The following is a 115,343-nucleotide window of genomic DNA, read 5'->3' on the forward strand; positions in this document are numbered from 1 at the left end:
GTGGACCACGTACTCGATGCCCATGCCCTGGGGAAGGCCGCCGCCTCCCGAGGCCGGTCGCGGTACGACGACAGGGGCGGGCGCGTAGCCCACGAGAAGGATGAGGGGTTCGCCATCGCGCGGGGGATGATGGGGTTCACCGTTCGCGCCGCGACTGCCGGCGTCGGTGTAGAGGAGTCCTTCGGTGATCAGGTCCGCCAGGGCCCGCTCCACCGCGGTGACTTGGTCGGGCGCGGGTGAGGTGTCATAGATGGCCCGGGGGAGTGCGTCCCGGTCCAGGAGGGCGTGGCCGTCGTCGGTGAGCCGGCCAAAGCGCCGTACGGCGCGCAGCACCAGTTGTTTGTCGTCGAGCCCGGAGGGTGAGTCGCTGTCGCGGGCGCTGCCCGGAGCACCGTCGCGGGTCATCACCTGCGGGTCGTACCGGTGGGTGAAGAGCTGGCCGTCGATGTCGACGGGCTCCTCCAGTTCGACGGTGGACAGCCGGAGGGCGGCGCCGCCGCGCGGCCACTGAAGGTACAGGCGGAGTCCGGGGAAGAAGTCGATGGGCCACTGGACGCCTCGGAGCATCCCGCTCGCGTCGGAGACGTCCAGCGTGACCTGTTGCACTTCCTCGGACGGGTCGATCTCGACGCCGTCGTGGCGGATCTCCAGTCGCACGGTGACAGGGGCCGAACCGGGATACGCCAGTGCGTCCCGGGCCATCCGGCTCAGCGGCAGCCTGTCCTCCATCAGGTGGGCCAGGCGCAACGGCTGCTGCCAGCAGATTTCGCTGTCGTTGACCCGGAGGTAGTTCGTGAGGCCGATGTCCTCCTGGTCGGTGACGGGGGCGTCGACCAGCGGAGCGTCGACGAGGGGCACGTCGGCGGGCGGTATGTCGGCGGTCGGGACCTCGGAGGGTTCCTCGTTCTCATGGGTGGTCCGCGCGGGAGCTTCGACGGTGCGCGGCGCGGGTGGGTCGATCGTGTCGCGCCAGCCACGTCCCGCAGGAACCAGGGGGTCGCTGCCGTCCACGTCCTCCGCACCGGGGTGGCGGGAGCGCCAGATGCCGCCGTTCTCGAAGCTGTCGTCCAGGGTGATCCGCACGTCGCTACCGGTGAGCAGACCGTCGTCGGTGTCGCTGCGGAGGAAGTCCGTCACCGCGATGTTGGCCCGGCAGACCGAAACGGCGTACTCCGTGCCCGTGATCAAGGTTTCGACGCCCGTCATGCCCCGCAGCCAGGGGGAGATCGCCGTGTACGCGGTACGCGGGCCGCCCAGGCCGTGCCGCCGACGGGTGCTGGGGGCGGCCGCCTGCTCGAGGGAACCGGCGAGGGCGCCCAGGTCCGCGCTGCCCAGTGGTCCGTCCTGGCGCAGTCCGGCCCCGACGCGGGCGCGGCTCAGCGCGTAGGGGCCCCAGCTGCGCAGGCCGTCGGCCGTCCGCAGCGCGTGGTCGATCACGTCCAGCAAGCCGGTGAGGGCGGACCGCAGTCGTTCCTCGTCGCCGCCGTCGGCGAGGTGGGCGACGGACGCGGGGACGAGAGGGCTGAGGAGCCAGTCCCTCTGGTGGGCCAGGAGGTAGTCCACGAAGGTCGTCGTGTCGTCACGCATGGCCTCCCGCTGGGGGGCGTAGCTCGCGTCAACCATGACGTGGCCGTTCTCGTCGAGCCACTTCCCCCTGCTTCGCAGTCTCTTGAGCTTCGTGTCGTCGAGCTCGAGCGCGGGGCCGAAGGCGGTGAAATCGGGCACGAGTAGCTCTCTGCGGACGGGGGAGCCCGTCTGCTGCTCCCCGGGGCCCTGAGCGGTAGCCGGCGCGCCGGACACCCAGGCCGGCACCTCGCCGTCCTCCCGGATCGCGGGATGGCGGCCCTCCTTGTAGACGATCTCGGCGTACAGTGGGTCAGAGCCCGTGTGGATCCGCACGAGCGCGCCGACGGGCCGGGCCGTCCCCTCGTCCCCCAGGGTGAGGACGGGGAAGTCGTCGAGGCCGAATGGGCCGTTTCCATAGCCCTCTCCACCCGTTGCGTAGCCGAAGTACGCGGCATTGAAGGCGACCGCCGTATGGACCGGGCAGCCGCGAGCGGCGACTACCGCCTCCAAGTAGCGGCGAAGCCGGGCCACTTCCATCGCCGGTGTAGTCCGGTGTCCGGTGACCATTGCCGAAGTGAGCACCGGGCGGTCCACGTAGGGCCGCCAGATGCTCGTACCGTCCGTTGCCGTCACGCCCCTGCCTCCTCCCTCGCGCTGGAGCCCGGCGCTTGGCGTGCCGGGCGGATCGCGCGCCAGAGGCCGTCCGGCCCCTCGGCGGCGACTCCACTCCCGGCCAGTCGCGTCAGGCCCTCGCCGACCGAGGCGTAGGGGAGGTCGGCACGGCCTCCGAAGTGACGGCTTTCCCGTAGGACTCTGGGCAGGGGAATCATCTTGTGCTGCCTCGGGTTGTAGGAGGACTCGTCGCCGCGCAGCGCGTGCCAGAGTCGGCGGGGATGCGCCCCCGACGGCTGAAGCTGCAGCAAGCGATGGATCTGGATGTCGATGCGCCGCTCGCGCAGTGCCGTGTCGGTACGGCTGCCGCCGCGGGGGCTGTAGAAGGCGTCCGCGACGGCGGGACGCCGTTCGTCGACCGGATGGTCGCCGGCGTTCCAACAGGCGGAGCAGCGACAGGCGGCGGTCGCGCAGCAGCCTTCGGGGATGTCGCCGACTCCGAAGTAGTCCCCGAAGGCCCGCTGGGCGCACACCGTGGTCGCGTCGAAGAAGCGCCCCAGTTCGGCCAGCTCCGCCGCGGCCCGGCTGCCGCGCCGTCGCAGCAGCGGGAGATAGCCGTCGGGGAGGGTGTCCGTGAGCACGGTGAGACCGGTGACCAGACGCCGACTCGGCGCCGCGGAGACGTCAAGCAGCCCACGGTCGTGGAGGTCGGCGAGGAGTTCCCAGGTCGCGGCGGGGCCCTCGGCGACGGACCGGTAGTCGGGGCAGCGGGCGGCGAGTTCCCGGTCGAGCGCTTGGACGTCCACCTTGCCCGGGGTGTCCCAAGACAGGGCGATGTCCACGACGGCCCGCTCGATCCGTACGGGATCGCTCGGGCCTTTGTTGGGCTGGTCCGCCGCACGCGGCGCCGGCCCGAGGTCGCCCGGTTTGATGGCGCAGTACGGCGGATGGTCGCCGAGGTCCTCGACCGCCGCGAGGTCGGCGAGGGCGCTGAAGGCGCGCATGACGCCGCCGCGGTAGCGGTCCTGAACGTACCGGTCCTCCAGGTCCGCTTCGGTCAGCTCACCGGTGGCGGCATCGTCGGCCATGAGGGTCTCGGCCAGCCGCACCGGGTCGAGCGTCCCGCCGCGCTGGGCGAGGACGATGTGGCCCGTGCGCCGGAGCAGGGAGGGCGGTAGCTCCTGGCCGGTCATGAAGCGGACCATGCGCATGCCCCGGCTCGTGGCGAGGGCGAGGCCGCTGTTGACGGGGGCGGGGGAGCCCGGGTCCCTGCGCCCGGCGTCACGGCCCGCCCGGCCGATCTGCTGGTACAGCGCGGCCAGGTCGGTGGGCGGGGACACACATCACGGTGCGGACGTCGGGCCTGTCGATGCCGAGACCGAAGGCGGATGTGGCGACGATGACCAGGGGGCGGAACCCATCGTCGTCCTCGCCTGGGGCTTCACGGAACTCGTTCATCACGGCCGCCTTCTCGGCCTCCGTGAGCCGACCGTGGAACCGCAGGACGTGGGCGCCGGCGTTGCCGACGTACTCGCGGAGGTGCGTGTAGAGGGTGTTTACCTCCTTGACGGTGAGGCAGTAGAGGATCGCGTGGCCTTCCAAGGCATCGACGACCCGCTCGGTCAGGCCCGCTACGCCGCCCTGACCTGGTCGGGTTAGGGAACGGCGGAAGACCGCGAGCTCGGGCCGGACGGGGTTCTCGCGGACGGTCAGGAGACCGCCCACGACGCAGGGCTGATCCGCTTCGGCGGCCGCGCGGGCCGAACCGCGCGCGGGCACCTCCGCGGGCAGGGCGAACAACCCTTCGCGCAGTGCCTCGTGAACGGCCCTGTTAGCGGTCGCCGTCACCGCAGTGACGGCCACCCCGTGGTCGCGGCGCAACTCGTCCAGGAACCGGCTGACCCGGCGCATGCTGGGCCGGAAATCCTCCCACTGGGCCAGCGTGTGCGCCTCGTCGACGGCGATCCTTGTCACCCGGCCGGCCGCCGAGGCCGCGCGCACGATCTCGCGGAAGCGCCGCTGGCACAGGCGTTCCGGGCTCACGTATACCAGGCGGATCCCGTGGTCGGCGCGGCCCAGGAGCTGGTCGGCGACCTCGGTCTTGCCGGCTCGGCTGCTGGACTCCCGCAGCGGGGAGATGAGCGCGCGGACCGCTCCGCCGATGGTCCGGTTGAGTTCGAGGGCCTGGTCGTGCATGAGCGCCACCAGCGGGCTGACGACCACGGTCACCCCGGGCAGGACAAGCGCGGGCAGCTGGAACGTGAAGCTCTTGCCGAAGCCGGTGGGCAGCAGACCGAGGACGTTGCGCCCCTCGGCCACGGCGCTGATGACGGCCCGCTGCGCGGGCTTTAGAAGGACGGGCTCGTCGGAGAGCCGCAGCAAACCACCGATCCGCGCACAGCGCTCCAGCACCTCTTCGGCGAGCAGGCCCTTCTCACGCAGCGCGTCGGCGTCGTCGGCGCTCAGCTCGAGCGCGCGGATGCGTCGGGTGTGCGGGAGGAGCGTGTGCCGCTCGAGTGCCGGGCCGGTGCACAGCTCAGCGGCCCGCGCCGGGTCCAGGACCCCGTGCGCTGCCATGAACTCCCAGATACGACGCCAGCCTTCGGCCATGGTGGTGACATTGCCACCGCACGCCTCGCCGTTCTCGGGGTCGGGGCGCTGCAAGCCCTCGTCCAGGCTCCCGAGGAAGGCCCGCCGGTAGGAACGGCGCAGACTGCTCTGCCCACCGAGCTTGCGATCGCTGATGATCACGACTCCACGGTGCCGGTCGGAGCGGATGAGCCGGCCGACCGCCTGCCGAAGCTGAAGAGCGGCGAGCGGCAGGTAGTAGTGCTCGGTGGCGGCACCCTCGGGATCGGGATGCCCCGCCTGCGCCGCCCGCTCGGCGACGGCCGCGCGCCGGGCTTCGACGATCGGTGCGGCGAACGGCGCGAAGGGCAGCTTGTTGACCCAGACGAGGCTGAGGCGCCGATGGTCGGAGACGTCGATGCCTTGCCAGAGCCCCTTGGTGCCGACGAGAAATCCGCCACCGTCCCGCCGGTCGGTGAACGCCTGGTAGGCGCGGCCGTTGCCGAGGGTGAGCGCCTCGACGACCGGCGTGTCCAGGCCGCGCGAGCGCAGTTCCTCCACGAGGTGGGAGCCGATGCCGGCGGCAGTCGAACGCGCGGTGGTGAGGATCATGCCGCCACCGTCGAAGCCGTGTCGGTCAGGGCGTGCCCGGGTGACCTCGGCGGCGAATCTGGCCACCTGATGCGCCACGGAACGCAGCGCGCCCTCCTCCTGCTCGGCCCAGGACGGGAAGTCGGAGAAGCACACCACCTCAGCCTGGGTGCTCAGGTCGAACGGCGAGGGCAGAGCGATCACCGGCAGGTCCCACGGGAGCCCCAGCCGGCCGAGGACGAAGTCCCATCCCCCTGCCACGCGAAGGGTCGCGGAGACGTAATGGACGCGTTCGAACGACTCCAGGTAGCGCCGCCACTCCGGGTCCGCCGGCAGATCGACAGGGCTGGTGGCAATACGGAAGCGATACGAGCGCAGCTCCGCCTTCGGCTCCCCCAGCTCCTCCAGATGGACGACGCGGGAGGGGAGCTCCTCATCCAGCGTGCGGGCGGGGTTGAGGAAGTCACCGAGGTCCGACGTGATCCGGCCGAGGGCCGTGGTGAGAGTGTCGGTGTGCAGGGCGAGCGCGTCGAGGCGTTCGCGGACCAGCGGGTCCAGGTGGGCGGTGTTCTGGGCGACGTACCGCTCCAGGGCGATGCGACAGCTCACGAGTTCCTTGGCGATGCGCTCCAGAAAGAGCGAAATCCGTCGGGTGTCCCGGGTGCCCGAGGTGCCGGTGTGGGGGCCGGCGAGCGTGGTCGTCCGGCTTCCGATCCGTACGCCCACACCCTTGGCGCGGGCGTCGAACGCCAGGGCCGCGAGCTTGGGAAGCCGTTCGTCGTCGAGCAGCCGCTCCAATTCCGCCGTCACGGCCAGGCCCCGGTCCCGCTCCGGGCCGGGACGCGCCTCAGCCACCCAGGCGAGGTGCTCGGCCAGTGCCTCCTCGAAGTCCTGGTAGTCGACGGCGACGGTCAGCGCGGTGGTGGCGGCGTTCTCCAACTCGTGCGCCTCGTCCAGGAGGAGGAGGACGTTCGGGCCGGCGGCCCGCAGATCGTCCAGGTGGGAGAGGACCAGGGCGTGGTTGGCCAGGACGAGGCGGTGGCCGCCGATCGCCTCCCGGACCGTGTCCGTGTGCGCGGTCAGGGGATTGCCAGCCGCGGGGCCGTAGTCGCCGTCGCGCTGGGACAGCGACTCCAGCCAGAAGGGGAGCGCGGGCCCCATGTAGTCCGCGCAGAAGGCGGGCAGATCCACCGGGTCGACGGACCTCGCCGTCCAGGACCGCGGGGCCTCCTTGGACGCGATCAGCCGCAGGGCGAGAAGGACCGCGAGCTCGCGCAAGCGCGGCGCAGGGGCCTGGCCCCGGCGCGGGCTCTGGGACCCACGCGCACGCGTGGCGTCGGACAGCGCCTTGGTGAGGGCGGCGAGGGAGAGCCGGTTGGACCGTCCCTTGACCAGGTCGGTGACACCCAGGACCCCGGGCAGCGCCCGCTCCAGATCTTGAACGTCCATCGCCATCTGGCTCTGCAACTGCTTGGTGTAGGTGGCGATGACCGCCGTGCGGTCGTCGCCACCGGCGAGCCAGTCCAGTGCCGCGGCCAGCACCGCGTAGCTCTTGCCGGTTCCGGTAGGAGCCTCCAGTAGGCCGCTGACACCGTCGTCGGTCCACTGATGCAGCGTGGCCGTCATGCGCTGCTGCGCGGGGCGGGGTTCGACATGGGAGCCGTGCACGACGCGAGCCAGAGCGGTCGGGTCGACCCTGCCGTCAGGCCCCCGGAGCGCGGCCGGGACGAGGACGGCGCTCCGGCCGGGCATCCGGCCGTCCCTGTTCCGCCGCGGCGGATGCTGCGCGACCTCCGCACCCAGGAGGCGGGCCACGTCCGCCTGCTCCCAGCCCCGTGGTTCCCGCTCTGCGGCCCGTTCCCCCTCGGTCAGCTCCCGCAGGAGACGCCATGTGTCGGAGTCGGGACAGGTATCGGCGACGAGAGCGCGCAGCTCCGGTGCCTTCTCCGCGAACTCGGCCGCCGCCCGCTCCACGAGGCGGACGAGAAGGGCGGCGTCACCGGCCGCCGTGTGCGCCCGCGGCGGCCTAGTCTCCTGAGGACCAGGCGCCGGGGCCAGGTCCTGGAGCCGGTGGGAGGGAGCCGTCGGCCACATCGCATGGGCGAGGTACAAGGTGTCGACGAACCGCACGGCGGCGAGCGGATTCTCCGCCCCGGCATCCGCGGCCGCCTCACTGACGACAGGGAAGTCCAGCACCGTGCCGTTGTGCGCCACGACGACATCCGCGCCCGCGAGGACGTCACGCAACTCCGTCCACGCCTGACGCGCGGGAACACCCCGTTCGAGCACCGCGTCCCGTACGGCACCGTCGAGCAGTTCCTCGCCGTCGCCCGCAAACCTGAGGTACCGCTGCCAGCGCGGACCCGCCGCGACCCATTCCCGATCCGCGCCGAACCTGACTGCCGCCACGTCGTAGACGTTACGCCGGACGTAGGGCGCGACGGCGGTGGTGCGCACGACGCTCTCGATGTCGAGCGTGACGGCCCTGAGAACGCCTCTTCCTGAGGAGCCCCCGCCCTCGGAGTCCGTCAGGTCGCAGACCTTCGTCCCCTCGGTCGGCAGCCTTCTGGCGTCCGCCGGGGCCCTGTCAGCGGGCGATTCCTTTGGGCTGGCGACGGTCAGGAAACGGTCCCCGTCCACCCGCAAGAGACCTCCGGCGACGGCTTCGGCGATCAGCTTCGCGAGCCGCGGCTCAGTCAGTCTCGGGAACCGCAGGGTTGCCCTCGCCAGGAGATCCCGGCGCGAGACGCCGGGCGGCAACTCCGGTACCAGCTCAACGATGTGTCGCGCCGCCGCGGAAACCGCTTGCGCCCCTCCCACGAGTGCTCCCCTCCGCGAGATTCCCGGCCGGCGCTCCACCAGTGCGCGCGTCAGGAACCCGCCCCCTCCCCAAGGCGTAGGGGGCACATGCCCCCGCCACCATTTATGACACCTTCGCCTGACAGAGTGAAACCCTTGTAGTGATCGAATCTTTGATCAATCACCCTCCGAGGCCACGAGCTGGCCCAGGCCCTCATGCCTCGGAGCCCATCCAGAGCCACACCTCGGGACCTGCCGCGCGCATCCGTCCCCTCCCGCGCTGGCCGTGGGCCCGGCGGCCGAAGCGGCCGCATCGGCCGATGGGGGAGTGGTGGCCCCCGAAGCCGTCGATACGGGGAGGGCACCCGTTGCCGTCCCGGATTCCCGGATCGACGGCGCTCTGTCGGCCCACGCGGTGGACACCGTGCCGTGGCACGACGGGGTGGCCGTCATGAGCGCGGCTTTCGACCGGTTGGACCGGGAGCAGCGAAGTGCGTTCATTCTGGGCTACTTCTGGCTGAGCAGTGGGGTCGAGGCGGTGATGGCCGATATGCGAGGTGAACTGACTCCATCGGAACGTGTCTCGCTCGCGGCCATCCTGCAGCAGGTCGCCTCCGGGCTCGTTCGTTGAGGCATGTCCGGCAATTCCTGTGGGATCAGACCCTGGTGAGGGTGTGACGGAGCCCTTGTTCTTCCCTACGGAAGAACAAGGGCTCCGTCATGTCCGGGCACCTGACCGTGGGGCCGTCACCCGCCGGGGCGTGCTTCTTTCTCCAGGTGCTGCATCACCACTTGGTGGGCGCGCCACCCGTCGGGGAACTTGGGCGGTACGTCGAGATAGACCGGGCTGCTGCGGGGGTGGCGGTCCAGGAGGTGCGCACCGGTCCCGGAGTGGACTCCATCCGGTGGGAGAGTGGGGGCACCCGCGCCGGGCGGGGGAGGCTGCTGAGCGGGCGCCACCGGGCGCGGTGGACAACACCCGCTCGGCTGCGGGGCGCGTTTCTCCTTGACCAACACCCTTTACGGGGCAGCAGTGTGCCGTCGTGAGCGAGGTGCGGGCCTGCTCGCGCGTGGCGAGGTCGCGCCTGTCTGCGGCGAGGGCCTGCTCGACGCCGGCGTCCTGGAGCTGCGCCAGGACCGGCGACGTCCTGGCCCTCCTCGTCCGCCCCAGCTGCCCGCCCCAGGGAGGTCTCCCGCCGGCTGCCGATTGCCCCGGAGACGGTCCGCGACTGACGGCGCCGGTGCCCAGCCCCGTTCCGCTATCTGGCACCAGACTCGTCAGTGCTCATCGAAGACGCCCTTGCATGGTCCTCCGTGTGCCCCGGGTGAGGCGCCGCATCAAGCCGGCGGGCCGCAGTCCCTCTTCCACGTGCAGGAGGAAGGAGACCGGCGACGCCTGAAGGATCGCGCGACGCTGTTCGCCAACCGTGTGGCGGTGAGCGACGAAGCCGAGAGCGGCTCCTGCGGCGACGACATAAGGCTGGTCCGCAGCCAACCCACCGATCGCCCCCAGCGACGCGCCGGCAAGTGCCGGGGTCTGCAGGTTCATCACGCCCAGACGCGAACCGATCTTCAACCCCTTCATCGCCGCCTTGAGCTTGTCCAGCTCACTGGCGAACCGCGCTTGATGCAGATGCTGCAGGTACGCGACGAGAATTTCGCTGCTCTCAATGCCGGCCAGCTCCTCCTGCGCCTCCTTTGAGGCGGCGAAGACCGCGTCGAGGAACGCGGAGAACTCGCTCTCGTACTTCTTCCTCAACTCGATGATCTTCGCCACCGGGATGTCGGCGATGTTCTCCGGAACCACCATCTGGACAGCCAGCTCACCCAGAACCGCCGCCGGGGGCCCCACCTCGCGCGAGACCGCCGCTCTGCGGCGCAGCAGGACCTGCTCGATACGGGATGCGTCCCACTCGCGGCCGGCCTGGTGTGCAGCAACCTGATCGGTGGTGGGAACGAGGCGTTCGCGGCGGGCAAGCTCAGTCGTCAGCGCGCACTTGTAGACCCAGGCCATCATTGGGTCCATCGTGATCCACTCACCCTGCTCTGGCGACGACAGTTGGCCATCGCGCCGGAGAGACAGGGACAGACCCTCCTCGATCAGGACCTCGCGTAGGCGCAGGGACACCTCGCGGCTATACAAGTGGGCCACGTAGCCGCCGTAATCGACCCAGCGTCCTGTGTTCGGCACGTAGCGGTTCGTGCGTCGCATGGACGGCGCGACAGGGATCGCCCTTCCGGGCTGGGGGTCTACGACATAACGGGTGCGCAGAGCCGGGGCGTGTTCGCGGATCACATTGAGGAAGGCGGCTTCCACAGCCGCGCATGCCGCGTCCGGCGCCACCGGCACGAAGAAACCGAGGCCGTCCTGCAGCGCTCTGGCGGTCCCGGTGTCCGACACCTGATAGTCCTCCGCTACCACCCGCCCCATGCGATGCCAATACAGCGCGGCTGTCTTCATCCACGCGTCGTCTTGGACATGCACGTACGGGTAGTACAACCCGATTTCCCGCATCTCGGCCCCCTCCGCCCTATCCAGCCCCAGAACCTGCTGGGCCACCCTCTCTCAGCAGGCCCTGGGGACGGAATCCTTCCGGAACGTCCGCGAAGCATCAACGCAGGTCACGCCCAATACGGTCACACCGCCGGTTCGGTGACGCCGTCCACGTCTCGACCGACACCACCACCCTGGTCTTCACCGGCACCATCACCTGCCAAGGGTCCTCGAAGCCGGCGGCGGCTTCGTCGAATTGACCCTCCCCGACGCCGACCCCGAGCAGCGCCGCGCCTTGGAGCGCTGCAAGAGCTACGGATGGGATCTGTACCGCGACGGCGCCCTCCTCTACTCCTCACCACCACTGACCCTCAGCATGACCAGGAGGACCGGCGACGGGGCCCTGGTGGTGAAGGGATCCCCCTCCTGACCTGGCCGGGAGAAAGGCTCCGCCTCCCCGGCGGCTATCTCTGGTCAAAATGCCTTGTCGAGGGATTCACCCGGTGGCAGGGTGGCTCGGTGAATATGGCACAGAACCAAAATGCCCCTGTCGTGCGTCCCATCACCGACGCCGACATCCCTACCGCGGTCGATACCCTCGCCCGCGCCTTCGCCGACTACCCCTACACGCGGCACGTGATCGCAGCGGACGATCACAAGGAGCGGATCCGGCGGTCCCAGGAACTGTGCCTGACCCGCATCGGCATGGTGTACGGCCGAGTCTGGGTCGCCGACGAAGGCCGCGCCGTGGCTGTGTGGTCCATTCCCGGCCAGGATCCCTCGCCCGCCTTCGCTGAACTCGGGCCGATGCTCGGCGAACTCAGCGGCGACCGGGCTGCCGCTTCCGCAGCCGCGGACGCGGCCATTGCCCCCCATCGGCCCCAGGAGCTGGGATGGTTCCTGGAAACCGTGGGAACCGCCCCCGAGGTCCAGGGGCAGGGCCTCGGCAGTGCGGTGCTGATTCCCGGCATCCAGGAGGCCGAGCGTGCTGGGTGTCCGGCGTTCCTGGAGACCTCCAGCGAGGCGAACGTGCGTTTCTACGAGCGCCTCGGCTTCAAGGTCACAGCCGATGTCCAGCTCCCCGACAACGGCCCCCGCACGTGGTGCATGCGCAGGGACCCGCGCTGAGAGCCTGAAATCTCACCTTCGGCCGATGCTCAGACCACCTCGTCGTCCTCGTCCATTCCGACGCATCCGGATCGCGCAGTGGGCGCAGAACGCCCGCGGTGGATCCCAGAAATCTGGAACGTCGTTCCGCCTGCCGATACCGGATCCGACCGGCGGGCGCCCGACGTCTACAGCCGGCTCTTGCCCGAGGGCGACCACCTGCCCGCAGCCACCACGTCCCCCACCTCGTGCGCCCCGCCCGACGGCACCTCGACACACGCCGGCAGCTCCGTCCCCGACCCTGACGGCGATATCTGAAGAATCGAAGATCCTCAGCAGCCCGTACATCGAAGAGGGCTGCCGGACGGTGAACTGCTCCGACGTCCCTGCCGGGACGACCGCCTACGGGGCGAACCCCGAAGCATGAGCACCCCCGGACAGCACAAGGACATGTCCGAGGGCTGCCCGGACGCCCGGAGCGACGTTGTCCGGTCGCGCCCTGACATTGGGGAGACGAGCGACTGCGGACCGCTCCTCACCAGGGCGGACACCGTTCGGACACGACCGGCGGAGATGTCCGGACAAGGCATCCGGTTCGCCTACCAGGCCCGCGTCCCGCGTCACCTCCTGGGCGTCGCGATCGCCGACGCCTTCACCCGCCTCGCCGCCGAGCTCCACCCCGAACCGGAGCCCGAGCCGAATCCGGCCCAGTCGTCCGCGTGCTGCGTGTGTGGCGAGCCCGCCGTCTACGAGAACTAGTCCCTTTTGCCTCGGCGTACGAGAGCGACGATCGCGCCGGGTGCCAGGACGATCGCCGCGACGAGCATCACGAGGAAGGTGGGGGACTCGCCCTGGTAGGAGTCGCTGACCTCCACCTGCGAGGCGAAGAGGCCGGCAACCAGAACGAGGACAACCGAGACACCCAGAACGATCATGCCCCACGCCCTGCCGGCCGGGATGCTGCGCATCGGGATGAGCGAGATCGACAACCAGACCACCGCGACGACCAACAGCACGGTCAGTGAACCAAACATCGGCACTCCCAAATCATCCTTAAGCCACCTCGCATGGCTTCGAAGAACTTAGGACGGATGCAGCACACGCAATGTGTCATGCGTGCGGGGAACCTTGTTGCCTGTGCATTGTTGAATGCAGCTTCTGCGCCTCGACCTCGTTGCGTGGCATGACTGGCCTCTGTCACTCTGGTGCCTGGCTGACTGCGCTGGGGGCGACTTGTGAGAGTAGGAGCCGAGGCGTTACACCGCAGGGCCGACAGTGGGTCCCGACCCGTGCCTGTCCGGTGAGCCCCATCCTGGACACCACCTCTGTTCCACCGCGAGACCGGGAAGAGGTGGTCCGGTACGCCGTGTGGGAGTCCGTCGTACGGATCGAGATCGAACACCATCTGCCGCCCGATGACCTCGCGGTGCACATCGGGCTGGATACCGTAGGGCCCATCGGAGTCTGCTCGGCGCGAGCGACTGCGCTCACTATTCAGCGGACTCCGCGGCTGGCGCGAGAGGACGTTGAGCCGGCCGTCTTCCTTGGCCTTCAGGTGACCGGGACCAGTGTGGTGGTGCAGAACGATCGCGAAGCCCTGCTGAAACCGGGAGACTTCGCCCTCTACGACACGGCCGCCCCCTACACCCTCCTCTTCGACGAGGGGGTCGACCAGCACTTCCTCCGCTTTCCCCGCGCGGCACTCGCGCTGCCTGAGAGGTTGCTCCGGGATATCACCGCGGTAGCCCTCGCCTCCGACGACCCTCTTGCTCGTCTGGCCTCTGCCTACTTTCGCCAACTGGCCGTCAGCGAGGAGCTGCACCGGGGCCGGCCCGCCGAAGCGGTCGTGGAGCCCAGTGTCGAACTCGTCCGGGCCGTCGTGGCAGCCCAGCTCGGAAAGGCGGACCTGGCCCGGGGACCACTGGCGGAAACACTCGGCCTGCGCATCACACAGTACATACGGGCACACCTCGCAGATCCCGACCTGTCGGCGGCGCGGATCGCCGCCGCGCACGGCATTTCGATCCGTCATCTCTACACTGTGCTGGCGCGGTCGGGTATCAGCCTCGGAGACTGGATCCGCACGCACCGGTTGGCGGAATGCAAGCGGGAGCTGGCCGCCCCACAGGGTCGGCACAAGACCATTGCGGCGATAGGTCGAAGCTGGGGCTTTGCCGACGCGACCCACTTCAGCAAGGTGTTCAAACAGGCCTATGGCATCTCGCCCCGGGCCTGGCGCGACCACAACCGCCCCCACCCCTCCGCCTGAAGGAAAGTGTCGTTCCGCCCGTCGCCGCACGAATACGTCGTCATCGACCAGGGCCGGGCGCTCCTGACGCTCCTGGTCGCGGCCGACGACTGAGCCCGAGATCGTTCACGAAACCGCGGACAGAACCGTTTTCAGAGATCCCATCAACCCAACGACCTTGTCCCGGCCCGCGTACCGCCCGGGCCGCCGGCCAGCGCCCGCCGTCCGTCACCAAGAAGCCGAGCCGCTCCCTCTCCGGGGTGAATCCAGCACCAGCTCGGCCCTTCAGCTCAGTCCTACAGGTGACGCCGTGTCAGTCCGGCTTCCTACCGTCCGTCTCGTGCCTACTCCGCTGCGCCTATGCCAGTGCGCGTCCCCGAAGGCGGTGCCCCCTGAATGAGCCTGACCACCGGGCTTTTGGATGGCCTCCCAGCAGGCACGCGTCTTGCCCGTGGAAGACGCCCCCACCAGGACACACATCTGGCTCTGTCCGCTTGCCGCCGCGCTGACTACTTTACGTAACTGTTCGTCGTGCAGTCGCTCTACATACGTAGGCAGCTCGCTCAGCTCGTCGGCCTCAGCCCCGAATGGTCCATGGCCTTGTCGGAGTTGTAGCCCTGCTCCCCGTGTCTGCGGGGGGTGTTCCCGGTACTGGCTGGCAGGCGACGCACGGACCATGCTGCTCCCCGTACGCGCGAGGCCCGAGGAGGCCCTCGCCTGGTCCCGGGAGCCGCCCTGCTCCCTGCGTGCGCGGGGATGGGCCGTCGGCCGGGATCCGCAACGGCTGTTCCTCTGTTGGGGTGGGGATGTTCCTGGCTGTAGGTCGGGGTAGTGGGCCGGCTTGTGGTGCGTGTCCGGGTGCGGGCCCTGGCCCACCGGATCGCTCTGTGACGGGTTCGTGGTCGCGGTGTTCGGCGTCGGTGCCTGCAGCATCCTGGCGGACGCGTCTCTGCGCGCGCCGTGGCGTCGGCCCTGGTCGGCGTGCTCGCTGGGCGCGGGTTGATGCCGGTGTGGGTGGCGGCGCTGCGGGTTCAGTACGATCCGGCTGACGACCGGGCGATGTGTCCTGGAGCGGTGGGTCTTCCGGTCGGTTCACGGTTTGCCCTCTGCGGGTGTGGACCGCATCTCGGTGGGGGATCCGGGTCCCCAGGGGGAACGCATGAACGAAGAGGGCTGCAGTACCCGGGAGTTACTCGAGGACGAGGCCGTACGGGAGCGGCGTGGCGCGCTGCGCGGGCGGATCAGCGCCGCCGGGATCACCGTCGAGGACATTCTGTGCTGCGAGGACAGGACGGGGTTCGTCGGGCCCGGGCACGCGGACGGGTACACCGTGGTCCTGGCCCGGTCCGGCGGCTACCTCCGTCGGATCGCCGGCGAGGAGTTTTTCGTCGACGCGAGCGGCGGTTATCTCACTCGGCCGGGCGACGAACACCGAGTGGCCCACCCGATCGGCCCCGGTGACCGGTCCACCGAGATCCGGCTGGGCGCCGAGCTGTTCACCGACCGGTTCGACGGCCCGTCGCTCTCCCGCCGCTTCACGGTCACTGGTAGGACCGATGTGCACCACCGGGCGCTGCTGGCTGCGGCACGGCGTGGGGCCGACGACTTCGAACTGGGCGAGCGGCTGCACCGGTTGCTCGACGATGTGGCCGCCTCCGCCGGGCCTTGGCGCAGGGACACGAGCAGCCGCCCTGCTGCCGCCCGCGCTCACGCCCGGCTGGTCCGCGACGTCTGCGCCGTCCTGGCCGGCGGAACCCCGGGGCTCCGTCTCTCCCTGGAGGAGCTGGCCGGCGCGGCAGGGGTCTCGCCGCACCATCTCAGCCGTGTTTTCCGCGCCGTCACCGGCACGACGCTCACGCGCCACCGCAACGAGCTGCGGATCCGGGGCGTCCTGCACGCGCTTGAGGAGGGCGAGGACAGCCTGCGCACCCTCGCGTACGTCTACGGGTTCGCCGACCAGGCGCATCTGACCCGTGCGTGCCGCAGCCATACGGGGAGCGTCCCCAGCGCCTTGAGGGGTGTTCTCGCGGATCGCGCATGAATGTCCAACGCCCCGGGGCAGGGCGCGCCGCAGACTGGCGGCGGCCGCAGACCCGGCCGGTGCCGTGCTCCCTGTGGGTGCTGCACGGCGCACCGTCTTCCTTGTGGGGGAACGTGACGATGATCTTCCTGACCAGAGCCGGTACGACTGTGGCCGCCGCCCTGACGGCCGTCATGTGCGTGGGCTCCGCACCGGGCGCCGCCCCGGCCCCGTACTCCTCGGTCCGCACCGCCCCCTTTGCCGTCTCTGTCGCGGCACCGGGGCTCACCGATCCGCGTCCCTGCCCCGGACAGACCGACGTGACCTGCGCCGATCTCGCCGTGCCTCTCGACCGTACGGGCGCCGTGCCGGGCACTTTGAAGCTCCAAACCGCGCTCTTCGGCACCGCCGACGCGCCCAAGGGGACGCTGCTCTTCCTCACCGGTGGCCCCGGCCAGCCGGGCGTCCCCTTCGTCCAGCGGATCCGCGAGCGGCTCCCCGAAGCCCTGGCCCAGTACCGGCTGGTGATGATCGACCAGCGCGGTACCGGCGGCGCGGCCGTCGACTGCCCGCAGCTCCAGAGAGAGGTGGGCAGCAGCGACACCGTCGCCCCCACGCCCGGCGCCGTCACCGCCTGCGCCGAAAGCCTCGGCGTGAAACGGAACTTCTACACGACCGCTGACACGGTGGCCGATCTGGAAGACCTGCGGCGCGCCCTCGGCGTGGGCTCCTGGACGCTCGACGGGGTCTCGTACGGCACGTTCACCGCCGGCCAGTACGCCCTGAGCCATCCGCATCGGGTCCGCAGACTCGTCCTCGACTCCGTCGTACCGCTCGACGGTGCGGGCGTGCTGTACGAGGACGCCCTCGGCCACTCTGCGCGGGTGCTCCGCACCGCCTGCCGTGAGCAGGGGTGCGGTTTCGACCCGGCCCGGGACCTGGCGAGGGTCGTCCGGCGCGACGGCAACGGCGTCGGCGTGTTCAATCTGCTCGTCATCGCGAGCATCATCGACCCGAAGCTCGACAACCCCCGGTTCGGCATCCTCGGCGCCATCCACGCCTCCGCCTCCGGCGACCGGGCCCGCCTCGACGGTCTCGTCGCCGGGTTCTCCGCGCCGTCCGACGAACCGCCTTCGGAGTTCAGCTCCGGACTGCACGCCGCGACGCTCTGTGCCGACTCCCGATGGCCATGGGGCGATGCCTCCGCCCCTGTCGAGGGTCGGGAAGGCGCCTTGAAGCAGGCCGTCCAGCGGATCCGGCCGGCGGCGGTGTGGCCTTTTGAGCGGGAGACGGCGGGTGCGCAGGGCATTCCGCGGACCTGTCTGTTCTGGCCGGCCTCGCGCCCCCATCAGGCGGCGCTCCGCCGCACTCTGACGATGCCGGTGCTGATCCTCGCCGGTGACCGGGACCTGTCGACGCCGGTGCGGTGGGCCCGCGACCTGGCGTCTGTGACCCCGCGGCCCGAACTCGTCGTTCTCCCGGGCGCCGGCCACTCCACCCAGAGCCGTAGCGAGGGCGGTGCCCGGGCTGCCGAGGAGTTCCTGCTGCGTGAGGTGTATTGATCGCGGGTGCTGTTGACGGGGCCTGGTCTTGATCATGGTGAAGACCTCCGGTGTCGTGGAGGTCTCTGGGCTCCCCACCGCACACGGAGGTCTTCGTGTCCGACCGTCATGCCGGGCTGACCGTTCTCGGCAGGCGGATCCTGGTCGGAGGTGTCCTCACGGGCCGACTCCTCGGGCACGCCGCGGCGGAGCCCGCCCCTCAGTCGTGTCGACAACGCTGCAGGTCGATACACCTAGGACCTGTCCGGCCGGTCATGGTTGCCTGTCGTCGAGGTGTGATGCCGCGGTGAGCAGCTTCGAGTTCGAAAGCCTACGGACTCCGGCCCGTCAAGCGGTGGGTGGGGCGACCATGCCGCGCTCACGCGGCTTCTCGACGAGGGGGCCGGCGTGATCGAGGTCTGCTGCGAGATGACTCTGCTGATGCACGCCGTCGAAGTGGAAGGGGACTCGGCTCTTCAGTCCGGGCGGCCGATCGACAGTGCTCTCACCGGGATCGTCCTGGCCTGCGGTGCTGACCCCGCCGCAACCGTCGGCGGTGGACGTACGGTTTAGGAGATGGCCCAGTTTCTGCGACCACGGCATGGCGATCCGTCTGTTGGACCGGTTCACCACCCGGTATGGCCGAGTCGCGAAGCCTGCTACGGATGGATCTGCCGATGAGGACAGGCACGTGACCGGCCGGACAAGGTCCCAGTCTGTTCGACTCGCTCACCTGGTCCCCGCTCGTGCGGGGGTGTTCCCGCGAGCACCGCGCCCACACCGTGGAACGGCTCCTGGTCCCGCGTGGGGACGGTCCCGCGCGGGAGATTCGGGAGGGGAGGCCCCGGAACTGCTCCCCGCTCGCGCGGATGTGTTCCCGCCTCCTCACCATGGTTGAAGTGGGGAAGGGGGCTGTGGCTTTGTCGGGCGTCGGTGAGCCGCTCATCGAACCGGGGGGGGGGGGGGGGGGGGGGGGGGGGGGGGGGCTCGTTCTGCGGCATCGCAGGCCTGCCTCAGGATCGGGAGCATGTGGGCGGGGAAGCGGATCACGCTCTCGTCCTCGGGGGCCACCTTGTCGTGGCCGGGCGTGTTCCTCTCGATGCACTTGGCGCGGTCGTCTCGTCGGCGGTGTACTCGGCGTGGGTCGTCTCGTCGGCGGTGCAGCTCTGGAGCAGGATGTCGTGGGTCGTTTTGTCGACCCAGGCCGTCGGGCTCCCGGTCTGTCCGGACTCCGGGTCCACGTCGATGAACTGCAGGTTCTACCCGGCAGCCCCGGCGGCCCCGATACCCCCGGTGGCCCCGACACCCATGGTGGCCCCGACACCCATGGTGGCCCCGACACCCATGGTGGCCCCGACACCCATGGCACTCGCTTCATGCCCGGCGACCTCGGCTGGGCAACCAGCCGCGCCATCGGCTGACAAAAGCCAGGGGCGGGGTCCGCCGGAAACGGCGAACCCCGCCCCACAGTCATGGTCGGCCAGCGTCACCTCAGACGGTCTTGCTCTCCGTCGATCTTCCCGGATTCATCTTTCAACTCCCATCCCGTCTTCGGTCAGTCGTCCGACGTGGCGAGCCCGCTCAGCGCGGCCCCCAGGCGGACTACTCCCTGTGCTTTGACCAGCGAGGTCCCGTGGGCGTCCACACGGCGCATCAGCGGTGTCATCAGAGGCAGCCCCAAGGGCGGCTGGTCCGCGCCCACGGCGACGTGCAAGCGGGCTACGAAGCGGGCGAAGCCGGCAGGGCTCGCCGGGTCGTCAGGATCGCCCGCGAAATGCTCGGCCCTGGCCATCGCGGCCTGCGACTCCCCGACGCGTCCCGTGGCGCGCAGGACGAGCGCCAGCAGCACCCCCGACATGTGAAGGCGCCGGGCGCTGCCGGTCGCCTCCGCCCAGGCGAGCGCCTCGCGCAGGTCCCTCTCCGCTGCCGCGTACTGGCCCACCAGAGACGAAAGCCAGGCCCGCGTGTGCAGCGCGCGGGCTCGGTACTCGGGTTCGCCGGCCTCCGCTGCCCGCCGAGCGGCCGATCCGGCGAGCCGGCACGCGTCCTCGTAGTGACCACGGCTCGGAAACAGGCTGCAGACCGCGATCAGCGTCAGCAGATCCACGGCCGTCCGCAGGGCGTCGGGGACCGACGCCAGCGATTGCTCCACGGCAGAGGTCAGCACGGCGTGCTCCGCGCGGAACCAGGCACGGGCCTGCTCGGTGTCTTCGAAGGCGATGCCCGCACGGCCCGGCGTCTGGAGCCAGGGGGGTGAGGGGACGTCGTCGGGCAGAGCCGTCCGTGCCACATGCACCGCGCTGCCGTAGAGGAGGGCCAGGACCCGGCGCAGCGCCGCCGCCCGGTCCTCGGGCTCGGTGGATTCGCCACGGCGTCGGCCGTAGAGCCGGAGCAGGTCGTGCAGGCGATAGCGACCCGGGGCGGGGGACTCCAGCATTCCGGTGTCGACCAGGCTCTCCGCGAGGTCCTCTGCCGCGCTCTCCTCGATACCGAGCAGAGCGGCGGCGACGGGCAGCGGCACATCGGGGGCGTCGAGGAGGGACAGGAGACGAAACGCCCTGGCCTGATCGGGCGTCAGGGCCCGGTAGCCGAGCTGGAAGGCCGGCTCCACCGCCTGGTCGCCGTGGCTCAACTCGCCGAGCAGGGTGCGGGTGTCGGTCAGCCGCGCCCCGAAGGCGCGCAGGCTGTGGCGCGGCAGGGCGGCGAGGCGGGCCCCGACGATGCGTACGGCGAGTGGCAGACGGCCGCAGGAGTCGGCCAGGGCCCGGGCGGCTTCGGGCTCGGCGGCCACGCGTGCGGAGCCCGCGAGGGTGCCGAGCAACGTCACCGCCTCGGCCTCGGCGAAGACGTCCACGGCGAAGGAACGGGCGCCGGGGACCGCGATATGAGGAGCCCGGGTGGTGAGGAGTACCGCGGAGCCGGCCGTTCCGGGCAGGAGGGGGCGAACCTGGGCGGCGTCCCGGGCGTCGTCCAGGACCAGCAGCACACGGCGGTCGGCGAGCAGGGTGCGCAGCAGCGCGGCCCGCTCTTCCAGGTCCAGCGGCAGCCGGTCGGGCGGGGTGCCGAGTACGGAGAGAAGATCGGCGAGCACACCGGCCGGGTCCGCGGGAGTGGCGCCGGCACGCAGGCCGACGTACAACTGCCCGTCGGGGAAGGCCGCGCGCAGGCCATGTGCCACGTGGACGGCGAGCGCGGTCTTGCCGACACCGCCGATGCCGGTGACGGTCGCGACGGCCATCGCCGGGCTGTGCCCGGGGCGGGCCTGGAGCAGGTGATCCCTTATCTCGCCGATGAGTCGGCTGCGCCCGGTGAAGTACCCGATGTCGCCAGGGAGCGGTGCCGCAGTCCTCCTCGCGCCGCCCTGCACGGTGCCTACGGCTACAGGCGCTCCGGGGCGCCGGTCCGCAGGGCCTACGGCTACAGGCGCTCCGGGTCGCCGGTCCGCCCCCGTGGACGGCTGCCGCCGGTGGCCCGGGGCACCAGCCGATCGGTGCGCGGCGAGGTACGGGACTGCCTGGCCGCCCGCAGCAGGTGCTCCCGATCGGCGATCGTCCGTGGCGGCCGCGCGGGAGGAGGGCGACGGACGGACGCCGGTGCCACCGGGCCATACGAAGGGATGCACTCTTCGTCCTGTACGCAGTCCACGATGCAGATCCCTCAGCTCCGCCGCCGGCTCGGTCCCCAGTTCCCGCGCCAGCACCTCGCACGCCTCGTCGTACACCCGAGCGGCCTCCACCTGGCGTCCGGTGCGCTGCAGAGCCAGCATCAGCAGCCCGTGCGAGCGCTCCCGCAGCGGGAACTCCCGGACCATCGAGCGCAGTTCGGCGACGACCTCCCCGTATCGCCCCAGCTCGACGGCTGCGGCGTACAGGTTTTCGCGTGCCGCCGCGAGAGACTCGGTCAGCTGTTCGCGGCGGCGTTCCGCCCAGGGCCCCGGCACCCCGGCCAGGGCGACGCCCTGCCAGCGCCCGACCGCACACGTCAGCCGCTCGTACACGGCCTCGGCCGTCCCGCCCCGGTCCGCGCTCTCGTGCGCGAACACCTCGGCGTCCACGACAACCGCCGGCGTCAGGAACCGATAGCCACTCTCCACGGTGACGATCAGCCGGCTTCCCGACCGCACGGGCCGGTCCGGCTCCAGGGCCGCGCGCAACTGTGAGACGTACGTGCGGACGGCCGAGGACGCACTACGCGGTACGGCAGCCGATCCCCACACCCCCTCCACCAACTGCCCGACCCCGACGACGTGGCCACGCCGCAGCACCAGCATCGCGAACACCGCCTGCTGCTGCGGCGGTCCGAGCTCGATCCGCTCCCCGCCCAGCCGGGCACCGACCGGTCCGAGGAGTCGCACCGCCAGGTGCCCCGATCGTGCCTGTGCCTGCGTCAACCCTTGCATGACCACCCTCCCCCTGGCCCCGCGCCGGAACACACCCTCGCTCGTTCCGCTCGCCCGGCACCGGGACGTACATCGAACGTTGAGCCCTTCCCGGCAACCCGCGCCGAACCTTGGACAGCCCGCAACGACACACGACGAAACGGAGCGGATCCATGAAGCACACCATCGGCAGGTGCGGCCGGGCCGTCCTCGGCCGCCTCCTGCCCGTACTCGCCCTGGGCGGCCTGCTCTGCGCTGCCCTCACCGAGCCCGCGCACGCGGAACCGCCCGGCGGCGGCCGGGGCGAGCGCCCCCTCGCCGAGATCAACCTGCCGGCCGGCCGGCGTGCAGTCATCCCGTGCCTGGAGCATCCTTCGAACTGCAGGAGTACGACAGACGGCAGGTGATGCCGATCCACAGCAGCCAGCACACGCGGGTCGACAGAAAGCCGGACGACCCTGCGCTGTACGGGCCAAGGGGCCCGGCCCCCATCGGTGGTTCCTTCCACACACGTGATGCGCCAAGGGGCCCTGACTGTCGGCAAGTTGCTCCCGTCGAAGGCGGCGGTCCTCGACGGGAGGGCGCTGCGCAGGCGCTGTGCAGGCGCTGCGCACGAGACGACGGCTACGCCTCGACCTCCTCCGAGTCGCCCGACACATCCGGCTGACTCGGTGTGTCCGCAGTATCGACGCCGATCTCGCTCTCGTCGATCGGCGCGATCCGGTTTCCCGGGCGGGCTCCGTCCATGCTGTCCTCCTGTGGTGATCGCGCGTGAGTGCGCTCGGTGATCGCCGCTGGAACCCGGCTGGTTCCGGCAGCATCATGAGGGGCGGCGCAGCTGCCCCTCCGACATCCTGAACAGCAGGACGTCGGCGTGGATGCCACGTCGCTCCAGGTACTGCTTCTCTCGGCCCCGCTGTTCGAAGCCCACTCGTCGAAGGAGCTTCGCGGACGCTGTGTTGCGGGCGTCGCAGGTGGCCGTGATCCGTTTCGCGCCCGTGGCGAAGAGGCGGTCCGCCACCGCGGCCATCGCCTCGGTCGCGTAGCCCCGATGTCGCATATCCGGCGCCAGCGTGATGCCCACCCTCGCCTGGCGGCGGCCGGTCCCGGTCTCGACATGGAGATCACCGATCAAGCCGGGCCGCTTCTTCCGCTCGATGGCGTACTGGAAGAAGCCGGGCCCGTCGGGATTCTCCCTGAGGTATCCGGCAACGACCGCCTCTGCCTCCGCTCGGTCGATCGGCGAGCGCCAGGTCTGGTAGCGGGCGACACAGGGATCGGAGCGGTAGCGGGCAAGGGCCGGCGCATCGTCACGACTGAACCGCCGTAGCCGAAGCCGACGCGTCACGATGTCGGGCATCCGTCCCACCCCCGCACCTGCCGGTTCCCGAAGCCCGAACCACGGCCTGTCAGTAACAGCCCATTGGACTGGCACCACAGGCCTTGGGGATCACCGGGCCGGCCCCTTCCACCGCAGTGCCTCCGCAGGCCGGCGTGACCGCGACGCCCAGCACCAAGGCCGCCGCCACACCGACCCTCACCCGAACCGTCCGCCTGAGCACGATGGTCCTCCAAGACCGCGAACCGAAAACCGACTCGTAGTAGGCCAGCCGCCGGTACACGGCTGATCAACAACCGATCAACGACCCCTTCGCAGCCCCCTCGGGTTCGAGTGACCGCGACTCAGGCCGGGAAGGGGATCAGCTCCCCGCCCTCCGGTCGTGCTCGGTCCCCGGACACAGCGCCGGTCCCTTACCCGGACACTTGCAGAAAGCCCCGGACTCCAGGCCGGGGATGAATGCATCTCAAGACTGCCCGTAACGAGCTCGTGCAGAGCCGGCCGCTGGTACGGCGGACCTCTGATCGTTGAGCACGGTCTGCATCGTGGGAAACCGGGCACGTGCACGGACCATCATCCGGAGTCGGCAGATCACGGGGCTGTCGCCCGAAGTGATCGCTGATGATCACTGCACGAGACGCGTTCCCCACCACCCACCTGACCATGATCAGCCATCCAAGGCTCGACGTCTCCCCGCCCACCGTGCACGAGCTCGTCAGCCGGCCGCGTCGCTTCGGGCCGCCACCGGGGTCCGGCCGAGCGTTGCCGCTCGCAGGTGTTCGGATCTACCGGGCGGTGGAGGTGGCCGTGGAGCAGGCCGGCTGCGGGTTGAAGTGTCGGTCGGGGGCATGTCCCGGCCGGTCGTGGCGCGGGCGCATCCAGGACTGAGGCCGGCGCCGTAACGCCGATGACACGTGGGGATGTCCCGGTAGCGGCGAACGTGCCGGGGTTGCTGGGATTGCTGGGGTTGTCGGGGTTGCCGGGGTGGCAGGAGGCGACAGTGCTGTTGGCGGGGCAGCGCGCCACCGGGCATTTCGAATCAGGCTTCGGTCTTCTCCGGGCTCTGGTTGAGGCAGGCGCTGGTCTGCCCCCGGCCGGCCCCTCGCCCCGCCGTGGCCGATGCCGTGCGCCGGTCCCGGACCGGGCGGCCCTGATTACCGGGTGACGTAGCCACCCGCCACGGCCGACCTGGACTTGCTGCCCGCCGGCTCAGGGTTCAGGACGCCATGGCATAGACCGCCAGCACCAGGGCGAGGAGGACCGGGGCCAGGATGACCGCGCAGGTGAGACGGAGCCGGAATCTGCTCCAGTACTCCGCCCGCCGACCGTCGGGAGTGTCGCTGCGCCAGACCGACGGGATGTCGAGGCGGCCTTCGGCGATGGCCGTCGCGGCCCGCCGTACGTCCTCGGGGTGGTAGTGGTAGGAGGTCGGCGCCGCTCCATAAGTGCCCCGGCTCTCCCCGCCGAACTGGCGGACGCGGACATCCGCACGGCCGGCGACGCCGGGCAGCCAGTCCTTACGCACCGGCCACAGCTCGGCGACCTCACGACTGTCCAGCCAGGGCTCCTCCTCGTACGCCGGCTCGGGTGCTCCCGGATCTGGTGTTTGCGGCATGCTTCCCCCTCGATGCGGCAACCCTCCCCAGTACACACCCGCCGCCCCGCTTGCCGACAGAGCCGCCTGCGGCGCTGTCGGGCGCGATCGACGGAGCCTTCCGGGCCGTCCAGGCGGCGCTCGACGCCGGCGCCTCACAGGAAAGGAGGTTGCCCCCGGCGCTGGTCGGAGAAGAGGTCGTGGGTGCGTTCCGGCGGGCGGGCGTAATGGTGGGGTGATGCCCAGAGCCGGGCAGGTCGTACGACAGGCCACGCGCCGGCACACGAGTAACCGGAGGAAAGCGGCATCCATGGAGAGGGCCTGCTGCAAGAGGTCGGACCCGGTGACCGCGGAGGTGTTCCCTTCGACTACGCCCCGGAGGCCGAGAAGGAGGGCCGCTCCTTGCGTGTCGCTGGGGACGTTCACCATCCGCTTCACCGGGCTGGCCGGTATGCCGCCGGGGGCATTCCGGCGCCAGGCGGCGGATGTGGCGGGCGACCGTGCCGATGCTGCGGGTGCGGCCCGTGATGCGGGGCGGTGATCAAGGGTGGAGGGGATGCAGGCTTGTGTGGCGAAGCAAGTCTCCAAGAGCGGTCAGGAATCGAGAAGCCCCGCCTGCTGTGCGGCCCCTAGCGTGATGGTCATGGCAACCACCGCTTCCACCGCAGCCCACACGTCCCTCGCGTCCGTCACCCTTGAGGTGGCTGACCCCGGGGCCGCTCGCCGCTTCTACAGCGCCTTCGGCGTGGACACCTACATACGCCTGCGGGCGTCCGAGGCGCACTCCACCGGATTCCGCGGCTTCACCCTGGCGCTCACGGTGTCCGGTCCGGCCACCGTCGACAGCTTCGTCGGCGCCGCCGCTGCGGCCGGCGCCACGGTGCTGAAGCCCGCCGCGAAGTCGCTGTGGGGCTACGGCGGCGTCGTGCAGGCGCCGGACGGGACGATCTGGAAGATCGCGACCTCGGCGAAGAAGGACAGCGGCCCCGCCACCCGCGAGATCGACGAGGTCGTCCTGCTGATCGGCGTCCAGGACGTGAAGGCCACCAAGGAGTTCTACGTCGGCCTGGGCCTGAGCGTGGCCAAGAGCTTCGGCGGCAAGTACGCCGAGTTCACCCCCGGCCACGCCAGCCCCATCAAGCTGGCGCTGTACAAGCGTCGTGCCCTGGCCAAGGACCTCGGCGTCCCCGCCGACGGCACCGGCTCGCACCGCATCGTCCTCGGCGGCACCGCAGGCGCCTTCACCGACCAGGACGGGTTCGCCTGGGAGCCTGCGGCCTCCCTCGCCCCCACACCGTCCTGACCCCCGAATCCGCGATGAGCCGGCAGAGCAACTGGAGGAAGATCATGAAGTTTCGGGCCCACGTCGAGCCGCCCGAGCCCATGCGGGGTCTGGAGGTTCCGGCCGAGGTGGTGGCAGCGCTCGGCGGGGGCGCGCGGCCGCCGGTGACGATCACGCTGAACGGGCATTCCTGGAAGAGCCGGGTCGCTCTCCTGCGGGGCCGTCACCTCCTGGGCCTGAGCAACGCCAACCGGCAGGCCGCGGGTGTCGCAATCGGCGAGGAGGTCGAGGTCGAGCTGGAGCTCGACACCGAGCCGCGTGTCGTCGTCGAGCCCCCGGACTTCGCGCGGGCCCTGGACGACACCCCTGTCGCCCGCGCCGCATACGACAGCCTTCCCTACAGCCGTAAGCGTGAGCATGTGCGCGCCATCGAGAGCGCGAAGAGGCCCGAGACGCGCCGGCGGCGTATCGAGAAGGCCATCACCACCCTGCAGGGCTGACCTCCCGAAAGCAAAGACTCCCGCGGCACCGCAAGCGCCGCGCGTCAGCCCGACCCTGCCCACTTCCCCTTGAAAGGAAAACATGCCGAAGCGACTGATGACCGGTCTGTACTGGTTCATGGCCTTCGAGTTCGCCCTGGGCGCCGTCACCAAGTTCTGGCCGGGCGACACGATATTCAGCTCGGCGTACTCCACGAAGTTCGCAGACTGGGGCTACCCGCCCTGGATGCGCTTCGTGGTCGGCGCCCTGGAAGGTATCGCCGCCGTCCTGCTCGTGATCCCCGACAAGCGAACACGCTTCCTGGGCGCCACGACACTGATGTTCGTCCTCACCGGTGCCGTCACCACCCACATCGTCAACCACGACCCGGCCATGGAGAGCTGGGCCGCACCGACCCACCTCCTCATCATGGGCATCCTCGCGCTGGCCAACTGGCCAGCCGACTGGCGCGACCTCCTGCGGGCTCCCACCGCGCCAACACCCCGAACACCACGCCCACCCCACGAAACGGCAAGGGCGCGGCACCTCACAGGCAATCCCTGACCCGCACCACCACGCGGCCACCCCGACACCCTGCCGCTTGACCCGGCACCGCCAGCCGCCGGCGAACTGCCTTCCGCGCGGCCCGAAGGGACCCCAACCAGCGGGAAATCCAGGTCCATCCCAAGAGGAGGACTGTGGAGCGAACCCTCTCGTGGCTTCACCGCCCACCGTCGTCCGGCCCGCGACTACGAAGCCAGTCCGGCCAACTCGAAAACCGTGATCTGTCGGGCAAAGACCGGGATCCTGGGTGCGGCAGCTCGAGCACACAGGTCGCGCTACACGGCCGGGTCCCCGGCTGCTCGCGCGAGTCTCAGCGGCGGGACACACGACCGGCTCGCAGGTGACCGACCCAGTCCGTACCGTCACCGAGAAGGACCGCCTCCAGCGCAAGCAGCTCCGCGTCACCGAGCTGCGGGACCGCCCAGCCGTTGGCCTGCGCATGAGCGATGAACTGCGCAACGAGCGCCAGATGGCAGCGCTCGACGCAGTGCGCCAGGTCCGAGTACCACAGCCAGTGCCCGTCCGTCAGCAGGTGCAGCCCGCCCATCACAGGGTTGTCGAGGGGCGAGAACGTCACGTACGAGCGTGCTCGTCGCAGCCAGCAGCGCACCGTTCTGCAGATACTTGACCAGCTCACGACCGTGAGCGGGCTCCTCGGCCCTGACCGCGGACCGCAGCGACAGCCCATCTGGGCTGCCCTGCTCAAGCTCTCCGAAGTCGCCCACGAAGGCGACGCGCGCATCGCTCACCAGCAGAGGCCAGAACACCTCCCGACCCACGATCCACGAAGATCTCAAACACGGTCATAGAGATCGCTTCTTATGGCTGCGGCGCGGAGCGGGCAGCCTCAGGGAAGCCCAGTTCGTCCAGCAGCCCGTCGAACAGCTCCTCCACGAACGTCTCCCGTGCACGCAGCAGTTCCTCGATCCGAGACGGCAGCGTCGCGCTCTGGACACCAGCTGCCGAAGCCCACAGGAGAGCGCCTTCGGCGCCGGCCGGCACCTCCGCATCGAGCTCCGCACGCTTATGCCCGATGGCTTCTTCGAACTCCAGGGTGTCCACCCACAGGCTCACGTCATCCACGCCCTCGGGTTCCTCGACGAGGAGAGCCGCGGCGTTGTCCAGGTTGAGCCATGCCTGCCAGCGGTGCCCGTCTGTGTCCAGGCCGGTCACGAGGGCGATACTGCTGTCGGAGACATCGGCGACGCAGGCCGGCACACCAGTCCATTCGACCAAGGCGAACAGGTACCCGTCCTCCCAGACGCCTTGCTCCAACTGCAGGGTCTGCCAGCCGCCCGGTCGCGGCCGCCACTCATGCACGTCGTCCCTCAGCCCTGGACCCGTACTGCCAAACAGGGGCGCTTCCAGCAGCGGGCGCTTGCTGCGCGCAAAGACCAGATGACCGGAAAACCCCACGGAACCTCCTCGTCGAATACCAGCGCACCCTACGAGCTGTCACTGACACCACCAGCGCCGGCCCGACTGATGCTCCCGACCCACTGGCTCACCGAATCAGGCGACGGTACCCATGAGGGTCGGGGCTATGCCGACGAAGGCCGGGAAGTGCTCGGCCGCCTTGCGTTCATGACGGGAATGCAGACGTCGGCAGCCAGCCAGGGCACTGTCCTTTCGACCACCCGCCGGCGGCGGCCCAGCCGCAGTGAAGACTCGACCCCCGCTTGCGGGTAATGCGGTGACGGATGCCCCGCCGACGGAGCTACCGGCGCAGGTGGTCGTAGTGCCCCGGCCACAGCCGCAGCCGGCGGGTCCGCACGGCTGACGACACCACCAACAACACGCCCATGTCCGCCAACGGCCACTTCAACGCACCCGCGGGCACGCTAGGCTGCCGATCTTGGGCGAATGGGGGGCATGGCATGTGGCAGCGGGGCATACGGATGGTCGTGTTCGGCGCGGCCCTGGTGATCCTCGCCGGCTGTGGTTCCAAGACCGTCGAGACCGTGGAGGAGGCGACAGGCGCGGGCACAGCCTGGACACTCGCCGCTCCGATCCGCAACGGCGGTGTCCGCACAACCGACGGAGGCCGGTCTCTAATAGTCGACGCCGAAGTCCCCGACGGCGCACGCGACTGCGTGCGCAACCTGCGCGGTGAACTCGACACTGTCGAACGCGGCACGGTACACGTGAGGGTCACGTACGAGACCCGTTCCCTGGACCGGGCCTCCGGCTGCACCGGGACGCAGCGGGTCGAAGCGACGGTGAAGCTGGGCGAGCCGCTTAGGGCCTGTGTGATGTCGTGATCAGTTGCCGGGTTCTGTGCTCTTCGTGGGGTGGAACCCGGTAGGACTGTGGGCGTGACGCGTAGGCAACTCACCCATGCTCAGTGGAAGTTCATCGAGCCGTATCTGCCGATCGGCAGGTACGGCCCGTATCCGGAGCGTTTGCGGGAACAGTTCGAGGGGGTGGTCTGGCGGTTCCGCTCCAGCGGTCAGTGGCGGGAGATGCCTGCCGAGTTCGGTCCATGGGCCACCGTCTACGGACGTTTCCGCGTCTGGCGGGACGCCGGTGTGTTCACCGCCCTGCTGGAGGGTCTGATCGCTCAGGCAGCCCGCGCGGAGCAGACAGACTTGTCCCTGGTCAGCGTGGACTCCACTACGGTCCGCGCCCACCACGACGCCGCGGGGCTCCGCGTCAGCAAGCACCTCATGTCGGCCCTGGAGGAAGCCGCGCAGGAGCAGGAGACAGCCCGGCAAAAAGGGGTGGCACGGAGGAACAGAACGGACAGGACGAGCGCCGGCGTGTCCGGCGCCGGCGCAAGCTCCGCCTGAAGCAAGCCCTGCTCGGCCGGTCCCGGGGCGGCCTCACCAGCAAGATTCATCTCGCCGCGGACCGCAGATGCCGTCCGCTTGCGCTGCTCCTGACTGCCGGGCAGGCCGCGGACAGTCCGCAGTTCATCCCGTGCTCTCCAGGGTGAAGGTCCGTCTGCCTGCCGGCCGTCCCCGCACCAGGTCCGGCGCTGTCGCCGCCGATAAAGCCTACTCGTCTCGCGGTAACCACTTTTACCTGCGCAGACGCGGGGCATCAAGGCCGGCCGGCATCCCGGGAAAGCGGGCGCCAACCGCAAGAAGAGGGGCACACGAGGCGGCCGGCCCTTCAGCCACGTGGGCTTGTTCCGCTTTGACGGACACGTTTGGTGTGTTGGTCAGGCTGCGAGGGCGGTCTCGTATTCGGCGGGGCTGCGGTAGCCGAGGCTGCTGTGGAGCCGGTGCAAGTTGTACCAGCTCTCGGTCCACTCGAATATCGCGGTGTGGGCTGCGGCCCGGCTGGGCCATGGCCGGCTGTCGCCGAGCTCGTTCTTGAGGGTGGAGAAGAACGATTCGGCGAGGGCGTTGTCCCAGCATTGGCCAGTGCGTCCGACTGACAGCCTGATGCCGAAATCTGTTGCCAGGGTGGCGAGTTCACTGCTGGTGTATTGGCAGCCGCGGTCGGAATGGAAGATCACCGGGCTGGCCGGGCGGCGGGTTCGGCAGGCGGCCGTGAGGGCGTCGGCGACGAGTTCGGTCCGCAGGTGGTCGGCGGTGGCCCAGCCGACGACGCGGCGGGAGGCGATGTCGATGACGGTGGCGAGGTAGAGCCAGCCCTCGTCGGTGGCGAGGTAGGTGATGTCCCCGCACCAGCGGGTGTCGATCGCGGCGGGGTCGGGCTGGAAGTCGCGAAGCACCAGGTCAGGCCGGGTCACCGCGTGCGGGTCGGGAACGGTGGTGCGGTGGCGGCGCCTGCGGTGCCGGCCGGTCAGGCCGGCCTGTCGCATCAGACGGGCGACCCGGCGCCGCCCGCAGCCGGCTCCTTCACGCTGGAGGACAGCGTGGACGCGCGGGGCGCCATAGGTGCCGCGGGACTGCTGGTGGACGGCTGTGATCTGTTCGGTCAGCTCGGCGTCTCTCACCGAACGGGGGCCGGGGGTGCCGTTGCGGCGGGCGTAGTAGGCGGTCCGGGAGACCTTGAGGAGTTCACACGTCCGTTTGACGGTGTGACCTGCGGTTTTCTCCGCCTCGGTGAACGGGTCCACGTTCACCGGGTCTCCGTCGCGAAGAAAGCCGTCGCACGCTTGAGGATGTCGACGTCCTCGCGCAAGCGGCGGTTCTCCCGCCGCAGAGCCGCCAGTTCCTCGCGTTCGCTGCTGGTCAGGCCGTCACGTTCACCGGCGTCGACCTGGGCCTGGCGGACCCAGTCGCGGACCGCGGTCTCGGTCAGGTCGAAGTCCTTGGCGACCTGACCGACCGAGCGGTCACCCCGCCGGCCCAGCTCGACGATCTCGTCCTTGAACTCCGGCGTGGGCGAGGCATCGCCACCCGCTATGACAAGTCGCCCGAAAGCTACCTCGCCGGCTTCCACCTCCGCGGCGCAATGATCTGGATCGGCGATCTGATCAAGACCGCCGAATGATCACGACGTCACGCAGGCCCTAGGACCTGTCTGATAATTGATCTTGTGGTGGGTCGTGGTGAGCTGACGGATGCGGCATGGGAGCGGATAGCGCCTCTGCTGCCGGGTGTTGATGGGCGAGGTCGGCCGTGGCGAGATCATCGGCAGGTGATCAACGGGGTGTTGTGGCGGTTGCGGACCGGTGCGCCGTGGCGTGACCTGCCGGAACGCTATGGGCCGTGGCAGACGGCCTATGAGCGGTTCGCTCGCTGGGAGGCGGACGGAACCTGGGCCCGTCTGCTCGAACAGGCCCAGGTCCGGGACGACTCCGTCGGAGCCGTGGAGTGGACCGTGTCGGTCGACTCCACGATCAACCGAGCTCACCAGCACGCCGCCGGCGCCCGCAAAAAGGGGCGGCGGCGGGGGACGAACTGGAAGATCCGGCACGTCCGTCGGCTGGCCAGGCGCTCGGTCGGTCCCGCGGCGGGCTGACCACCAAGGTCCATCTCGCCTGCGACGGCAGGGGCCTGCCCCTGGCCGTTGTCGTCACGCCGGGCAACGTCAACGACTCCACCGTCTTCGACACGGTCATGGACGAGTTGAGGGTGCCCCGGACCGGTGCCGGGCGGCCCCGCCGCAGGCCCGACGTGGTCATCGCGGACAAGGCGTACTCCTCCCGGGCGATCCGTCAGACCCTGCGGCGCAGGGGCATCCGAGCGGTGATCCCTGAGCGGTCGGATCAGAAGGCCAACCGTGTGCGGCGCGGGCAGACCGGCGGCAGGCCGCCGGTCTTCGACCGCGAGCTCTACAAGGCACGCAACGTGGTCGAACGCTGCTTCAACCGCCTCAAACAGTTCCGTGCGATCGCCACCCGCTTCGACAAACTGGCCGCCCGCTACAAGGCCGGAGTCCACCTCGCCTCGCTCATCCTCTGGCTCCGCGAACCCACCCAAGATCGTTTGTCAGACAGAGCCTAGCGAGCGAGGGAACGCAGGTGCTCGAGCACACGCTGTGCGGCCCTTTTTGGGAAGGCGAGCGACGTGTCGATGATCAGTAGGTTGCCGGAGAACGGTTCGGCGCTTAGCAGCTCACCCGCCTCCGCAAGGAGGGCATCCCCCGCTTCGCCGGAGACACGAGGAAGGACCGCGGCATACTGGTTGTCGGTCAGCCGGTCGATGATGCTGGAGACCAACCCGGCGACGATCCAGGGACTGTCCCACGGCGGATCGATGCGGAGGCCGTCGATCACCAGGACATTGCCCGGCAGATCGACGAAGTTCTCGTACTCCGGACTCAACTCGCCGTCCTCGTCGAAGAGCTGCTCAGCCGCCACCGCGGCGAAGGACTGCTCGTCGGCCAGGCGTTTGCCGAGGTTATGGGCCTTCCAGAGCTGGCCGCGCGTCGCACGCGCTTGGGCCACTGTCTCCCCGCTGGCGAGCAGGCACACCTGCCAGGTCTGAACGCCCTCCGCAGCTGGATCGATGAGCTGGTGCGCATGCCGGAATTCCAGGGTCAGGATGCTGGGGTCCGCCTGGGCACGGGGCCGGGTGGCCTGCTCGGTCATGGGCTTCCTCTCGCCGCGCGGCTGCCCACGGCGGGCGCCGGAACCCAGGCTAGCCAGCAACCCCGCCCCGTGTACCACCATCGGCAGCCAGGCCCCTCCGGCTGCCAATGTTCCCTGTGCCAGCGGGAGGCCTGGGGGGGGGCGACCCCGACTCAGCTCAAGGACCCACGGCTCGTGTGAGTGGGTGTCTTGGCGGCACCCGGTCGGTGATGTTGGCGAAGGTGTGTGGGGTGCCGGGCGGGACCATCACGAGCGTGGCCGTGGTGGCGTCGTAGTCCTTGTCCCCGACGGTGAACCGCACCGTGCCGGACACGATGTAGAAGCCCTCGTCGTGCTGGGCGTGTCGGTGCTGCGGCAGCCCGGGGATGTGCGGCGCGAGGAGGGACTCGGCGGTTTCCAGGCGGTGCCGGGTATGGCTGCCGTCTTCAAGGACGCGCACGCGCGTGGTGCCCAGGACGATCGTTTCGCCGTCGCCGGGACCGACCACCGATACGGCGGGGTCGGCCTGCGGTTCGCTGGTCTTCGTTCTTCGGTCATGCTGCGAGTGCACCGCCAGGGCCCTGCGACTGGCCAAGGCCCATTCCGCAATGTCGATACCGCTTGGGTATCGACGCAGTGTGGAGCTACGTGCCCTGCGCTAATGCGTGGCGGTCGCTGAGGAACTTCACTTCGGCCGGGCCGCCACGCGACTGCACATGAACCTGCCGCAGCTGAGCCGGGCGATCAAGCAGCTGGAGACCGAGGTCGGGGCTCAGCTGTTCGCCCGCTCGCCTGTCGGCGTCACGCTCACCCCGGTGGGCGCAGTGCTGCTCGATGAGGCGCGGGCCCTGCTCGACCAGGCCGACCGCCTCCGCGTACGCGTGAGCGCGGCGGCCGGTGTCGCGACCATCACCGCCGGCATCCTGGGCGACAGCACCGACCCGGGAGCGACCAGGCTGGCCGCCGCTTACCGTCGAAGCCACCCGGCGTCGACATCCGCATCCGTGACACCGGTCTGACCGACCCGACCTGCGGGCTGCGCGCCGGATTGGTCGACGTTGCTCTGACTCGGGCGCCGTTCGACGAGACCGTGCTGACGGTGCGTGAGCTGCGTACCGATCCGGTGGGCGTGGTCCTGCGCGCCGACGATCCTCTGGCCTGCCGCGGCCAGCCGCAGCTGGCCGGCCTGGGCGACCGCCGCTGGTTCCAGTACCCGAAGGGAGCCGGCCCGATCTGGCAGTCGTACTGGAACGGCGGCGAGCCACGCGAGGGCCCCAGTGGTGCGCGTCGTCCAGGAACTCCAGGCCGTGCTGTGGAACGGCACGGTCGGCCTGGCCCCGCTCGGGCACGACCTGCCCACAGGGCTGGCCGTGGTGCCGCTGATCGACACGCCGCCAAGCCGAGTGGCAGCGGTGTGGAACGAGGGTGACACCAACCCGTTGATTCGATCGTTCATCGAGATGGAGACAGCCGCGTACCGCCACCGCCACTGAATATCTGGCAAAAGGTGCTGCCGCGCAGCTCGTGGACAATTCGAACACGACAGCCGTCGGGGACTGCCTCCCGAAGTAGGGTTCTGGCTCACTTTCCGTGGAGGGCTGACGACGACGGCGCCGGCCGCTTGTCGCGGCTGGCGTCCGAGTAGGAACGGACCAGGAAAACCGGTGCTGCTGTCAGCAGTTTTGGCAGGCCGTGGTCTGGGCCGTCAGGGTATGCGCGTGAGCTGCCTCCCGCGGCCCGGCCAACTCCTCAACCAGACGGCCCAGATACTTCCAGGAGGTCCCCGTGAACACCTGATGCGCGAGAACGTCCCGGTTGACCATGATCGCCGCAGCCGGATCATCCCACGCGCCAGAGATCACCCCTCAACCACAATCACGCCAGCCCGTAAGGGATGTGCTTCGTGATGGCGTGTGCCTCTGGCTCAGGGCGCTCCGTGAAGTACGTTGTGCTGGCTTCCGCGCCTTTCACGGAAGCCTCGTGCCGTGGCCGCGATGCGACCGCCGCTGCCCGTCCTACTCCTCGCCTGCGGTGTCGTCCCGGATCGCCACATCCTCCACGGCTTCCGGCTTCGACGCCTCGGACATCAACTCCGCAGCCAGCTTCGCTGTGCCCTTCGATACCTCCAGCGATTCCCTCGCGGTCGGGAGCGTGAGGGAATCCGCGTTTTCCGGGTGGTGGCAGGCGACGCGCTGGCCCGGGCGGAGTTCGAGGAGCGGGGGCTCCTGGGTGCGGCAGAGGTCGGTGGCCTTCCAGCAGCGGGTGTGGAAGCGGCAGCCCGGGGGCGGGGCGATCGGGGAGGGGACGTCGCCGGTGAGGAGGATGCGGTCGCTCTTGGCGCCGCGGCGGCGAGGGTCCGGGATGGGGACGGCAGACATCAGGGCCCGGGTGTACGGGTGCATCGGGTTCTCGTACAGTGACTTGCGGTCCGCGAGCTCGACGATCTTGCCGAGGTACATGACGGCGATGCGGTCCGAGACGTGCCGGATGACCGAGAGGTCGTGCGCGATGATCACGTACGTGAGGCCGAGCTCCCGCTGGAGGTCGTCCAGGAGGTTGACCACCTGCGCCTGGATGGAGACGTCCAGGGCGGAGACGGGCTCGTCGGCGACGACCAGCTTCGGCCTGAGGGCCAGCGCGCGGGCGATGCCGATGCGCTGGCGCTGACCGCCGGAGAATTCGTGCGGGTACCGGTTGTAGTGCTCGGGGTTGAGGCCCACCAGGCCGAGAAGGTGCTGGACCTCCTTCTTGACGCCGCCCTCGGGCTCGACGCCCTGGAGCTTGAAGGGCGCCGAGACGATCGTGCCGACCGTGTGGCGCGGGTTCAGCGAGCCGTATGGGTCTTGGAAGATCATCTGAATGTCCCGGCGGAACGGGCGCATGCCCGCCACTCCGAGGTGGGAGATGTCCTTGCCCTGGAACTCGACCGTGCCGGCGGTCGGTTCCAGGAGGCGGGTGAGGAGCCGGCCCATCGTGGACTTGCCGCAGCCGGACTCGCCGACGACGCCGAGGGTCTCCCCGGGCAGGACCTCGAAGTCGAGCCCGTCGACCGCCCTGACCGCGGCGGTCTGGCGCTGGAGAAGCCCCTTCTTGATGGGGAAGTGCTTCTTCAGGCCGGTGACCTTGAGCAGAGATTCCATGTTGTCGCTCACAGTTTCGGCGCAATCTCTTCGGTCCAGATGCGGGTCCGCTCCTCCTGCGGCATGTGGCAGGCCGAGTAGTGGCGCTCCCCGGCCAGTGCCAGCTCCGGCCGCTGGGTGCGTGTGACGCCGCCCTTGGGGACGTCCGCGTGCGGGCAGCGGGGGTTGAAGGCGCAGCCGCTCGGGATATTGATGAGGCTGGGCGGGTTGCCCTTGACCGGGATGAGCCGCTCGGTCTGGTCGCGGTCGATCCTCGGCATCGAGCCGAGCAGGCCCCAGGTGTAGGGGTGCTGCGGCTCGTAGAAGACGGACTCGGCCGGGCCGCGTTCGACGCAGCGCCCGCCATACATGACGAGGATGTCGTCGGCGAGCTCGGCGACGACGCCGAGGTCGTGGGTGATGATGACGACCGAGGAGCCGAACTCCTTCTGGAGGTCCCGCATCAGGTCCAGGATCTGGGCCTGCACGGTCACGTCGAGCGCGGTGGTCGGCTCGTCGGCGATGAGCAGTTCGGGGTTGTTGACGAGCGCCATGGCGATCATCGCTCGCTGGCGCATGCCGCCGGAGAACTCGTGCGGGTAATTGTCGAACCGCTTGGCGGGCTCGGGGATGCCGACCCGGTCGAGGAGTTCCACGGCCCGCCGCCGCGCCGTCTTCTTGGCCACCTTGTTGTGGACGCGGTACGCCTCCACGATCTGGTGGCCGATCGTGTAGTACGGGTGCATCGCGGACAGCGGGTCCTGGAAGATCATCGCCATCTCGCGGCCGCGCATCCGGCGGACCTCGTCCGGGTCGGCCGAGAGGAGCTCGCGTCCGTTGAGCCAGATTTCGCCGGAGATGCGGGCCTTCTGCCGGCCGTACTGGCCGACGGTGTGCAGGCCCATGATGCCGAGCGAGGTGACCGATTTGCCGGATCCGGACTCGCCCACGATGCCGAGGGTCTTGCCCTTCTCCAGCTGGAAGCTGAGACCGTCGACCGACTTGACCAGACCGTCGTCGGTCGGGAAGTGGATCTTCAGGTCGCGCACGTCGAGGAAGGCGCCGGAGGGAGCGGACCCGGTGGCGACGGGTTCTCCCACCGCCGCGCCGGTCTTCGTCAGCTTGTCCGTCATGCGAGCCTCACTCGGGGGTCGATCACTGCGTACAGAAGGTCCACCACGAGGTTCGCGATGACCACGCAGGCGGCGGTGATGAGGGTGACGGCCAGGATCAGCGGCAGGTCACGCTCGCTCACGCCCTTGATGGCGAGACCGCCGAGGCCGTGGAGGCTGAACGCGGTCTCGGTCAGGATCGCGCCGCCGATGAGGGCGCCGAGGTCCATGCCGAAGATGGTCAGGATGGGGGTCATGGTGGAGCGCATGGCGTGCTTGCCGAGCACGACGGCCTCCGGCAGGCCCTTGGCCCGGGCGGTGCGGATGTAATCCTCGCCCAGGACCTCCAGCATGGTGGCGCGGGTGAGCCGTGCGTACATCGCCGCGTACAGGAAGGCGAGGGTGACCCAGGGCAGGAGCAGGCCGCCGAACCAGCCGCCGAAGGACTCGGTGATCGGCACGTACGAGGCGTCGACCCAATGGAGCTGGGTACGGAAGACGAGCATCGCCAGCATGGCGGTGAAGAAGATGGGGAGCGAGACGCCGGCCAGCGCGGTGATCATCGCCGCGCGGTCGATGGCCGTGCCCCGCTTGAGCGCGGAGACCGCACCCGTGGAGACGCCGAGCACCAGCCACAGCACGGCGGCACCGACGACCATGGAGAGGGTGACCGGGAAGGCGTCGACGAGCATCGTCCAGACATCCTGCTCGGTGCGGAACGAGTAGCCGAAGCAGGGCGCGGCACAGTGGATGGTGTCACCGCCGCCGGTGTAGTCCCGGCCGACGAAGAGGCCGGAGATGAAGTGCCAGAACTGCACCAGGATCGGCTCGTCCAGGCCCAGCTTCTGCCGGATGGCCTCGATGGAAGCCGGATCCGCCTGCTTGCCGACGAACATCGCGGCAGGGTCGCTGCCGGTCATCTTGGGGATGAGGAAGAAGATGCTGAGCGTCACCAGGGTGACGACGAGCAGCATCACGACGACTGAGAAGAGCCTTCGGACTATGTATGCAAGCATGCGTTCGGCCGGTCGGCGGCCGGGTCCCCGATCAGGGATCCCGGCCGCCGACCTCGGCCATCACCTGCCCTTCGGACCTGGCGGCGGGTGGGTGCGCCGGTGGAGCGGGTCGGATTATTTGACGACGCCGAGCGACGCGTAGTCGTAGCGGCCGTTGTAGGCGTCCGCGGTGTAGACGTTGGTCAGCCGGGAGCTGCGCCAGATGATGTTCTTCTCGTGAGTGAAGGGCATATAGACCGCGGCCTCCGAGACCTTCGTGTTGATCTGCTTGTAGAGCTCGCCGGCCTTGTCGGGGTCGGTCTCCTTCAGCGCCTGGTCGAACAGGCCGTTGACGGCCGGGTCGTTCAGCTCGGAGAAGTTGTTGTTACCGCTCTGCAGGATGAAGCGGCCGTCGACGAGCGGCTGGAGGAAACCCTGCCCGGTCGGGAAGTCGGCGCCCCAGCCCATGACGATGATGCCGTAGCCCTTCTCCTTGACGACCTTAGGCGAACCGATGATGCCCGAGGTCTGGGCACCGTCGAACTGGTCGATCTGGGCGTCGATGCCGGCGGCCTTCAGCGACTGCTGGAGGGACTCGGCGGTCGCGATCTCGATCTTCTTGTTGTTGCGGACCGCGATCGTGGTCTTGAAGCCGTTCGGCTTGCCGCATTTCGCCAGGGCCTCCTTGGCCTTGGCGATGTTGGCGGAGCCGGCGAGCTTGCCGTACGGGTCGGCCTTCGGGTCGGCACCCTTGATCGCCGGCGGCAGCATGTTGGAGGCAATGTCGCCACCGGCCTGCGGGCCGCCACGGGCGGTCTGGAGGGACTTGGAGTCGGCCGCGTAGATGATGGCCTTACGGCACTCGATGTTGGGGATGACCGTCTGCGGGAAGACCGCGTAGCGGATGAAGCCGGTCTGCGGGTTGTCGACGTTGTCCTTGTGCTGCTGGAGCACCTTCTGGCGGGCGGCGGCGCCGATGCCCGTCGCGTTGATGTCGAGGTCGTACTCGCCCTCGACCAGACGGTTGTCCATGTCGTCGGCGTTCGTGGTGAACGTGACGCTGATGGTGTCCGGGAGTGCCTTCCGGATGTTGTCCGTCTTCTGGTCCCACTTGTCGTTGCGGACCAGCTTCATGGACTTGTTCGGCGTGTACGACTCCCACTTGTACGGACCGGAGGAGAACACGTTCAGGCCGTACTTGGCCTTGGTGTCCTTGTCCTGGCGGACAGGAGAGGCCGCGGGCATGGCCAGCATCTGGAGGAAGTCACCGTTGGCGACCGGCAGCTTGAAGACGATGGTCTTGTCGTCCGGGGTTTCGATTGCCTTCAGGCCGAGCTTGTCCGGGGAGGTGTCCTTGTACGGGCCCTTGTACTCGCCCTTGGGGTCGAGGACCTGCGGCAGGTAGATCGGGCCGCCCGAGATGACGTCCTGGGCCCAGATGCGCTCGATGCCGTACTTGATGTCCTTGGAGGTGATCGGCTTGCCGTCCTCCCAGGCGATTCCGTCCTTCAGCGTGAAGGTGTAGGTGAGGCCGTCGGCCGAGACCTTGCCTGCGTCGGTGGCGAGGTCCGGGACCAGCTCGGTGGAGGCGGCTCCCGGCTCGGCCTTGAAGGTGACCAGCTGGCGCGTGTAGTAGCGCTGGAAGTCCCACACGAAGCCGTAGTAACCGCGCTGCGGGTCCCACGAGTCGGCCTCCTGCGAGCCGATGAACTTCAGCTCGCCGCCCTTCTTGTCGGAAGCGGCGGCGACCTTGTTCACGGCGGCGTTGAAGCCGGCCGCACCCGCCTTGCCCTGGCCGCTGCTGTCGTCGCCGCCACAGGCGGTGGCGGCAACCATGGTGGCCGCGGCGAGCAGGGCGCCCGCGGCGATTCTGCGCTGAGAGCTCTTCAGCATGGTCCAGTAACCTCCGGAGTAGTGGCAGCCGCCAGGGCGGACCACCGATTGGGATGGGCCTCCTGTCGCCAGCGGCAGGGGCGGGTCTTGCGTGTCGTCGGCGAACGGTCAGCGCGAGCCCTTCGGGTCGAGCGCGTCCCGCACGCCGTCGCCGAAGAGGTTGAACGCCAGAACGGTGATGAAGATCGCGAGGCCGGGGATCACCATGAACAGGGGGTCCGACTCGTAGGTGGTGATGGCCGTCGACAGCATCTGTCCCCAGGAAGCGGTGGGAGGCTTTACACCCGCGCCGAGGAAGCTGAGCGCCGCTTCGGTGAGGATATTGGTGGGAATCATGAGGGTCGCGTAGACCGTGATCGGGGCGATCAGATTGGGCAGCAGCTCGCGGCGCAGGATGTAGAGGCGGCCGGCGCCGAGACTCTGGGCGGCCTCGACGTACTCGCGGTTGCGCAGCGAGAGGGTCTGGCCGCGGACGATGCGGCCCACGTACGGCCAGCCGAAGAAGCCGATCACCAGCACCAGAGCGGCGATGCGAACGCCCGATCCGTCGAGACCGAGGAACTGGTTCGGCAGCACCGAAACCAGAGCGATCGTGAAGAGTAGCTGCGGGAACGCGAGCATGACGTCCATGACCCGGCTGAGGGCCGCGTCGATCCAGCCGCCAAAGTAGCCCGCGATGATGCCGAGGACGGTGCCGACGACGACCGCGAAGACCGCCGCCAGGAAAGCGACGAGCAGGGAGATCCGGGCGCCGTAGACGATGCGGCTGAAGACGTCGCGGCCGTTGACGGGTTCGACGCCGAAAAGGAAGCTGGAGCTGGTACCGCCCCAGGAGCCGATCGGGATGCCGAAGAGCGGGTCGATCTGGTCCTCGTGGAACTCGTCCGGCGGGTGGCCCAGGAGGCCGACGATGACCGGGGCGAGGATCGCGACCAGGACGAGCAAGACAACGACGAAGGCGCCCGCGAGGGCGAGCTTGTCGCGCTTGAGACGGGTCCAGGCGATCTTCCAGGGCGAGCGTCCCTCGATCGCCCTAGCGGCGGCGCCGCGGGTGTCCGGAACGGCAGATGCGTCGGGCGCGCCGTCGACGGTGGCGGTCGCCTCGCTTGCACTCGTCTCGTGCAGTGGTGCCGTCATCGTGGTGAGGACCCCTCTCGGCCGCCGGTAGCCGGCTCTTGCCCGTCGCGGGTAGCGGCTCGGTGGAACATGGGTATGTACAGAAGGCTGCGAACTGGATTTGAGGTATGGGCACTCGGGTGAAGGCGCTACCACCCTGACTGGGCCACCCCTGAGCCTGCTCGGTAGACCAGAGTGGCTAGTCGTCTGCCGGTAATCCGGAAAATAGCACGGCTGCTGCGGCAGCAATTCCGACGACGCCTGTGCTCGCCACCACAGCCCTGATCCTGCCCTTGAGTACGTACGCCACAATGTCACACCCCTTTCAGTGATGTAGAAACGAAACGAAACGAACCTACCCATCCGGCTGTGGCGGATCCTGAGTAGTAGATGCTCAACTGCTTCCTTATTGATCATTTCGGAATTTGAGTCCGCAGTCATCTCATGCAGATGACGAACTGGTGACGTGGAATTCGGCGCGTGTCTCGTGGTAGGTCCGGGGCTCTTGCATCTGGTGCAGCCAGGCGGGTCCGCTAAGGCCCGCATGTTCCTTGAGTTCTGCCCCTGCTGAACGCGATACCCCGCATCCGCGGGGCTCGCGGACGGCCGAGGCAACGACCGGGCCGGCTGTCCGCCGACCGCGGCTGCGACTACGACAAGCCGACGCCTCCTGCGGGCCCGCGGCATCACGCCGAAGACCACCCGCAGAGGCACAGCTCACGGTTCCGGCCCGGGTAAGACCCGCTGGGCCGTCGAGCGGACCTTTGCCTGGCTTCACCGGTTCAAACGACTACGGACCCCTGCGAGATACGCACCGGTTTCCACCCCAGCCTGCTCCAACTCGCCTGCAGCAGCATCTGCTTGAGACGATCCGAACCTCATTTTGAAAGGATCAGTTACGAGCTGGTGCGTGATAGCGGTTGAGGGGCAATCGCGCGAGGGTGGGATGGTCCAGCCTGTGGTGATCATGGTCAACCGACACATCCTCGCGCATCAGGTGTTCACAGGGATCTCCCGGCAGCATCTGGCTTGCTTGGTCGAGGAGTTGGCCGTCCCGTGGCAGGCTGTTGTGGAGGGTCGTCGTCACGAGGCACGTGGCGGGGCCAGGAAACGTGAGGCGGGGGCCGGCGCCCGGCATCGCCTGGTGTTCGTCGACCGGCTGGTCGTCACGCTGATCCACCTGCGGCACGATCTCCCGCACTCTGTCCTCGCCTTGTTGTTCGGCGTCGACCGCTCCACTGTCACCCGTGCGATCGGAGAGATACGCAGGCTCCTGGCCGAACGCGGATGCGCAGTCCCGACCGTCCTGGCCTGCGGACCCTGGCGGACGTCTTCGCTTATGCCCAGGCCGAGGGCATCGAGCTGCGGCTGGACGCCACCGAAGTCCAGGTCCGCCGACCCTTGGCCGGCCGCGGCGGACGCCGCGCGTTCGTCTCCGGTAAGAAGAAACAGAACACCATGAAGGCCACCGTCGTCGCCGACCACCAAGGCCGCACGCTCTGGACCGATGCCCTGCGACCAGGCCGGATGCACGATGTGACCGCCGCACGCAACGAAGGCATCGGTGTCTGTTTCCAGCACTTCCCGGACGTGGAAGTGCTTCTGGACGACGGCTACCTCGGGCTCCGGCGCGACCATCCTGGCCAGGCGATCACACCGCCCAGAAAACCGAACAAGATCGCTTTGCCGCACGTACATGCAGCCAGAGAAGAGGCCCGGCACCGACACTCATCGAAGCGCATCACCGTCGAGCACGCGCTCGCCGACCACAAACGCTGGAAGCAGCTGACCCGCTGGACACACCGGCGAGATGCCCTGCCCGACACCTACCGGGCCATCGCCGGCCTCGTCTCCGACCGCAACACCACCGCCTGACAAAACCACCAGCTCAGGACCGCCCATCTCCACCGCTATCACGCACCAGCTCGTTAGAGGGGGGCTCGGTGGTGTCAAGGGCTCGGTCGGCGCGAACCGCCGCACCGCCTGGAGCTGCGCCCTGTATCTCCGGCGGGCACCGGCCGGCCGCCGAACCACTGCGGCACGAGCATGCCCATGCCCCCGGCGACGACCCGGCCGCCGCGCACCGCTACCCGCCGGTCCGCGTGCGGGCCCAGGCACGTGATGTCGGGCACCGGCTGGCCGTAGGCGCGGCGGGCCAGAGCGTCGTACTCCTCCCACCGGGCGTCGTCGGCCTCGGTGAACTCCACGTCCACGGTTCGGCTCCCCTTTCTCTAGTAGTCGGTGGCGTCGCGGACGACGTCCGGGTCGGCGGGGACCAAGAAGGTGCGGGTGCCGGTGACGACCAGGTCTCCGCCCTGGTCGGGGCGGCTGCCCGAGCGGCGGGCGGACAGGACGGTGCTGCGCGCGGACAGGGTGTCGCCGACGTGGACGGGCGTCTTCCAGCTGACCTCGTCCAGGGCGAGGTTGCCGGTGGTCATGCCGCTGGTGGAGCGGACCGTCATGCCTAGCACGATGTTGAGGGTGAGCATCCCGCACACCAAGACCTGCGGGTGCCCGGTACGGCGGCAGTACTCGGAGTCGGAGTGGATCGGCGCCTCGTTTTGCCCATCAGCGCGAGGACCTGGACGTGCTCGGCCTCCGTCACCGTCCGCGCCGGCCGGTGCTCGATGACCAGGCCGGGGACGAGGTCGGGCAGGCCCAGGCCGACGACCTCCCGGATCCGCTGCCCCCTGGCGGGAGGAGCTCGATGACCAGTGGGACGACTTCACCTTGCTGCTGCAGCAGGCACGGCGAGACCGCCAAGAGCAGGTGCACGCGGCGGAGCAGGTCGACACCCAGGCGGAAGCCGAGCGGATGGCCGCCGCGCTCGCGACGCTGCCCGCCTTCCGTGCGGCCAGGAATCAGGCGGCCCGGAAGGCCGTGGCCACTGACACGTTCCCCGACAGCGACGTTCCCCCCGTCAGCTACCTGCTGAGCCGGGCCGTCACGCTCGCCGCCGGCCGGGTTGAGGCCGACGCCGCGGCCGCCTGGCGTGACGTGGAGGAACGCATCGGAGAGGTCGCGGGCAAGCTCGCTGCCAGCGGCGTGCTCGAAGACGCCACGACCGCGCCCACCCGACGGATCAAGGCGACAGGCTTTCTCACCAACCTGACCGGTGGCTTCCCGCCTCCGACACGGACGCTCACCCTGCTGCTCGGCCACCCGGCCCTGACAGTTCCCGGCCCTCGCACCGCCTCCCGCCCGGTCGCCGACACCCTCCCGCTGCTCTAGACGATGCCCCGCTCCATCCCGCCTGGCCGCGGCATCCGGTACGTCTGACCGTCGCCTTGCTGGGGCGCCCCAAGGACTCTGCTCCGAGGCCCGGCGCCCCTCGCGCGCACGCACCAGAGACCACCGGCCCTGCCCCGCAGCAAGGCGGCACGCACCCGGACCGCCCGCTGAAAGCGGACCGGGTCCGCGGCACCGGTCCTGTGGGGGAGCGGTCCACGCCGGCGCCGACAGCGGGACGGGACCGTACGCGCGGGCTACGCCGGACCGAGTCACCCCCTTCTCTTCTTCTGTCCTTCTCTTCCCGGCGGCGGCTCAGGTCTTCGTGAGTCGCCGCCGGGAGGTCACTCCAAAGGATCATTCATCATGAAATCCACCTACAGTGTTGGCCTTTGTGGTTACGGTGTGTGCGCATGAGGATTCTGCACACATCCGACTGGCACCTGGGCCGCCAACTTCACCGTGTGCCGCTCATCGACGAGCAGCACGCGTTCCTCCGGTTCCTTGTGGACACCGTCCGGGAACACCACGTCGACGTCGTGGCAGTCGCGGGCGACGTGTTCGACCGGGCCATCCCGCCGCTCGATGCGATCGGCCTGTTCGACCAAGTCCTGGAAGAACTCGCCGACATGCGCGTGCCGCTGGTGATGATCAGCGGCAACCACGACTCCCCGCGCCGGCTCGGGGTCAACGCGCGCCTGATCGAACGCGCCGGAATCCACCTTCGCACCGCAGTGGACGACTGCGCCCGCCCGGCCGTCCTGCACGACGAGCACGGACCGGTGGCGTTCTACGGACTGCCCTACCTCGAACCCGGCCTGGTCCAGGCCCATTTCGACGCGGACAAGCCCAGCCACCAGGCCGTCCTCGGCGCGGCGATGGACCAGGTGCGCGCCGACCTCGCCACCCGCCCCGGCACCCGGTCGGTTGTCCTCGCCCACGCCTTCGTCACCGGCGCTGCACCCAGTGACAGCGAACGCGACATCACGGCCGGCGGTGTGCCCTCGGTCAGCGCCTCGGTGTTCGACGGCGCCGACTACGTCGCCCTGGGCCACCTGCACCGCTGCCAGAAGATCACCGAACGCGTCCGTTACAGCGGATCGCCCCTGGCTTACTCCTTCTCCGAGGCCGACCACCCCAAGGCGATGTGGCTCATCGACCTGGACGCACAGGCCCGCCTGAGCGCACAGCGGATCTTTTGCCCCGTGCCCCGCGCCCTTGGCCGGCTCACCGGAACCCTGGACGCCCTGCTCACCGACCCCGAGCACACCCCGCACGAAGGTTCCTGGCTCCACATCACCCTCACCGACCCCGACCGCCCGCACATGGCCATGGAACGCCTCAAGGAACGCTTCCCCCACACCCTCAGGCTCAGCTTCACCGCCGAGCACCACACCAGCGACGAGTCCTACAGCGCCCGCGTCAACGGCCGCAGCGACCACGACATCACCCTCGGCTTCGTCCACCACGTGACCAACATCCCCGCCACCCTCCAAGAGCAGGACCTGCTGCGCGAAGGACTGGAAAACGTCCGCATCCAAGCCGCGGCACGAGAGGCCCACTGATGCACCTGCACCACCTCACCGTCCAGGCCTTCGGCCCCTTCGCCCGCACCGAGACCGTCGACTTCGACGCCCTGGCCGGCAACGGCCTGTTCCTCCTACGCGGCGACACCGGAGCCGGAAAGACCAGCGTCCTCGACGCCGTCTGCTTCGCCCTCTACGGCACCGTCCCCGGGATCCGCCCCACCCACCGCCTGCGCAGCGACCACGCCCCCACCACCACCCGCACCGCCGTCACCCTCGACTTCAGCTCCGCCGGCCGCCGCCTGAAGATCACCCGGACCCCCAAGCAGGAGCGCCCCAGCACCCGCGCCAAGACCGGCTTCGCCACCGACGAAGCCACCGTCCAGCTTCACCAGCACACCAAAACCGCCGATGGCCAGGACCAGTGGGACCCTGTCTGCGCGAACCATCAGGACGCGGCCAGAGAGATCGAGGCAGCTCTGGGCCTGAACAAGGAACAGTTCTGCCAGGTCGTCCTCCTGCCCCAGGGCGACTTCGCGAAGTTCCTCCGCTCCGATGCCAAGGACCGAGCCGGCCTGCTGCGCCGCCTCTTCGGCACCGGCCGCTTCCAGGAACTGCAGACCTGGCTGACCACCCGCAGCAAAGAAGCACGGAAGGAACTCGAGGAGGCCCTCACCGAAATCCGGCAGCTGGGCGAACGGATCGACCAGGAGACGCGCACCCTTCGCCCGCAGGACGGCGAGACTCCCACTCGCCCCGCCCCCGACGACCCCGCCGCAGTCCTCACCTGGACCCAGCAGCTCCTCGCCCTCTCCCACAAAGCGCACGCCGCAGCGCAGGCCGACGCCGTGCGCAGCGACGACGAACACGGCGAGGCCAAGAGCAACCACGAAAAGGCGGCCGACCTCGCAGAACGGCAGGCCAGGCACCTCGACGCCCGCACCCGCCGCACCGCACTCGACGAAGAAGCCGTCGGCCATTCCCAGCTGCGCGAAGAACTCGACCGCGGACGAAGCGCCCAGGCGATGCGCCCCCTGCTCGACGGACTGGACCGCGCCGCTGCCGCACTGGAGGAAGCCCGCACCGGCGAACACCAGGCCCGGGCCCTGCTCGCCCCCGAGTACCAGCAGGAAGACCCGCGCCGACTGAGCGCGCATCTCGAGCGCCAGCACGCCGAACGAGGCCGAATCGAAGGCCTGCTTCCCGACGAACAGCTCCACACCCAGCTCGGCATCCAGCTCGAAGACCTCGCCACCAAGGAACAGCAGGCACGCGCAGACCTCGACGACGCCGAGAAGTGGCTCGCCGCATGGCCCGCAGAAGAGAGCCGGCACACCAGCGCCGTCGACGCCATGAACAGGGCGACGGACAGCATCGCCCACCTCGAGCAGACCGCCCGCGACGCCACCGCCCGACATGAGGCCGCCCTCCTGCGCGACAGCCTGGCCACACACCTGACAGCCGCCGCGGATGAAAAGACGGCCCGCGCCACAGAAGCACTCCAGGCAAAGCAGGAATGGCTCGACCTGCGAGAACGCCGCCTCGACGGCATGGCCGGAGAACTCGCCGCCCAACTCAGCCCCGGAACGCCCTGCACCGTCTGCGGCTCGACCGAACACCCAGCCCCCGCCCGCCCCCGGGCCGACCAGCCCACACGAGAGGACGAGAACAAAGCCCGAACCCTGCACGAGCAGGCCGAACAAGCCCTCACCAAAGCCGACCACGAGCACGCAGAGCTGGCCGAACAACACGCCATGGCCATCGGCTCCGCCGGCACCACCCCCGCCGCCGAACTCGCCACCACCCTGCAAAACGCCCACACCGCTCACAAGGAAGCCTGCGACACCGCCGCCAGTCTCCCCGCCGCACGAGAGGACCTCGCCCGCCTCCGCAGCGAACACGACACCCGCACCCGACTGCACCAGGAAGCAAGAGACCTGCTGACCGAGTGCCAGACCCGCAGCCGAACCCTGGCCCAGCAGCAGGCAGAGCTCACCCGCACCCTCGACGACGCCCGCGCCGGCCACACCAGCCTCCCCGCCCGCCTGGCCGACCTCACCCGCACAGCCGGGCACCTCGACCACGCGATGGCCACCGCACAGACCACAACAGACGCCGAAGCCCGCCACCACGACGCACTCACCGCAGCAGACCAGGCGGCCCGCAGCGCCGGCTTCACCAGCCGCGACGAAGCGGCCGACGCACTGCGAACCCCCGTCCTGCTCCAGCAGTGGGCCGACGAGTTCGAACAGTGGGGCAAGGAGGACGCCATCGTCACCAGCATCCTCACCGACCCCGGCCTGGTCGAAGCAAGCCTCCAGCCCGCGGCCGACCCCACTGCCGCAGCCCATGCCCTCCAGCAGGCTGAAGCCCGCCTCAAGGACACCGCAGGCGCCACTCGCCAGGCCGCAGAGCGCGTCACGGCACTGACGGAACTGGCCGCCGACATCGAGACCCGCCTCGCCGGCCTCGAACCCCTCCAGCACAGCCACCGCCTCGCCGACTGCCTGGCCTCCATCACCTCGGCCAACTCCGCCGCCAACACCCTCAGCATGGAACTCGAGGCCTACGTCCTGGCCGCACGCCTCGAGGAAATCGCTGCCGCCGCCAACACCCGCCTGCAGAACATGACCTCGGAGCGCTACCTCCTCGTCCACAGCGACGAAAAGGAAGCCGGCCGCCGCGGCCGTCTGAAGGGCGGGCTCGGCCTGCGGGTCCTCGACACCTGGACCGGCACCGAACGCGAGACCTCCACCCTGTCCGGAGGCGAGACCTTCACCGCCTCCCTCGCGCTCGCCCTCGGCCTGGCCGACGTCGTCACCCAGGAAGCCAGCGGACGCCCCCTGGGAACCCTCTTCATCGACGAAGGCTTCGGCACCCTCGACGAACAGAACCTTCAGGACGTCATGGATGTGCTCGACCAGCTCCGGGCAGGCAACCGCACCGTCGGGATCGTCAGCCACGTCCCCGAACTCAGCCGCCGCATCCCCAGCCAGCTCAACGTGAGGAAGCACCGCGACGGCTCTACCCTGCGCCCTCTGACCGGCGCCGACCTGTAGCACCCGAGGGTGTACCGCACGCCTGCGGGCGCAGCCGCGCGGTACACCCTCAGCGCCACGGTTTGCTCCCGCTCCCCGTGCGGTTGCCACCGGGGCTTTCTCCAGGAAGGAGGGGAGGGGGAAGGGGAGGGGGGAAGGGGAGGAAAACGCTGCCCGCAAGCGCAAGACGGCCTCACATCCGGCTGTTGTGCCCCCGCCGGGGTATGAAGATTCCTCTCTGCTCTTGCTCCCTGGCTGCCGGCCGTAGGCAAGAGAGCCCGTTGTTCCGGGCTGTTCCCCTTACCCCTCAAGAGCCATCCGATAGGGTTAAAGGTGCAGGTTAAAGAAGGGGTTAAATGCTGCTAGTGTCTGTGGCATGGGCCTTAGTGAGGAAGAACTGCTCGCCGCCGCTGACGAGTTGCTTGCGGAGGTGCCGCAGCTTCCGTCCCCGGCAGAGCGTGCCCGTCTGCGTGAGGCCGCCGGGATCACGCAGGCCCGACTCGCAGCCGCGCTGAAGACCACGACGCAGACAATCAAGAACTGGGAGAACGGCAGGAGCGAACCGCGCTCACCGCGCCTGGAGGCATACCAGCGGATTCTGAGCGGCTGGGCGGCAAAGCACCCCACACACGGCACACCGACCGCAGCCCCCGCCCCCGCACCACAGCCGCAGGCACCGGCCGCGTTCACCAGACCCGCCACCCCTGCCGCGCGAGCGGAACCTGTCACACCGCTACCGGCTCCCGCCGCGGCGAGCGCACCCGAGCATCCGATCGAGTCCGGGCGTCCGGCCACACGCTTCGCGCCATCGCGGCTGCCGACGGTGGACAAGGCGGCCCCGGCCGTGTTCGACCCCCGCTTCCCAAGCGGACCGCTCGCAGTCCTGGACGGCGACGGCACCGCGTACGGCATCGGCGGGATCGTGCTGGACTGTCCGGCGACCACGATCGTGGAACTGGTCGAGTGGACCCTCACGCAGTCCGGTCTCGGGGCACCGAAGCTCCACCGCTACGGGATGGACTCCGACCCCCTCATCGTCCTGACCGCGACCGCGGCCGCCAAGTTCGGCCTGCCCGAGCGCCTGGAGGACCGCCGAGGTCTGCGCCTGCCCGAGGACCATCCGGTCGTCAAGCAGGTGACGAAAGCCAAGTGGCAGCTCACCCAGCGCGGGTTCGGCCCCTGGGCCCGGATCTACCGCAAAGCCCAGGGACGCGACCGCCAGTGCGTCCAGCTCGCGCTCCTGCCCTGGGACGCCCTGGACTCCCGCTCCTGGCCCGGCGTCAACGAAGCAGAGATGCACCCGGCCGACATCGCCCGCGTCCTCGGCATCTATGCACAGCGCGTCATCACCCCCCGCGGCTCTACAGCCGTCTCCGGCCTGGAACTGATGACCGCACTACGCCCCCCGACCCGCCCGGTGCGCGACGAGGAGACCGGCAACTGGACCCGTGGCCACCACGCCGGAAGCCTCGGAACCGACCCGCTGCCACCGGCACCGCCGGAAGCCCGCCCCGAACACCCCGTCGTCGTCAGCTCTGGCTGGACGGGCGGCTTCGTCAACGAAGAGGCCTACCAGTGGATCCGCGACATCGACCTCCTCACCGGCGACGAGGCAGCACTCCCGTACGCGGTTGGCCTCGACCTCAACACCGCCTTCCTCGCCTCCACCGCCCGCCTGATGGTCGGTCTCTGCGAACCCGACCACTTCGTGCGCCCGAAGTTCTACCCCAAGGTCACCGGCTCCTGGCTCGTCGACCTCTCCCACATTGACCTCGACCCCCGCCTGCCCAGCCCGTTCACACTGACCGGCCAGCGCCCCACAGGCCCGGCCTGGTACCAGACCCACACCGTCGCCTACGCCCAGGAACTCGGCTACAACGTCGACGTCCTGGAGGCGTACCTGCGCCGCGAGACCGGCGCCTACCTCGACCCGTGGCACGACCGGCTCAAGACCGCCTACGCCGAGACCCTGGCCGACCTCGGCGTCACCCCCGACCTCACCGATCCGGAGTTCCTCGCAGCGATGGAGGTCCACAAGCAGGTCGACCCGGCGATGGCCGCCGTCCTCACCGCGATCAAAGCAACGGTGAAGGGCGGCATCGGCAAGCTCTTCGAGGGACCCCAGGGCACGGGCTACAAGGACGGCGAGGAGTGGCCGGCCATGAAACGCCCCACCTGGGCCCCCTGGATCCGCAACGCGATCATCTCCAAGACCCGAGTCAACATGCACCGCAAGCTCGCCAACATGGCCAAGCTCACCGGCATGTACCCGCTCGCGGTCCTCTCCGACTGCGTCGTCTACCCCGCCACGAGCACCAGCCCGCTCGACTTCCTCCCCTACGCCGAGTCGGGCAAGCCGATCCCCGGCGCCTTCCGCCTCGGCCCCACACCGGGCCGGGCGAAGCTGGAAGGCGCACAGCCGATGACATGGGCGGTCGACCTGATGGAACAGGGCTACAACCCCGCCCGCCACATCAAGGGCGACGGCCACGACGCCGTCATGGACGAAGGCGAATAACCCTACGGCCGCCATGGCACCGGGTCACCCCGAACGTCGGTCAAGGCCACAACCTCCCACGCACCCGCCCACTATCAACCTCTCCCCCAGCACCCACCACAGCGCGCGTCCCACCGGCACCAGAGGCCCCACGGCCCAGGCAAGGCGCGCGACCTGGACCCCGCTCACCAGCCCTGGGCCCGGACACGCCCGCCCCAGCCCTCCGACGGGAGCTCAATCAGATGACCGGAGAGATCGACGACGCCTTGAAGCGCGCCGACCAGGAACAGTTCACAAAAGAGCCCCCCAAGACCCTCCAGGGCCGGATCAACTACTTGATCCGACAGCTCGGCACCGCCAAGGCCGTCGCCGTGGAGATCGGCGTCACCCCCGACTCCGTCAACCGCTACCGCCGCGGCGCCCGAAAAAACCCGCCCAAGAACATCGCCGCCCAGATCGAGGCGGCCGTGAAGACCCGCTGGCAGCCAGGCGTCCGCCGACGCCGGCGCAAGCAGGCCGCCACCACCGGCATCAAGGTCTCCACCCGCGCCCGCTTCGGCTACACCGCCCCCATCGGCACCACCGACGACGGCCGCCTCCGCCGCCTTACCATCAACCTCCCCGCCACCTACGCCCAGCGCCTCTTCCAGGCCCAGGAACAAGGCCTCAGCGACCAACACAAGCGCGCGATCATGGCCGAGGGATTCAAGGAGGCCTACTTCCAGGACAACGGCGCCCGCGCCGCAGGACTCTCCGAGGTCAGACTCACCGACATCGACTACCTCGACATCGAGTACTGAGCCAGCCTGCAGAGGCGCGTGTTCCAGGACCTGGAGAAGGCCGCCCAGACGGTACCCAGGCACCACCGCGTGTCCCATCAGTCATCTCCGGTGCCGCTGCTGATTCGGGCCGCGCTCTGATGCGGCGGCGTGTGGCGAAGCCTCGGTCAGACGCCGATCTGATGCGCTGATCGTATGGGTAGGGTCGAGGTAAACCGTCCAAGGAGGAAGAGTCGCATGGCGACCGAGATTGTGATCGCGCAGACGACCATCGACGACGAGGAGAAGGCGAAGGGCCTCGCCCTGGGGGCCGTCGAGGCCCGGGTGGCTGCCTGCGCGCACATCGACCCCGCCTTCACCGCGGTCTACCGATGGAAGGGCACCATCGAGACCGCTCAGGAGTGGCGTATCTCGTACAAGACGACGACAGACCGGCTCCCCGAGCTGGAAGCCTGGGTAGCCGAGAAGCACTCGTACGAGGTTCCCGAGTGGATCACCCTCCCTGTGAGTGGCGGGTCGGTGGCGTACCTGTCCTGGGTGGTCGAGGAGACAACCGAGGTCTGACGGGCGGAGCGTTGAGATGAGAGGTGTGAGCATGTCCGCGTGCAGGATGCCCAAGGGCTCAGGCTGCGAGCTGCCGCACGTGGTGGGCTAGATCCTCCTCGTTGCCCGGGAGCGATGCGGCGATGGCGCGAGCACGCTCCTTGCCCATCGTGGTGGTCTTGGCTTGAGCGGCAGCTGTGAACTGTCGGGACACATCGATACCTTGATCAACGTCGCCTCCACGCAGCAGCGCCAGGGCGAGGTCGCCGAGCACGACCACTCCGCCGTCCGGTAGGTCGTCCCCCAGTCGTGCGAGTGCGTCGTCGGCTGTGGTGATCAGCTCCGACCGGCGCAGTTGGCCGTACACCGAGAGAGCCAGCGAATCCATCCGGTAGGGGGTCACGAAGCGGACCCATGCTTGCTCGCTGGTGTGGTCCGCGAAGTCATAGGCGAACTGGGCCCGTTCCAACGCTTGAAGGGCCCTGGTGTCGTCACCGACCTGCGCGGCCTCCTCGGCGTACCTCCCGTGCATCCATGCGGCGGCAGCGGCGTTACCGCGGCCCCGTACGTCTTGGGCCGCTTGGAGTAAGTACCTCAGCTTGTCCAGGGGTGCGTGGGCCCCGTAGCTGGCGTACGTAAGGGCCAGTGCACGCAGTGGCGGGTGGCCGGCGGATGCCGCGCACTCCGACGTCACCTTGTAGTAGGCGTTTGCCTTCGCGTTCTCGCCCAGATCCCACGCCACCCAGCCGGCGAGAGCTGCAGTCTCTCCGGCGGCGATGGTGAGGGCACGTTCGTGCCGACCGGCACGCGGGAGGGCCGCAGTGATCGCGTCGAGATGCGACTCGACCTTGTCCTGTAGGTGGCGGGGGCTCAGGTTGAGCTCCTGGACATGCAGGTCGGAGGCTCGGTCGATCAACGCGCTCGCAGTGGAGTCGTCGATCCTGCTTCCCCGCCGGAGAGCGGCGGCCAGTCGCCCCCAGGGCTCGGCAGTGGCCGTGCTCACCCCAACGACGGCGGCCTCCAGCACTGTGCGACGTTTCATGGCCTCCAAATCCTGTTCTGTGCGACGGCGCGCCTGACTTCGCCTAGCCCGAGCGGCCTTGGCTTCCCGTTGCAGCGTCTCGAAGGGGACGCTGCAAGCCACCGCAATGTGCTCGAGCGTGTGGTTCGTAGGGATGTTCTCGGACTTCTCGTAGCGACTGATCTCGCGGCGCGTCACGGTGATCCGGCCGGAGACAGCGTTGATCGCGTCGGCCTGCTGTTCCTGTGACCGACCAGCCTCCTTACGGAGCCGCCGGAGTAATAAGGCGAACGAATCGACTGGCATTAGTGTGACCTCTGTCCGGGGACGTAAGCCAATCATGACCTCATCTCCCGCTGAAATTTCCCCTCTTGACAAAGTTTTCCCCCTCCAATTTCCCCTGGTCCGGGACTTGTTCAAGCGGTGCGATGGATCCATGACCACGATCCGCACGGCGGTGAAAGGCATTACATCCACGACCGCGCTTCCCTTCCGACGGCTTGAGGCCCGCGGGATCGGCTGGCGACAGATCGCCGCTCAGATCCTGCTCGTCCTCATCGTCGGCGCCCTCGTCCCTCTCCTCCTGCTCAGCAACGCCTCCTGAGAGGTCCATCCATTGAGCCCGCTCGACACCCGTGTTCCCGGCCAGGCGCTGGCGGCGATCGTTCCCTCGCCCACCAGTCCGCTGCCGATGAACCTCTTCAAAGCGAAGGCCGGCGACGATCACGACCGTCGCTTCGACCTCGCTCGCGTCTATGTGTGCCAGACCCTTCCGTCCGGCGACCCCGAGCAGACGGGGGTCGCGCCATGACCGTGCCACTCAAGTACCGAAAGTCGGCGTTCTGGGACGCCGTGTACTCGGCCTCTGACGCGTCTTTCCTCCCGATCGACCCCGGGGAGACGTTCCGCTTTCAGGACCGCACCGACGCGGCCCCTGGTCAGATCGCCGTCGACGTCGGCACGGGCCTTGGTGAGTGGGCCTGCCAGATGTCCCGCCTGGGGCTGGCCGTAACCGCCTACGACTACAGCTCCGTGGCGATCGAACGCGCCCGACAGCTTCACGCGCAGCACGGCGCGGTCACCTACGAGGTCCACGACTTCGACGCCGACCCTATCCCACGCCCCCTGCAGCCCGGCACGGTCGGCATCATCACGTGCAGGCACGTCCTCAACTTCCTGGAACCCCGGTTCGTCGCCGATGCCCGCCGGTGGCTGCACAAGGACGGCATCTTGCACGTCACCACCGCGGTCACCCAGCGGATCCGGGACGGCCGGGGCATCGGGATGCCCGAGGAAGAGGTCCGCGAGCTCGCCCGGGGATGGCGCGAGTGGGAGCGGTATGACCTCGATCCCCACGGCGAGATCACCGTCATGCTCCTTCGCGGTCCCTACATCTGATCCCTCACCTACCCCATTCGATCAACCGCCGAGGAGGCCACGGTGTGCATGCATCAAACGGCCTGTCCCACCGCCGACTCCGCCGACCGTGAAGCTGCTCTTCTGATCGCCCACCACCCGGAGCAGGGATGGTGTGTTAACTGCACCTTCTTGAGGTCGTTGGGCACTGCGATGTCCGACTGCCCGAGGAGCTCCGTGTGACGTCGCATCTGCGCAATCAGCTGATGGAGGGGCGGGTCAACCTGCCCCGTGTCGGCTCCGTCGTTCAGCTGGAGACCCAGCACCCGCCGTACGCCGTGCTTGGCCCGGACGGGGAGCCGGTCAAGCCCGTGGTGCCGTACCTGCGGGACCTCGCTCTGAACCACAACAGTCCATCAACCGGCCGCAGTTACGCCTATGACCTGCTGCGTTGGTTCCGGTTTCTGTGGCTGCTGGAAGTGCCCTGGGACAAGGCAACGGAAGGAGAGGTGGCAGTGATGGTCGGATGGCTTCGTACCGCGGTGAATCCGCAGCGCCGTCGCTCCAGCGCGGCGTCGCCGCAGCCGGGTTCGGTCAACCCGCGTACCGGCAAGCGGTACCTCAGGGCCGGGTACGCGCCCACCACGACCAACCACGCACTGACCGTGGTCAGCAGCTTCTACGACTTCCACCGCTACTCGGGCCGCGGGCCGCTGATGAACCCGGTGCCGGTCTCGGAGGCACGGCGCCGTGCTCTGGCCCACCGCAGTCCGATGGAGGCTGCACCGGTCTTCCGTCGCGCACGCCTTCGCCAGCGCGTCCCGGTCACCGAGCCCCGGGCGATGCCCGACGCGATGTGGGACGAGTTCTTCGCGGCCATGAACCACGATCGTGACCGCGCCGCGGTGCTTCTGTACGTCGCCAGCGGCGCCTGTGCCTCGGAACTTCTGGGCGTGACGCCCGGCGATATCGACTGGCCCGGCCAGATCGTCTACGTCGTCTCCAAGGGCACGAAGCTGCGCGAGCCCGTCCCGGTCAGCCCCCAGTCCTTGGTGGTGCTGGCCGCCTACCTCGACGCCGTCGGCATGCCGGCCGCTCATGCGCCGGTCTTCCGCACCCGTCGCGGCCCGGAGAAGCCGCTGACCTACTGGGCGATGCGTCGCGTCGTCCAGCGCGCCAACGACAGGCTCAAGACGAACTGGAGCCTGCACGATCTGCGACACACGGCGGCGGAACGGATGGCCAACGACCCCCACCTGACGTTGGCCGAGGTCCGGGCCATCCTGCGTCACGCCGATCTGGCCACCACCGGCCGGTATCTGCATGCCCAGGTCGAGGACCTCTTCGACGCCCTCCAGGCGCACTACCACCGGCCCCGGGTCCGGCCGAGCATCGCGCCCGGCTACGACCCGGAGGACTTCAAGGTGGTGTTCGGTGGCTGACACGCAGCAGACCTTCACCGCCCGGAACCGCCGCATCGACTACCGCGACGAGCCGTTCGTCCCGGCACCCATCACACGCTTCGCCGGCGCCGAGCTCAAGGCGGTGCCGGCGCCTCTGCCGAGCACGCCGCCCGGTCCCTTCGGTGACCTCTCCAGAGCACCAGCGAGCGAGATCGTGCGGATCGTCGAGCGGGAGACGAGGGGACGGCCGAATCCCGGGCGCCGGCAGCGAGCCGTCCAACGGATTTTCGCGGTCCTGGAGGAGATGGAAGGCTCGACCTGGCAGGAGCGATGGGAGGCCAGCGGGTTCGACAGCGAGGGCGCTGACCCCGTCCGGGGCCTGGCCGCGCCGGGGGATCACGTCGACAGCGGCGACCTGACCGCGGGGATCAAACTCGCCTTCTGCCTGCGAGTCATCCGGCCGTCGATCTCAGGTTTCCGCGCGAACACGTTCACGGACTTCCCCGAGCGGTTCCGTGAGCTTCAACCGGACCCCTACCTGGAGAAGTTCTTCGCCGCGGTCGACGGCTACGACTTCAACCACATGCACGGCCTGCGCGCGAAGGGCCGCCGGATCCTGCCCACAGCCGCAGTGATCGACGCCCAGACGGTGAAGGCATCACCGAACGCACCGGAGGCCACGCAGGGATACGACGGAGGCAAGAGGGTCAAGGGCCGTAAGCGGCACATCGCCACTGACACCCTCGGGCTCCTCCTGGTCCTGATCGTCACCGCCGCCGGCGTGCAGGACACCAACGGCGGCAAACTCGCCGCCGACGAACTCGCCACAAAGTTGCCCACCGTGACGAAAGCCTGGGTGGACGCCGGATACAAGGCAAAAATGATCGCGCACGCCTCGGACCTTGGCATCGATGTGGAAGTCGTCTCACGTGATGCGGAGCAGAAGGGCTTCGTGGTCCAGAAAGTCCGATGGCGTGTGGAGCAGACTTTCGGGATCATGAGCCGGTACCGCCGCCTGCACCGCGACTACGAAGCCTTGCCGACCCGGTCCCGGTCAATGATCCACTGGTCCATGGTGAACTCCATGGCCAACCGGTTGACCGCCAGCCCGAACAAAACCGGGCAATATCTCCGCCCGAAACCCCCCGCGGCAGCCTAAAGCAGTACCGAACACCCTCTAAGACCGTGTCCTATGTGGTGAGGCGGTCGTTGAGACCGTCATGGGGCGGGGTACGTGGAGTTGGATTGTTCCGGACGGGCTGTGGGAGATCGCGGAGCCGCTGATCCCGCCGTCGAAGGTTCGGCCGCAGGGTGGTGGTACGCAGGACACGCCTGATGAGACGCTGTTCGCCGCGATCATCTACGTCCTGGTCAGCGGCTGCGCCTGGCGGGCACTGCCACCATGCTTCGGGATATCGAAGTCGACCGCCCACCGCAGATTCCTGATCTGGTCGCGCGCCGGAGTCTGGGGCCGACTGCACGAGGAGATCCTGCACCGTCTCGACGACGCCGGCCTGCTCGACCTGTCCCGAGCAGTCCTCGACTCCGCCCACGTACGGGCTAAAAAAGGGGCGAACTCACAGGTCCGAGCCCCGTGGACCGGGGCAAGCCGGGCTCCAAGATGCACGTCCTGTCGGACGCGAACGGACTGCCCCTCATCGTCGGCGTCTCGGCCGCCAACACCCACGACAGCCAGGCTCTGAAGCCCATGGTGCTCGGTCACCAAACGAGACACGACCCCTACCGCGGCCGGAACTTCAAGCCCCAGCGCCTGCACGCCGACAAGGCCTACGACGTACCTGAACTGCGGAAATGGCTCCGCGGCAAACGCATCGGCGTCCGCATCGCCCGCAAGGGAATCGAGTCGTCGGAACGACTCGGGCGGCGCCGGTGGGTGATCGAGCGGACCATGTCCTGGCTGACCGGCTACCGCCGGCTCAACCACCGCTACGAACGCCACCCCCGCAACTACCTGGCCTTTCTCGGCCTCGCCGCAGCCATCTGCTGCTACAAGCGACTCGTCCGCCTCACCACATAGGACACGGGCTAAGAGGCGCTTGCCGTGGAGGCGCGCGGGCAGCCACCCGATACCAGGGCGACTACCGGCCGGCTACGGTCGGATCCCTGGGGTGAGTGGTCGGTGTGCCGAGCGTGTCGGCGAGTTCGCGGCGAGTGGTGACGCCGAGTTTGGCGTAAGCGTGCTGGAGGTGGTTGTCGACGGTGCGCACCGACAGGTGCAGGATCGCGGCGATGTCCTTGCTGGCGGTGCCGCCGGCGGCGAGCAGGGCGATCTCCTTCTCCCGATTGGTGAGCGCGGCGGCGGTGTGGGCGGTGGTGAGCAGGGGGGTGCGGGCGCCCTGGCAGCGCGCTGCCAAGGCTTGGGCGCGCTGGGTGGCAGCGGCGGCTTTGCGGGCCTGGGCGGCTCGTTGCCAGGCTGCGGCTGCTTGGGTGGCGGCTTCGGCGGCCAGTAGGTCCGCGCCGATCGTTTCCAGTTCGGCAGCAGCGGTCTCTAGGCGTTCGGGGTTGTTTGCGGCCAGCGCGGCCGCGAGGTGGGCCCGGGACGGGGCCAGTGTGCCGTCGCACTGCGCGGCGAGTTCGGAGAGGCGGTCCTGGACGTCGGCGGCGGCGCCGAGGCGGGCCGCATCGGTCAGGAGTAGTGCCTCGCTGGTGACGCAGTCGGTTGCTTGGGCGGCCTTGGCCGCCTGGATAAGGACGGACCGAGCTTGCGCATGGTGGCCGCGCGTTGCGTACACCCAGGCCTGTCCCAGGTCCTCCTCCCCGGGCGGCTGAAAGCCCATGGCCAACCGTGGCGAGTGGTCACGCTCCTTGAGTGCGGCCTCAGCCGCGTGTTGATCTCCGAGCACCGCCGCACAGGCCGCGAGCCCGCTGAACGATGGTCGTAGCGCCATCTTGTGGTCAATGGCACGGGCGCGGGCCGCCGCGTTGGCGTACCAGTAGCGAGCACTGGCGGGATGTCCTGCCAGCCACTGGGCGCGGGCCGTCAAGAGAGCCAGCCAGATCGCCGCGAGCGGACTGATCCGGGACGTGGCGGTGTCGGCGTATTCGCCGATGCGGGTGGCCTCGGCGAGGCTTCCATTGTCACTGAGTGCGAGTATGAGGGGAATCCGTTGGACGGCGGCGTGGGATACCAGGGCGCCTTCGTCCACGTGCATGTTGGCGGCATAGGCGCGCTCTGCCCAGGCTATGGCTTCGTGCGTGTGGCCCAGCATCGCCAGCGCGGTTGTCTTGCTGAAGGCGCCTCGTAGCCAGGCGCCGTCATCCGGGGCCATGCTGATGTCGGCCTCCAGATCCTCCAGCAGGGTAAGGCCTTCCCTTGGCTGGCTGGCCATGATACGGATAAAACCTTCGGCCGACCGCAGAATGTGGCGCCCGGTGGCATTGCCAGCGTTGGCTTCGGCATCTTGGATGACAGCCAACGCTTGCCCAGGGGGAAAGTTTCCCCACACCATGTTCCTGGTTCGGCCAAGTATTGTGGCGATTCTTTCTCGCTCATCGGTAGCGCTTCGGCCAACCTCGCAGAGAAGAGTCTCAGCCCGGTCCCAGTAACCCAGCTGGAACAGCACCTCGGCAAGGATAAGGCGGGTCGCGGTTGTGTAGTGCTCTTCAGGTATAGCCCGCAGAAGAGCCAGGGCCTGGGGATAGTCGCGTGCGTGGCGGGCGAGGGTGGCCGCTCGAAGGAGTAGTGCCGGGTCGCCGGTGCCGGTGGCGGCCAGCTGCCAGGTGGCGATGCGCAGAGCGTCGTCACGGCGGCGCGCTCCGTAAGCCTGGGTACGGCCAACCTGGTCCAGCAGAAGCTTCTGGCGGCGAAGAACAGGAATGCTGTTGCGCAGTTCCTCGCCGTACAAAGGGTGAGCGAGTCGCAGCGTGGTGCGGCGGCGGTCGATGACGATCCGGATGAGCTCGGTCTGTTCCAGCGCTTCCAGCGCCTCCGGCTGGGCGGCATGCTCGGCGTCGGCCAGCGGCAGTGCTTCGGTGAAGGCCAGCAGCTCCAGGACAGGGCGGGCGGCCGAGTCAGCGGCGGCTAGCCGGGTCCTGATCAGCTCGGCCAGTTTCGGGGTACCGGTCGGCCGATCTTCGGCCATTTCCCAGATCTCCCCGTCACTGACCAGTGCCCCGGACTGTAGGGCGCCCTGGGCCAGTTCATGGAGGTAGAGCACGTTGCCGCCGGAGGCGGTGTGCAGGTCATGCAGAGCGCGACGGCCGAGCGGGCCCTGCAGGGCCGCGCGCAGAACGGTCTCGGTCTGCTGCCGGTCGAACGGAGTCAGGTCCACGCGATACACCGCGTCCCCGCCGATCAAGGCGTCGATGGTCTCACCGAGCGGTTCGCCGGTCCGGACGGTGGCGATCAGCCGCACCACCCCGGCGTCGATCAGCTGGCGCAGCAGCACGGCGGAAGTGGCGTCCAGCAGGTGCAGGTCGTCGACCCACAGGGCCCGGCGGCGATTACGGCCTGGGCCGGCCAGCGCGGTAGCCACCGTCGCGAAAGCCTTGACGGGGTCGGACAGATCCACCCCGGGCGGGATCAGGTGGGCGATTGCGCCCAGCGGCACCGCGGCGGCCGCTGCCGTCGCGGTGGCCCGTCGCCCCTTCCACCCGTCGCGGACAGCCCGAGCCAGGCACTCTTCAGCCAGCCTGGACTTGCCTACCCCGGCCGGACCGCAGATCACCACGCCGCGGCAGTGTCGATCCGCCCACGCCGCCGTGATCTCCTGCAGCTGGCCCTCCCGGCCGGCCAGCGGCCACGTTGACCACTGCTGTCGTTGCGTGCCCATGACAGCCTCCTGGAGTGGTCCAGGCAGTCGAGGACGATCTCGGCGGCTGAACTTCTCTTAAGCAAGATTACTCAGCCAGGTGGCATCCTGGCGAAGTGGACGTGAAGAAACTCGGCCGGATCCCCGACGGCGGCGGTCACAAGGCCCTGGGCCGTCAGGCCGGACGGGCCACCCGCAACAACATGGGATTCGACTACGTCCACTCCGCCGTCGACGACCACTCCCGCCTCGCAGGCTTCCTGGCCCGCGCGACCGCTTTCTTCCACCACCAAGGCATCCCCCGCATCGAACGGGTCCTGACCGACAACGCCTGGGCCTACCGCAAGGGCCTGGCCCGGAAAAACGTCCTGACCGACCTCGGCGCGACCGGCAAACTCACCCGTGCCCACCGGCCCCAGACCAACGGCAAGGTCGAACGCTTCAACCGCACCCTCCTCGACGAATGGGCCTACCTACGGCACTACACCAGCAACACCGAACGCACCGAGCCCTGGCAGACCTCCTCCACACCTACAACCACCACCGCTGCCACACCGCACTCGACGGACACCCGCCCATCAGCCGCGTCAACAACGCTGCGGGTCAATACGCCTGGGACTGTAAGAAAAACGGCTCTGTCTCACATCCGGTGGTAGCGGAGAGTGGTGTTATCCGAGGAGGATGGGCCTTGACCCTCTGATCTTGGACACACGAGAGACTGGATCCTGTGGATCTGAGGACGGACATCTCGTGGTCATGAAGAACTATCCGCCGGAGTTCAAGGCGGACGCTGTCGCGCTGTACCAGTCGCGGCCCGGAGCGACGATCAGGCAGATCGCCGCTGATCTGGGGATCAACCCCGAGACGCTGCGCAACTGGATCCGGGCGGGCGGCGCGAGCCGTCCCCGCGGTCACCGGGCGGAGGAACCGGCCCGGCCACCGGTGCCCCTGGAGGCGGAGAACGCCGCTTTGCGCAAGAAGGTCCGTGAGCTGGAGGAGGAACGCGAGATCCTGCGGAAGGCGGCGAAGTATTTCGCCGGGGAGACGCGCTGGTGAACCGCTTCCAGTTCGTCGCCGACCATCAGCGCCGCTTCGGCGTGAAGCGGCTGTGCACCATCCTCTGTATCGCCCGCTCCAGCTTCTACCACTGGCGCGCGACAGCCCCCGACCGGGCCGCCCGCCAGGCGGCCGACGCCCGCCTCGCAGCCCGGATACGGGCCGTGCACCTCGAATCGGATGGCACCTACGGCGTTCCCAGGATCACCGCCGAGCTCCGCGCGGACGGCGAACATGTCAACCACAAGCGGATCGCCCGCGTGATGCGAAGCATCAATCTGCAAGGAGTGCGGCTGCGTCGCAGACACCGCACCACGATCCCGGACGAGGCGGCCGCGAAGACCCCCGACATGATCAAACGGGACTTCACGGCCGACACGGTGAACAGTAAGTACGTCGGTGACATCACGTATCTCCCTTTGGAAGGCGGGAAGTTCTTGTATCTGGCCACCGTCATCGACCTCGCCTCACGGCGTCTGGCCGGCTGGGCACTCGCGGAGCACATGCGAACCGAGCTCGTCACCGACGCCCTGGCCGCCGCCCAGCGAACCCGCGGCAGCCTCGCCGGTGCGATCATGCACACCGACCACGGCGCGCAATACGTGAGTCGGGCATTCGCCGAAGCCTGCAGGTCAGCAGGGGTGATCCAGAGCATGGGCACGATCGGGTCCAGCGCGGACAACGCACTCGCCGAGTCCTTCAACGCAGCCTTCAAACGGGAAACACTCCAAGGCAGAAAGTCCTGGCCCAGCGAGCGCGAAGCCCGCCTCGACGCATTCCGGTGGCTCCACCGCTACAACACCCGGCGCCGTCACTCCCGCCTTGGACACCGCAGCCCCATCGCCTACGAAACAGCAGCCACAACACCATCAACTACGCTGGCCCAAGCCGCATAACCCGTGTCCAGTATTCGGGGTCAAGGCCCGATTCGGTGGCGGAGTAGGGTGAAGCCTGCCCGTCCGTGCATCTGGCGGGCCATCCGCTTGGTCTTGGTGTTGACGCCTTCGGTGGGGCCGTTGCTGTACGGAAGTGTGACCGCGGCGATCACGGCCTCGCGGTCGCGTTCCAGGCCGCGGGTGAAAGCGTGCATGTGCGGCAGGTCGGCAGAACGGACCTGGGCGATCCAGAGTTCGAGCGCGTCGGCGTTCTCGGGCCGAGGCTTCAGCAATGGGGTGAAGGTCCGGACGGCAGTGGCCAGGTGGGTCATCTCAGAGCACGCAGCGGTCAGCTGGTCCAGGAGATCCCGATGTCCGGTCTTGAGGTTGTCGGGCCTGGTCAGGAGCATCCGGGAGAGCCTGCGCGGGGAGATGTGGCTGCGGTCGGCGTCCGCGCGGCCTTGGTTGATGTACTTGTGCAGGAGGTTGAGGCAGCCGGTGAAGCCGAGGGCTTTGATCTCTTCGAAGAGGTGCTGGACGGGGACGCCGGGGTCTTCGGCCCGGCGTCTGCGTAAGTGCTCGCGGTATGGATCGACGAGGCTGGAGCGGTATTTCGGGACTCGGAGCATCCGCTCGGGTCGGTCGGCCCGGGCATAGCGTTTGACGGTGTTCAGGGCCAGTTGCAGGCGGCGGCCGCATTCAAGGAGGCCCACACCCTGGTTGAGCAGGTCGTGGACTTGGTTCCAGCGCTCGAGTGTGGTCTGCGCGCGGGGGCCGTCATACAAGGTGCGTCGAGCACGGTGGCCCAGCAGGTGCTGTGTGCCTTCACCTCGCTCAGGGCGGCTTCGCACAGGTTGTGCCAGACATGCCAGCGGTCACTGACCTGCACGGCGTTGGGCAGGGCCCGGCGGATGGCTTCCGCGTAGGTCGTCGATCCGTCACGGCACACGACCTCGACGCCCGGATGCGCACGCAGCCATGCTTCCAGCGTGCCGGCCGTGCGGTCGGGCAGGACATCGATCCGGTCATGGGTCTCGGCGTCGATCACCACGGTGGCATAGCGGTGCCGCCGGCGAAGAGCGAAATCATCGACGCCGACCGCTCGGGGAATCCGGCTGGTCGGCAGAGGAATCCCCAGCAGGGCACGGAGGGCTGTGTGACGGGAGAGGTCCATGGCAAGCGCTGCCAGCAGACGCACGCCCGCCCGGCCCGCTAACTCCTTCACCACGGCCTTGACCTGCCTGGTCAGACGGGTAGTGCGCCGCTGATATCGCTCCAGCACTCCCGGGACTTGCTCCCGGAAGGTGTGGCGGCAGCCGTATGTGGGACAGACCAGCCGTCGCACTCCTACACGGAGCGCCACCCTCCGGCCGTCGAGCGGTACATCGGCCACCTTGCGCCAGTGGTAGCCGTGCACCTGTCCCGATGACGCCCCGCACGCCGGGCAGGGCGCCGGCTCCTTCGGAGTCCGCGCCCTCACCACAACCCGCCCGCCCTCAGCGGCCACGTCTTCAATGACCAGCGGAGATATGCCTGAAAACACCATCTGCACAAGCTCGTTGACATCCATCACACAGACACCCACGACCTTGGCCACTCTCCGTTACCACCGGATGTGAGACAGAGCCGTTAACTGGACAGACCCTGCGGCATCCACATCGGCACGGCCATTGCCGAGCCCGACGTGGTCTACCCGGTGATCCGCACGACAGACGACACCGCCGTCATGCTTCTCGGCCTGCTCGTGAACGGGGCGGCCAAGACGGTGGCCTGAAACTCGGTTGTCAGTGGCCCCTGCGATGATCGCCCGTCATGGGGAGATGTATGTGGGGAGACATGACCAGCGGCGTGACGCTCGCAGTCACTTCGGCAGGCATGCACTACGGTGCCGATAGGCGGGCGACAACCTCGCCCTCTAGCGTGAGCCACCTTCAGCCTTCGTGTGGGTGAGTGGATCGTGAGCGCGTCGAGGGCGAGCTCCATGCGAGCCGACGCGCTGTTCCGAGCGCGCGTGGCCGGTCTGGGTGGCGAGGTCCTCGAAACCGAGTGGCTCGGCACACGGAAGCCTCACCGGGTGAGGTGCGGGGCGGGACACGAGAGTTCGACCTATCCGACCAATGTTCTTGCCGGAAAGGGCATCTGCCGCACGTGCGCCCACCGGGCGCGTTCCCTGGAAGCTGAGACAGCATTCCGGGCTCGGGTTGCGGAACTGGGCGGGATCGTGCTTGAGGAAAGCTGGCTTGGCAACCACGAGCCTCACCGTGCCCGTTGTGCCAACGGGCACGAATGCGCACCGCAGCCGGCCCACGTACAGCAGGGCGAAGGGATCTGCTCCACGTGCGCCAGAAACAAACAAGGAGGTAGCAGAAGGCGCCTTCAGGGACGCGCTCGCGATGATGGGCGCGACACTCCTGGAACCGGTGTACCTCGGCGCAAACGAACCGCACCGGGTTTGCTGCCCCGACGGGCATGAATGCCACCCCAGGCCCGCGCTGGTGCGACGCGGCGCAGCCATCTGCCAAACCTGCACCGGGAGGGACCCAAAGATCGGCGAAGCGAAGTTCAGGGCCCGGGTCGCGGAGCTGGGAGGCGTCGTCCTCGAGTCGCATTGGCTGGGAGCGACCACGCCGCATCGAGTCCGATGCGCCCAGGGCCACGTCAGTGCGCCATGGCCGTCCGCCGTCCAACGGGGGCAGGGGATCTGCCGGGTCTGCGCCGGGAGGGACCCGAAGACGGCCGAGGCTGCCTTCCGCGCAAGGGTTGCCGAGCTGAGAGGAACGGTCCTTGAGCCCAAGTGGCTCGGCAAGGATGCGCCGCATCAGGTGCGGTGTGCCAAGGGGCACGCTGGAACGCCCACCCCGAGTAACGTGCGCGCGGGATGCGGCATTGTCGCATCTGTGCAGGCAAGACCTGGGACGTCTTCTACGTCGTCACCGATGACGTCAACGAGGTCGTGAAGTTCGGCATCACTTCCGGCAACCCGCGTCTACGCCTGTCACACCACGAACGGGACGGGCTTGACCAGATCGTTCGCCTGATCGAGGGCTATCCCGAGGCACGCAAGCTGGAAAATACCTGCATCACCGCCATGCGGGACGTCGGCGAGAAACCCCTTCGGGGGCGCGAGTACTTCCACATCCGCGCACTGGGAACCATTCTCGATCTCGTCGACGGCTGGACTTTCCCAGCCTGCCCGTCACGTGCTGGACAGGCGGAGGTCTCCGGACCAGGTCTCACATCGGACACGACCGGAGTCAAAGGTGATCCCCCACGCGATGCGCCCACTGTCCGGGACACTTATCTCGCTGACTCCCAGTACCGTCTCGCCGAGGTGAGCCGGGAACGGGGCCTCGCCGCTGATCGGCGCCACCTCGACGCGACCTGACTCCGCCATGTCGTACCCCGCGAAGGGGGCTGACGTCTCCAAGACCAGGCACCAGTCCGAACCGGTCGTGATGCGCGTGGCGACCGCTTCGCTGTCGATCAGCCACACGTCCAGCGGGCCGGACGGAGCCTCTGAGCCGTACAGATGGCACGAGGCGACTACTTGCTCAAGACTGCGCCCGGCCGGGCAGTCAGGGCGCACCCCGCCTTCATGTGACACGCACTCGCTCATCCTGTTCGACTCCACCAAACGACCGTACTGTCAGGCAAACTCCCAGCTCACGCCCTTATACGGGACAGGCTTTAGTCGAGCTGCACAGGCGGGGGCTTCAGGTGCTGCAGGCAGCAGAAGCTCGGCCACAGCGACACCGCGGCCGACGGGATACCTGGCAAGAAATCGTGGGACGCCCTCAAGGACTCCAAGCGGCTCTGGTCGTTGAACCTCCCATGCGCCTGTTCCTTTTGGTCCTCTCCGTGGCCCTCGTCCTCGGAGGCCCCGGGCTTCCGCCGCGACATGCACGCCTGGCGCGGGTCCTCTTTCCCCGAGGCCTTCGCCGAACGGGGGGCATCGGCGATCTGGGCTACGTCGGCTCTGGAATGCTGACCCCACGGCGCAAGCCGCCGGGTGAGGAACGATCTACAGGAGACAAAGTGGCCAACCGCTCTGGCAACGCCTCCGGGCCGCGGTCGAACGGGTCATCGCTCACCTGAAGGACTCGAACGATCTTCGCCACGCGCCCCCCTCACCCGCTTCGCCAAGGCCGTCACCGCCCTCGCCTTCTACAGGAAAGGCTGGTGAAGCCCCGTGAATAGGCCTCCTGTCCTCAAGGTATCACACCCAAAACAGCGTGCTAGTACCCTTCTCGCCAATTCTCGGAGAAACTGAGCAGCAAGACACAGCAGAGTAGGCGTAGAGAGTTACTTGCAGTATCTACTCGCGATTGATCGAGTAGAGAGTACTCGTTGACCACTGAAATTCCGAGCTATATGTTCAGCGAGTCTCCTCGGTCTGGGCTTCAGTCAAGTTGGATCAGGGGTCTGACCTACGCAAAGACCCTCAGCTCGCCACCGGATCGGTGGGCAGTCTGAAGAAGCTCAGTGTGGGGCATCCGGAAGATCCGCACGACAGGTTGACCGGGCACACCAAGAGAATATTATCTTCGCGAAATACAAGGGAAGTGCTGTTCATGATTAAACAAGTCGCTGCCACCCTTCTTGCAGTGTCTGCCATTCTTGGGGCAACCGCGACGAACAGTAGTGCAATCTCGTCGGACGGATGGGAAAATGGAAATTGCACTGCAGACGAGTTCTGTCTATACAGGAACACTTACTACTCTGGCGGTGTAATGGATTTCCTAGAGGGGTCCGGCCCTTACAATAACTACAATAATTACTATTTCGTCAATACGGCCACCTCGGTCAACAATAACGCCAGCAGTAGTGCGAACAATACGGTCTACGAAGTGCGAATGTATGCTAACACCGGCCTCGGCGGCCCTTCGGTTCAGCACCGCGCTGTAGGTTCGGGGTGTGTGAGTGGAATTTGCCCCGCCTACCACTCTTTGGGATGGGCCGATAACGTGATCAGCTCCCACGCGTAGGGCTTCCTCCAGAATGGTGAGGTTTTCCCGACGAGGTAATTTCCAATGCTTGGCCTCGATTCCTCACCGAAGGCGTGACGGGGCATTGTCACGTTGAGCCTTTTCCATCTTCACTCTGAGCTGGCCAGATGCAGGGTGAGGACAGCCTGGACAACGTTCGTGATGCGGGTGGTCGAGCAGCGGAGCTTGCGGAGGAGACGCCAGGACTTGAGGGTGGCGACGGCTTGCCCGGCCAGGGCCCGGATCTTCGCGTGGGACCGGTTGACGGCCTGCTGGCCTGCGGACAGCGTCTCCCGCCGGCCGCGGCAGGGAACACGGACCGTACCCCCGGCTCCTCGGTATCCCTTGTCGGCCCGGCAGACAATGCCGACCCCTGCGAGAGCGTCGATGACACCGTGCTCGCGGGCCGCGCTGACGTCATGGACAGCCCCGGGCAGAGCGGGAGACGCCCACAGCAGCCGGCCGAAAGGATCGGCGACGACCCGCGTTCGTCCTGCTGGACGGGACGCTGCTGCCGACCGGCCGCATCGTGCAGCTTCGGCGACGCCGCCCGGACCGCTTCGGCGAGGGCCGGGGCGAGGGCGGCCAGGACATCGACGGCCTCGGCGATGCAGCGGTAGGCGGTGGTGGTGCCGATCCCGAACCCGGCCGCGATCTGGGCGTACGGATGACCGTTGCGGAGATGGGCGAGAGCGAGCAGGGCCTGCCGCCCCGCGCTCAGGCGCCGCCATCGGGCGCCGATACGACGGCGGTGTGTGAATGCCGGTGGTCAGGATGGCACGGCCCGGCGGGATGGATCGCGGCGATCTGGACAGTGGCCTCGAAGCGGACGGCCAGCTTGTCGAAACGAGTCGCCACCGACCGATGCTGCTTGAGCCGGCTAATTCCGCACTCGACCGCGTGACGCGCCTTGTAATCCTGCCAGTCGAAGGCCGGCGGGCGGCCACCATCGCGGCCGCGGCGCTTGCGGTTGCGGATCTGGTCGGCCGGCTCGGGGATCGTGCACCGGCTCCCGCGTCTGCGCAGGTAGGCACGGTTGGCGCGCGAGGAGTATGCCTTGTCTCCCCGCACTCGCAGGGGTTTGCGTCTGGGGCGCCCACGGCCGGGCTTGGGCACTCGGATGGCTTCGAGGACCGGCTCGAACTGCGGGCTGTCGCCCCGTTGGCCAGCCGTGACCAGCAGCGCCAACGGCTTCTGTCCCTGTTCGCATGCCAGGTGGATCTTCGTGGTGAACCCGCCCCGGGACCTGCCCAGCCCGTGGTCGTCCGGCTCTTGGCTGAACCCGCCGGGCGGTTCCTTCTGCCCGGCGCCGTTGCGGCGGGCACCGGCCGCGTGCTGGTGGGCCCGGCAACAACGTCAGCAGCCGGGACCACACACCCTGCCGCTGCCACCTGCGGAACAGTCCGTAAACGGTCTGCCAGGGTCCGTACTCACACGGCAGATCCCGCCATGGGACACCGGTCCGCGTGGCTACATCGACCACTGCTCCGTCACCCGCATTGACCAGGATGGCAACGTCACGACCGAGCTCTCCGGCCATGCATGGCCCTGATGGAACCCGACCCTCTCTGCACGAACGCGACCAGTCGGCCAGGCCCGCTCCGGAGATGGAAAGGGCGGCCCCATCGCGGGGGCCGCCCCTGGGCGTGGGCGTCTAGCCGGAGCTCCGCCGGGTTCGTTGTCCCGCGCGTCCTTCAGGATTCCGCCGGTCTTGGCGTCGAGGTCGACATCCCACTCGACGTTCTGCGCCGGGCCCTCCATCCGCACGGGTTCGGCGCCAGCGACTTCGAGGTCCTCGACGTCCTCGCCGAGGGCGCGGCCGAGGACGGCCCGGCCTCCTGGCGTGTGCAGGAGCTCGCCGGGCGGGTCCATCTCAGCAAGAGCGCGCTGTCCCGGACGGTGGCGCGCCTGGAGAAGGACGGCCTGGTTCTGCGGGGGATGTGTGCCGAGGACCGGCGCGGAGTCCAGGTGAAACTCACGGAGAAGGGGCTGGCGCCTCATGCCGAGGTGCTGCCCCTACAGCGCGAGGTCCTGACCCGGATGCTGGACCGCAGTTCCTGACGCTCGTGTCGGGACGGCCCGGCAAGGTGCTCCGGGCAGCGAAGGCTGCCCTGCCCTCCGCCCTTTCTGTCCTTCTGCGCGTACCGGGACTTCTGTCATGGATGGCTTCAGCCCACTTCCATGAAAGGCGCTCCCTCGTATGTCTCAGGAACACAGCCCCAAAACCTCCGGTGCCGAACGGCAGGTGGCGGCCCGAGCACCCCTGCCTCCGTCCGACGCTCTGAACATCCAGCGCACCGCTGGAAACGCGGCCATGGTCCAGCTGCTCAGCCAGATCGGTCACCCCTGGGCCCAGCCCGCCCACCAGCAGCACGGCCCCGGCTGCAGCCATCAAGCCGGGCCGGGGGTCGAGGCACCGGAGCCGGTGCAGCGATCCGCTGTCCACGGCGAGCCGGTGCAACGCTCCGCAGTCCATGACGTGCTGGCCACCGCCGGCCGGCCCCTGGACGACTCGACTCGTACCGATATGGAGGCGAAGTTCGGTGCGGATTTCTCCGGAGTGCGTATCCACGACAACTCGGCGGCCCGGGCGTCGGCCGCTGGCTTTGTCGAGCAGTAGCGACGTCGCTTGTCGATGAGTTCGGGAGGCGCCTCGATACACGGATGGGTGGTGTTGACGAGTTTGGGAGGCGCCGGGGTTCTTGCCAGGGCAGCATCGGGATGCTCCTGGTGAAAGGTGCTGGTCATGCCGCGGATGTCGAGGGTCGAGCTGTACGCGGCGATCCGGCGTGACCACCGCGGCGGCATGTCGATGCGGGAGCTTGAGCGCAAGCACGGCGTGACGTGGCGGACGGTGCGGAAGGCACTGGACTCGGCCTGGCCGGAGCCGCGCAAGAAGCTGCCGCCCCGGGCGAGCGGGCTGGATCCGTACAAGCCGGTGATCGACGAGATCCTCCGGACGGACCTGGATGCGCCACGCAAGCAGCGTCATACCGTCACGCGGATCTTCCACCGGCTGGTCGAGGAACATGGGGCGGACGTCTCCTACGGGATGGTCCGCTACTACGTCGCCGGCCGGAAGCCGGAGATTCTGGTCGCGTCCGGCAAGGCACCGCTGGAGGCGTTCGTCCCGCAGACCCACCAGCCCGGTCACGAGGCGGAAGTCGACTTCGGTGACGTGACGGTGCGGCTGGCAGGCGAGCTGGTGACCTGCTATTTGTTCTCCTTCCGGCTGTCGTATTCGGGCAAGGCCGTCCACCGGGTGTTCGCCTCCTGCGGTCAGGAAGCATTCTTCGAAGGTCACGTCCACGCGCTTCGGACACTGGGCGGCGTCCCGCGGAGCAAGGTGCGCTACGACAACCTCAAGGCCGCCGTCGCAAGGGTGCTTGGGCTGAGCCGGGCAAGGGTCGAGGCTGACCGGTGGATTGCGTTCAGGTCGCATTTCGGTATCGAGAGCTTCTACTGCCAGCCCGGTATCGACGGCGCCCACGAGAAGGGCGGTGTCGAAGGCCAGATCGGCTACTTCCGCCGCAACCACTTCGTTCCCGTCCCCGAAGTGTCCTCGCTCGCCGAGCTGAACGAAATGGTCGAGCAGTGGGACCGGCAGGACGACGCACGCCGCATCGGTGCCCGGTCCAAGACTGTCGCCGAGTGCTTCGCGCTCGAACAGCCGCTGTTGATGCCCCTGCCCGAGGAGCCATTCGAGACGGGCCGGCTGTTCACGCCGAGGGTGGACCGCTATGGCCAGATTCCCGTCCGCACCAACCGCTACTCGGTGCCGATCCGGCTGATCGGCAAGCGGGTGCGCGTCGTCCTGCATGCTTCTCACCTGGTGGTTTATGACCAGAACGTGGAAGTGGCCAGGCACGAGAGACTCATCGCCAAGGGCGCCGTCCGCCTGGAGCTGGATCACTACCTGGAGGTCCTGGTCCGCAAGCCCGGCGCGTTTCCCGGTTCCACCGCCCTCGAACAGGCCCGCTCGGCAGGCAAATTCACCCCGGTCCACGACGCTTGGTGGGCTCAGGCTCAGAAGATCCACGGCGAGCGGGACGGCACCCGCGCGTTGATCGAGGTCCTGCTCCTTGGTCGGCACCTGCCGCACGAGTACGTCGTCGCAGGACTGGCTGCGGCCCTGCCGGCGGGGGCGATGACCGCTGATGCCGTCGCGCTGGAGGCCCGCAAGGCCGCCCAAGCCGAGACCGAAACCGACCCGGCAAGCCGGCCATCGCCCGCCAACTCGTCGGCGAACGTGACGTCTCTGCACGAGTGGAAGCTGTCTCATCTCCCTCCGGACACCCGGCCGCTGCCATCGGTGACCCCCTATGACCAGTTGCTCCGACATCGTCGCATCAGCGGCGCAGACCACCGAGAGGGAGCGCAGTGACCCTGCCCCGCCAGCGAGGCTTGACCGAGCAGGCCGCCGACGCCGCCATTGACACCGCCTGTCGCATGCTGCGGCTGCCATCGATCAGAAATGAGTTTAACGAGATCGCCGACCGGGCGATGAAGGACCAGATGACCTACCGCGGCTTCCTCGCCGAGCTGCTGATGGCCGAATGCGACGACCGGGCACGGCGCCGCTCGGAACGGCGGATCAAGGCGGCCGGCTTCCCGCGGGAGAAGTCCCTGCGGGCCTTCGACTTCGACGCCAACCCGAACATCGACGCGGCCACGATCCACACTCTTGCCAGCTGCGAGTGGATCAAGAAGAGTCAGCCGCTCTGTCTGATCGGGGATTCCGGCACCGGCAAGTCCCACATGCTCATTGCCCTGGGCACCGAGGCCGCGATGAAGGGCTACCGCGTCCGCTACACCCTCGCCACGAAGCTGGTGAACGAGCTGGTCGAGGCCGCTGATGAGAAGCAGCTCAACAAGACCATCGCGCGCTACGGCCGCGTCGATCTTCTCTGCATCGACGAGCTGGGCTATATGGAGCTGGACCGCCACGGCGCCGAACTGCTGTTCCAGGTTTTGACCGAGCGGGAGGAGAAGAACAGCGTCGCGATCGCCTCGAACGAGTCGTTCGGCGGCTGGACCAAGACCTTGAGCCAGACCCGCAACCCGTGAATAAAGCCATCCCATCCCGGGACTGCTCTCCACCCGCGCGGGGGTGTTCCCGCGACCCCGCCCCTCGCCGAGCCCGGCTGATACTCCCCGACCGCGTGGGGATGTTCCGAAGATGCTCGCCCTGAAATCTTGCTCTCGGCGCCCGCGGGACCAGAGCATGCGGGAGGTCGAGTTCGGCATGATAGGGAACCAACGAGGCTCCTGCGCCGATGGGTTGAAACTTCGAAAACCTCCCTCACCGGCGCGGGGGCCTCGTGCGTTGCGCGCCCAGCCGCCGTCACCCGATCAGTGGCCAGAATGAAAGAGCTCAGCGAACAGCGCTACCAGCGCCCGAGCTCTCCCGTCGACCGCCGGCCAGGCCGAGCAGGTCTGCAAGTCGGATGTCGGGGAGTCTCGTCACATCTACGCCCCACGTTCTCGGCTGAGTTGACAGTAGCCCCCTGTCGTACGGCTGGCGACTATTCGCCAGGGATCGCCATCGTGCGCTCCATGTTCCGCAACCCGCACCCTGGTGTGAGGTAAACGTGGGGCGTCCCGGTCTGAGGATGGGGCGTGCCTGCCAATTGGAGTTTTCCGGAGGGAGGTGAACATGCGGAAGCAGGCCAAACGACCGGGCCGGCGCATCGCGCGGTGTATCGATGGAAGTAGGGCTGACCAGCATGAACACGGTGGGAAGTCCGGTCGCCTCGTGCTGGCAGCGTTACGAGTTTCAGTCGGGCTCGAATGAGCTGTCGAATCGGGGCCGGTGTCCTGGTGGTTCCGGTTCTCTGGTCCGTCTCCCCGTCGTTCCGGCGCTGTATGTGCTGGGTGGTGGTGGGCTGCTGTGGGGCAGCCGAAGGGAGCCCGCAGGGCGGACCGGCGGCCGGCTCGGATGGCCGCTCCGCGGGCTTCCCGCGTCCAGCCGTCCCGGAGTCAGCTGGCGGGAGCCTGGTAGAGGCCACGGCCGGCGCGGGAAGCCCGCGAGGTGGCGACGAGCCGGTCGAGTGTGCTGCGGACGGTGTTGACGGCACTCGTAGAGGAATCGCGGCCGAGCGCCTGCGCGACGTCACGCGCACGCATCGGGCTGCTCGGCGACTGCGAGAGGACGGCTGCCACCTGCTCGGTGAGGCCGCCGGATTCTTGAGCCGCAGATACTGCCTCCTGCGCCGCAGCCGTGGCGCGATGCTCCTTCGTCGAGGGACGCCCCTCATCCCCGCTCGTGCTGGACGCGGTCTTCCGCCCACCGGCGGAGCGCGACTTGGCGGCCTTTCGCGGCGCGGGGACCGCACCAGAATCCTGCGTCGCTGCCACCACCTCGGAAGTCTCGACTGCGGCTTCGCTCTCCGCTGGAGCCGGCTCCGCCTCCTGCACGGCGCGTGGTGCGGGCGTCTCGGCCAGGGCCAGCAAGGCCGTCAGCGCTGTACGGACCGAGAGCACGCGCTCGGAGACTGCGGCCAGTTCCTTTTCGAGGTCCTGCTGAAGCTGCTCCAGCAGGGGAAGTTCTTTCTGCAGTGCGGAAGTTGTCGCATCGATGCCGTGAACGGCGGCGCTCAAGGAGGTCACGAAAGGCTCCTACGTGATGAGGGGGCGGGTGGAAAGGGCAACAGATCGCCCGCTGTGCAGCGTACGTCTCCTCGGCGGCATACAGAGGCTGATGCGCCGAACCGCTGCACGCCAGGCAAAAGCCCTCCCGGCATTTAAGTAACGGTACCGGGACGACGCGGAAGCAACATGCACCGCCTGCAACTCGCTCGAGCCCACCCTTGGGTTGCTGATCGCGGGCGCGGAATCCGAACAAGATCTGAAACTTGTCGTTTAACTCGCGGCCTCGAACGGCGGATCGTACTTGGGCGTTCACCTGGGGATTCGCCGGCCGTGAGGGCGGCATCCGCCTGATTCTGTGCATCCGACCAAGGAGCGCACGTGAAGCAGCCGGAGGCCGTACGGATGAGTGTGCCGGGTGGGGAGCCGGAGTGTGAGGCGTTCGCGTTGCTGTCACGCTTCCGGGCGGAGCTGTACGCGTCGATGACCGGGCGGGCGGACACCTTGTTCGAGCTGACGGACGCGCTGCTGTGCAGTGACGGCCCGGTCCGGACTTTGGTTGATCTCGCGCTCGCTCCCGAGCACCGTCGTGGGCACGGGGCCCTCTACGGCGCTCTCAACCGGGGCCGTCTTGATGCGTCGCGGCTGCGACGGTCTCTCGCCGGGCTGCCGTTGCCGAAGGCCGCGGACGGCCGTGTGGTGCTGGCCGTCGACGCCAGTCCGTGGCTGCGGCCGGACGCCGCGAGCCGGCAGCTGTCGGCTCGGCTCAGCCCCCGGCGGCACTCGCCATGACGTGATGCAGCGGGGCTCGGACGACTCCCAGCTTCACGAGGGCCGGGAAAGCTTCACGCCGAGGGGTGACGCTGGCCTCCGCCAGGATCACGCCTTGTTCCCCACGCCCCCTTTCGATGGCCTCTCCTGCCAGAACCCATCGAAACGAAAGTGCCACAGGCGCTCTGGCGTCTTGGTTTCGAGGGCTTCTACGGGGATGCCAGGCTGATTCAGCAAGCGCGTAGGCCCTCGGCTGCACGGGTCGGCCCTCTTGGAGGGAGAGCCACAGCTGCGCCGCACGCCCGCGAAGGCGAACCTGGAGTGCATGGACAGCGTCTACTGGCACCGGCGGCCGCGGCCGCCGGAGGAAGAGGGGGCGGGACCTGGCGGGTGGCCGGTGGTGGTGAGGGTTCCGGTGGAGCCGGTAGAGGCCGCGATGGAGGCCGACGCCCGCGAAGCGGCTGCGCGCCACAGCGCCCTTGCGGTGCGAGTCCCGCTGTTCGGTGTCGCCAGTCAGAGCAAGGGCGACGGCCAACGCTGGCGGGTGATCGTCGAAGTCACCCACGGTTGTCCGCAGCAGGTCCGCGACGCGCTGAACTCCCTGCTCTGGTTCAGGGCGAAGGACGAGGCGAAGAGCCCGGCTGAACGGTGTGCACTGCTGGGGGCGGTCGCCCGGCTGGAGAACGAGTACGTCGACGAGCTCACTTTGCGCGGCGCCCGCTACCGTGTGGTGCGGGCCGAGGAGTACGCGGCCATGGACGAGCACGGCGGCATCGAGACGCCACGGCCCACCGACCCCGAGCCCTTGACCCCCGACTGGAGCCCTGGCGCCGGCGCCCGCAGCCCGCGGGTCGACGCAGGCCTCGTCCTGGACCCCGACGCACCTCTCACCCCACTTGAGGCGGCGGAGCGCCTGTCCTTGCGCTCCCTGGCCTACACCGGCACCCGGTTCCCCGGCCCCGTACTGCACGACTCCGCAGAGGCGCTGGAGAGCCACCCCGACTTCCTGCTCTTGCCCGCGGCGTTTCTGATCGTCGAACGGTCCGGCAACGAGCCCTGGACACCGGGCAGCGGCCTGCAGGCCACCGCCCACGACGCACGTCGAACCCTGGCCTTCGCCCTGACCTGGATGGAACCACGCACGCGCGGCCTGATCCCTGACGACGCCGAGCCAGACATCGACGCGCACACCCTCGTTGCCGAGAACACCCACCCAGCCGTCGCCGAGCTGGCGGTGTTCGCCGACGCCGCGGACCGCCTCCGAACCGGCCGGCTCAACCAGGTCGAAGTCCATGGCACCGGCTCCCGGATCGGCCGGGTCCGCCGCCTGCTGCGCTGGGGCCCCGACGGGCCGGAAAGCCCTCGCCCCTCCGACATCAACACCCACGCCCCCCAGGCCATCCACCCGCGCCTCGACGAGCACGGCAGCGTCCACTTCGACGATCGCGCGCCGGACGAAGCCGCCTCGTGAACGTGCTGACCTGCCTGCGGTCGGGAGGCCCGGGAATGTGGCGGCGGCAGACGAGGAGTTGTCCCAGCGCCATGCGGATGGCTCCGCGGGTGCCGGATCCCTGTGCCTCTGTCAGAGCCCTGCGGTGCGGTCGGAGATGTCTGTCGGGAGGGGCTTGAGTTCCCAAGCCGGTGTGATCCGCTTGCGAACGGCTTCGTGGTGTTCGACGTAGTCGCGGACGTGAGCGACCTTGCGGCGTTCGGCCCCGTAGGGTTCGCGTGACGGGCCGATGAGGGTGCGTTCGGTGTGACGGTGCACGCAATGAAGGCATCGCTGTCTGCTTCCAGCACTTCCCGGACGTGGAAGTGCTCCTGGACGGCGGATACCCTGGCCTCAGATGCGACCACCCGGCCAGGCGATCACGCCCCCCAGAAAGCCGAACAAGATCGCCTTCCCGCGCGTGCAGGCAGCCAGAGAAGAGGCCGGGCACCGGCACTCGTCGAAGCGCATCACCGTTGAGCACGCGCGCGCCGATCACAAGCGCTGGAAGCATGACCGGCTGGACACACCGATGCGAGACCTGCCCGGCACCTGCCGGGCCAGCGCCGGCCTCGTCTCCGACCGCACCATAACTGCCTGACAAAACCACCAGCTCAGGGCCGTGCAATTCAACCGCAGTTACGCACCAGCTCGTCTGTATTAATTTATGAATCCGTGATGGGCGAAGTACTCGGGCCCGGCGTCACCGCCCGAGTTGGCGCAGCCTGAATGTTCACCGCAACCAGTATCTTCGGTATCGGTTCCGGAACATGTCACTTCCCCGTTGCATTGCGCAGAGCTGCCGTTACCATCTGCACCGAGCATCTGCAGGTAAATAGTAGACACGCTTACCGTCTCTCTCTAGTCATTTCCAGGTTGCCATGCGTAGCTATCGCAATGATCAACATCGCCTGTATTGCCAGCATTCATCACGGCGGAGTCGATAAACTTGAGTACCGAGTACTTAGAATTCCTGTCGGAATGACTTACTGGTGTCGCCGGCAGGTGCGTGCGCGCTCGAGGCCGGGGAAGACACCTGACGGCTCCAGGCCGTCAAGCTGCTGCGGCCAAGGCGATTGGGCATGCGGTGTTCTCATCGGACAGTTCGCGCCGATGGAGGCAGTGGAACCTCTGTCCGGGGCGGTTGAAGAGGTTGCGCTGGGCGGCAGCGCGCCAGTCGCCGTGCTTGTCGTGGCGGCGACAGCAGCGGGCTATGGCTCCGGGCGAGGCCCGGAGAGCGGAGAGGCCCGGAGATAGTGTCATTCCTGCGTGAGGGCGGCCGGCCGCGGGACAGCGGTCCATATCGGCGGCTGCCAGCTTGCCGCACGCCCCCGCAAACCCATCAGCCGCGAGGAGGCTCGCCGGGCACTGACCGACGGCGGGAGGCGGGCGTGCGAAATCTGCCGGCCCGACTCCGAACCCGGCATCCTCGACTGACGTTCCGGCGCCGGGGTGTCTAGTCCGTGGGGAGCCGTCGGGCCAGGTTCACGGCGAGCTGGCCGGCGGCCTGCCCGCGGGATGTGAGGTCGAGCGTCTCCAGCAGCCGCATGTACCCGACCGCGTCCCGGGCCTCTGCCGCGGTCAGCAGGGGCAGGCGGGGCTCGTCCGCGTCTGGGTAGTCACCGATCACAGGCTCTTCAGTCTCCACAGGGCGATCAACCTCTGGCGGCGCCCCAAGGACACGATCCGAACGGGTCAGGCAGTCTTGCGGCGGGTCGTCCTCTTCGCCGCGGTCTTCCTGGCGGGGGCCTTCTTCGGCTTCGCGGGGCATCTCGTGCACGGTCACTCGCCCCCGTCGGCGGTCTCGCCGCGGTGTTCGCGGGCGTCGGCGACGGACTTCTCCAGCGCGGCCATGAGGTCGACGACCGGCGCGGCCGGCTCCTCCTCGCCCTCGGCGGGCTTCGGGGCCCGGTGCTCGGCCTTCGCCTCGATGACCTCGTGGAGCGCCTCCGTGCAGTGGTCGGTTACGTCCAGGTCGGTCAGCTCGGTCTCGGGCGGGGTGATCCCCTCGGAGGAGCGGATCTCATCTCCCCCAGTGCAGGCCGGACAGGAGCAGGGCGTCGCCGAGGGGGCGGAGCAGGCCGAGTCGTTCGCGGCCGCGGAGGGCGAACGTGGCGGCGGCGACCTTCCCGTTGCGCTCGAGCGCCTTGCGGAGCAGCACGTACGGCTTCGCAGCCACCGGTCCGTCGGCGGTCAGGTACTTTCTCTGCACCAAGCGCGAGTCAGCTCAGCTCACGGGATCGGTGGCGGCTATGAGTGACGCGGCGGACAGGCCGTCGGAGGAGATCCCGGCGGGAGTGAGCGCAGCTGCGCGGGCCGCCACCCCGGTGAGGACGGCGCCCCGCGCAGCTGCTCTCTGGCCAGCGGCTTCCAGCCCGAGGATCTATGCCCCGGCTGCCGCGCGCAGGCTCATCACGTAGATCTGGGTGTCGTCCTGGAACAGCGTCACCTTCTCGGCACCGCCGTCGAGGAGCTCCTTCCACACTTCACCGATCCACGACTCGGCGTCGCCCTGCGTCGTGAACTCCTCCGGCTCTACCGCCGGTGACGTCTCCGTTCCATCGGCCGTCTCCAAGCGCCACGTCCAAGCCACGTTCCTGCCTCCGCTTCAGGATCGACCTGCTGACAGCCGGAACCCCTTCCCCCGGGGCACAGCGGCAATCACGCCCAACGGGTGAACGGCGCAGAGCGGTGCCACCGCAGCGACCGCGGGTCGGGCCGGGGCGCTGCGTGAACCGGCCGGGTCAGCTTCCCCGCCGACGTCTTCGACACGTACAAGCAGCTGCCCGGCAAGGCCCGCCAGGACCTCGCCGTCTGCCTCGTTGACGCACAGGAATACCCGGTCGGCCACTCCGAGCCGTGCGGGGAAGACGACGGCATCATCCGCACCGTCGCCTTCGGTCATGTCACCGCGGTCATCATGATTGGCACCCCCACCAGCACTCTCACGGTCATCGCCACCGCCTGCGCCGGCGCGTAGGCGGGCTGAGCCCCGCGTCAACAGCGTCGTCAGCCGGGACGTGCGGCTGTAGCTGATCCGCGTGGCAACACCGCCCCTGCGAGGGACAAGGCCGGGCCTACGCAGCCGCGGGCCCCTACCGTTGTCCGTGGGGAGGTCGGGCCGACTGGTCGTTGGTAGGTCTCCCTGTGCGTCCCCACACCAGCGATCCCCGGTGTGGGGGCGCAAGTACGTTCCCCGGGAGGTTATGGGGCGGGGGTGTAGTGGACGACGGTGGTCTCGCAGGGGCCTTCGGCGTATAGCTGCAGCGCGTCGGCCTCGGCCTGGTCGGCGGCGAGGCCCCAGCGCAGCTTGGTGGCGACCCACTCGGAGACATACCGGCAGTGCGCGTCGGGGAGCGGCGGCATCCACTCGGCCGGGTCCTGGTCGCTCTTGGACCGGTTCGACCTGGCGGTGACCGCGACCAGGGACGTGGCGGCGTCCTGGTCGTTCGCGTACGCCTCCCGCCGCCCGGCCGTCCACGAACTGGCGCCCGAATCCCAGGCCTCGGCGAGCGGGACCATGTGGTCGATGTCGAGCTTGGCGGCGTCGTTGACCTCCTGGCCGTCGTAATACGAAATCCACAGGCCGCCCGACAGCTTGCAGCCGGCTGCCGCATTCGGCACTTCGATGGCTTCGGCGAGGAGGACCTCGTTGCGGGTGTTGCAGCCGTCGGTCAGGTCCAGGCCTCGGTTCCAGTGCCTGAAGCTCTCGCGGTTGTACCCGGTACGGGATTCGCCGGCGAGCGGGATCTGCCCGATGGCATCAACGAGGTTCAGGACCGCGGCTTCCGCAGGCGCGGCCGGGGCGGCGGTGGCCGACGAGGGAAGAGCGAGCGGGGTCAGGGCAAGAGAGAGCGCGGCAGCGCCGCGGACCATGTTCTTGATCACGAACACAGGGATATCGGTCCAGCGCCTTGTGCCGCTGCGTGATGAGAGTCTCCGTCAGCCGTGTGGGGGAGCACGTTCACCACAGAATCGATCCCGCACCCGGGCGCGATACCGGTCCGCCGCCCCCGGCTCCCCGGCGCGCGGCCGCAGCCGTATGAGCGGACGATGAGGGTGAAGCCCGCCCGGGAAGCCGCCGCACGTTGCACCGGGAGGGCGCGCTCATTCCCAGAGATCACGCGCCAAGGCCATCCAGGTCCTGCGAGAACTCGACCGCACCGGGGCTCCGGTGTCTTGCCTGGCCAGGCGGGTCCAGGCCCTGACCGCCGAACACGACGAACTGACGGCCGCACTCGACGGTGTGGCCAGCGCCCACAACCCGGGCCTGCGGGGCCGCCTACGGCATCGGCCCCGACACCGCGGCCCAGCTGCTGATTGTGGTGCACCCTCGACGAGCGCCGCGTCAACGGGGTCGTCGAGGGTGCACGCGAAACGGTGCGACTGCCAGTGCCACAAAGAGACGAAGCGATGAGCAAGATCTGCGGCTACTGCGACAAGACCATCACAGGCCCGGCCGAGGATATCGGCGATCACGCCCGGCCGGCCGCCTACTGGCATCCCCGCGGTCATCCCGACTGCTACCGCACCCGGCACCCGCGCCTTCCGTCCCGCACATCGGCGGCGTCCGCGTGGACCGTGCGACCTACTTCAACCACTTGAGTCAGCGCGCCTGAGCTCCTGGCCGTCCGTGGTCAGCGCGGACCACGGACGGGCAGGGCACGCCGCCCCGGTCCGATCCGTTCCCCCACGCCCGGCCGGGGCTACCGCACCAGCTCCGCGAGGGGGACGCCGAGCGCGTCAACGATAAGGACGAGATGGGAGAACCGCGGGTCGCGGCCCGGCCCACTGCTCCCCGCACCTGCGGGGATGGCCCCAACCCGCCCGCGCCACGGGAGGGGCAGAGGGCTGCTCCCCGCGCCTGGGTGATGACGCCCTGCCGCCGATCCGCCGTGCCAGGGGTGAACACTGCTCCCTGCACGGTTGCCCTCTGCGGTACGGGGACGGGATCGGTGCAGCCTCTGGTGCTCGCTCGGGGATGGTCCCCGCATGTCGCCCAAGGGCTGTCCCGTAACTGATCTTTGGCACGAGAGTGGTCGGCTGAGATCGGATCCTGGGTCCCACCCTTTGGGAGAGGCGCCGACCTCGGTTCACCCCTGTGACCGCACGACACAGCAGCGGATGGCAGGGGCCGTCCTCCCGCAACGTGTGGATCCACCCGCCTGGGGAGATGAGCAGGGCCCCTGTTATCGTGCGCCGATGTCAACGATCAAGCAGTTCCAAGTGACCTTCGACTGCGCGGAACCTGCGCGCCTCGCCGCCTTCTGGTGCGAGGTGCTGGGGTACGTCGTACCGACAGTCCCGGAGGGCTTTGCCACGTGGGAGGAGTACCACCACTCGCTGCCGCCTGAGGACGAGGTCTACTTCGCGTGCGCTGATCCCTCGGGTGTGGGCCCGCGCGTGCTCTTCCAGCGAGTTCCCGAAGGCAAGGTCGTCAAGAACCGGGTGCATCTTGATGTGCGGGTCGGCACAGGGCTCGTGGGTGACGAGCGCCTGGCCACACTCGAGTCCGAATGTGCACGGCTGATGGCGCTCGGCGCGAAACACGTGCTGACGCAGCGCGCCGATGGTGTCAACGAGTCGTGCATCACGATGCAGGACGTCGAGGGCAACGAGTTCTGCCTCGCCTGATTCTCCTCCGAGACTGCGAGTGGGGGCCGTCTCCCGGGGCCTCTCAGGTCTCGTATGCGGCAGAAGCTATCCCGTGAGAGCGAGGTCGTGCAGTCGGGCGATGCCGAGCATGGCGTGTCGGACCCCGTCGCCCTTGAGACGGCAGTCGCGGAGGATCTTCCAGGTCTTGATGCGGGCGAAGACGTGCTCGACGCGGGCCCGGACCTGTTTGTGCGAGCGATTGTGCTCGCGCTTCCAGCCCGGCAACTCTTCGCCCGGGGTGCGGCGGTGGGGCATGAGGAGGCCGGTGCTCGGATAGCCGCCGTCGGCCATCGTGAGGTTCCTGCCCACGGCGGCCTTCGCGCCAGACTCCTCCCATGCCCGGCAGTCGTTGCGATTGCCGGGCAAAGGCTCAACGACCACAACGACCAGGCGGGTATCCGCGTCAATGACGACCTGGTGGCTGGTGGAGTACCGGTAGTTCTTCGACTGTTCAGCGATGTTGTGGAGCCGGGTAGGTAGGCTCCAGGGTGCCGTCGACTACCAGCACGGTGTCCTTGGCGAACCGGCGCCGAGGCTGGAATGCGATGAGCGGACCGAGCTGGTCGATGATGCGGTCGGCCGCCGACTTCGAGATGCCAAACAAAGGGGCGAGTTGGCGCATCGTCAGGTTCGTGCGCCAGTAAGCGACCAGCAGCAGCACCCGGACCTCCAGCGGCAGACCCCACGGCCGCCCCTGGCCCGGGGAGCCGGCGCCCTCGCGGCGAAGCGCGGTCACCAACTTGCCGAAGACGCGCGGGCGCAGCCGGTAAACGGGGCTATCCAGGCCGGTTCCGACGCCGTGATCACACCTGACACGATCAAGATCATTGCAGGGCGACTTACGGGACGCGCCAGCAACAGCTCGCGCAGGGCCTTCACCGGCGCGCCTGCCCGTTGCCCCGGCCGTTGCCGGCCGCGGACCTACGGCTGGCCCATGCTCCACCGCCACCTGGCTCGCGACCATGAAACCCTGCCCACCCGCTCCGAAGCCGTGATCGGCACGAACCGAAGAAAGCTACAGAACAGCCCATCCCGGGATGAAATATCGAAAAAAGAACGACCTCTCAGACGGCCACACCTCTAGCAGCGCGGCAACGGCGCCAGGATGGCTGACCTGCGCTGGGGGGCAGCGGTCACAGCGGTGGGGTGACGGTCGTCACCCCACCGAATTCCGGCCATACTGATAGGTATCTATTGCTCAGGACCAAGGATAGCCGTAGGTGCAAGATTTCCCTCACCTTGAAGAGCCGGAAAGGGTTTGAGATGGAATTTCTAAATCTGCTGCAGATGGTCAAGAGCGAGAATCACACTGGCGCGGGCGAGTGCGGCGGCAATGTAACTGTCTGTGAAACCGGTTGCGAACTTTCCCTCTGCGACACAACGGGGAGCTGCCGCTTGACGGACTCCTCGCTGTGGTAGCGTGTGATTGGCCTGCGGCCTCCTCCGGGTATTCCCTTGATGATCCGGGTTCAGTCATTGGCTTCACTTTAAGGTCATGAAATCAGCGAACGCCCGTCTGGGGCTGTATTCAGAACAATGGTGTAGCGGACTGGCTGTATCTCTGCAGAGCCCAGGGAGCTGTTCCGCGGCAGGAGACGGCCGTGCATGCAGAATCATCTCCTGCCGCAAATGAGACGGATACCCGGCTCGAGAATTCTTCCGTACCAATCGTGTACGGCGGTCTCGAGGCGCCACGGCTCACCGGTCCCGAGCCCTCGCGTCCGACTGGAGCCGCGGCGCTGGCGCCCGCGGTCCGCGGGCAGATGGGCCTCCTTCCGGCTCCGGACGCCCCTTTCGCCTGCGGTTTCGGGTCCGGAGCGGCGTTCCATGGCGGGAGATCCCGGTCGAGTGCGGACAGTGGAACCGGGTCTGTGGCCCCCTTCCGCCGGTGGCAGTGTGACGGCGCCTGGCGTGGGAGAGGGTGGCCCCGCAGCTGATGGAGCGAGAGATCGAGTTGAAGGCCGTGCATGTGCGGACCCGGGACTTCTTGGAAGCGCCTGGATTCCAGCCAGGCCGACCTGCCCGGCGGCGGGCTCGCAGCCGAAGCCGCCGCCGGACAGGTTGCCCCCGGGTACGACTTCCTCGAAGGGCACCGCGAGGGCCTGGCCCTGCTGACGAACCTGCCGGTGCGCGAGATCGCCGCCAAGGCCGTCGGCGTCGAGCGGCTGCGGACCCTGCCGCTGGTCATCCCGAGTGGAGTGATCACCGGCTTCGTCGAGCGCTGGTACGGCCCTGACTTCCGCTCGCAGATCCAGACCGCCGCCGAGACCGGGCCGCCAGGCCCCCACTCCGGCATCCCGGGCGTTGACCGGGCACCTCACCCAGCCTCTGGGCGCCAGTAGTGTTCTGGACCACGGCTGCGGCCGAGGCATGACGTCGCGCATTACCCCTCGACAAACCTGGACGCTGAAGGATTCGGCCCACACGACGGTTTCGGCTGGCCCGGACCCGAGAGGACCGGCTTTGACCTGGTCACCTCGATGTCCGTCCTGAACGTGCTGCCCGGTGCCATGGCAGCCGATCCAGGCACTCAAGGATGCTGCGCCCTTCGCCCGTCCCGGCGGCCACGTTGTAATCGGCACCCGCAGTCCGCAGCCCGGGCGGCGGGGCTCGATGTACGGGCTAAGACCGCTGGCCCGTCGAACATCGGGAACCTCCTCGCGGTCACGGCATCCCCGCCACGGCCGGATTCGGCGTCCCCTACGAGGGCCTGCACGGCATCGACGAGCGCGCCTCCCTGGCGAACTCCCGGCTGTCTACGCCATCCACCAGCAGGCTGTGGCCGGTCTGCTGCACGCCGGCTGACCGCTCCCTGCCTTTGCCCCGGAAAGTCACCAGGCCTTGCTCTGCAGAGGGCAGTCCGCAGCCGGTCTCATGTGCATGCACCGCGCAGGAACAACCCCTGAACCCAAGCAGGCCGGCCATGGCCGAGCAGACCGAGACCACCGTGCCCGCCGTCCGCTTCGCGGCCGAGGCCAATGCCCAAGACATCGCCGAGGCCACCCTCCAGCGCCAGACGTTCAACGACAGCGACAAGGACAGCTACTTCGAGGGCTGATCAGCTCAGCGCCTTGTCGCCCCCGCAGCCCAATCCGCTGCCTGGAGTTGTGGGTGAGCCTTGCTGTCCGCGAAGCCGATGCTGCGGAGGGGTAACTGCTGGTTGAACTCGCTCGGCCGAGCGGGGCCGGGGACGTAGTGCACCGTGCGCAGCAGGACGGCGTTCCGGTCAATCACTCTCGACTGATTGCTGAGGATTCGGAAGTGCTGGCCGAGGCCTACCCCAAAGGCGATTCCCAGACTGGACAAGGCGGGTGCTGCTGGGCTCAAGGCGCGGTCTGTTGGTTTCCGGGGGTGAGGGATGTGGCTGCTGCGCATTCTCTGCATGCTGCTGCGCGGGGTTGGTTGAGTGCGGCCAGTGCCTGTTCCCGGTCGAGGGTGTGGTCGCTGGGTGTGCAGCCGATGACGTGGATGAGGGTGGCGCTTGGGTGCCCGGGGCGGTGGGGGAGGTGCTGGATGGTCCAGGCGGGCTGGCGCCGGTGGGGCAGGGCGTTGTCTGTCCTGGTGGGGACGTGCTGGTAGGACACGTCTGGCAGGGGGCGTGCGTGTGCGGGGCTCACCCAGGCACGGTGCTCGGCAGGCTCGGCGGCGCCGTTTGGGCTGTTCCGCCATATCAGGATTCCGACCTGGTACTGCCAGCCGTTCTCCTGCCGGCGGCGGGCGTGCAGCCGTGCGCGGACTTCCTGGCCGTCGGGGAGTATGACAGTGATCGGTGGCGTGCGGTGTCCAGCATCTCCTGACTCCATGAGCCCTCCCTTCTTGTCTTTTGCCGCCGCAGGTGGCATCGCAGCAGTGACCCCTTGGCGAACGAAGGCGCATATCGGTGCGTGCCGTACTGCGGGATATGCAGCGTCACCCGCGAGATGACGATCCGTGTCGCGTCTCATGTCCCGCCCCCTGACCACGGAAGAGCAGCGGCGAACCGCCCCTCAGGAACCAGGCCCAGCTGAGCCGGCAATATCAATGGCCTTTCCGCGCAGTGTCCTGACGCGAAACAGTCACGGGTGTGTCCGGGGAGCCGCACCTGCATCAGCGGGAAGCACGATCCGCCCCTTCCTGGCGTAGGCCATGACGTGTATCACCGGGAGGGGTAGGGGCTGATAGTCGTAGCCGGCGCCCCAGTTGGGGGTTCGCAGCCGCTCTGTTCGCGCAGCGTGCCGGTCACCGTCTATCACCTGGTCGGTGCCGGCCGTTAGCCTGTTGGTATGTCAGAGCATGTCATACCGGGCCGTAGGGGTGGCCTGATCTCCCTGAGCACCGCGGACTCTTTGTGGGTTGATCTGACGAGCGGGAGTGCGGTGCCGACAGCTGTCGCGGCGTTCACATGCTCGCCTGCTGATGCCCGGGCGGGGTACGTCCTGCTCGGCGGTCGTGTGGTGACGACGGTGACGGCAGACGGCAGCCGGTGGAGTGTTCCCCAGACCGAGGTGCGCCGGGCGGCAGCGGAACTGAACGCGGTGCAGATGGAGCGCCAGGACCTGGTCCGCATCGGTCCGTTTGGCGGCATGCCAGGGCAGGAGCATGACGAGGGAATGCTCCTGCCCTGGCGTCGGCGCATCAGCCGGGAACTGCAGGAGCCGGGCGAGACCGGGCGGGCAGCACGAGATGAAGGCAGCCGGCCGAGCCATCTGGCAGGGATCGACTGGCGTCGGGTACTCGTAGAGCAGCCCCACGGCCGGGCAGCAGGAACGTGGTGGCTGCCGCGCGCTGTGGTCAGGGTGCTGGACGCAGCCGAACATGCCGAAAGACGGTGGCTGCACGCCACGCGGCAGGCAAGCCAGACCCCAGTTGAGCTGTCATCCACCCACCGGCAGGCCAAAGCCGCCGCCGGACGCGAGACGACGAGTACGGACGACTCAGCCACCGTACTGCAGGTGTACAACGGGGAGCTGAAGGGCCAGTTGTACTCGGCAGTCAGCAGGAAGCCCGGCGTCTGCGGCAAGGTGGCCGGGTGGGCGTGCGCTGTCTGCCGCACCGCGCCCGCCGCAGTCCTTGATCACTGCCACGAACACGGCTATGTCCGCGCCCCTGTGTGCCATTCCTGCAACACACAGGAACGGCCCGACCACCTGTACAGCAACGACATTCGTGTGGCCGGCCACTACACACGCCTCTTCGACACCCACGCCGCCGACTGGCTCCCTCACTGGCACCGATGCCCTGGCTGCCGAGCCCGCACCACGCTGCCCCTGCCGCACCTCGCCGCATGGACCGCCCACACAGCCTGCCGTGCCATGCGCCCGGCCCACCGCGCCCCCCGCGGGCGCAAACCGTGCGGTCTGCTGCGCGTGTCCTGGACGGGCAGCCAGAACGCGCCCGGGTCCTGTCTGCTCACCGTCGCCGTCGACCTCTGTCCCACTGGCGAGCACCGAGTCCTGACGCAGGTTCCCTATCGCGAAGCCGTCCTACAGTTTCGTACCTGGCTGGCCGTGGCGGCCCCGGCCGTGGCTGCCGCGGCCGGTCCCGACCGCCTGGACGGCCTCCCCGACCGGGTCCGTCCCGTCATCGCGGATACCAGCGGTGAGGACCTGGCGCTGTTCTGAACGAAAAGGGGCCCGCACCCGAGGTCCTTGACACCCAAGACCATGGATCTTGAGGATCTCGGAAACGGCACCCACAGCGCCGACCAGGCCCTCACCCGTCACAGCGCCGCCTCACCGTCATGCGGGAGGCCGCCCGGAACCGAGGCCGGAGCTGGGCGGGTGCCGGCGGGGGGCGGGTAGCGTGGTGACTTCCGGGTGGTTGGGCCCGGCATTTCACGGCGGGTTACGGGGCGCTGGATGGTCACAGCTGGCGGGGCCGGGGACAAGCTCCCCAACAGGTTCGAGCACTGGTGGACGGCTCTGCAGGTCGCGCGGTTGCTCAGGGGCGAGGCATCAAGCATTCATCTGGAGCCATTGAACGCAGCCGGCGAGGGCATTGAGTTCGAGCTTCGGCTTCCGGACGGTCCGTACTGTGATCAGGTCAAGGCCAGTGGGAAGCCGTGGACCCCAGGAGCGCTTGTCGAGGTGCTGCGGAAGGTCAAGGCGCACCTTGCCGCGGGCAAGAGGGTCCGTCTGATCGTGGCGACTGACGCCCCCAATCTGCGTGGCCTGTGTGCGCGTGCACGGGATGCTGATCTTTCAAAGACTTCGAAGAGAGCCGGACAGCTCCGCACGCTGAGCTGCTTGCGAAGGCCGTTGCGGCGTAGGCGGATGCCGACCAGGAAACCGCGTGGAGGTACCTGCGGCTGGTCGACGTTCTGCATGAGCAGGAGGAAGGGCTACAGCGGGCCGTGAACTTGAGCTATGCCGCGTTGGTGCAAGGTGACCCCGAAGCGGTCGGCTCCATCCTGCGCGCCCTGTTCGACCAACAGATCCACCATGTTCTGACTGCTGGTGTGGGGCTACCTGGAGAAGAAAAAGCCAGGCGACGTTTCCTGGTCGGGGACACGACCACAGTCGATGCCCTGCGGGTGACAGTTGAGCGTCTCGTCTTCCACGCCAAGGCTCAGCCTGCGTCTTTCGTTGCCTTGCTGCACGTCCGCATGCGGACGATCTCGTCGAGATGCTCACCGCGATGGACCCGCCCAGTCGGCAGATCGTGCTGTGCGAGGGAGCAGCGGGCATGGGGAAGCCCACGGTCGTCAGAGAGGTCGCGCAGCGCTTGCAGGAGAGGGGTTGGTACACGGCTGCTGTGCGGATGAGCGCGGACACGCAAAGCGCGGCCGCCCTGGGCCGTAGCGGTCCCGGTTACTACATTCGGCCTACGAAGGCAGCGTCCGCATGGGTCCGGGGGCCCGGCGAGCTTGTGCTTTGTCCCAGGGCGTGATCGCGGACGTTCGCTGGCGCGGGCTCGGCGGTCAGAGGTATTCCCTGCGCTGCGGTCAACTGCGAGTGTTTGATCCCCTGTTCAATGCGGTCAACAGGACTTCTTCCCGTGCTCTCGCCGTCGGCGGGCGCCGTGGTGATACATCCGTCCGTGATGAGATGGTCCAGTTTGAGGCCGATCATGCGATCGTAGGCGGACGGAACCGGCAGTCGGAGTTGTTTCATCACACCGAGTGCGCCCCTTCGCCTCTGCGGCGGCGGAGCGTGGTGACGGAGCAGGGGTCCTCGGCTACTCGTCCGTATCCGCAGTCGAACACGAGCACCTGCATCAGACGGGCGAAAGCGACCCCATCTGGAATTTAGAGGGCTGCGCCAGCCCAACGGATCACGGTCCACCCGTTCGGGCGACAGCGCCAGGAACTGGTCGCGGACTAGCTTGAACAGGCATGCTTGGACCGGCAGGCACGGTCACCCCGAATGATCGTGAAGCACAAAAACCTCCAGGATCGGGGACCGCGCCTGCACCGCTTCACCCGCCTACTGGCGGACGCCCTAAGAGGCGGTGGAAGGCGGCGGAGGGTTCACGACCTCCGTCTTGCACTTCGAACATATGGGCTGTGGATAAGCTTGACTAATTCCCGCCGATCCTATGGCTAACGCTGCTGCAAGGCCTGCTACTGACGCCAGTCGCCCGACCCATTCGATCCTCTTTTGCATTTTCCCTACCTGACTGTTCGCGGATATTTATTTCAAACACAGGGCGCCCAAGGCTTGAGTGACGGTACTCAGCGGCCGCGGCTCCTTGTTCGGCCCTACCTTATAGGTAGTACTACCCTTTTCCTTCTCTCGGTCCACGACGCATATTTCGCCCCTCGAGGATTGGACAGCATAAAGCGCGTGGCAGATAGGGTATTAAATACTCATTTACGTCCGCTTTGGATGGCCCTGGGTGAGAGTCTTGTGGCTGGTCAGCTCCTTGACGGGATGGGGCGATCGCCGATCACGTGCGTACCGAGCTCGTCATCGACGCCCTCGCGGCAGCCGATCAGACTAAGAGGTCCTGGCCGGGGCAGTTAGGCGCATCGATCACGGCTCGCAAAACCGGGACTCAATCGGTCGTTGCAACCCTCCGTAAGACAGGGATTAGCCCCAACCGGCTCACGTCAGTCGCGAGAGCCGTCCTCGCCCTCTCTGCTTGGCGTACTCGCAGCCCTGCGGGGGGCGGCCGGCAGTGTTCCGGGCGGATGACCGGACGCGGCAGCGCGGGCCGCCGACCGGTCCTCCCGGGTTCGCTGCGCTCTTCCCTGGCGTGCCGGACACGGCGGCGAGCCCGGCCGGAGGCAGCGGGCGCGCTCCGGAGTGGCGGCACGCGGGCCCGTCACGCCAGCCGGCTTGTGCCGCCGCGGGCTGCTCGGTGCGGGGGCCGCAGCGGGCCTGGGTGTGCGGATGCGCAGGCTGCCGCAGCCGGTGCCGGGCCGCCGCCTCGATGGCCGGATCCGAGTAGTGATTACTCAGTGTCGATTCGGGCGTATTGGCGCCAATGGTACTGAAGCTCACCTTCTTGGACCCGTATCCTGGAGCCAGAGTCATGATCGATACCCCCTTGGCCATGCTGGAAAACGCCTCCCTTTACGCCAGTCGCCATATAGGGATGACGGAAGAGGAATCGGGCCGAGTAGCCGCATACCTTGGGTATCCGTCGCCGGCTTGCCTTTCCGGAGAAGCAGTACCGGATGCCATCCGCGAGAGTGCGCCTCCGGGCTTGCCGGATGCGGTGGATGAGCAGACCGTGCTGCAGGAGCTCGCCGGACTGGCTGCCCGCAACAAGCGCATGGTCAACATGATCGGGCAGGGGTATTACGGCACCTTCACGCCTCCTGTGATCGCGCGGAATGTGCTGGGGAATCCGAGCTGGTATACGGCCTACACGCCGTACCAGCCTGAGATCTCGCAGGGACGCCTGGAAGCACTGATGAACTTTCAGACGATGATCACGGATCTGACCGGACTGCCCGTGGCGAACGCATCCCTTCTGGATGAGGGGACCGCCGCTGCCGAGGCGATGATGGTGCTGCACCGGGCAGCGCAAAGCCAGAGCCCGCGTTTCGTCGTCGACGAGGACTGCCTGCCCCAGACGATCGAAGTGGTCCGGACGAGGGCGGAACCGCTGGGCATAGAAGTGCTCGTGTGTGACGTGGCATCGGGCTTGCCGGAGGAAAGCTTCTACGGCGTCCTGCTGCAGTACCCGGGCACCAGCGGTGTGGTGCGCGACCTTGCATCCACCATCACACAGGCACACCGCCGCGGTGCCAGGGTTGCGGTGGCCGCAGATCCGCTGAGCCTGGTCATCCTTGCCGCACCCGGTGCCATGGGGGCCGATGCGGTCGTCGGCAGCACTCAGCGTTTCGGATGCCCGCTCGGCTTCGGCGGGCCCCACGCGGGCTATATCGCCCTGAAGGCCGATCTGCGCAGGCAGATCCCCGGCCGTCTGGTGGGTGTGTCGGTCGATGCGGACGGCCGCCAGGCCTACCGGCTTGCACTGCAGACACGCGAACAGCACATCCGGCGCGAGAAGGCCACGAGCAACATCTGCACCGCAGCAGTGCTCTCCGCCGTGACCGCCGGAATGTACGCCGTCTATCACGGTCCCGACGGCCTGCGGGCAATCGCCCACCGGGTCCATCGTTACGCCAGGGTGCTGGCTGCCGGGCTTGCCGCCGGGGGCATCGAACTCGTCCACGGCCAGTTCTTCGACACCGTACTGGCGAAGGTTCCCGGCCGGGCCCGGCACGTGGTGCAGACCGCTGCCGGCCGGGGCATCAATCTCAGGGCGGCGGGCGAGGACTGCGTCGGCATTGCCTGCGACGAGACCACCCGACGTGAGCACCTTGAACAGGTATGGGCCGCATTCGGCGTGGCCGGACACGACATCGACACCCTCGACGGCAACGTCCGCACTGCCGGGTCCCCTTGCCCGCTGCGAGAAGATGCCATTCTCTCCCACCCGGTATTTCACGAACACCACACGGAAACCGGCATGCTCCGGTACCTGAAGACCCTCGCGGACAGGGACTACGCACTGGACCGGGGCATGATCCCACTCGGTTCCTGCACCATGAAAATGACTCCGGCTGCGGCCATGATGCCTGTGACCTGGCCAGGCTTCGCCGACATCCATCCCTTCGCCCCCGCCGGGCAGACCGAAGGCTACCGCGAGCTCATCCGGCAGCTGCAGCAATGGCTGGCCGACATCACCGGCTACGACGCAGTCTCACTGCAGCCCAACTCCGGCGCACAGGGCGAATTCGCCGGCCTGCTGGCCATCCGGAAGTACCTGGCATCCCAGGGCCAGTCCCACCGCGACATCTGCCTGATGCCCGAAAGCGCTCACGGGACCAACGCAGCCAGCGCAGCGATGGCAGGCATGCGCGTCGTCGTGATTTCCTGCGACGCCGACGGCAACATCGCCCTGGACGACCTCACCGCCAAACTCGAGCAGCACCGGCACGAAGCAGCGGTGCTGATGGTCACCTACCCCTCGACGCACGGGCTCTTCGAAGAGTCCATCACCCAGGTCTGCGCCCTCGCCCACGACGCAGGCGCCCAGGTCTACCTCGACGGCGCCAACCTCAACGCCCTTGCGGGCCTGGCCCGCCCAGGCAGGTTCGGCGCGGACGTCTCCCACGTCAACATCCACAAGACCTTCGGCAGCCCGCACGGCGGCGGCGGCCCGGGCATCGGACCCCTGTGCGTCCGGACACACCTGGCCCCCTACCTTCCCAACCACCCCGAAGAGCCGCACGCCGGCCCCGCCGGCGGGACGGGACCGATCGCGGCCGCGCCGTGGGGATCGGCCGGCATCCTGCCGGTCTCCTGGGCCTACATCAGGCTCATGGGAGCCGACGGGATACTGAAGGCCACCCAGACAGCCATCCTGAACGCGAACTACATAGCCCGGCGCCTGGGCCCCCACTACCCCATCCTCTACACAGGCCCGCACGGCCTGGTCGCCCACGAATGCATCATCGATATACGCCCGATCACTCGCAGCACGGGCATCAGCGTGACGGACGTCGCCAAACGACTGGCCGACTACGCCTTCCATGCCCCCACCGTCTCGTTCCCCGTTCCGGGCACACTGATGATCGAACCGACAGAATCGGAGAACCTCAACGAACTGGACCGCTTCTGCACGGCCATGATTGCGATCAGAGAAGAGATCGGCAAAGTCGCCAGCGGCGAATGGCCGCAGCACGACAACCCGCTGCACAACGCACCGCACACCGCAGAATCACTCACCGGGCCCTGGCCGCACCCGTACTCGCGCGAAGAGGCAGTGTTCCCTCTGCCATACCTGCGCACAGCCAAGTACTGGCCTGCCGCTCGCCGATTGGATGACGCATACGGGGACCGCAACCTTGTCTGCTCCTGCCCGGCTGTGCAGAACTACGACATCCATGCTGCTCAGGGACTTCCCCCGGAGGCACCCCTCCTGCTCGGCGCCTCAAACCATGCCAGGTAATCCCGGCCGCCGGTACCGAGGCGGTCGTCTTCGCCCCCCGGGGCACCGGGGGACCGAACGGGCCGCTCTGTGGGCGGCCGCGTCCTGCCGGGGGTTGACCGGATACCGGGAGGCAGGTGGCCGGGGCCGCATGGACGGGGCCTCTATGTGTTTGGTCAAGTCCGACAACCAGTAGGTTCGTGCGGTCGAGCGGGGCGAGCCGGAGCCAGCCAAGATCACTCCCCTTGGGCCGGCTGTGGTCTGCAGTCGGCACCTGGGTACGTCTGCTGCCGCAGGTCCATGCCGCGGCCGATGCCGCCGGTGACATCGGCGGGAACGTCTCGGCCGATTCGACGAGCGCGCGCACCAGCACGCGGCCGGTGCTCGCAATGACCCGCCGCCCGGCCCAGCCACGTCAAAGGGGGACTTCGCGGCGGAACAGCAGGCCGAACCTCCGTGGCAGAGCCTGTTCGCCCGGCTGGCGCAGGGGGTGCAGGCGGTGAGGGACCGGGCCGCACGCGGGCGGCTTCACCCGCAAGTCCACTTGAGTACCGACGGACGCTGCCGCCCGCTGTCCCCGGTGATCACTCCAGGCCAACGGGGCGACAGTCCCCAGTTCAAGCTGGTACTGGAGAAGAACGGTGTTCCCCGCCTCGGACCGGGCCGCCCCCACAGCAAGCCGGACAGCGTCGCCGCGGACAGGGCCTACAGCAACCGGCCCTGCCTTCAGTACCTGCGGCGCCGTGGTATCCCGCACACGATCCTGGAAGACCGACAGCCGGGCCGCCCGCCTGCGCAAGGGGTCACGCGGCGGACGACCACCGGGCTTCGTCGAGGACCGGTACAAGAGACGCAACGCCGTCGAGCGGGCCATCTGCAAGCTCAAGCACCACCGAGCGCTGGCCACCCGCTACGACAAGCGAGGCTACGCATTCATCGGAACCGTCACCGCCCTCGCCATCTGGCTGAAGTCCTGACGCCGAGACCGGTCACCACCCCAGATCAGCCGGCCGCTGTTGCCCGCACGGAACGATAACGCCGTCCTGGTCGAGGACCTCGGAGGAGTTGGCCGAGTTCACCCACACTGTGATGCCCTGGGCATGGACAACGACGTTGAACGGCGACTCCTCGGGCTCCAATTCCGTCACGACGCTGAACTGTTCACCGGGACGCATCCAGTAGTCGGTTCCCCAGGGCTCCACCCACAAGCAGAGCACGCTCTCGGTCTCGTTGCTCACGCTGGTCTTTGACACGCCAGAACGCTAACAACCAGCATGATCGGCCGGACAGCTCTAAGCTTGCCGTTTAACCTTTGCGGGCTTGATGTTCCTTGATCGACTCGGCGCGTTTGACGGTCTTGCCAACGCTGTGGTGGCTGGCCCGGTGCTTGTTCTTCGATCCTGGGGGTCGGGATGGTTTCGGTGCGGCTGCCGGGCGGGCCGCGGTCGCGCGGACGTTGCGAAACCCCCACCTGACCCGGGCGGGGGTGAGGCGACGCGGTTCAGTTCGTCGTTCCCAGGGGCGCCGGAGGTCTTCGGCGAGGGGCCGGATGAGATAGAGCTGGGCATGTGCGGCGATGATCAGCCAGGTCCACAGATCAGCGGTGTCGGCGCGGCGGATCTTCGGTGCGGTCCATCCGAGGGTCTGTTTCATCAGCCGGAAGGTGTGTTCCAGGTCGAAGCGGCGGAGGAAGGCCTGCCACCACCGGTCTACGTCCGCCGATGTGGCTGAGGTTGCGGAGCACCCCAGCCAGACTGGTTTCGGTTCGCGGATGCCTGGCAGGCGCTCGACCGTCAGTCGCATCAATGTGCCGTGCAGGACGGGTAGTTCATTTCTGCGGTCCAGCCAGGGGCCGCGGTGGGTGAGCCGGGGATGCATCCGGTTCCAGGCCATCGTCTCTGCCTTGCCGTAGTGGGTGGTGTTCGTGGCGGTGGTGATGTCGGGCTGGTGCCAGGTGTCGGGCTTGGCGAAGGTGAGGACGCTGCCGTGCCGGCCGGGCCTTCCGCCCTTGGGTCCGGAGCGGGTGGGGCCCGGGTCGCGGAGCATGACGCGGTCCGAGCGCAGTCGTCCGAGCAGCACGACGGGCAGGTCCCGCAGGGCGTGGGAGAGGTAGGTGACGTCGTAGCCGGCGTCCATCACGATCAGGATCTCGGGGTCGCCTGGCTTCCAGTGTCCCGCGTGGGCCAGGCGTCGAACGACCTCGCGGAGTTGGGCGGCGGTGACGAGTGTCGCCTCGTCTGCGGGTCCGAGCCGCTGGGCGTCCAGTAGCCGGCACCAGGAGGTGCGGCCTGTTTCCAGGGCGGCGACGAAGGAGTACGGCCAGCCAGGGATGAACTGGTCCTTGCCGCGGTCGCCGCGTGCGTAGACGTGGCAGAACAGCCGGTTATCGCTGGTGGGAGCGTCGGGGCGGAGCCAGTTGCTTACGTCCACGGCCAGTACGATCCGCCCGTCCGGTGTTCTCGGCAGCGGCAGGCCGGCCAGAGCGCGTCGCAGGCGCGTCGGTTCAATCCAGCCGCGGTTCAACCCCGCATACAAGGTCCCGTGTCCACGCCGGTGTTCGGCCGTCAGCGACAGCTCGACCAGGGTGTTCACCGGCCCTTCCGCACACAGCACCGCGTCGGTCAGCTCGAAGAGCACGTCAGCCCGGGCATACAGGCAGTCGTAGAACTCGACACGAAAGCGGGACAACACATCCAACGCCTCGCGTCCGGACACCTCGGCAGGCAGGCTCATACACGGCGGCAGTTCTCTGGTGCTTCCTGACTCGACATCTCGAAGCGTGGAGAACGGCCGCCTCCGCTGTCAGGGAAAACACCGCAGATCAGCAGGTCGGGTGACAGGCGAGGTTAAACGGCAAGCTAAGCGGAGAAGGGACGGGAAACCATCGCGACCCTGAAACACACCATCGCAGGAACCATGCGCTCAGCCCATCTCGGCTCACGGCAAACGCCGTCGTCAGTGTCGGGGGTTAGGAGTCCCCTCCTCCAGCGCCGGCCAACTTTGAGAAGATCAGGAGCTGTTGCATGAAGCGGGAGCGGGCGACCCCATCCTGCACGAGATGCTCGACCGTCTCGAACAGAGCACTTGGCCACTCGACCTCATCACCGAAGTCCACCTCTTCGGCTCCTGTATCCGCGGCGCCCCGGAAGTCGGTGACATCGACGTCGTGGTCCAGCACACCACCGACGAAAGCTGGACACAGCAGGTAGTCGACGCCCTGTTCAGCGGCTGTGACGGCCACACGCCCATGCGTAGGGGTCTGCGCGGCAACCGCCGAGGCATCAGCTTCCAGTTGCAGGAACGTCAAGCCCTCCAGGACGAGGGCATCGACCTCCTGCTGCTCTGGAAGCGGGGCGAGCCGATTGCCCTCGCTCGGCAGAGGCTCGCCGCGATCGCCGTCGACCGGGCAGCCGGACGCGCTCCACGCGACCACGTCCTGCCTGCCTACGAGACGATCGCCGACCTGCTGCCCCGCCCAGTCCGCATCGGCCTGCACCGCTGGAGCACCTGATTGCCGCACGGGTGACGCTGGTGGTGATCGAGGCGACCTCGGACTGGAAGCCATTCTGCTACGTGCTGGCCGAGGGCCTGAACGTGATCCTGGTCAACGCGCGCCAGGTCAAGAACCTGCCGGGCCGCAAGACGGATGCCTCGGGCGCGGCCTGGCTGGCCCAGCTCGGTTCCCACGGACTGGTCCGCCCCTCGTTCGTGCCGCCCCGACCAGTCCGGGAACTACGTGACCTCACCCGGGCCCGGACCACCGCCACCCGGGAACGCTCCCGCGTGGTCCAGCGGCTGGAGGACACCGGCATCAGACTCTCCGTAGTCGCCTCCGACATCATGGGCATCTCCGGACGGGCCATGCTCGAAGCCCTCATCCGTGGCGAAGCCGACCCGCACGTCCTCGCGGACCTGGCCAAACGCAAGCTCCGCAACAAAATCCCCGAACTCACCGAGGCCCTGACCGGACGCTTCCGTGAACACCACGCGTTCCTGACCCGCCTCCATCTGGACCAGTACGACCAGCTCACCACCATGATCGACGAGATCACGGCGCGGTCGAGGAGGCGATGGCACCCTTTCGTTCCGCCCCCGACCTGCTCGACACCATCCCCGGGATCAACCAGTACGTTGCCGAAGTGATCATCGCGGAGACCGGCGGGGATATGACGTCGTTCCCCCTCCGCCAGGAACCTGGCGTCCTGGGCGGGCGTCTGCCCCGGCCACCACGAATCCGCCGACCGCACCAAGAACACCAGAGTCCGGCCCGGCAACCCCTACCTCAAAGGGGCCCCCCGGACTCGCCGCGTTCGGCGCAGTCAGAACCAAGGACACCTACCTCGCCGCCCGCTACAAGCGGCTCACCGCCCGCCGCGGCCCCCCGGCGGGCCCTCGTCGCCGTCGAGCACTCGATCAGGGCACATGCTCACCGACAACGCCGCCTGCCAGGAACTCGGCGGCACCTACTTCACCCAGCGACATCCCGAACGCGCCACCCGCCGGGCCATCGGCCGACTCAATCAGCTCGGCTGCACAGTCACCCTCAACCCCAGGGAAACCGAGGCCTGACGGGAAGACCTCTACACCCGGCAGCCATCCACGGCCACCTGGCACCCAGCCATGCCCACACCCACTCTGACTGCTGTTATATACGCGTCCTAGACCTCGGCGAGGTGCGTGACGGTCTCCCCGGACGCCAGTCCTTTCCCTGTCGGAGGGAGAGTCATTTCGTCGTGGGCGCCGGGCCCGTGCGTGCTCGGGCAGAGATCACCACTGGCCACTGTCTCCCCCGCCGCGAGCGCGGCCAGTTCCTCCAGTAACTGGACCGGCAGACCATTGTCAGAGACACCGGAATCGACTTCACGTCAACCCTCAGCAGTCGCATCAGTCCCAGCAGGCGACAGGCTGCCAGCCATCCCGATCGTGTGCCCCGCCGCCGTACCCCTGTTCTTCGTCCAGGATGCCGTTCACCTGCCGCATTGAGCTGGGTCAGTACTCAAGATGGCAATTTCCTGCAGATCATTCTGCACGATGCTGCCGCCCGCCCTGCTTCCCCTGTTTCCTGATTTATGAAATATTCAGTTCATAAAAGCCGGGACCCTGCGTTCCGGCCTGGCCGGGATTCAGGCTATTTATTTCTATTTCAAAGAAAGGTCAGGAACCGAAATGCTTTCACTCATGAAGGCTTCTTCTCGTCTGCGTGGCTTCGTTGCTGTGGCCGGGATTGCTGCAACGTTTTCCCTACCCGTTGCCGCCCATGCCGAGAGCGGCGTTTTCGAGATTACGACAGCTAGTCAGTGCGCGTCTATTCCGAAGATGACGCAGAAAATTGTGAACGGAACTGAACGGGAAATCGTTCTGTACTCGGATGCCAATTGCACTACCCCGGCGGCTATACTCCCCCCGCGGGGACAGCAGGGAGACAATCAGTTCCTCGGGTACGAAGGCTGATTGTTCGGGGGGTGTACCTATGCCCTTCGTCAAGGATGCGGTGCCGGGCATGAGGCTGTCTGGGGTAGTCAGGCGGCGAGGGCTTGAACCGCCGTTGCTTACCATCGAGCACTCGCTCCACCCGTCGGCACCTGGGAAGTACCTTCGGCGGGTACGAACTACTCCTCCAGCGCCCAGCGCAACAACCGCTCCAGTGCCTCCTGGCGGAACTCCCACCGCCCGACCGGCAGACGAATCCGGCCAGCCCGTCATTCACCGCCCACGGCTGCGCCTGCCCCGTGGAGCCCTCGCCCGCGACCACGAGCTCCCACCCGCTCCCGCCGCGGACCCGGCACTCGCCTCCCGCCGAGACCGAGTTGCCGACCCGAGCGAGGCGGCCAGAGTTCGGCGTCAGGACAGGGGTGCGGGCCGGCGGGGCGGGGGAATGGCCCCAGAAGTTCCCGCAGAGGTCTCGAGCCGCTGGCCCATTGGGCGAGGAGGGGGCGGTCGGCCAGGTACAGGCGCTGGGACCGGGCGAAGCCGAGTGCCGGTTTGGAGAACCTGCCGTTGGTGACGAGGACGACGACATCGCCCTTGTGCACCGGTCGGCCGGTGCCGTTGAGCACCTGCAGATCCGGCGTACCCACCGCGGAGCCGGCAGACCGGCCCTGCGGTGCTTGCACTGAGCATTTTCAGCGTTGCCTCTCCAGGGTGAGGACCGCGGCGGCGATGTCCGTCATGCGGTTCGGGCTGCAGCGGCTCCGGCGGAAGATCCGCCAGGACTTCAGGCGGGCGACGCCTCGTTCGACAGGAGCGCGGGCCTGGGCGAGTGCCCGGTTCAGCGTCCGTTCGGTCGGTGACAGTTCGCCGTTGGGCGGGCGGCGGATGGCGGTGGTGACCCAGGAGCCTGCGCCGATGTAGGCGCGGTCGGCGACGATCGGGACGCCCTGGCGTTCGCAGATCCGGATGATGCGGTGGGTGCGTGCGGCGGTCAGATCGTGAGCGCGGCCCGGCAAGGCCGGCGAGATCCACAGAAGCTGGCCCTGGGGATCGGTGACTATCTGCACGTTCACGCCGTGGCGCCGGTGCTTGTGGGAGTAATCGGCGCGTGCGTCGCCCAGGCGGTCGCACTCGCTGAGGGTGCCGTCCAGGAGCACGTAGTCCGGGTCGTGCTCGCGCAGGGTCTTGAGCAGGCCCGGCGCCCGGTCGGCGAGGAGCCGCACGACGGCGGTGGTGTAGGCGTGGGCGGTGCCTACGGATATGCCGAACCCGGCGGCGATCTGCGCGAGAGTGTCGTGCTTGCGCAGGTAGGCGAGAGCGACGAGGGCGCGCTTGTGCGGCGGGAGCTTGCAGCGGCGGTCACCCTCACGGGTGACGATAAGCATCGTGACCCACTCGACCAGCGCATGAGGCAGGTCGAGTGCGGCAGGATAGGGAACCAACAGGGCTCCTGGGCCGGCAGGTTGAGACTTCGAACACCTCACCCAACGGCCCGGGAGCCCTGTCCGTTGCGGGCGCCAAGGTCATCACCCGATCGGTGGCCACGCTGAAAATGCTCACTGATTCACCCAGCGCTGCCCGTACGGATCGGTCGCCTTCATATCCGCGCTGTTGTCCCCGGCCCCACCGACCTGCACCGCGTCCGCGCACCCATCGCGCCGCATCAAATCCCGCACCGCTTCCTCGAACTGCCGGTGATGCAAAGCGTCCAGCTGCGCCAGCGCATAACGCAGCCCCTGAGACCTCACCCGCTCCCACTGAGCCGCACGCCGCCGCTGGACCCTCCAGCCCGCCACGGCCCCGCCCACAAGGCAAGCGCCGCCCCGCGTGCGCCCGCCTCGCAAGAGCCGCAGCCATTCCATCGCAGGTGAGGACGCCATACCTAACTCTACGCGCGTGACAAAGCAGCGTGGCTTTTGCTGTTCATCGACAGATGAACAGGGGCACCGGTCATGCATCGAAGGCGACCGAACAGGCCCTTCAGCGAGGTTGGACCCCCGCGCGGTGGGCGCGGAAGCTGCCGTGGTGTGCTCAGTAGCGTCTTGCGCATGCCTCGGAGTGAACCCAGCAAGGCTGATCAGGAGCTGATCCGGCAGGCCCGCGCGCAGGGATATGCGGTCAGCGCGAGTCAGCTTGAGCGATGGCGTCGGCGTGGCCTGCTGCCGCAGCCGACGCGTGTCTACCGCGGCCGGCACGGTACCGCGTCGGTCTACCCGGACGGGACGAGTGACCTCGTCTGTGCACTCGCCCGACTCAGTGTCCCGGGAAGGCGGAGCGACGACCTGGCACTTCTGGCGTTCTTCGACGGCGCCGATGTCCCCGAAACGGCGCTCAAACTCGCGATCGCACGCACCTACTTCAACCGCTGCCTACGCCACGAGAACGTGATCGCCCAGGCCGCGGCACGTGTGCCCGAAGGATGGGACTCAGCACTCGGCAAGGAGTACGAGGCCGCAGAAGCCGAGGCCCGGACCGAACTGGCCAAGGGTGGACGGGCAGTGCGCCAGATGAGGATCAACCTGCGCCGCCTTCCGGACCTCGCAGGTGCTCCGCAGCGACAGGTCGACGAGCGGCTTCTCGGCGTCCTCGTGGGCCTGAACAGGTTGCGCCTGCCCGAGGACGACCACGAGTTCATGGCCGACCTATCAGCAGCGCTGGCCTTCGACTGTTCCCAGGACGACGATGACGTCTTTGCCGTATGGGAGTACGCGGCCATCTCTCACTCGTCGCAGATGGCCCGCTATGAGGAAACCTCTCCCGAAGAGCGGTTCGATCTGCTTCTTGAGACGAGCCGGGAAGAGCTCTGCAACCTCAGGGAAGAGGTACGGACAGCCGTCGACCAGATGTGGCACCGCGCGACCTGGGGCCTGGAGTCTGAAGCAGACCTCTCCCGCCCCTCGATGGCCCGGAACTCGGCCGGCATGTTGATGGAATGGATGAGCGCACGACAAGTCCAGCCAGGGAAAGTATCTATGGCCGACCGCTACTTTCTGAGTCTCGGTCATCTTGAGCTGTGCTGTCTTGCCGCCGAGCGCAGCGTGGGCGCGGCATGGCAGCATCCCGTCGGGGAGGGCCGTGCGCGATTCATCGCCCGTACCACCTGGCCCCGACACGGAACCTGAGCGCCGAAGCCTGCTCGGCTGCTGCTTTCAGACCGCCAGGAGTCCGTCAGGGATGCCGAAGACCTGGTCGAAGGCGACTCCGCGTGTGGCGGTGACAACGAGGCAGGGAGTCCCGGAACCGGCCGTGGTGAGGGGACCCGCCTGCCCGAGGCCGAGTGCGTCGTGCGGGCCCAGGAGGCCGAGGTTGTCGAAGACGCAGTAGAGAGGGATCCCGGTCCAGGCGACGGGCTGCAGAGGGGCGGTGACCGCGGAGCGCTCCACGGCATGACGCCGGCCGGCCCGGCCGGCCCGGCTGGTCATGCGGCTCTTGCAGCCGATCAGGTCGGCCTGCCGCCCCTCGGCGGCGATGAGGCCGGATGTCCGGCGCAGCGAGCTGGTGGTGTGCTGCAGAGCGAGCCGTACAGGTTCGCCCATGACTCCGTGCCTCAGGGGCTGACGTGCCATCCGCGGTGGTTGAGTTCCTGGGCGACGCGCGGCGCATGGGCGCCACCGATCGCCTTCCTGTCCGTCAGACGTCCGCGACGGTGCCTGTCTTCCGGTGCTGTACTCCTGCAGTTCACTGGGATGCGGGAGGCGAGGGCGGGGTGAGGGGCGGTGCCCCGACCGGCCGGACGAAGACGACCATGTGCCGGGCGCGGGTGATGGCCACGCGAAGGAGGCGACGGGTCTCGGCGGTGCGTTTGGTGTCCCATTGGGGATCGAGAAGCTTGGATCGGTGGATGTCTTCGGCGATGACCACTCCGTCGAACTCTTTGCCTTTCGAGCGGTGCATGCTCATGAGGCTGATGTCGGTGTGCTCCTGGCGGGACATGGCGAGGGACTCGTTGCCGAGTGCGCGTCTGATGGCTCCGGCCGCGTTGCGGTAGGACATTGCGTCCCCGGCTTCCATGAGCACCCAGGCGAGGAGATCGGTGGCCTTGAGCAGTCGAAGCATCCGAACCTGTTTGAACATTTCGTCAAGTTCCCTGGCTCCGGTCAGGAGGGCACGTGCTGTCTGCCAGTCGGCGACCGGCTGGCCGGTGAGCCGGATTCCGCGTGCGTGACTGGCGATCAGGAGCTTTGCTGCCTTCGACTTGACTGCGGAGTCGCTCTGGATTGCTGCGATGGCGTTCTCAAGGGTCTGCACGGTCGTCTTGGCGCCGGTGGTGCCGTTGCTGAACTTGACCCGGTAGTAGTCGGCTGCGGCGCGCAGGGTGCGGGTGATGGCGTCCGTGGGGGCCAGTCCCGGCCACTCGAGGATGGAAGCGACGACGTAGCCGGCTGCTGCCGATAGTTCCGGATCGAAGACGAAGTCGTGCTCGATGGCGGGGAGCTTGTGATGTCCGATGGAGCCCTCGCTGGTGATCTTCTCCGAGATTCTTCCCAAGAAGGCGTTCTCGCGGGCGAGGACGGCGATGGTCGGTGGCCGGCCGAGTTCGGATTCGAGGTGCTGGCGAAGCGCGATGACGGCGTAGTGGGTGAATGCCTCGACCGGGGGAGCGTTGTAGGTGGCGTAGTGGATGGTCTGCACGGCCTCCGGTGCCGGGTGAGGGTTGGCGCGCAGGACGGCGTTGGCGTAATCGAGGAGGCCGCCTGAGGGGCTGCGGTGGTTGTCGGCGGACAGGTCGAACCGCGTGGGCTGCAGGTGATCGATTGCGTGGTTGATCCGTTCGGCGTCGACGCCGGGAATGTGGTCGAAGATCCGCTGGTCCGGGTCGGCCAGGCAGATCACCGTCGACTTCGCGGCGAACGTCTTCACCGCCCGCCACTGGTTGGTGTTGGTGTCCTGGAACTCGTCGACCATGACCACGGGGTAGATCTGCGTGTAGAGCGTCTGGACGGCTGTGCTGCTCTCCAGGAGAGTAGCGGCGGCCGGAGCCAGTTCGTCGAAGCTGTACCGGCCCTGTTCGGCCAGTCGGCGACGCTCGGTCGGCCAGTGGCCGTCGAAGTCTGTCTTGAGGTGTTTCTCCCTCTCGGGAGTGATGAACGACGACGGCGTTCCGGTCACCAGCCGGCCGTGGCTGCGTACGAGGTCCATGAAGAAGGCATGGAAGGTGCGGATCTCGATGAGGCTCTGTGTCTGGCGGTCCAGAACGCCACTCATCCGTTGAGTGAGCTTCTTCGAGTTGGCCACCGATCGGGTGATGGGCCGTGAAGCGCAACGAACGAGGCCCCCGAGCTGTTGATCGAGATGTCTGATGTCTCAATCACGTTGCTCGGGGGCCTCGTTGGTCATCCATCCTGCCGCACTTGACCTGCCGCATGCACTCGTGGAGTGGGTCACCATGCTGGTTGTCACCCGTGAGGGCGACCGGCGCTGCAAGCTCCGTCCGTCTCAGCGGGCGATGGTGGCACTGGTGTACCTACGAGAGCACACCACTCTGGCAAAGATCGCCGCCGGGTTCGGGATCAGCGAGTCCACCGCCCACGCCTACACCCGCGCGGTCGTCGACCTGCTCGCCGAACGAGCACCGGGTCTGCTCAAGACGCTGCGCGAGCACGATCCCGATTTCATCCTGCTCGACGGCACCCTCGCCGAGTGCGACCGGGTCGGCGACGGCCGGGCCGACTACTCCCACAAACACCAGCGCCACGGCGTGAACGTGCAGGTCGTCACCGACCCCGGCAGCCGGCTGCTGTGGCTCTCGCCCGCCCTGCCGGGCCGCACACACGACCTGACCGCCGCCCGCACCCACCGGATCATCCGAATCTGCGAGCGCCAGGGCGTTCCCATCCTGGCCGATCTCGCCTACCAAGGCGCAGGACCGTGGCTGACGACCGGCATCAAACGCAGACCCCTGCAGGAACTCACTTCCACCGAGAAGACCCTCAACCGGGCGCTGGCCGCAGCACGAGCGCCCGTCGAACGCGGTGTCGCGAGCCTGAAGTCCTGGCGGATCTTCCGCAGGTCCCGATGCAGCCCCAACCGCATGACGTCAATCGTCAAGGCCATCCTCACGCTGGAGCGGCAACGCTGAAGAAGCTCAGTGATCTGCCGGACCGCCGCCCGCGAGAAACTCAGGAAGAGGACGCGCTGTCCCGGCTCGAGCGTGCGGGGCGTACTGCTGCGCCTTGAGCAGGGCGATGGTCGTCTTGCCGCAGCCGGGGCCACCTTCGATCAGCAGATGCCCTGACGAGTCGAGGATCGCCTGGCGCTTCTCGTCGATCTTCATCCGAGATCGTCATCCGGCTCGCTGCCACTGTCGTCCGGCTCCTTGATGGCCGGTGCCGGCGTGGTGCGCAGGTCGAGGTCGATCTGAACGAGGAAGTCGGCAAGGGTCCACGGAAGTTCGGACCGGTCTGCGCACTGTGAGATCAGCAGAGCCGCGTATCCTCCCCCTTCCTCTTCTTGAGTACCTGCGTGGTCAGCTTCCGGGCAGATTCGTCATCGGCGTGCTCGTCCAGGAAGCCGGCGTTGTGCGGATAGTCGGAGCGTGTGGCCACGTGCTTGAGGAACCGGCGCTGCACGGTGACAGGAATCTCCACCGTCAGCAATTCCTCGACCCCGCTGTATCCGATGACCTCGTACCGGGTGAAGTGGGCGGCCTTCGCTTCGGCATCGGGGGTGAGAGGGCTGGTCGGGGTGTCATGCATGCCGTAGACGGGCTTGCCCATGGCTTTGAAGACGGGTGCGAACAGGGGCACCGACGTGTCGCCCTGGGCGTCGAAGACGGTCACGCCGGCGAGGTCGATGTGGACGTACTCCTTCAGCGACGGTCCCGGTCACGGTCGAGGACGTCGGAGACGATCGGGAAGAGGGCGGCCTCTGTCGCGCCCTCGACCACGAGCACGGCCCGGGCAAGCACGGCCTCGGCGAACTGCCGCTGGTTGGCCAGGTACCGCTTGAGTTTGAAGCCCGCGGGGAAAGTGATGTCTTCGCTGGTCATCGACCCTGTCGAGTCGCGGTCCAGGACGACGATCTGCTCCGGGGTGAACCGCTCGATCACGTACGGCGAGTGCGACGTCACGATCGCCTGGCCCATGTTGCGGACCACGTGATCGACCAGGCGCCGCTGCGCGTGCGGAGGAAGCGCGATCTCCGGTTCCTCCATCGCGAAGATGACAGACTTCTCGCCCTTCAGCTCCGCGATGTACGTGAGCAGCGCGAACACCAGCAGGTTCAACGAGCCCGTGCTGAGAGTGGCCTGTGCGAGGCGAACCTGCGCAAGGCCGTCGCCCACGGCGCGGTCTTCCAACGCGCCGATCTCCGCATGGCCGACTTGCGCGGCACGACTTGAGCACCGCCAACTGTGTCGAAGCACGCCTGGCCGGCGCCGTGGCCAGCGAGCACACCGGCTGGCCCGCCGGCTTCGGCCACACGGCCGCCGGAGTTCGTCGACACCGATGACTCCGGCCCCGAGCCCTGGCCCCTCCTCCAGTCCCCGGGGATGGTGTGGCAGGCGCTGCCGCTGCGGTCCGCTCCCTGGCCAAGACGCGCCGGTCAGGACAGCGGCGACCGCGGTCCGCCTGACGGCACCACTCAGCGGCGTCCTGACCGCGCGGGCCCAGACCGCCAGACAGATCCGGAGCCGGTATCGCTCCCAGGGCCGTTACTGGCCGATGCAGAATGAGTGGGCATTGCTCTTGGGGGTGCGGGGTGGTGCTGGCAGAGTTTGTGCAGTGTTGGATGATCTTGTGTCTGATGATCTGTGGGAGCGTGTTGCCCCGTTGCTTCCGCCCCGGCCGCCACGGCGCCGGAGGTATCCGGGGCGGTTGCCGGTGGATGACCGGGCTGCGTTGCGTGGCATCGTCTATGTGCTGTGCAAGGGCGTGAGCTGGCGACACGTGCCTGCGGAGCAGATTGGCTGCAGTGGTGTGACGTGCTGGCGGCGGCTGCGGGACTGGACGGAGGCGGGGGTCTGGCCCCGACTGCACGAGGTGCTTCTGGCTGAGTTACGGAAGGCGGGTCTGCTGGACATGGACGACGCCGCGGTCGACGGCTCGCATGTCAGGGCCCTCAAAGTGGGGCTCACACCGGACCTTCGCCGGCCGGCCGTGCGCGTCCGGGCAGCAAGCACCATCTGATCACCGATCGGCATGGCACCCCCTTGGCCGTCTCGCTGACCGGCGGAGACCGTCACGACGTCCACTCAGCTGATGCCCCTGCTGGACGCGATACCCCGCATCCGTGGGGTTCGCGGGCCGGCCGGGACAACGACCGGGCCGGCTGTTCGCCGACCGCGGCTACGACTACGGCATGTACCGACGCCTCCTGCGGGCCCGCGGTATCACTCCGAAGATCGCCCGCAGAGGCACAGCTCACGGTTCCGGCCCGGGCAAGACCCGTTGGGCCGTCGAGCGAACCCTTGCCTGGCTTCACCAGTTCAAACGACTACGGATCCGCTACGAGATACGCGCCGGCCTCCACCTCGGCCTGCTCAAACTCGCTTGCAGCATCATCTGCTTGAGACGACTCCGAACCTCATTCTGAAACGATCAGTCAGTACCACGGATCTCGCTCGCCCTGCCTGCCGCCCGGCGCAGCGCCAAAGAGCGGCGGCCTGACCTGGCAGGGAGAGCGTGGTCACCTGTGGCTCGCAGCCCACTGGTTCCACCCCGCACCTACCGCCGGTCCTCGAGCTCGGACTTGCCCACCTGAGGCGGTGAGACACCCGCACAATCCTGGCCCTCACCGCCGCGGGCCTTTTTCGGGTGGGGTGCGGGGAACATCTGATCACCAACGAGAGCGCCGGCGAGGCCGTGCCGTGACCGAACAAGACACCCTTCGCCCTTCGCCGGCACCTCCCCCCCGGATGAGGTTCGGGCAAGACCGGTACCTGAGTGTTCTGTTAAACAGGCAGGTCAGAGGCTGGACTGTGCTGGTGCGGCGAGGTCTCGGCTGTCTCTGGGAGGAGATCATCCCCCAGATTTCTTCCAGCGTCTGGAGCTGGGACGGTGGCCCGTCGGCGCGCCGCATCCGCGAGCCGCCGTGCGCAAGCACGTTTCCACCCTGCAGGGCTACTCGGGTACCCCTGCAGGGTGGCACCGGCGGGCCTTGCGGCCTGAACCGCAGGGGCAAGTGCGCGTTCTTGCCGACGTTACGGCCTGGGCGGGCTGGCCTCACCTCAGGAAGGGGGGCACAGAGACCTGCTGTCTGCCGGGCTCTCGCCAGAGGGACAGCGCTGGGGACATCATCACCCTGGTCCAGTAGCCACTGCGCGGCTGCCTTGCCAGATGCGTCGGGGAAGGCAGCTGCGGCCTGAGAAAGCTCGGCGCGGTCCAGGACCTGCCGGGCGATGAAGCCGTACGAGCGGCGGTGGCTGAAGTATTGCATCGCCTGCACCCGGAAGACGTTGGGCGCGAAAGTGGCGCCCATCGTGGTTCATCCCCAAAGGGCAGCCCGCACACAGCGCACCAGCCGACGGCGGCCAGTACGAGCTTCCGCCGCTCATTGACGGCTCCGAAGCCTGCCCCATTCGCCCCACGCTCTGCTGCCGCGATCACTGGGTACCCCCGGAGATCACGTTCCGGATGGCCGGGACGCTGGGGTGGTATGACCTCCTGCGGCCTCAAGGCCACCTCCAGTGTCCGCAGGGGCAACCAGGGTTAATAATGATGATGAGATACCCCGGCCGGCGTGCTGGCTGGCCTTCGGTCGTGTACGGGCGGCACGTGCATCGCCCGTCCGTCGCACGCTCCGCTCCGCCGAGGGCGGAGCCACTCGCCAGCCGCTGGCTCGGCGCCGGTGGGTACCGGCCGCAGGCAGCCGTTGTCGCGGCTCTGGCGCGGCTGAAGTTCTCAGCGGTTACCCGCCTCGCAACTGGCGGTTCCCTCTGGAGCAGCCGGGGCCTGAACATCGCGTTTTTTCGAGGTGGCCCTCGCCGTGCGCCCGTGGCGCGCTGATGACCTTGCGCGCCTCCTGGCATATCCATCCCGTCGGGCCGGGCGGCGGATGCTGCATGAGTGCGAAGCGGTTCACCCTGTGTCCAGGCCCAAAGACTCGCGCGACGGCCCCCCGCACCGTTCGCGCAGCGGGCCGTAGGCGGAACGGGCCGTGGCTCCCGGGGAGTCCCCGGGAGCCACGGCGCTGTGTCCGGACGGTCCGTCAGGCGCGGTAGGCGGTCCAGAAGTGCTTCATTCGGGTCACCTGGCCCGAGGTGAACTGGTACATGCAGGCGTCGTATGTGTAGTCCATGAAGTTGTGGATCGGGTCCACCCCGGTCTTGTTGGCGCAGGAGTCACGGCCGGTGGGGCACTCGAACGCGGGGCTCTTCTCGGCCGGGGTGTCGGCTACGCCGTCGCCGTTGCCGATGCAGCCGCCCTGGAAGGTGTGGTAGAGGCCCATCCAGTGGCCGACCTCGTGGGTGGCGGTGTCGCCCTGGTTGTAGTTCGTGGCGGAGCCGCCCGGCAGTGAGGTGTCGAGGATGACGACGCCGTCCATCTTCGGCCGGGTGCTGTAGGCGTACGGGAAGGTCGCCCAGCCGAGCAGGCCGCCGCGGAGGCTGGCGGTGTATATGTTGAGCGCGTTCGCGCCGCCCTTGCGGAGCGTCCGCTTCATCCGGGTCTCGGCGAGGGATCCGTCCTTCAGGTTGTACCAGTGCGCATTGTCCGTGTAGTCGGTGGAGACCAGCGAGAAATGGAATCCCGAGTTCACGTTGCCGGCGCCCTGGCCCGCGTACGCGGCGTTGAGAACGGCGATCTGGCTATTGACGGCCGCGGCACTGAGCTTGCCCGTCGTGCCGCTGTGGATGACGTGGAAGTACACGGGGATGGTGACCGTGGCGGCGGACACGCGGCCGGCGGCCCGGGCCTGCGGCATTCTCTTCTCCAGGTCCGCGTCCATGGCCTTGGCCTGGGCGGCCGTGACCTCGTTCGGCTCGGCCTGGGTGGCGTGGCCCTTGGCCTTGCGTGCGCCGGAGAGGGCGGAGGGGCCGTCTGCGCACTTCTCGGCCGAGGCCAGGGTAGTGGTGGAAGGGGCGGCCGCCGGGGCGGACAGCGGGGCCAGGGCCAGGGTTCCGGCCATAACAGCGGTGCCGAGCACGCGACGTGACATACGCGGTGATATATGAATAAAAGCACGCACGGGTAACTCCTTGTGGTGGGGAGGTACTTCCTCGCCACTGACCGGAGGTTATGCGGCCATGTCACATTCCGCTGAGGATCGATCAGGCCTATTGATCTGGCGGGCAAATGGGGTCATCGGGAAGAAATCTTGCGCTGCAGGCGGGTCGCCTGTCTGGTTTCGAACGTCCGAACTCGCCACCAGTCATGGTCGTATGTTCTTCCGTCAGCAGAGGGGATGATGGCTGGTATTCGCCGTCGCGGTGTCTGGCGGGACATGTCAGCCCACAAGTGAGTACGCCGGCTCGACATGCTGTGTTAGGTCTGGCTGTGTGGTCCGGACGCGAACAGGAGGCCGACGCCGCCGCGGTCCGCCTTGCCGCAGAGCGTGTGGCGTGGACAGCCCGGCGCTGCCGGCGGTCTGGCTGGCTTCCGGCCGGCGGGCTGGTTACAGACCGTGTGAGAACGAGGTTCGGAGTCAAGCAGAAGGTGCTGCCGGCTGGCTGGAGCAGGCTGAGGTGGAGGCCGGCGCGTATCCCGTAGTGGATGCGGAGCCGTCTGAACGGGTGGAGTCATACGAAGGCCAGCTCGACGGCCCAGAGAGTCCGGCCCAGGCCGGACACGGACAAGCCGCTATGCAGCGGCCGGCCTCCGGGCATGACGTCAGCAAGGCGCCGTACCTAGCGGCTGTGGCGACAGGCGCTGAGCCGACCGCATCCCTGCCTCCCACTGAGCATTTTCAGCGTTGCCTCTCCAGGGTGAGGACCGCGGCGGCGATGTCCGTCATGCGGTTCGGGCTGCAGCGGCTCCGGCGGAAGATCCGCCAGGACTTCAGGCGGGCGACGCCTCGTTCGACAGGAGCGCGGGCCTGGGCGAGTGCCCGGTTCAGCGTCCGTTCGGTCGGTGACAGTTCGCCGTTGGGCGGGCGGCGGATGGCGGTGGTGACCCAGGAGCCTGCGCCGATGTAGGCGCGGTCGGCGACGATCGGGACGCCCTGGCGTTCGCAGATTCGGATGATGCGGTGGGTGCGTGCGGCGGTCAGATCGTGAGCGCGGCCCGGCAAGGCCGGCGAGATCCACAGAAGCTGGCCCTGGGGATCGGTGACTATCTGCACGTTCACGCCGTGGCGCCGGTGCTTGTGGGAGTAATCGGCGCGTGCGTCGCCCAGGCGGTCGCACTCGCTGAGGGTGCCGTCCAGGAGCACGTAGTCCGGGTCGTGCTCGCGCAGGGTCTTGAGCAGGCCCGGCGCCCGGTCGGCGAGGAGCCGCACGACGGCGGTGGTGTAGGCGTGGGCGGTGCCTACGGATATGCCGAACCCGGCGGCGATCTGCGCGAGAGTGTCGTGCTTGCGCAGGTAGGCGAGAGCGACGAGGGCGCGCTTGTGCGGCGGGAGCTTGCAGCGGCGGTCACCCTCACGGGTGACGATAAGCATCGTGACCCACTCGACCAGCGCATGAGGCAGGTCGAGTGCGGCAGGATAGGGAACCAACAGGGCTCCTGGGCCGGCAGGTTGAGACTTCGAACACCTCACCCAACGGCCCGGGAGCCCTGTCCGTTGCGGGCGCCAAGGTCATCACCCGATCGGTGGCCACGCTGAAAATGCTCACTGGTTCGCCGGATCTTGTGCGGGCCCGGACCACCGCCACCGCATCAGACAACTGCGGGCACAGGCTGGCCGGTTCAGACGGGCACAGTCACAGGCTGCCCGCCCTGCGGACCGGCCGGCCGTGCCATCGAGATGATCTCCAGCTACGAAAATCCTGGCAGAGTCAGCTCAGCTCTCGTACGCCCGCAACACGGCGTGACCTATTGAGTACCTATTGCTCGGGCTGCCGAAGTACAGAGAGGGACATCCTTCGAATGGATCGTGCATCCATCCTGGACCCAGCCGGTAGTACCCCTGCCCAGGCGCCAGGTTACATCAGTTCATTTGGAGTGATCATGAATGTGATGGAATCAGTCCGCCCCTTCGGACTGCTTGGGAATGAGAATCCTGAAGCCTCTGAGAGCGACTACGACCCCATCTGTCCAGTTCCGAGCAAGTTCCCTCTCGGGAGGCGCTTCGGTGCCAGTCCTGTGGACGAATCCGAGCCGGGTGCTGCGGCTACACGTCCCTTCGGCCTCCGGTACAGCCGCCTGCCCAAGCGGGTCAACGTGATCGACATCACTGAATTCGTCTACGACAAAGAGCGCCAGGTTACGGCCGGGAAGCCCCTGGGGCCGGACCACCCGTTCATTCCTGACACGTACGCAAATCCCGGTAAAGGCGGAACGGCGAACGGGACAGGCTATGGGGGCACGCATAACCCCTCCACCTTCGTGGGTGAAGACACGGACTACAGCCAGGACTACGAGAGCGACTAGATGAGGATGCCCCGTCCGGCAGGCGGTCTGGATCGGCAGCATTCTGTGGAGCGAAAGAACTTCTAGGCAGAACCTAAAGAGCGGGATCCGGCATGTCCGATACGCAAGCAGTAGTAATTCTTACTGACCCCTTCGACGTTACTTCTGATCTAGTAGTTCGCGAACTGGACAGACGAGGGGCTCGCGTTTTCCGATGTGATACGGGAGATTTTCCGCAGGAACTTCACCTGGCAGTCACGCTTGACAACGGATGGTCCGGGCAACTGCATGACGATGCCCGGACGCTTGACCTGGCGGACGTGGGCTGCGTCTACTACCGGCGGCCTTCGCAGTTCATCCTCCCTGAGCAGATGACTTCTCCGGAGCGAAAGTTCGCAGCAGCCGAAGCGCGCATGGGATTCGGCGGCGTAATCAGCTCCCTTGAAAGGTGGATAAATCATCCTTCCGCAAACGCTTATGCAACAATAAAGCCTGTACATCTCGCGGTCGCCAATGCATGCGGCCTGAACGTTCCGCCCACGCTTATAACTAATATTCCGGATAAGGTTAAAGAATTTGTCGGGAACTTCGGGAAGGTCGTCTACAAGACTCTGAGCACGCCTGCATTCTCCGAATCGAGCGACGTCAAGATGATTTACTCTTCGATCGTGGATCCCGCCACGATCGATGATTCCGTCAAGCTCACTTCCCACCTGTTCCAGGCGTGGGTGGAAAAAGACTTCGAAGTGCGACTGACTGTTGTTGACGATGAATTCTTTGCGGCTCGAATAGATGCTGAATCGTGTGACGCCGGGATCGACTGGAGGTCGGACTATTCGAACCTGAAGTATTCTACGGCTGTTGTTCCAGATGCCGTCCGAAATGCCGTCAGCGGACTTCTCTCGAGGCTCAATCTCCGTTTTGCGGCCATCGATTTCATCGTTACGGCGGATGGAGACTGGGTCTTTCTCGATCTTAACCCGAACGGCCAGTGGGCCTGGATCGAAGATGAGACCGGACTTCCCATAGCGGCAGCCATAGCGGATGCATTGATACGTATCCGGTGACGTTCGCTGCTTTATCAGCGACTTGAACCCGACGAACAGTGCACGAGGACGCTAGTGTCCTGCACCTGAAATTTCATGGTTAAGTCTGTATCCAGTTGCCATGCCGCCGGGTCCTCGTGCTGTTGAAGTCCCTCTGTCCGATGAGGAACGGGCGGAGCTGTCTCTTCGGGCAGGCAGGGCAGCGGCCCCGCGATCGGCGGAGCAGGCGCGGACCGTGCCGGCACGCGCGGCTGAAATGCCGAACGCGCAGGTCGCGACGGTGCGGAAATTGCGAGGGAAGTCCGCTGCCGAGGGGACCCGCCTGCCCGGGGCCGAGTGCGTCGTGCGGGGCCAGGAGGCCGAGGTTGTCGAAGACGCAGTAGAGAGGGATCCCGGTCCAGGCGACGGGCTGCAGAGGGGCGGTGATCGCGGAGCGCTCCACGGCATGACGCCGGCCGGCCCGGCTGGCCCGGCTGGTCATGCGGCTCTTGCAGCCGATCAGGTCGACCTGCCGCCCCTCGGCGGCGATGAGGCCGGATGTCCGGCGCAGCGAGCTGGTGGTGTGCTGCAGAGCGAGCCGTACAGGTTCGCCCATGACTCCGTGCCTCAGGGACTGACGTGCCATCCGCGGTGGTTGAGTTCCTGGGCGACGCGCTGCTCATGGGCGTCACCGATCGCCTTCCTGTTCTGAAAGCCCGGCATACCGGGGAGTGTGGCGCACTCCGACCGGTGCGAAACAGCGCCGGCGTCCAGCCCCGCAGACTTCGGCCATACCTCCCCACTGCCCGTGCGTGTACGTGGCCGTCCGCAGGTGTCCCACCCCGCCTCGTGGAATCTCACAGTCACCCGCTCCAACTTGGCCGGTTCTCACGCCTACTGCAGCACCGGGGCAGCCGCCATAACCGACCCCGTGCGCCGGCCCCCGACACAGATCGCCAGCCCCTTGTCTGCTGAGGGACGCCCAGCCCCGCAGCCAGTTCATCGGCGAGGCCGCGCGGTAGGGCCCTACGCCCTGCGAGCGCTCCAGGACCGAAAGCGCGCGCAAGCACCACAGCAGCAATGCCGGGCTACCACCCGGTCCACGACTGCTCCCAGGAAGGGCTTCTCACAGTCAGGGCACAGCCAC

The 115,343-nt window shown here is 68.1% G+C and carries 92 protein-coding genes and 18 pseudogenes (2 of these 110 running past the window's edge); 59 read left to right on the top strand and 51 right to left on the bottom strand.

Features of this window, described 5'->3' with window-relative positions; all coding sequences use genetic code 11:
• The 3 genes in view from OG462_RS41695 to OG462_RS41705 are tightly spaced (each overlapping or abutting the next) and all read right to left on the bottom strand, a layout consistent with a single transcriptional unit that may run on beyond the window.
• A protein-coding gene (locus OG462_RS41695) for a hypothetical protein (protein WP_406066212.1) crosses the window boundary here: on the bottom strand, window positions 1-2,199 show its 5' portion. It extends 150 nt beyond the left edge of the window; the window shows 2,199 of its 2,349 coding nt (coding positions 1-2,199); its start codon is at window positions 2,197-2,199; the stop codon falls past the left edge of the window.
• A complete protein-coding gene (locus OG462_RS41700) occupies window positions 2,196-3,518 on the bottom strand; it encodes a hypothetical protein (protein ID WP_406066213.1) in 1,323 nt (440 codons plus the stop codon). The genes OG462_RS41695 and OG462_RS41700 overlap by 4 nt, the downstream gene beginning before the upstream one ends.
• A complete protein-coding gene (locus tag OG462_RS41705; RefSeq protein ID WP_406066214.1) occupies window positions 3,460-7,794 on the bottom strand; it encodes a DEAD/DEAH box helicase in 4,335 nt (1,444 codons plus the stop codon). The genes OG462_RS41700 and OG462_RS41705 overlap by 59 nt, the downstream gene beginning before the upstream one ends.
• A 673-nt stretch (window positions 7,795-8,467) precedes the next feature.
• On the opposite strand from OG462_RS41705, the gene OG462_RS41710 reads away from it, so the two are divergent.
• Complete coding sequence (locus OG462_RS41710) at window positions 8,468-8,767, top strand: hypothetical protein (RefSeq protein ID WP_406066216.1); 300 nt, start codon at window positions 8,468-8,470, stop codon at window positions 8,765-8,767.
• A gap of 654 nt (window positions 8,768-9,421) precedes the next feature.
• On the opposite strand, the gene OG462_RS41715 is transcribed toward OG462_RS41710, so the two are convergent.
• The gene (locus tag OG462_RS41715) at window positions 9,422-10,651 is read right to left on the bottom strand and encodes a DUF6236 family protein (protein ID WP_406066218.1); all 1,230 of its coding nucleotides are present in this window, start codon (window positions 10,649-10,651) and stop codon (window positions 9,422-9,424) included.
• Window positions 10,652-10,886: 235 nt separating this feature from the next.
• Between OG462_RS41715 and OG462_RS41720 the strand changes: the two genes are divergently transcribed.
• The 3 genes from OG462_RS41720 (at window position 10,887) to OG462_RS41730 (ending at window position 12,496) form a co-directional block, all read left to right on the top strand.
• Window positions 10,887-11,060: a hypothetical protein gene (locus OG462_RS41720; protein ID WP_406066220.1), complete on the top strand. Its 174-nt coding sequence runs from the start codon at window positions 10,887-10,889 to the stop codon at window positions 11,058-11,060.
• A gap of 95 nt (window positions 11,061-11,155) precedes the next feature.
• Window positions 11,156-11,758, top strand: a complete 603-nt coding sequence (locus tag OG462_RS41725; RefSeq protein WP_406066222.1) for a GNAT family N-acetyltransferase — start codon at window positions 11,156-11,158, stop codon at window positions 11,756-11,758.
• A 552-nt stretch (window positions 11,759-12,310) separates the two neighbouring features.
• A complete protein-coding gene (locus tag OG462_RS41730; protein WP_406066223.1) occupies window positions 12,311-12,496 on the top strand; it encodes a hypothetical protein in 186 nt (61 codons plus the stop codon).
• On the opposite strand, the gene OG462_RS41735 is transcribed toward OG462_RS41730, so the two are convergent.
• Window positions 12,493-12,771: a hypothetical protein gene (locus OG462_RS41735; RefSeq protein ID WP_376410763.1), complete on the bottom strand. Its 279-nt coding sequence runs from the start codon at window positions 12,769-12,771 to the stop codon at window positions 12,493-12,495. The genes OG462_RS41730 and OG462_RS41735 overlap by 4 nt on opposite strands.
• A 266-nt stretch (window positions 12,772-13,037) precedes the next feature.
• On the opposite strand from OG462_RS41735, the gene OG462_RS41740 reads away from it, so the two are divergent.
• From OG462_RS41740 to OG462_RS41750, 3 genes are all read left to right on the top strand, one after another.
• Window positions 13,038-14,006 carry a helix-turn-helix domain-containing protein gene (locus tag OG462_RS41740; RefSeq protein WP_406066225.1) on the top strand — a complete coding sequence of 323 codons (969 nt, stop codon included), beginning with the start codon at window positions 13,038-13,040 and terminating at the stop codon, window positions 14,004-14,006.
• Window positions 14,007-15,144: 1,138 nt separating this feature from the next.
• On the top strand, window positions 15,145-16,026 hold the full coding sequence (locus OG462_RS41745; protein WP_406054238.1) for a helix-turn-helix transcriptional regulator: 882 nt from the start codon (window positions 15,145-15,147) through the stop codon (window positions 16,024-16,026).
• 119 nt (window positions 16,027-16,145) lie between these two features.
• Window positions 16,146-17,567 (top strand): alpha/beta hydrolase, encoded by a 1,422-nt coding sequence (locus tag OG462_RS41750; RefSeq protein ID WP_406054237.1) that lies wholly within the window; start codon window positions 16,146-16,148, stop codon window positions 17,565-17,567.
• Window positions 17,568-19,101: 1,534 nt separating this feature from the next.
• Here OG462_RS41750 and OG462_RS41755 read toward each other — a convergent pair.
• Window positions 19,102-21,945, bottom strand: a complete 2,844-nt coding sequence (locus OG462_RS41755; protein WP_406054235.1) for an AfsR/SARP family transcriptional regulator — start codon at window positions 21,943-21,945, stop codon at window positions 19,102-19,104.
• Between the two features lie 152 nt (window positions 21,946-22,097).
• On the opposite strand from OG462_RS41755, the gene OG462_RS41760 reads away from it, so the two are divergent.
• A complete protein-coding gene (locus OG462_RS41760; RefSeq protein WP_406054233.1) occupies window positions 22,098-22,331 on the top strand; it encodes a hypothetical protein in 234 nt (77 codons plus the stop codon).
• Between the two features lie 217 nt (window positions 22,332-22,548).
• Here the strand turns inward: OG462_RS41760 and OG462_RS41765 are convergent, their stop codons facing one another.
• From OG462_RS41765 to OG462_RS41775, 3 genes are all read right to left on the bottom strand, one after another.
• Window positions 22,549-22,671, bottom strand: a complete 123-nt coding sequence (locus OG462_RS41765; RefSeq protein ID WP_406054231.1) for a hypothetical protein — start codon at window positions 22,669-22,671, stop codon at window positions 22,549-22,551.
• Window positions 22,672-22,744: 73 nt separating this feature from the next.
• Window positions 22,745-23,284, bottom strand: coding sequence for a GNAT family N-acetyltransferase (locus tag OG462_RS41770; protein WP_406054229.1), 540 nt, complete (start codon window positions 23,282-23,284; stop codon window positions 22,745-22,747).
• A 1,195-nt stretch (window positions 23,285-24,479) separates the two neighbouring features.
• Complete coding sequence (locus tag OG462_RS41775; RefSeq protein ID WP_406054227.1) at window positions 24,480-24,878, bottom strand: hypothetical protein; 399 nt, start codon at window positions 24,876-24,878, stop codon at window positions 24,480-24,482.
• A 616-nt stretch (window positions 24,879-25,494) separates the two neighbouring features.
• Here OG462_RS41775 and OG462_RS41780 point away from each other — a divergent pair.
• The 3 genes from OG462_RS41780 (at window position 25,495) to OG462_RS41790 (ending at window position 27,183) form a co-directional block, all read left to right on the top strand.
• Window positions 25,495-26,160: a glyoxalase gene (locus tag OG462_RS41780; protein ID WP_406054225.1), complete on the top strand. Its 666-nt coding sequence runs from the start codon at window positions 25,495-25,497 to the stop codon at window positions 26,158-26,160.
• A 44-nt stretch (window positions 26,161-26,204) separates the two neighbouring features.
• Window positions 26,205-26,639, top strand: a complete 435-nt coding sequence (locus OG462_RS41785) for a YdeI/OmpD-associated family protein (RefSeq protein ID WP_406054223.1) — start codon at window positions 26,205-26,207, stop codon at window positions 26,637-26,639.
• A gap of 82 nt (window positions 26,640-26,721) precedes the next feature.
• Entirely contained in the window at window positions 26,722-27,183 is a 462-nt protein-coding gene (locus tag OG462_RS41790) for a DoxX family protein (RefSeq protein WP_406054221.1), read from the top strand.
• Window positions 27,184-27,493: 310 nt separating this feature from the next.
• Here the strand turns inward: OG462_RS41790 and OG462_RS41795 are convergent, their stop codons facing one another.
• On the bottom strand, window positions 27,494-27,760 hold the full coding sequence (locus OG462_RS41795; RefSeq protein WP_406054218.1) for a hypothetical protein: 267 nt from the start codon (window positions 27,758-27,760) through the stop codon (window positions 27,494-27,496).
• Between the two features lie 242 nt (window positions 27,761-28,002).
• Window positions 28,003-28,599 (bottom strand): hypothetical protein, encoded by a 597-nt coding sequence (locus tag OG462_RS41800; protein ID WP_406054216.1) that lies wholly within the window; start codon window positions 28,597-28,599, stop codon window positions 28,003-28,005.
• A gap of 461 nt (window positions 28,600-29,060) precedes the next feature.
• Here OG462_RS41800 and OG462_RS41805 point away from each other — a divergent pair, with 461 nt between their 5' ends.
• Both OG462_RS41805 and OG462_RS41810 read left to right on the top strand, forming a co-directional pair.
• On the top strand, window positions 29,061-29,444 hold the full coding sequence (locus tag OG462_RS41805) for a hypothetical protein (protein WP_406054214.1): 384 nt from the start codon (window positions 29,061-29,063) through the stop codon (window positions 29,442-29,444).
• A gap of 54 nt (window positions 29,445-29,498) precedes the next feature.
• Window positions 29,499-30,305, top strand: a pseudogene (locus tag OG462_RS41810) (transposase); the annotation flags it as partial.
• A 41-nt stretch (window positions 30,306-30,346) separates the two neighbouring features.
• Here the strand turns inward: OG462_RS41810 and OG462_RS41815 are convergent.
• Both OG462_RS41815 and OG462_RS41820 read right to left on the bottom strand, forming a co-directional pair.
• A complete protein-coding gene (locus OG462_RS41815) occupies window positions 30,347-31,219 on the bottom strand; it encodes an IS3 family transposase (RefSeq protein WP_406054212.1) in 873 nt (290 codons plus the stop codon).
• Entirely contained in the window at window positions 31,216-31,503 is a 288-nt protein-coding gene (locus OG462_RS41820; protein ID WP_406066903.1) for a transposase, read from the bottom strand. The genes OG462_RS41815 and OG462_RS41820 overlap by 4 nt, the downstream gene beginning before the upstream one ends.
• 135 nt (window positions 31,504-31,638) lie before the next feature.
• Between OG462_RS41820 and OG462_RS41825 the strand changes: the two genes are divergently transcribed.
• Window positions 31,639-32,546, top strand: a protein-coding gene (locus tag OG462_RS41825; RefSeq protein WP_406066283.1) for an IS5 family transposase whose coding sequence is annotated in 2 segments (ribosomal slippage) — window positions 31,639-31,984 and window positions 31,984-32,546 — 909 coding nt in all. Because the reading frame shifts where the segments join, the coding sequence is not laid out codon by codon here.
• Here OG462_RS41825 and OG462_RS41830 read toward each other — a convergent pair.
• Both OG462_RS41830 and OG462_RS41835 read right to left on the bottom strand, forming a co-directional pair.
• Window positions 32,543-33,133, bottom strand: a complete 591-nt coding sequence (locus OG462_RS41830; protein WP_406054210.1) for a hypothetical protein — start codon at window positions 33,131-33,133, stop codon at window positions 32,543-32,545. The genes OG462_RS41825 and OG462_RS41830 overlap by 4 nt on opposite strands.
• A gap of 199 nt (window positions 33,134-33,332) precedes the next feature.
• Window positions 33,333-33,670: pseudogene (locus OG462_RS41835) on the bottom strand (cupin domain-containing protein); the annotation flags it as partial.
• A 107-nt stretch (window positions 33,671-33,777) separates the two neighbouring features.
• Between OG462_RS41835 and OG462_RS41840 the strand changes: the two are divergent.
• Window positions 33,778-34,605, top strand: a pseudogene (locus OG462_RS41840) (LysR family transcriptional regulator).
• A gap of 522 nt (window positions 34,606-35,127) precedes the next feature.
• Here the strand turns inward: OG462_RS41840 and OG462_RS41845 are convergent.
• The 5 genes from OG462_RS41845 to OG462_RS41865 all read right to left on the bottom strand — a co-directional run bounded on the left by OG462_RS41845 (window position 35,128) and on the right by OG462_RS41865 (window position 41,368).
• A complete protein-coding gene (locus OG462_RS41845) occupies window positions 35,128-36,252 on the bottom strand; it encodes an ABC transporter ATP-binding protein (RefSeq protein WP_406054208.1) in 1,125 nt (374 codons plus the stop codon).
• Between the two features lie 8 nt (window positions 36,253-36,260).
• A complete protein-coding gene (locus OG462_RS41850; RefSeq protein ID WP_406054206.1) occupies window positions 36,261-37,364 on the bottom strand; it encodes an ABC transporter ATP-binding protein in 1,104 nt (367 codons plus the stop codon).
• A complete protein-coding gene (locus OG462_RS41855) occupies window positions 37,361-38,359 on the bottom strand; it encodes an ABC transporter permease (RefSeq protein ID WP_406054204.1) in 999 nt (332 codons plus the stop codon). The genes OG462_RS41850 and OG462_RS41855 overlap by 4 nt, the downstream gene beginning before the upstream one ends.
• Before the next feature lie 114 nt (window positions 38,360-38,473).
• Window positions 38,474-40,231, bottom strand: coding sequence for an ABC transporter substrate-binding protein (locus OG462_RS41860; RefSeq protein ID WP_406054202.1), 1,758 nt, complete (start codon window positions 40,229-40,231; stop codon window positions 38,474-38,476).
• Between the two features lie 108 nt (window positions 40,232-40,339).
• On the bottom strand, window positions 40,340-41,368 hold the full coding sequence (locus OG462_RS41865; protein ID WP_406054200.1) for an ABC transporter permease: 1,029 nt from the start codon (window positions 41,366-41,368) through the stop codon (window positions 40,340-40,342).
• Window positions 41,369-41,902: 534 nt separating this feature from the next.
• Here OG462_RS41865 and OG462_RS41870 point away from each other — a divergent pair.
• Window positions 41,903-42,271 (top strand): annotated as a pseudogene (locus OG462_RS41870) (IS5/IS1182 family transposase); the annotation flags it as partial.
• A gap of 43 nt (window positions 42,272-42,314) precedes the next feature.
• A pseudogene (locus OG462_RS41875) lies at window positions 42,315-43,222 on the top strand (transposase family protein).
• A 74-nt stretch (window positions 43,223-43,296) separates the two neighbouring features.
• Here the strand turns inward: OG462_RS41875 and OG462_RS41880 are convergent.
• Window positions 43,297-43,560: a hypothetical protein gene (locus OG462_RS41880; RefSeq protein ID WP_406054198.1), complete on the bottom strand. Its 264-nt coding sequence runs from the start codon at window positions 43,558-43,560 to the stop codon at window positions 43,297-43,299.
• An 18-nt stretch (window positions 43,561-43,578) separates the two neighbouring features.
• The gene (locus OG462_RS41885; RefSeq protein ID WP_406066227.1) at window positions 43,579-44,142 is read right to left on the bottom strand and encodes a MaoC/PaaZ C-terminal domain-containing protein; all 564 of its coding nucleotides are present in this window, start codon (window positions 44,140-44,142) and stop codon (window positions 43,579-43,581) included.
• Between OG462_RS41885 and OG462_RS41890 the strand changes: the two genes are divergently transcribed.
• The 6 genes from OG462_RS41890 (at window position 44,078) to cutA (ending at window position 52,979) form a co-directional block, all read left to right on the top strand.
• Entirely contained in the window at window positions 44,078-44,578 is a 501-nt protein-coding gene (locus tag OG462_RS41890) for a hypothetical protein (protein WP_406054194.1), read from the top strand. The genes OG462_RS41885 and OG462_RS41890 overlap by 65 nt on opposite strands.
• A 410-nt stretch (window positions 44,579-44,988) precedes the next feature.
• Complete coding sequence (locus OG462_RS41895) at window positions 44,989-46,140, top strand: exonuclease SbcCD subunit D (protein ID WP_406054192.1); 1,152 nt, start codon at window positions 44,989-44,991, stop codon at window positions 46,138-46,140.
• Entirely contained in the window at window positions 46,140-49,160 is a 3,021-nt protein-coding gene (locus OG462_RS41900; protein WP_406054190.1) for an AAA family ATPase, read from the top strand. The genes OG462_RS41895 and OG462_RS41900 overlap by 1 nt, the downstream gene beginning before the upstream one ends.
• Before the next feature lie 355 nt (window positions 49,161-49,515).
• Window positions 49,516-51,657 carry a telomere-associated protein Tap gene (gene tap, locus OG462_RS41905; RefSeq protein ID WP_406054188.1) on the top strand — a complete coding sequence of 714 codons (2,142 nt, stop codon included), beginning with the start codon at window positions 49,516-49,518 and terminating at the stop codon, window positions 51,655-51,657.
• A gap of 221 nt (window positions 51,658-51,878) precedes the next feature.
• On the top strand, window positions 51,879-52,436 hold the full coding sequence (gene tpg / locus OG462_RS41910; protein WP_406054186.1) for a telomere-protecting terminal protein Tpg: 558 nt from the start codon (window positions 51,879-51,881) through the stop codon (window positions 52,434-52,436).
• 216 nt (window positions 52,437-52,652) lie between these two features.
• Window positions 52,653-52,979: a divalent-cation tolerance protein CutA gene (gene cutA, locus OG462_RS41915; protein ID WP_406054184.1), complete on the top strand. Its 327-nt coding sequence runs from the start codon at window positions 52,653-52,655 to the stop codon at window positions 52,977-52,979.
• Between the two features lie 58 nt (window positions 52,980-53,037).
• On the opposite strand, the gene OG462_RS41920 is transcribed toward cutA, so the two are convergent.
• On the bottom strand, window positions 53,038-54,285 hold the full coding sequence (locus OG462_RS41920) for a helix-turn-helix transcriptional regulator (protein WP_406054182.1): 1,248 nt from the start codon (window positions 54,283-54,285) through the stop codon (window positions 53,038-53,040).
• Between the two features lie 130 nt (window positions 54,286-54,415).
• Here OG462_RS41920 and OG462_RS41925 point away from each other — a divergent pair, with 130 nt between their 5' ends.
• From OG462_RS41925 to OG462_RS41955, 7 genes are all read left to right on the top strand, one after another.
• A complete protein-coding gene (locus OG462_RS41925) occupies window positions 54,416-54,583 on the top strand; it encodes a hypothetical protein (RefSeq protein WP_406054180.1) in 168 nt (55 codons plus the stop codon).
• A 12-nt stretch (window positions 54,584-54,595) separates the two neighbouring features.
• Window positions 54,596-54,790, top strand: coding sequence for a hypothetical protein (locus OG462_RS41930; RefSeq protein WP_406054178.1), 195 nt, complete (start codon window positions 54,596-54,598; stop codon window positions 54,788-54,790).
• Entirely contained in the window at window positions 54,787-55,377 is a 591-nt protein-coding gene (locus tag OG462_RS41935; protein ID WP_406054176.1) for a class I SAM-dependent methyltransferase, read from the top strand. The genes OG462_RS41930 and OG462_RS41935 overlap by 4 nt, the downstream gene beginning before the upstream one ends.
• A gap of 42 nt (window positions 55,378-55,419) precedes the next feature.
• Entirely contained in the window at window positions 55,420-55,578 is a 159-nt protein-coding gene (locus OG462_RS41940) for a DUF5999 family protein (RefSeq protein WP_406054174.1), read from the top strand.
• On the top strand, window positions 55,575-56,777 hold the full coding sequence (locus OG462_RS41945) for a tyrosine-type recombinase/integrase (protein WP_406054172.1): 1,203 nt from the start codon (window positions 55,575-55,577) through the stop codon (window positions 56,775-56,777). Before OG462_RS41940 ends, OG462_RS41945 begins: the two co-directional genes overlap by 4 nt.
• 175 nt (window positions 56,778-56,952) lie before the next feature.
• Window positions 56,953-57,897, top strand: a complete 945-nt coding sequence (locus tag OG462_RS41950; RefSeq protein ID WP_406054170.1) for a transposase — start codon at window positions 56,953-56,955, stop codon at window positions 57,895-57,897.
• Between the two features lie 61 nt (window positions 57,898-57,958).
• Window positions 57,959-58,776, top strand: a protein-coding gene (locus tag OG462_RS41955; protein ID WP_406054168.1) for an IS5 family transposase whose coding sequence is annotated in 2 segments (ribosomal slippage) — window positions 57,959-58,307 and window positions 58,307-58,776 — 819 coding nt in all. Because the reading frame shifts where the segments join, the coding sequence is not laid out codon by codon here.
• 61 nt (window positions 58,777-58,837) lie between these two features.
• Here the strand turns inward: OG462_RS41955 and OG462_RS41960 are convergent.
• On the bottom strand, window positions 58,838-61,531 hold the full coding sequence (locus OG462_RS41960; RefSeq protein ID WP_406054166.1) for a LuxR C-terminal-related transcriptional regulator: 2,694 nt from the start codon (window positions 61,529-61,531) through the stop codon (window positions 58,838-58,840).
• A 77-nt stretch (window positions 61,532-61,608) separates the two neighbouring features.
• Between OG462_RS41960 and OG462_RS41965 the strand changes: the two are divergent.
• Window positions 61,609-62,120, top strand: a pseudogene (locus tag OG462_RS41965) (integrase core domain-containing protein); the annotation flags it as partial.
• 140 nt (window positions 62,121-62,260) lie between these two features.
• Window positions 62,261-63,462 (top strand): IS3 family transposase gene (locus OG462_RS41970; protein WP_406053589.1). Its coding sequence is split into 2 segments (ribosomal slippage): window positions 62,261-62,546 and window positions 62,546-63,462, totalling 1,203 coding nucleotides; the frame shifts between segments, so codons are not numbered across the junction.
• Window positions 63,463-63,482: 20 nt separating this feature from the next.
• Here OG462_RS41970 and OG462_RS41975 read toward each other — a convergent pair.
• Window positions 63,483-65,011, bottom strand: a pseudogene (locus OG462_RS41975) (ISL3 family transposase).
• 1,308 nt (window positions 65,012-66,319) lie between these two features.
• Here OG462_RS41975 and OG462_RS41980 point away from each other — a divergent pair.
• Together OG462_RS41980 and OG462_RS41985 are read left to right on the top strand one after the other, a co-directional pair.
• A complete protein-coding gene (locus tag OG462_RS41980; protein ID WP_406054164.1) occupies window positions 66,320-66,826 on the top strand; it encodes a hypothetical protein in 507 nt (168 codons plus the stop codon).
• Between the two features lie 1,186 nt (window positions 66,827-68,012).
• Complete coding sequence (locus OG462_RS41985) at window positions 68,013-68,426, top strand: peptidase inhibitor family I36 protein (RefSeq protein WP_406066335.1); 414 nt, start codon at window positions 68,013-68,015, stop codon at window positions 68,424-68,426.
• A gap of 110 nt (window positions 68,427-68,536) precedes the next feature.
• Here the strand turns inward: OG462_RS41985 and OG462_RS41990 are convergent.
• Window positions 68,537-69,177, bottom strand: a pseudogene (locus tag OG462_RS41990) (transposase family protein); the annotation flags it as partial.
• A pseudogene (locus OG462_RS41995) lies at window positions 69,144-69,966 on the bottom strand (IS5 family transposase). The pseudogenes OG462_RS41995 and OG462_RS41990, both read right to left, overlap by 34 nt.
• A gap of 11 nt (window positions 69,967-69,977) precedes the next feature.
• On the opposite strand from OG462_RS41995, the gene OG462_RS42000 reads away from it, so the two are divergent.
• From OG462_RS42000 to istB, 4 genes are all read left to right on the top strand, one after another.
• The gene (locus tag OG462_RS42000; protein ID WP_406054162.1) at window positions 69,978-70,487 is read left to right on the top strand and encodes a MarR family winged helix-turn-helix transcriptional regulator; all 510 of its coding nucleotides are present in this window, start codon (window positions 69,978-69,980) and stop codon (window positions 70,485-70,487) included.
• Window positions 70,488-70,740: 253 nt separating this feature from the next.
• A complete protein-coding gene (locus OG462_RS42005; RefSeq protein WP_406054160.1) occupies window positions 70,741-71,046 on the top strand; it encodes a DUF4157 domain-containing protein in 306 nt (101 codons plus the stop codon).
• Window positions 71,047-71,181: 135 nt separating this feature from the next.
• Window positions 71,182-72,810: an IS21 family transposase gene (gene istA, locus OG462_RS42010; protein WP_406066333.1), complete on the top strand. Its 1,629-nt coding sequence runs from the start codon at window positions 71,182-71,184 to the stop codon at window positions 72,808-72,810.
• On the top strand, window positions 72,807-73,493 hold the full coding sequence (gene istB, locus OG462_RS42015) for an IS21-like element helper ATPase IstB (protein ID WP_406054158.1): 687 nt from the start codon (window positions 72,807-72,809) through the stop codon (window positions 73,491-73,493). Before istA ends, istB begins: the two co-directional genes overlap by 4 nt.
• A 912-nt stretch (window positions 73,494-74,405) precedes the next feature.
• Here the strand turns inward: istB and OG462_RS42020 are convergent.
• Window positions 74,406-75,035: a hypothetical protein gene (locus OG462_RS42020; protein ID WP_406054156.1), complete on the bottom strand. Its 630-nt coding sequence runs from the start codon at window positions 75,033-75,035 to the stop codon at window positions 74,406-74,408.
• A gap of 384 nt (window positions 75,036-75,419) precedes the next feature.
• Between OG462_RS42020 and OG462_RS42025 the strand changes: the two are divergent.
• Window positions 75,420-75,758: pseudogene (locus tag OG462_RS42025) on the top strand (transposase); the annotation flags it as partial.
• Between the two features lie 352 nt (window positions 75,759-76,110).
• Window positions 76,111-77,256 carry a DUF5954 family protein gene (locus OG462_RS42030; RefSeq protein ID WP_406054154.1) on the top strand — a complete coding sequence of 382 codons (1,146 nt, stop codon included), beginning with the start codon at window positions 76,111-76,113 and terminating at the stop codon, window positions 77,254-77,256.
• Window positions 77,257-77,367: 111 nt separating this feature from the next.
• Here the strand turns inward: OG462_RS42030 and OG462_RS42035 are convergent, their stop codons facing one another.
• The gene (locus OG462_RS42035; protein WP_406054152.1) at window positions 77,368-77,553 is read right to left on the bottom strand and encodes a hypothetical protein; all 186 of its coding nucleotides are present in this window, start codon (window positions 77,551-77,553) and stop codon (window positions 77,368-77,370) included.
• Between the two features lie 79 nt (window positions 77,554-77,632).
• Here OG462_RS42035 and OG462_RS42040 point away from each other — a divergent pair, with 79 nt between their 5' ends.
• Together OG462_RS42040 and OG462_RS42045 are read left to right on the top strand one after the other, a co-directional pair.
• Window positions 77,633-77,875 carry a transposase gene (locus tag OG462_RS42040; protein WP_406054150.1) on the top strand — a complete coding sequence of 81 codons (243 nt, stop codon included), beginning with the start codon at window positions 77,633-77,635 and terminating at the stop codon, window positions 77,873-77,875.
• 668 nt (window positions 77,876-78,543) lie between these two features.
• Window positions 78,544-78,711, top strand: a complete 168-nt coding sequence (locus OG462_RS42045; RefSeq protein WP_406054148.1) for a DUF6233 domain-containing protein — start codon at window positions 78,544-78,546, stop codon at window positions 78,709-78,711.
• A gap of 19 nt (window positions 78,712-78,730) precedes the next feature.
• Here the strand turns inward: OG462_RS42045 and OG462_RS42050 are convergent, their stop codons facing one another.
• The 4 genes from OG462_RS42050 to OG462_RS42065 all read right to left on the bottom strand — a co-directional run bounded on the left by OG462_RS42050 (window position 78,731) and on the right by OG462_RS42065 (window position 81,162).
• A complete protein-coding gene (locus OG462_RS42050; RefSeq protein WP_406054146.1) occupies window positions 78,731-78,922 on the bottom strand; it encodes a hypothetical protein in 192 nt (63 codons plus the stop codon).
• Between the two features lie 375 nt (window positions 78,923-79,297).
• A complete protein-coding gene (locus OG462_RS42055) occupies window positions 79,298-79,486 on the bottom strand; it encodes a Ku protein (RefSeq protein WP_406066331.1) in 189 nt (62 codons plus the stop codon).
• A 171-nt stretch (window positions 79,487-79,657) separates the two neighbouring features.
• Complete coding sequence (locus tag OG462_RS42060; protein ID WP_406054144.1) at window positions 79,658-79,867, bottom strand: hypothetical protein; 210 nt, start codon at window positions 79,865-79,867, stop codon at window positions 79,658-79,660.
• Between the two features lie 611 nt (window positions 79,868-80,478).
• Window positions 80,479-81,162, bottom strand: coding sequence for an HNH endonuclease family protein (locus OG462_RS42065; protein ID WP_406054142.1), 684 nt, complete (start codon window positions 81,160-81,162; stop codon window positions 80,479-80,481).
• A 1,314-nt stretch (window positions 81,163-82,476) separates the two neighbouring features.
• Here OG462_RS42065 and OG462_RS42070 point away from each other — a divergent pair.
• Complete coding sequence (locus OG462_RS42070; RefSeq protein ID WP_406054140.1) at window positions 82,477-82,908, top strand: VOC family protein; 432 nt, start codon at window positions 82,477-82,479, stop codon at window positions 82,906-82,908.
• Between the two features lie 66 nt (window positions 82,909-82,974).
• On the opposite strand, the pseudogene OG462_RS42075 reads toward OG462_RS42070, so the two are convergent.
• Window positions 82,975-83,745, bottom strand: a pseudogene (locus OG462_RS42075) (transposase).
• 1,151 nt (window positions 83,746-84,896) lie between these two features.
• Between OG462_RS42075 and OG462_RS42080 the strand changes: the two are divergent.
• From OG462_RS42080 to OG462_RS42090, 3 genes and pseudogenes are all read left to right on the top strand, one after another.
• A complete protein-coding gene (locus OG462_RS42080; RefSeq protein ID WP_406054138.1) occupies window positions 84,897-85,271 on the top strand; it encodes a hypothetical protein in 375 nt (124 codons plus the stop codon).
• Between the two features lie 246 nt (window positions 85,272-85,517).
• Window positions 85,518-85,734 (top strand): annotated as a pseudogene (locus OG462_RS42085) (M20 family peptidase); the annotation flags it as partial.
• A gap of 118 nt (window positions 85,735-85,852) precedes the next feature.
• Window positions 85,853-85,987: a hypothetical protein gene (locus tag OG462_RS42090; RefSeq protein WP_406054136.1), complete on the top strand. Its 135-nt coding sequence runs from the start codon at window positions 85,853-85,855 to the stop codon at window positions 85,985-85,987.
• Window positions 85,988-86,252: 265 nt separating this feature from the next.
• On the opposite strand, the gene OG462_RS42095 is transcribed toward OG462_RS42090, so the two are convergent.
• Window positions 86,253-86,873 carry a DUF6233 domain-containing protein gene (locus OG462_RS42095; protein WP_406066229.1) on the bottom strand — a complete coding sequence of 207 codons (621 nt, stop codon included), beginning with the start codon at window positions 86,871-86,873 and terminating at the stop codon, window positions 86,253-86,255.
• A gap of 318 nt (window positions 86,874-87,191) precedes the next feature.
• On the opposite strand from OG462_RS42095, the gene OG462_RS42100 reads away from it, so the two are divergent.
• Window positions 87,192-88,529 carry an endonuclease domain-containing protein gene (locus OG462_RS42100; protein ID WP_406054132.1) on the top strand — a complete coding sequence of 446 codons (1,338 nt, stop codon included), beginning with the start codon at window positions 87,192-87,194 and terminating at the stop codon, window positions 88,527-88,529.
• Between the two features lie 1,245 nt (window positions 88,530-89,774).
• Here OG462_RS42100 and OG462_RS42105 read toward each other — a convergent pair.
• Window positions 89,775-90,257: pseudogene (locus OG462_RS42105) on the bottom strand (IS5/IS1182 family transposase); the annotation flags it as partial.
• A 1,126-nt stretch (window positions 90,258-91,383) separates the two neighbouring features.
• On the opposite strand from OG462_RS42105, the gene gcvP reads away from it, so the two are divergent.
• Both gcvP and OG462_RS42115 read left to right on the top strand, forming a co-directional pair.
• The gene (gcvP, locus tag OG462_RS42110) at window positions 91,384-94,317 is read left to right on the top strand and encodes an aminomethyl-transferring glycine dehydrogenase (RefSeq protein ID WP_406054130.1); all 2,934 of its coding nucleotides are present in this window, start codon (window positions 91,384-91,386) and stop codon (window positions 94,315-94,317) included.
• Between the two features lie 559 nt (window positions 94,318-94,876).
• Complete coding sequence (locus OG462_RS42115) at window positions 94,877-95,332, top strand: hypothetical protein (RefSeq protein WP_406066231.1); 456 nt, start codon at window positions 94,877-94,879, stop codon at window positions 95,330-95,332.
• On the opposite strand, the gene OG462_RS42120 is transcribed toward OG462_RS42115, so the two are convergent.
• Together OG462_RS42120 and OG462_RS42125 are read right to left on the bottom strand one after the other, a co-directional pair.
• Window positions 95,286-95,549 (bottom strand): hypothetical protein, encoded by a 264-nt coding sequence (locus tag OG462_RS42120; RefSeq protein WP_406054126.1) that lies wholly within the window; start codon window positions 95,547-95,549, stop codon window positions 95,286-95,288. The two genes, OG462_RS42115 and OG462_RS42120, sit on opposite strands and share 47 nt — an antisense overlap.
• 52 nt (window positions 95,550-95,601) lie before the next feature.
• The gene (locus tag OG462_RS42125) at window positions 95,602-97,029 is read right to left on the bottom strand and encodes an NF041680 family putative transposase (RefSeq protein WP_406054124.1); all 1,428 of its coding nucleotides are present in this window, start codon (window positions 97,027-97,029) and stop codon (window positions 95,602-95,604) included.
• Window positions 97,030-97,315: 286 nt separating this feature from the next.
• Between OG462_RS42125 and OG462_RS42130 the strand changes: the two genes are divergently transcribed.
• From OG462_RS42130 to OG462_RS42145, 4 genes and pseudogenes are all read left to right on the top strand, one after another.
• Window positions 97,316-97,807 carry a hypothetical protein gene (locus OG462_RS42130; RefSeq protein ID WP_406054122.1) on the top strand — a complete coding sequence of 164 codons (492 nt, stop codon included), beginning with the start codon at window positions 97,316-97,318 and terminating at the stop codon, window positions 97,805-97,807.
• An 11-nt stretch (window positions 97,808-97,818) separates the two neighbouring features.
• A complete protein-coding gene (locus tag OG462_RS42135) occupies window positions 97,819-98,439 on the top strand; it encodes a transposase (RefSeq protein ID WP_406054120.1) in 621 nt (206 codons plus the stop codon).
• A 42-nt stretch (window positions 98,440-98,481) separates the two neighbouring features.
• Window positions 98,482-98,571 (top strand): annotated as a pseudogene (locus OG462_RS42140) (transposase); the annotation flags it as partial.
• Between the two features lie 147 nt (window positions 98,572-98,718).
• On the top strand, window positions 98,719-98,865 hold the full coding sequence (locus OG462_RS42145; RefSeq protein ID WP_406054118.1) for a hypothetical protein: 147 nt from the start codon (window positions 98,719-98,721) through the stop codon (window positions 98,863-98,865).
• A 1,272-nt stretch (window positions 98,866-100,137) separates the two neighbouring features.
• Here OG462_RS42145 and OG462_RS42150 read toward each other — a convergent pair.
• From OG462_RS42150 to OG462_RS42160, 3 genes and pseudogenes are all read right to left on the bottom strand, one after another.
• Window positions 100,138-100,411: pseudogene (locus tag OG462_RS42150) on the bottom strand (restriction endonuclease); the annotation flags it as partial.
• Between the two features lie 7 nt (window positions 100,412-100,418).
• Entirely contained in the window at window positions 100,419-101,168 is a 750-nt protein-coding gene (locus OG462_RS42155; protein ID WP_406054098.1) for a transposase family protein, read from the bottom strand.
• A gap of 117 nt (window positions 101,169-101,285) precedes the next feature.
• Window positions 101,286-101,537 (bottom strand): annotated as a pseudogene (locus tag OG462_RS42160) (restriction endonuclease); the annotation flags it as partial.
• Window positions 101,538-101,774: 237 nt separating this feature from the next.
• Between OG462_RS42160 and OG462_RS42165 the strand changes: the two are divergent.
• Entirely contained in the window at window positions 101,775-102,848 is a 1,074-nt protein-coding gene (locus OG462_RS42165; protein ID WP_406054116.1) for a hypothetical protein, read from the top strand.
• Window positions 102,849-102,875: 27 nt separating this feature from the next.
• On the opposite strand, the gene OG462_RS42170 is transcribed toward OG462_RS42165, so the two are convergent.
• Together OG462_RS42170 and OG462_RS42175 are read right to left on the bottom strand one after the other, a co-directional pair.
• Window positions 102,876-103,262 carry a hypothetical protein gene (locus OG462_RS42170; protein WP_406054114.1) on the bottom strand — a complete coding sequence of 129 codons (387 nt, stop codon included), beginning with the start codon at window positions 103,260-103,262 and terminating at the stop codon, window positions 102,876-102,878.
• Between the two features lie 142 nt (window positions 103,263-103,404).
• On the bottom strand, window positions 103,405-104,931 hold the full coding sequence (locus tag OG462_RS42175) for a UvrD-helicase domain-containing protein (protein WP_406054112.1): 1,527 nt from the start codon (window positions 104,929-104,931) through the stop codon (window positions 103,405-103,407).
• A 124-nt stretch (window positions 104,932-105,055) separates the two neighbouring features.
• Here OG462_RS42175 and OG462_RS42180 point away from each other — a divergent pair, with 124 nt between their 5' ends.
• Window positions 105,056-105,805 carry a transposase family protein gene (locus OG462_RS42180; RefSeq protein WP_406054110.1) on the top strand — a complete coding sequence of 250 codons (750 nt, stop codon included), beginning with the start codon at window positions 105,056-105,058 and terminating at the stop codon, window positions 105,803-105,805.
• Between the two features lie 6 nt (window positions 105,806-105,811).
• Here the strand turns inward: OG462_RS42180 and OG462_RS42185 are convergent, their stop codons facing one another.
• From OG462_RS42185 to OG462_RS42195, 3 genes are all read right to left on the bottom strand, one after another.
• The gene (locus OG462_RS42185; protein WP_406054108.1) at window positions 105,812-106,000 is read right to left on the bottom strand and encodes a hypothetical protein; all 189 of its coding nucleotides are present in this window, start codon (window positions 105,998-106,000) and stop codon (window positions 105,812-105,814) included.
• Between the two features lie 142 nt (window positions 106,001-106,142).
• Window positions 106,143-106,505 (bottom strand): hypothetical protein, encoded by a 363-nt coding sequence (locus OG462_RS42190; RefSeq protein WP_406054106.1) that lies wholly within the window; start codon window positions 106,503-106,505, stop codon window positions 106,143-106,145.
• 29 nt (window positions 106,506-106,534) lie between these two features.
• Window positions 106,535-106,951 (bottom strand): ATP-dependent nuclease, encoded by a 417-nt coding sequence (locus tag OG462_RS42195; protein ID WP_406054104.1) that lies wholly within the window; start codon window positions 106,949-106,951, stop codon window positions 106,535-106,537.
• Between OG462_RS42195 and OG462_RS42200 the strand changes: the two genes are divergently transcribed.
• Entirely contained in the window at window positions 106,847-107,065 is a 219-nt protein-coding gene (locus OG462_RS42200; protein ID WP_406054102.1) for a pentapeptide repeat-containing protein, read from the top strand. The two genes, OG462_RS42195 and OG462_RS42200, sit on opposite strands and share 105 nt — an antisense overlap.
• A 382-nt stretch (window positions 107,066-107,447) precedes the next feature.
• Window positions 107,448-108,258, top strand: a pseudogene (locus OG462_RS42205) (IS5 family transposase).
• 527 nt (window positions 108,259-108,785) lie between these two features.
• Here the strand turns inward: OG462_RS42205 and OG462_RS42210 are convergent.
• The 3 genes and pseudogenes from OG462_RS42210 to OG462_RS42220 form a co-directional block, all read right to left on the bottom strand.
• A pseudogene (locus OG462_RS42210) lies at window positions 108,786-108,848 on the bottom strand (SEC-C metal-binding domain-containing protein); the annotation flags it as partial.
• Window positions 108,849-109,872: 1,024 nt separating this feature from the next.
• Entirely contained in the window at window positions 109,873-110,820 is a 948-nt protein-coding gene (locus OG462_RS42215; protein WP_406054100.1) for a zinc metalloprotease, read from the bottom strand.
• A 747-nt stretch (window positions 110,821-111,567) separates the two neighbouring features.
• Window positions 111,568-112,317 carry a transposase family protein gene (locus OG462_RS42220; RefSeq protein ID WP_406054098.1) on the bottom strand — a complete coding sequence of 250 codons (750 nt, stop codon included), beginning with the start codon at window positions 112,315-112,317 and terminating at the stop codon, window positions 111,568-111,570.
• Window positions 112,318-112,769: 452 nt separating this feature from the next.
• Here OG462_RS42220 and OG462_RS42225 point away from each other — a divergent pair, with 452 nt between their 5' ends.
• Entirely contained in the window at window positions 112,770-113,192 is a 423-nt protein-coding gene (locus OG462_RS42225; RefSeq protein ID WP_406054096.1) for a hypothetical protein, read from the top strand.
• Between the two features lie 92 nt (window positions 113,193-113,284).
• Window positions 113,285-114,238 (top strand): ATP-grasp ribosomal peptide maturase, encoded by a 954-nt coding sequence (tgmB, locus tag OG462_RS42230; RefSeq protein WP_406054094.1) that lies wholly within the window; start codon window positions 113,285-113,287, stop codon window positions 114,236-114,238.
• 79 nt (window positions 114,239-114,317) lie between these two features.
• Here tgmB and OG462_RS42235 read toward each other — a convergent pair whose 3' ends face one another.
• Both OG462_RS42235 and OG462_RS42240 read right to left on the bottom strand, forming a co-directional pair.
• Window positions 114,318-114,812, bottom strand: a complete 495-nt coding sequence (locus OG462_RS42235) for a hypothetical protein (protein WP_406054092.1) — start codon at window positions 114,810-114,812, stop codon at window positions 114,318-114,320.
• 410 nt (window positions 114,813-115,222) lie between these two features.
• Window positions 115,223-115,343, bottom strand: the end of a protein-coding gene (locus OG462_RS42240) for a zinc-ribbon domain-containing protein (RefSeq protein ID WP_406054091.1). Its footprint extends 179 nt past the window's final position; the window shows 121 of its 300 coding nt (coding positions 180-300); its start codon lies beyond the right edge, outside the window — the gene reads right to left on this strand; it ends in the stop codon at window positions 115,223-115,225.

The sequence above is a fragment of the Streptomyces sp. NBC_01077 genome (genome assembly GCF_045162855.1).
GTDB lineage: Bacteria > Actinomycetota > Actinomycetes > Streptomycetales > Streptomycetaceae > Streptomyces.

Excerpts from the sequence above, each read along its gene's own strand:
- OG462_RS41715 (WP_406066218.1), bottom strand. The coding sequence starts at position 10,651 with ATGCGGGAAATCGGGTTGTACTACCCGTACGTGCATGTCCAAGACGAC.
- OG462_RS41725 (WP_406066222.1), top strand. The coding sequence starts at position 11,156 with ATGGCACAGAACCAAAATGCCCCTGTCGTGCGTCCCATCACCGACGCC.
- OG462_RS41730 (WP_406066223.1), top strand. The coding sequence starts at position 12,311 with ATGTCCGGACAAGGCATCCGGTTCGCCTACCAGGCCCGCGTCCCGCGT.
- OG462_RS41735 (WP_376410763.1), bottom strand. The coding sequence starts at position 12,771 with ATGTTTGGTTCACTGACCGTGCTGTTGGTCGTCGCGGTGGTCTGGTTG.
- OG462_RS41745 (WP_406054238.1), top strand. The coding sequence starts at position 15,145 with ATGAACGAAGAGGGCTGCAGTACCCGGGAGTTACTCGAGGACGAGGCC.
- OG462_RS41750 (WP_406054237.1), top strand. The coding sequence starts at position 16,146 with ATGATCTTCCTGACCAGAGCCGGTACGACTGTGGCCGCCGCCCTGACG.
- OG462_RS41755 (WP_406054235.1), bottom strand. The coding sequence starts at position 21,945 with ATGCAAGGGTTGACGCAGGCACAGGCACGATCGGGGCACCTGGCGGTG.
- OG462_RS41760 (WP_406054233.1), top strand. The coding sequence starts at position 22,098 with ATGAAGCACACCATCGGCAGGTGCGGCCGGGCCGTCCTCGGCCGCCTC.
- OG462_RS41765 (WP_406054231.1), bottom strand. The coding sequence starts at position 22,671 with ATGGACGGAGCCCGCCCGGGAAACCGGATCGCGCCGATCGACGAGAGC.
- OG462_RS41770 (WP_406054229.1), bottom strand. The coding sequence starts at position 23,284 with ATGCCCGACATCGTGACGCGTCGGCTTCGGCTACGGCGGTTCAGTCGT.
- OG462_RS41775 (WP_406054227.1), bottom strand. The coding sequence starts at position 24,878 with ATGCCGCAAACACCAGATCCGGGAGCACCCGAGCCGGCGTACGAGGAG.
- OG462_RS41780 (WP_406054225.1), top strand. The coding sequence starts at position 25,495 with ATGGTCATGGCAACCACCGCTTCCACCGCAGCCCACACGTCCCTCGCG.
- OG462_RS41785 (WP_406054223.1), top strand. The coding sequence starts at position 26,205 with ATGAAGTTTCGGGCCCACGTCGAGCCGCCCGAGCCCATGCGGGGTCTG.
- OG462_RS41790 (WP_406054221.1), top strand. The coding sequence starts at position 26,722 with ATGCCGAAGCGACTGATGACCGGTCTGTACTGGTTCATGGCCTTCGAG.
- OG462_RS41805 (WP_406054214.1), top strand. The coding sequence starts at position 29,061 with ATGTGGCAGCGGGGCATACGGATGGTCGTGTTCGGCGCGGCCCTGGTG.
- OG462_RS41830 (WP_406054210.1), bottom strand. The coding sequence starts at position 33,133 with ATGACCGAGCAGGCCACCCGGCCCCGTGCCCAGGCGGACCCCAGCATC.
- OG462_RS41845 (WP_406054208.1), bottom strand. The coding sequence starts at position 36,252 with ATGGAATCTCTGCTCAAGGTCACCGGCCTGAAGAAGCACTTCCCCATC.
- OG462_RS41850 (WP_406054206.1), bottom strand. The coding sequence starts at position 37,364 with ATGACGGACAAGCTGACGAAGACCGGCGCGGCGGTGGGAGAACCCGTC.
- OG462_RS41855 (WP_406054204.1), bottom strand. The coding sequence starts at position 38,359 with ATGCTTGCATACATAGTCCGAAGGCTCTTCTCAGTCGTCGTGATGCTG.
- OG462_RS41860 (WP_406054202.1), bottom strand. The coding sequence starts at position 40,231 with ATGCTGAAGAGCTCTCAGCGCAGAATCGCCGCGGGCGCCCTGCTCGCC.
- OG462_RS41865 (WP_406054200.1), bottom strand. The coding sequence starts at position 41,368 with ATGACGGCACCACTGCACGAGACGAGTGCAAGCGAGGCGACCGCCACC.
- OG462_RS41895 (WP_406054192.1), top strand. The coding sequence starts at position 44,989 with ATGAGGATTCTGCACACATCCGACTGGCACCTGGGCCGCCAACTTCAC.
- OG462_RS41900 (WP_406054190.1), top strand. The coding sequence starts at position 46,140 with ATGCACCTGCACCACCTCACCGTCCAGGCCTTCGGCCCCTTCGCCCGC.
- tap (WP_406054188.1), top strand. The coding sequence starts at position 49,516 with ATGGGCCTTAGTGAGGAAGAACTGCTCGCCGCCGCTGACGAGTTGCTT.
- tpg (WP_406054186.1), top strand. The coding sequence starts at position 51,879 with ATGACCGGAGAGATCGACGACGCCTTGAAGCGCGCCGACCAGGAACAG.
- cutA (WP_406054184.1), top strand. The coding sequence starts at position 52,653 with ATGGCGACCGAGATTGTGATCGCGCAGACGACCATCGACGACGAGGAG.
- OG462_RS41920 (WP_406054182.1), bottom strand. The coding sequence starts at position 54,285 with ATGCCAGTCGATTCGTTCGCCTTATTACTCCGGCGGCTCCGTAAGGAG.
- OG462_RS41925 (WP_406054180.1), top strand. The coding sequence starts at position 54,416 with ATGACCACGATCCGCACGGCGGTGAAAGGCATTACATCCACGACCGCG.
- OG462_RS41935 (WP_406054176.1), top strand. The coding sequence starts at position 54,787 with ATGACCGTGCCACTCAAGTACCGAAAGTCGGCGTTCTGGGACGCCGTG.
- OG462_RS41960 (WP_406054166.1), bottom strand. The coding sequence starts at position 61,531 with ATGGGCACGCAACGACAGCAGTGGTCAACGTGGCCGCTGGCCGGCCGG.
- OG462_RS41980 (WP_406054164.1), top strand. The coding sequence starts at position 66,320 with ATGCGGCATTGTCGCATCTGTGCAGGCAAGACCTGGGACGTCTTCTAC.
- OG462_RS41985 (WP_406066335.1), top strand. The coding sequence starts at position 68,013 with ATGATTAAACAAGTCGCTGCCACCCTTCTTGCAGTGTCTGCCATTCTT.
- OG462_RS42000 (WP_406054162.1), top strand. The coding sequence starts at position 69,978 with ATGGAACCCGACCCTCTCTGCACGAACGCGACCAGTCGGCCAGGCCCG.
- OG462_RS42005 (WP_406054160.1), top strand. The coding sequence starts at position 70,741 with ATGGTCCAGCTGCTCAGCCAGATCGGTCACCCCTGGGCCCAGCCCGCC.
- istA (WP_406066333.1), top strand. The coding sequence starts at position 71,182 with ATGTCGAGGGTCGAGCTGTACGCGGCGATCCGGCGTGACCACCGCGGC.
- OG462_RS42030 (WP_406054154.1), top strand. The coding sequence starts at position 76,111 with ATGGACAGCGTCTACTGGCACCGGCGGCCGCGGCCGCCGGAGGAAGAG.
- OG462_RS42040 (WP_406054150.1), top strand. The coding sequence starts at position 77,633 with ATGCGACCACCCGGCCAGGCGATCACGCCCCCCAGAAAGCCGAACAAG.
- OG462_RS42070 (WP_406054140.1), top strand. The coding sequence starts at position 82,477 with ATGTCAACGATCAAGCAGTTCCAAGTGACCTTCGACTGCGCGGAACCT.
- OG462_RS42080 (WP_406054138.1), top strand. The coding sequence starts at position 84,897 with ATGTGCGGACCCGGGACTTCTTGGAAGCGCCTGGATTCCAGCCAGGCC.
- OG462_RS42090 (WP_406054136.1), top strand. The coding sequence starts at position 85,853 with ATGGCCGAGCAGACCGAGACCACCGTGCCCGCCGTCCGCTTCGCGGCC.
- OG462_RS42095 (WP_406066229.1), bottom strand. The coding sequence starts at position 86,873 with ATGAGACGCGACACGGATCGTCATCTCGCGGGTGACGCTGCATATCCC.
- OG462_RS42100 (WP_406054132.1), top strand. The coding sequence starts at position 87,192 with ATGTCAGAGCATGTCATACCGGGCCGTAGGGGTGGCCTGATCTCCCTG.
- gcvP (WP_406054130.1), top strand. The coding sequence starts at position 91,384 with ATGATCGATACCCCCTTGGCCATGCTGGAAAACGCCTCCCTTTACGCC.
- OG462_RS42125 (WP_406054124.1), bottom strand. The coding sequence starts at position 97,029 with ATGAGCCTGCCTGCCGAGGTGTCCGGACGCGAGGCGTTGGATGTGTTG.
- OG462_RS42145 (WP_406054118.1), top strand. The coding sequence starts at position 98,719 with ATGCTCACCGACAACGCCGCCTGCCAGGAACTCGGCGGCACCTACTTC.
- OG462_RS42165 (WP_406054116.1), top strand. The coding sequence starts at position 101,775 with ATGCCTCGGAGTGAACCCAGCAAGGCTGATCAGGAGCTGATCCGGCAG.
- OG462_RS42170 (WP_406054114.1), bottom strand. The coding sequence starts at position 103,262 with ATGGGCGAACCTGTACGGCTCGCTCTGCAGCACACCACCAGCTCGCTG.
- OG462_RS42175 (WP_406054112.1), bottom strand. The coding sequence starts at position 104,931 with ATGAGTGGCGTTCTGGACCGCCAGACACAGAGCCTCATCGAGATCCGC.
- OG462_RS42185 (WP_406054108.1), bottom strand. The coding sequence starts at position 106,000 with ATGAAGATCGACGAGAAGCGCCAGGCGATCCTCGACTCGTCAGGGCAT.
- OG462_RS42215 (WP_406054100.1), bottom strand. The coding sequence starts at position 110,820 with ATGTCACGTCGCGTGCTCGGCACCGCTGTTATGGCCGGAACCCTGGCC.
- OG462_RS42225 (WP_406054096.1), top strand. The coding sequence starts at position 112,770 with ATGAATGTGATGGAATCAGTCCGCCCCTTCGGACTGCTTGGGAATGAG.
- tgmB (WP_406054094.1), top strand. The coding sequence starts at position 113,285 with ATGTCCGATACGCAAGCAGTAGTAATTCTTACTGACCCCTTCGACGTT.
- OG462_RS42235 (WP_406054092.1), bottom strand. The coding sequence starts at position 114,812 with ATGGGCGAACCTGTACGGCTCGCTCTGCAGCACACCACCAGCTCGCTG.